Source organism: Pseudomonas congelans (genome assembly GCF_900103225.1).
GTDB classification, from domain to species: domain Bacteria; phylum Pseudomonadota; class Gammaproteobacteria; order Pseudomonadales; family Pseudomonadaceae; genus Aquipseudomonas; species Aquipseudomonas congelans.
Genome location: NZ_FNJH01000002.1, coordinates 220345 through 332869, shown reverse-complemented (window position 1 = coordinate 332869; position 112525 = coordinate 220345). Strand labels below are relative to the sequence as shown.

Annotated in this window: 112 protein-coding genes, 1 tRNA gene, 3 pseudogenes and 1 riboswitch (1 of these 117 cut by a window edge); of the genes and pseudogenes, 37 read left to right on the top strand and 79 right to left on the bottom strand. The window is 54.2% G+C overall.

Annotated features, from left to right (window positions below; genetic code table 11):
* The 16 genes from BLR20_RS08505 to BLR20_RS08430 all read left to right on the top strand — a co-directional run.
* A protein-coding gene (locus BLR20_RS08505) for a ribbon-helix-helix domain-containing protein (RefSeq protein ID WP_025990971.1) crosses the window boundary here: on the top strand, positions 1 to 206 show its 3' portion. 139 nt of this gene lie to the left of the window's left edge; 206 of the gene's 345 nt are visible here — the last part of the coding sequence; the start codon falls outside the window, past its left edge; its stop codon occupies positions 204 to 206.
* A gap of 293 nt (positions 207 to 499) precedes the next feature.
* A complete protein-coding gene (gene aspS / locus BLR20_RS08500) occupies positions 500 to 2275 on the top strand; it encodes an aspartate--tRNA ligase (RefSeq protein ID WP_002554661.1) in 1776 nt (591 codons plus the stop codon).
* Between the two features lie 116 nt (positions 2276 to 2391).
* Complete coding sequence (locus BLR20_RS08495) at positions 2392 to 3138, top strand: YebC/PmpR family DNA-binding transcriptional regulator (RefSeq protein WP_054994262.1); 747 nt, start codon at positions 2392 to 2394, stop codon at positions 3136 to 3138.
* A gap of 130 nt (positions 3139 to 3268) precedes the next feature.
* Positions 3269 to 3793: a crossover junction endodeoxyribonuclease RuvC gene (gene ruvC, locus BLR20_RS08490; protein WP_003364732.1), complete on the top strand. Its 525-nt coding sequence runs from the start codon at positions 3269 to 3271 to the stop codon at positions 3791 to 3793.
* A 70-nt stretch (positions 3794 to 3863) separates the two neighbouring features.
* Positions 3864 to 4472 (top strand): Holliday junction branch migration protein RuvA, encoded by a 609-nt coding sequence (gene ruvA, locus BLR20_RS08485; RefSeq protein WP_054994261.1) that lies wholly within the window; start codon positions 3864 to 3866, stop codon positions 4470 to 4472.
* Positions 4473 to 5534: a Holliday junction branch migration DNA helicase RuvB gene (gene ruvB / locus BLR20_RS08480; protein WP_054994260.1), complete on the top strand. Its 1062-nt coding sequence runs from the start codon at positions 4473 to 4475 to the stop codon at positions 5532 to 5534.
* Positions 5535 to 5668: 134 nt separating this feature from the next.
* Complete coding sequence (ybgC, locus tag BLR20_RS08475; RefSeq protein ID WP_054994259.1) at positions 5669 to 6136, top strand: tol-pal system-associated acyl-CoA thioesterase; 468 nt, start codon at positions 5669 to 5671, stop codon at positions 6134 to 6136.
* Complete coding sequence (tolQ, locus tag BLR20_RS08470) at positions 6126 to 6821, top strand: protein TolQ (RefSeq protein ID WP_002554655.1); 696 nt, start codon at positions 6126 to 6128, stop codon at positions 6819 to 6821. The genes ybgC and tolQ overlap by 11 nt, the downstream gene beginning before the upstream one ends.
* Positions 6822 to 6835: 14 nt before the next feature.
* Positions 6836 to 7300, top strand: a complete 465-nt coding sequence (tolR, locus tag BLR20_RS08465; RefSeq protein WP_002554654.1) for a protein TolR — start codon at positions 6836 to 6838, stop codon at positions 7298 to 7300.
* Positions 7300 to 8370 (top strand): cell envelope integrity protein TolA, encoded by a 1071-nt coding sequence (tolA, locus tag BLR20_RS08460; RefSeq protein WP_004406115.1) that lies wholly within the window; start codon positions 7300 to 7302, stop codon positions 8368 to 8370. The genes tolR and tolA overlap by 1 nt, the downstream gene beginning before the upstream one ends.
* 47 nt (positions 8371 to 8417) lie before the next feature.
* Positions 8418 to 9668, top strand: a complete 1251-nt coding sequence (gene tolB / locus BLR20_RS08455; RefSeq protein WP_210434907.1) for a Tol-Pal system beta propeller repeat protein TolB — start codon at positions 8418 to 8420, stop codon at positions 9666 to 9668.
* A 52-nt stretch (positions 9669 to 9720) separates the two neighbouring features.
* Positions 9721 to 10224, top strand: coding sequence for a peptidoglycan-associated lipoprotein Pal (gene pal / locus BLR20_RS08450; RefSeq protein WP_003314369.1), 504 nt, complete (start codon positions 9721 to 9723; stop codon positions 10222 to 10224).
* 6 nt (positions 10225 to 10230) lie between these two features.
* A complete protein-coding gene (gene ybgF / locus BLR20_RS08445; protein WP_054994258.1) occupies positions 10231 to 11049 on the top strand; it encodes a tol-pal system protein YbgF in 819 nt (272 codons plus the stop codon).
* 171 nt (positions 11050 to 11220) lie between these two features.
* Complete coding sequence (gene queE / locus BLR20_RS08440; protein WP_003390957.1) at positions 11221 to 11868, top strand: 7-carboxy-7-deazaguanine synthase QueE; 648 nt, start codon at positions 11221 to 11223, stop codon at positions 11866 to 11868.
* Position 11869: 1 nt separating this feature from the next.
* Complete coding sequence (gene queC / locus BLR20_RS08435) at positions 11870 to 12559, top strand: 7-cyano-7-deazaguanine synthase QueC (RefSeq protein WP_003390955.1); 690 nt, start codon at positions 11870 to 11872, stop codon at positions 12557 to 12559.
* A gap of 63 nt (positions 12560 to 12622) precedes the next feature.
* Positions 12623 to 12698, top strand: a tRNA-Lys gene (locus tag BLR20_RS08430).
* A 409-nt stretch (positions 12699 to 13107) separates the two neighbouring features.
* On the opposite strand, the gene BLR20_RS08425 is transcribed toward BLR20_RS08430, so the two are convergent.
* The 3 genes from BLR20_RS08425 to BLR20_RS08415 all read right to left on the bottom strand — a co-directional run bounded on the left by BLR20_RS08425 (position 13108) and on the right by BLR20_RS08415 (position 17545).
* The gene (locus tag BLR20_RS08425) at positions 13108 to 14529 is read right to left on the bottom strand and encodes a site-specific integrase (protein WP_054994257.1); all 1422 of its coding nucleotides are present in this window, start codon (positions 14527 to 14529) and stop codon (positions 13108 to 13110) included.
* A complete protein-coding gene (mobH, locus tag BLR20_RS08420) occupies positions 14526 to 16424 on the bottom strand; it encodes a MobH family relaxase (RefSeq protein ID WP_054994256.1) in 1899 nt (632 codons plus the stop codon). Before mobH ends, BLR20_RS08425 begins: the two co-directional genes overlap by 4 nt.
* Positions 16425 to 16852: 428 nt before the next feature.
* Positions 16853 to 17545, bottom strand: coding sequence for an SOS response-associated peptidase (locus BLR20_RS08415; RefSeq protein ID WP_054994255.1), 693 nt, complete (start codon positions 17543 to 17545; stop codon positions 16853 to 16855).
* A gap of 113 nt (positions 17546 to 17658) precedes the next feature.
* On the opposite strand from BLR20_RS08415, the gene BLR20_RS08410 reads away from it, so the two are divergent.
* From BLR20_RS08410 to BLR20_RS08390, 5 genes are all read left to right on the top strand, one after another.
* Positions 17659 to 18093, top strand: coding sequence for a LexA family protein (locus BLR20_RS08410; protein WP_054994254.1), 435 nt, complete (start codon positions 17659 to 17661; stop codon positions 18091 to 18093).
* On the top strand, positions 18080 to 19360 hold the full coding sequence (gene umuC / locus BLR20_RS08405; protein WP_054994253.1) for a translesion error-prone DNA polymerase V subunit UmuC: 1281 nt from the start codon (positions 18080 to 18082) through the stop codon (positions 19358 to 19360). The genes BLR20_RS08410 and umuC overlap by 14 nt, the downstream gene beginning before the upstream one ends.
* Positions 19361 to 19566: 206 nt before the next feature.
* Positions 19567 to 20037: a hypothetical protein gene (locus BLR20_RS08400; RefSeq protein ID WP_054994252.1), complete on the top strand. Its 471-nt coding sequence runs from the start codon at positions 19567 to 19569 to the stop codon at positions 20035 to 20037.
* A gap of 425 nt (positions 20038 to 20462) precedes the next feature.
* The gene (locus tag BLR20_RS08395; protein ID WP_054994251.1) at positions 20463 to 20948 is read left to right on the top strand and encodes a hypothetical protein; all 486 of its coding nucleotides are present in this window, start codon (positions 20463 to 20465) and stop codon (positions 20946 to 20948) included.
* A 317-nt stretch (positions 20949 to 21265) separates the two neighbouring features.
* Positions 21266 to 22066 (top strand): GNAT family N-acetyltransferase, encoded by an 801-nt coding sequence (locus BLR20_RS08390; RefSeq protein ID WP_053932078.1) that lies wholly within the window; start codon positions 21266 to 21268, stop codon positions 22064 to 22066.
* Between the two features lie 126 nt (positions 22067 to 22192).
* On the opposite strand, the gene tnpC is transcribed toward BLR20_RS08390, so the two are convergent.
* From tnpC to BLR20_RS08365, 3 genes are all read right to left on the bottom strand, one after another.
* Positions 22193 to 23719 (bottom strand): IS66 family transposase, encoded by a 1527-nt coding sequence (gene tnpC, locus BLR20_RS08385; protein ID WP_054994250.1) that lies wholly within the window; start codon positions 23717 to 23719, stop codon positions 22193 to 22195.
* Between the two features lie 83 nt (positions 23720 to 23802).
* A complete protein-coding gene (gene tnpB / locus BLR20_RS28075) occupies positions 23803 to 24138 on the bottom strand; it encodes an IS66 family insertion sequence element accessory protein TnpB (RefSeq protein WP_054994249.1) in 336 nt (111 codons plus the stop codon).
* 983 nt (positions 24139 to 25121) lie between these two features.
* Positions 25122 to 25880 carry a PhzF family phenazine biosynthesis protein gene (locus tag BLR20_RS08365; RefSeq protein WP_235810024.1) on the bottom strand — a complete coding sequence of 253 codons (759 nt, stop codon included), beginning with the start codon at positions 25878 to 25880 and terminating at the stop codon, positions 25122 to 25124.
* Positions 25881 to 26517: 637 nt separating this feature from the next.
* On the opposite strand from BLR20_RS08365, the gene BLR20_RS08355 reads away from it, so the two are divergent.
* A complete protein-coding gene (locus BLR20_RS08355) occupies positions 26518 to 26925 on the top strand; it encodes a DUF3742 family protein (RefSeq protein WP_046267061.1) in 408 nt (135 codons plus the stop codon).
* 59 nt (positions 26926 to 26984) lie between these two features.
* On the opposite strand, the gene BLR20_RS08350 is transcribed toward BLR20_RS08355, so the two are convergent.
* The 17 genes from BLR20_RS08350 to BLR20_RS08270 form a co-directional block, all read right to left on the bottom strand.
* Positions 26985 to 28517 carry a conjugal transfer protein TraG N-terminal domain-containing protein gene (locus BLR20_RS08350; protein ID WP_054994247.1) on the bottom strand — a complete coding sequence of 511 codons (1533 nt, stop codon included), beginning with the start codon at positions 28515 to 28517 and terminating at the stop codon, positions 26985 to 26987.
* Complete coding sequence (locus BLR20_RS08345; protein WP_054994246.1) at positions 28514 to 28888, bottom strand: hypothetical protein; 375 nt, start codon at positions 28886 to 28888, stop codon at positions 28514 to 28516. The genes BLR20_RS08350 and BLR20_RS08345 overlap by 4 nt, the downstream gene beginning before the upstream one ends.
* A 2-nt stretch (positions 28889 to 28890) precedes the next feature.
* A complete protein-coding gene (locus tag BLR20_RS08340; protein WP_029572036.1) occupies positions 28891 to 30282 on the bottom strand; it encodes an integrating conjugative element protein in 1392 nt (463 codons plus the stop codon).
* Positions 30279 to 31217 carry a TIGR03756 family integrating conjugative element protein gene (locus BLR20_RS08335; RefSeq protein WP_024960184.1) on the bottom strand — a complete coding sequence of 313 codons (939 nt, stop codon included), beginning with the start codon at positions 31215 to 31217 and terminating at the stop codon, positions 30279 to 30281. Before BLR20_RS08335 ends, BLR20_RS08340 begins: the two co-directional genes overlap by 4 nt.
* Positions 31214 to 31687: a TIGR03757 family integrating conjugative element protein gene (locus BLR20_RS08330; protein ID WP_074594597.1), complete on the bottom strand. Its 474-nt coding sequence runs from the start codon at positions 31685 to 31687 to the stop codon at positions 31214 to 31216. Before BLR20_RS08330 ends, BLR20_RS08335 begins: the two co-directional genes overlap by 4 nt.
* A gap of 281 nt (positions 31688 to 31968) precedes the next feature.
* Positions 31969 to 36327 carry an NACHT domain-containing protein gene (locus BLR20_RS08325; RefSeq protein WP_054994244.1) on the bottom strand — a complete coding sequence of 1453 codons (4359 nt, stop codon included), beginning with the start codon at positions 36325 to 36327 and terminating at the stop codon, positions 31969 to 31971.
* 674 nt (positions 36328 to 37001) lie between these two features.
* Positions 37002 to 37700: a DsbA family protein gene (locus tag BLR20_RS08320; protein ID WP_054994243.1), complete on the bottom strand. Its 699-nt coding sequence runs from the start codon at positions 37698 to 37700 to the stop codon at positions 37002 to 37004.
* Entirely contained in the window at positions 37697 to 37996 is a 300-nt protein-coding gene (locus BLR20_RS08315; protein WP_054994242.1) for a hypothetical protein, read from the bottom strand. The genes BLR20_RS08320 and BLR20_RS08315 overlap by 4 nt, the downstream gene beginning before the upstream one ends.
* Positions 37993 to 41001, bottom strand: a complete 3009-nt coding sequence (locus BLR20_RS08310; protein ID WP_074594595.1) for a conjugative transfer ATPase — start codon at positions 40999 to 41001, stop codon at positions 37993 to 37995. The genes BLR20_RS08315 and BLR20_RS08310 overlap by 4 nt, the downstream gene beginning before the upstream one ends.
* Complete coding sequence (locus BLR20_RS08305) at positions 41001 to 41456, bottom strand: TIGR03751 family conjugal transfer lipoprotein (protein WP_074594593.1); 456 nt, start codon at positions 41454 to 41456, stop codon at positions 41001 to 41003. The genes BLR20_RS08310 and BLR20_RS08305 overlap by 1 nt, the downstream gene beginning before the upstream one ends.
* Complete coding sequence (locus tag BLR20_RS08300) at positions 41434 to 42918, bottom strand: TIGR03752 family integrating conjugative element protein (protein ID WP_054994241.1); 1485 nt, start codon at positions 42916 to 42918, stop codon at positions 41434 to 41436. Before BLR20_RS08300 ends, BLR20_RS08305 begins: the two co-directional genes overlap by 23 nt.
* Complete coding sequence (locus BLR20_RS08295) at positions 42908 to 43831, bottom strand: TIGR03749 family integrating conjugative element protein (protein ID WP_054994240.1); 924 nt, start codon at positions 43829 to 43831, stop codon at positions 42908 to 42910. Before BLR20_RS08295 ends, BLR20_RS08300 begins: the two co-directional genes overlap by 11 nt.
* Complete coding sequence (locus BLR20_RS08290; RefSeq protein WP_054994239.1) at positions 43828 to 44496, bottom strand: PFL_4703 family integrating conjugative element protein; 669 nt, start codon at positions 44494 to 44496, stop codon at positions 43828 to 43830. The genes BLR20_RS08295 and BLR20_RS08290 overlap by 4 nt, the downstream gene beginning before the upstream one ends.
* Positions 44493 to 44885 (bottom strand): TIGR03750 family conjugal transfer protein, encoded by a 393-nt coding sequence (locus BLR20_RS08285; RefSeq protein WP_054994238.1) that lies wholly within the window; start codon positions 44883 to 44885, stop codon positions 44493 to 44495. Before BLR20_RS08285 ends, BLR20_RS08290 begins: the two co-directional genes overlap by 4 nt.
* Before the next feature lie 15 nt (positions 44886 to 44900).
* Positions 44901 to 45266 carry a TIGR03745 family integrating conjugative element membrane protein gene (locus BLR20_RS08280; protein ID WP_054994237.1) on the bottom strand — a complete coding sequence of 122 codons (366 nt, stop codon included), beginning with the start codon at positions 45264 to 45266 and terminating at the stop codon, positions 44901 to 44903.
* 19 nt (positions 45267 to 45285) lie between these two features.
* Positions 45286 to 45525, bottom strand: coding sequence for a TIGR03758 family integrating conjugative element protein (locus BLR20_RS08275; RefSeq protein ID WP_054994236.1), 240 nt, complete (start codon positions 45523 to 45525; stop codon positions 45286 to 45288).
* Positions 45522 to 45884: an integrative conjugative element protein, RAQPRD family gene (locus tag BLR20_RS08270; protein ID WP_074594590.1), complete on the bottom strand. Its 363-nt coding sequence runs from the start codon at positions 45882 to 45884 to the stop codon at positions 45522 to 45524. The genes BLR20_RS08275 and BLR20_RS08270 overlap by 4 nt, the downstream gene beginning before the upstream one ends.
* Positions 45885 to 46134: 250 nt before the next feature.
* Here BLR20_RS08270 and BLR20_RS08260 point away from each other — a divergent pair, with 250 nt between their 5' ends.
* Positions 46135 to 47082 carry a DUF2971 domain-containing protein gene (locus tag BLR20_RS08260; protein ID WP_235810023.1) on the top strand — a complete coding sequence of 316 codons (948 nt, stop codon included), beginning with the start codon at positions 46135 to 46137 and terminating at the stop codon, positions 47080 to 47082.
* Positions 47083 to 47139: 57 nt separating this feature from the next.
* Here the strand turns inward: BLR20_RS08260 and BLR20_RS08255 are convergent, their stop codons facing one another.
* Positions 47140 to 47454 (bottom strand): DUF4177 domain-containing protein, encoded by a 315-nt coding sequence (locus tag BLR20_RS08255; protein ID WP_054994234.1) that lies wholly within the window; start codon positions 47452 to 47454, stop codon positions 47140 to 47142.
* Between the two features lie 167 nt (positions 47455 to 47621).
* Between BLR20_RS08255 and BLR20_RS08250 the strand changes: the two genes are divergently transcribed.
* Positions 47622 to 48053 carry a hypothetical protein gene (locus tag BLR20_RS08250; RefSeq protein WP_017699417.1) on the top strand — a complete coding sequence of 144 codons (432 nt, stop codon included), beginning with the start codon at positions 47622 to 47624 and terminating at the stop codon, positions 48051 to 48053.
* Between the two features lie 23 nt (positions 48054 to 48076).
* On the opposite strand, the gene BLR20_RS08245 is transcribed toward BLR20_RS08250, so the two are convergent.
* The 7 genes from BLR20_RS08245 to BLR20_RS08215 are packed head-to-tail and all read right to left on the bottom strand — an operon-like array spanning position 48077 to position 55014.
* Positions 48077 to 49534, bottom strand: coding sequence for a UvrD-helicase domain-containing protein (locus tag BLR20_RS08245; protein WP_054994233.1), 1458 nt, complete (start codon positions 49532 to 49534; stop codon positions 48077 to 48079).
* 9 nt (positions 49535 to 49543) lie between these two features.
* Positions 49544 to 50293: a TIGR03747 family integrating conjugative element membrane protein gene (locus BLR20_RS08240; protein ID WP_054994232.1), complete on the bottom strand. Its 750-nt coding sequence runs from the start codon at positions 50291 to 50293 to the stop codon at positions 49544 to 49546.
* Positions 50294 to 50332: 39 nt separating this feature from the next.
* Positions 50333 to 52492 carry a type IV conjugative transfer system coupling protein TraD gene (traD, locus tag BLR20_RS08235; protein ID WP_005895408.1) on the bottom strand — a complete coding sequence of 720 codons (2160 nt, stop codon included), beginning with the start codon at positions 52490 to 52492 and terminating at the stop codon, positions 50333 to 50335.
* 11 nt (positions 52493 to 52503) lie between these two features.
* A complete protein-coding gene (locus BLR20_RS08230; RefSeq protein ID WP_005895412.1) occupies positions 52504 to 53010 on the bottom strand; it encodes an integrating conjugative element protein in 507 nt (168 codons plus the stop codon).
* A complete protein-coding gene (locus BLR20_RS08225) occupies positions 53007 to 53564 on the bottom strand; it encodes a lysozyme family protein (protein WP_011267029.1) in 558 nt (185 codons plus the stop codon). The genes BLR20_RS08230 and BLR20_RS08225 overlap by 4 nt, the downstream gene beginning before the upstream one ends.
* A complete protein-coding gene (locus BLR20_RS08220) occupies positions 53549 to 54295 on the bottom strand; it encodes a TIGR03759 family integrating conjugative element protein (RefSeq protein WP_054994231.1) in 747 nt (248 codons plus the stop codon). The genes BLR20_RS08225 and BLR20_RS08220 overlap by 16 nt, the downstream gene beginning before the upstream one ends.
* 8 nt (positions 54296 to 54303) lie before the next feature.
* Positions 54304 to 55014, bottom strand: coding sequence for a hypothetical protein (locus tag BLR20_RS08215; protein ID WP_054994230.1), 711 nt, complete (start codon positions 55012 to 55014; stop codon positions 54304 to 54306).
* Between the two features lie 459 nt (positions 55015 to 55473).
* Between BLR20_RS08215 and BLR20_RS27755 the strand changes: the two genes are divergently transcribed.
* From BLR20_RS27755 to BLR20_RS08195, 5 genes are read left to right on the top strand one after another with little or no spacing between them, the layout of a single operon-like run.
* Positions 55474 to 55650, top strand: a complete 177-nt coding sequence (locus BLR20_RS27755) for a hypothetical protein (RefSeq protein WP_154292353.1) — start codon at positions 55474 to 55476, stop codon at positions 55648 to 55650.
* Between the two features lie 49 nt (positions 55651 to 55699).
* Positions 55700 to 56473, top strand: a complete 774-nt coding sequence (locus BLR20_RS08210) for a nucleotidyltransferase domain-containing protein (protein WP_054994229.1) — start codon at positions 55700 to 55702, stop codon at positions 56471 to 56473.
* Between the two features lie 2 nt (positions 56474 to 56475).
* Positions 56476 to 57105 (top strand): JmjC domain-containing protein, encoded by a 630-nt coding sequence (locus BLR20_RS08205; RefSeq protein ID WP_011267033.1) that lies wholly within the window; start codon positions 56476 to 56478, stop codon positions 57103 to 57105.
* Positions 57092 to 58447: a hypothetical protein gene (locus BLR20_RS08200; RefSeq protein WP_162235675.1), complete on the top strand. Its 1356-nt coding sequence runs from the start codon at positions 57092 to 57094 to the stop codon at positions 58445 to 58447. The genes BLR20_RS08205 and BLR20_RS08200 overlap by 14 nt, the downstream gene beginning before the upstream one ends.
* A 2-nt stretch (positions 58448 to 58449) precedes the next feature.
* Positions 58450 to 58989, top strand: a complete 540-nt coding sequence (locus BLR20_RS08195) for a GNAT family N-acetyltransferase (RefSeq protein WP_044311785.1) — start codon at positions 58450 to 58452, stop codon at positions 58987 to 58989.
* A gap of 218 nt (positions 58990 to 59207) precedes the next feature.
* Here the strand turns inward: BLR20_RS08195 and BLR20_RS08190 are convergent, their stop codons facing one another.
* The 13 genes from BLR20_RS08190 to BLR20_RS08130 form a co-directional block, all read right to left on the bottom strand.
* Positions 59208 to 61466: an SNF2-related protein gene (locus tag BLR20_RS08190; RefSeq protein WP_054994227.1), complete on the bottom strand. Its 2259-nt coding sequence runs from the start codon at positions 61464 to 61466 to the stop codon at positions 59208 to 59210.
* A 106-nt stretch (positions 61467 to 61572) separates the two neighbouring features.
* Complete coding sequence (locus tag BLR20_RS08185; protein WP_054994226.1) at positions 61573 to 63024, bottom strand: DUF6094 domain-containing protein; 1452 nt, start codon at positions 63022 to 63024, stop codon at positions 61573 to 61575.
* A gap of 29 nt (positions 63025 to 63053) precedes the next feature.
* The gene (locus tag BLR20_RS08180) at positions 63054 to 63653 is read right to left on the bottom strand and encodes a hypothetical protein (RefSeq protein ID WP_054994225.1); all 600 of its coding nucleotides are present in this window, start codon (positions 63651 to 63653) and stop codon (positions 63054 to 63056) included.
* 66 nt (positions 63654 to 63719) lie between these two features.
* Complete coding sequence (locus tag BLR20_RS08175; protein WP_044311781.1) at positions 63720 to 64244, bottom strand: hypothetical protein; 525 nt, start codon at positions 64242 to 64244, stop codon at positions 63720 to 63722.
* Positions 64245 to 64332: 88 nt separating this feature from the next.
* A complete protein-coding gene (locus BLR20_RS08170) occupies positions 64333 to 64944 on the bottom strand; it encodes a DUF3275 family protein (RefSeq protein WP_011267039.1) in 612 nt (203 codons plus the stop codon).
* Positions 64945 to 65040: 96 nt separating this feature from the next.
* A complete protein-coding gene (locus BLR20_RS08165) occupies positions 65041 to 65373 on the bottom strand; it encodes a hypothetical protein (protein WP_054994224.1) in 333 nt (110 codons plus the stop codon).
* A 476-nt stretch (positions 65374 to 65849) separates the two neighbouring features.
* Entirely contained in the window at positions 65850 to 66005 is a 156-nt protein-coding gene (locus BLR20_RS27750) for a hypothetical protein (RefSeq protein ID WP_005895444.1), read from the bottom strand.
* A 69-nt stretch (positions 66006 to 66074) separates the two neighbouring features.
* Positions 66075 to 66647, bottom strand: a complete 573-nt coding sequence (locus tag BLR20_RS08155) for an STY4534 family ICE replication protein (RefSeq protein ID WP_054994223.1) — start codon at positions 66645 to 66647, stop codon at positions 66075 to 66077.
* Positions 66648 to 66743: 96 nt separating this feature from the next.
* On the bottom strand, positions 66744 to 66974 hold the full coding sequence (locus tag BLR20_RS27745) for a hypothetical protein (RefSeq protein ID WP_003425076.1): 231 nt from the start codon (positions 66972 to 66974) through the stop codon (positions 66744 to 66746).
* A gap of 304 nt (positions 66975 to 67278) precedes the next feature.
* The gene (locus BLR20_RS08145; protein ID WP_003317521.1) at positions 67279 to 67521 is read right to left on the bottom strand and encodes a hypothetical protein; all 243 of its coding nucleotides are present in this window, start codon (positions 67519 to 67521) and stop codon (positions 67279 to 67281) included.
* A 307-nt stretch (positions 67522 to 67828) separates the two neighbouring features.
* Positions 67829 to 68377 (bottom strand): regulator, encoded by a 549-nt coding sequence (locus tag BLR20_RS08140; RefSeq protein WP_074594583.1) that lies wholly within the window; start codon positions 68375 to 68377, stop codon positions 67829 to 67831.
* Between the two features lie 348 nt (positions 68378 to 68725).
* Positions 68726 to 68992, bottom strand: a complete 267-nt coding sequence (locus tag BLR20_RS08135) for a hypothetical protein (RefSeq protein WP_054994221.1) — start codon at positions 68990 to 68992, stop codon at positions 68726 to 68728.
* An 818-nt stretch (positions 68993 to 69810) separates the two neighbouring features.
* Positions 69811 to 71832: a DNA topoisomerase III gene (locus tag BLR20_RS08130; protein ID WP_054994220.1), complete on the bottom strand. Its 2022-nt coding sequence runs from the start codon at positions 71830 to 71832 to the stop codon at positions 69811 to 69813.
* Between the two features lie 293 nt (positions 71833 to 72125).
* Here BLR20_RS08130 and BLR20_RS08125 point away from each other — a divergent pair, with 293 nt between their 5' ends.
* Together BLR20_RS08125 and BLR20_RS08120 are read left to right on the top strand one after the other, a co-directional pair.
* Positions 72126 to 74096, top strand: coding sequence for an AAA family ATPase (locus BLR20_RS08125; protein ID WP_054994219.1), 1971 nt, complete (start codon positions 72126 to 72128; stop codon positions 74094 to 74096).
* 301 nt (positions 74097 to 74397) lie between these two features.
* The gene (locus BLR20_RS08120; RefSeq protein WP_003425065.1) at positions 74398 to 75360 is read left to right on the top strand and encodes a tyrosine-type recombinase/integrase; all 963 of its coding nucleotides are present in this window, start codon (positions 74398 to 74400) and stop codon (positions 75358 to 75360) included.
* Positions 75361 to 76074: 714 nt separating this feature from the next.
* Here BLR20_RS08120 and BLR20_RS08110 read toward each other — a convergent pair.
* From BLR20_RS08110 to BLR20_RS08100, 3 genes are all read right to left on the bottom strand, one after another.
* Positions 76075 to 76455, bottom strand: a complete 381-nt coding sequence (locus tag BLR20_RS08110; RefSeq protein ID WP_003317528.1) for a COG4315 family predicted lipoprotein — start codon at positions 76453 to 76455, stop codon at positions 76075 to 76077.
* A 329-nt stretch (positions 76456 to 76784) separates the two neighbouring features.
* Complete coding sequence (locus BLR20_RS08105) at positions 76785 to 77777, bottom strand: beta-propeller fold lactonase family protein (RefSeq protein WP_003317529.1); 993 nt, start codon at positions 77775 to 77777, stop codon at positions 76785 to 76787.
* 157 nt (positions 77778 to 77934) lie between these two features.
* On the bottom strand, positions 77935 to 78831 hold the full coding sequence (locus BLR20_RS08100) for a LysR family transcriptional regulator (RefSeq protein ID WP_003317531.1): 897 nt from the start codon (positions 78829 to 78831) through the stop codon (positions 77935 to 77937).
* Between the two features lie 117 nt (positions 78832 to 78948).
* Between BLR20_RS08100 and BLR20_RS08095 the strand changes: the two genes are divergently transcribed.
* Positions 78949 to 80118 carry a TDT family transporter gene (locus BLR20_RS08095; protein ID WP_010428856.1) on the top strand — a complete coding sequence of 390 codons (1170 nt, stop codon included), beginning with the start codon at positions 78949 to 78951 and terminating at the stop codon, positions 80116 to 80118.
* Between the two features lie 8 nt (positions 80119 to 80126).
* Here BLR20_RS08095 and BLR20_RS08090 read toward each other — a convergent pair whose 3' ends face one another.
* The 10 genes and pseudogenes from BLR20_RS08090 to BLR20_RS08045 form a co-directional block, all read right to left on the bottom strand.
* Positions 80127 to 80729 (bottom strand): uracil-DNA glycosylase, encoded by a 603-nt coding sequence (locus tag BLR20_RS08090; protein WP_003317532.1) that lies wholly within the window; start codon positions 80727 to 80729, stop codon positions 80127 to 80129.
* Positions 80729 to 81274: an inorganic diphosphatase gene (gene ppa, locus BLR20_RS08085; RefSeq protein WP_003317533.1), complete on the bottom strand. Its 546-nt coding sequence runs from the start codon at positions 81272 to 81274 to the stop codon at positions 80729 to 80731. The genes BLR20_RS08090 and ppa overlap by 1 nt, the downstream gene beginning before the upstream one ends.
* Positions 81275 to 81389: 115 nt before the next feature.
* Entirely contained in the window at positions 81390 to 82673 is a 1284-nt protein-coding gene (gene eno, locus BLR20_RS08080; RefSeq protein WP_003317534.1) for a phosphopyruvate hydratase, read from the bottom strand.
* 73 nt (positions 82674 to 82746) lie between these two features.
* Positions 82747 to 83088, bottom strand: a complete 342-nt coding sequence (locus BLR20_RS27740) for a hypothetical protein (protein WP_003317535.1) — start codon at positions 83086 to 83088, stop codon at positions 82747 to 82749.
* Positions 83089 to 83182: 94 nt separating this feature from the next.
* Positions 83183 to 83449 carry a hypothetical protein gene (locus tag BLR20_RS08070; protein ID WP_003317536.1) on the bottom strand — a complete coding sequence of 89 codons (267 nt, stop codon included), beginning with the start codon at positions 83447 to 83449 and terminating at the stop codon, positions 83183 to 83185.
* 42 nt (positions 83450 to 83491) lie between these two features.
* Entirely contained in the window at positions 83492 to 83815 is a 324-nt protein-coding gene (locus BLR20_RS08065) for a DUF190 domain-containing protein (protein WP_003425060.1), read from the bottom strand.
* Between the two features lie 80 nt (positions 83816 to 83895).
* Positions 83896 to 84261, bottom strand: coding sequence for a hypothetical protein (locus BLR20_RS08060; RefSeq protein ID WP_003317538.1), 366 nt, complete (start codon positions 84259 to 84261; stop codon positions 83896 to 83898).
* Positions 84258 to 85604, bottom strand: a complete 1347-nt coding sequence (locus BLR20_RS08055; RefSeq protein ID WP_011267047.1) for a voltage-gated chloride channel family protein — start codon at positions 85602 to 85604, stop codon at positions 84258 to 84260. The genes BLR20_RS08060 and BLR20_RS08055 overlap by 4 nt, the downstream gene beginning before the upstream one ends.
* Positions 85605 to 85684: 80 nt before the next feature.
* Positions 85685 to 85757: riboswitch (Fluoride riboswitch) on the bottom strand.
* Positions 85758 to 85852: 95 nt separating this feature from the next.
* Complete coding sequence (locus BLR20_RS08050) at positions 85853 to 86176, bottom strand: DUF190 domain-containing protein (RefSeq protein WP_003425054.1); 324 nt, start codon at positions 86174 to 86176, stop codon at positions 85853 to 85855.
* Positions 86177 to 86291: 115 nt separating this feature from the next.
* Positions 86292 to 86930, bottom strand: a pseudogene (locus BLR20_RS08045) (arsenic resistance protein); the annotation flags it as partial.
* Positions 86931 to 87021: 91 nt separating this feature from the next.
* On the opposite strand from BLR20_RS08045, the gene BLR20_RS08040 reads away from it, so the two are divergent.
* Positions 87022 to 87456: a MerR family transcriptional regulator gene (locus tag BLR20_RS08040; protein ID WP_003425026.1), complete on the top strand. Its 435-nt coding sequence runs from the start codon at positions 87022 to 87024 to the stop codon at positions 87454 to 87456.
* Positions 87457 to 87593: 137 nt separating this feature from the next.
* Positions 87594 to 87802: pseudogene (locus BLR20_RS28070) on the top strand (hybrid sensor histidine kinase/response regulator); the annotation flags it as partial.
* 87 nt (positions 87803 to 87889) lie between these two features.
* Here BLR20_RS28070 and BLR20_RS08035 read toward each other — a convergent pair.
* Complete coding sequence (locus BLR20_RS08035) at positions 87890 to 88114, bottom strand: DUF6555 family protein (RefSeq protein WP_003425025.1); 225 nt, start codon at positions 88112 to 88114, stop codon at positions 87890 to 87892.
* Positions 88115 to 88336: 222 nt separating this feature from the next.
* Between BLR20_RS08035 and BLR20_RS08030 the strand changes: the two are divergent.
* A pseudogene (locus BLR20_RS08030) lies at positions 88337 to 88672 on the top strand (DUF1264 domain-containing protein); the annotation flags it as partial.
* Between the two features lie 125 nt (positions 88673 to 88797).
* On the opposite strand, the gene BLR20_RS28600 reads toward BLR20_RS08030, so the two are convergent.
* A complete protein-coding gene (locus BLR20_RS28600; RefSeq protein WP_003425021.1) occupies positions 88798 to 90417 on the bottom strand; it encodes a methyl-accepting chemotaxis protein in 1620 nt (539 codons plus the stop codon).
* A 192-nt stretch (positions 90418 to 90609) separates the two neighbouring features.
* On the opposite strand from BLR20_RS28600, the gene BLR20_RS08020 reads away from it, so the two are divergent.
* Together BLR20_RS08020 and BLR20_RS08015 are read left to right on the top strand one after the other, a co-directional pair.
* On the top strand, positions 90610 to 91170 hold the full coding sequence (locus BLR20_RS08020; protein WP_003425019.1) for a GNAT family N-acetyltransferase: 561 nt from the start codon (positions 90610 to 90612) through the stop codon (positions 91168 to 91170).
* Positions 91155 to 92114, top strand: coding sequence for a tyrosine-type recombinase/integrase (locus BLR20_RS08015; RefSeq protein WP_003425017.1), 960 nt, complete (start codon positions 91155 to 91157; stop codon positions 92112 to 92114). Before BLR20_RS08020 ends, BLR20_RS08015 begins: the two co-directional genes overlap by 16 nt.
* 558 nt (positions 92115 to 92672) lie before the next feature.
* Here the strand turns inward: BLR20_RS08015 and pilM are convergent.
* The 20 genes from pilM to BLR20_RS07915 form a co-directional block, all read right to left on the bottom strand.
* Positions 92673 to 93113 carry a type IV pilus biogenesis protein PilM gene (pilM, locus tag BLR20_RS08010; protein ID WP_003425016.1) on the bottom strand — a complete coding sequence of 147 codons (441 nt, stop codon included), beginning with the start codon at positions 93111 to 93113 and terminating at the stop codon, positions 92673 to 92675.
* Positions 93114 to 93144: 31 nt separating this feature from the next.
* A complete protein-coding gene (gene pilV, locus BLR20_RS08005) occupies positions 93145 to 94551 on the bottom strand; it encodes a shufflon system plasmid conjugative transfer pilus tip adhesin PilV (RefSeq protein WP_003425014.1) in 1407 nt (468 codons plus the stop codon).
* Positions 94548 to 95480 (bottom strand): ATPase, T2SS/T4P/T4SS family, encoded by a 933-nt coding sequence (locus BLR20_RS08000; RefSeq protein WP_003425013.1) that lies wholly within the window; start codon positions 95478 to 95480, stop codon positions 94548 to 94550. Before BLR20_RS08000 ends, pilV begins: the two co-directional genes overlap by 4 nt.
* A gap of 2 nt (positions 95481 to 95482) precedes the next feature.
* Entirely contained in the window at positions 95483 to 96007 is a 525-nt protein-coding gene (locus BLR20_RS07995) for a type 4 pilus major pilin (protein ID WP_003317566.1), read from the bottom strand.
* Positions 96008 to 96045: 38 nt separating this feature from the next.
* Positions 96046 to 97137 (bottom strand): type II secretion system F family protein, encoded by a 1092-nt coding sequence (locus tag BLR20_RS07990; RefSeq protein ID WP_003425010.1) that lies wholly within the window; start codon positions 97135 to 97137, stop codon positions 96046 to 96048.
* Entirely contained in the window at positions 97127 to 98758 is a 1632-nt protein-coding gene (locus BLR20_RS07985) for a GspE/PulE family protein (RefSeq protein ID WP_003425008.1), read from the bottom strand. The genes BLR20_RS07990 and BLR20_RS07985 overlap by 11 nt, the downstream gene beginning before the upstream one ends.
* Positions 98755 to 99357, bottom strand: coding sequence for a type IV pilus biogenesis protein PilP (gene pilP, locus BLR20_RS07980; protein WP_044311778.1), 603 nt, complete (start codon positions 99355 to 99357; stop codon positions 98755 to 98757). Before pilP ends, BLR20_RS07985 begins: the two co-directional genes overlap by 4 nt.
* A complete protein-coding gene (gene pilO2 / locus BLR20_RS07975) occupies positions 99347 to 100705 on the bottom strand; it encodes a type 4b pilus protein PilO2 (RefSeq protein ID WP_044311777.1) in 1359 nt (452 codons plus the stop codon). Before pilO2 ends, pilP begins: the two co-directional genes overlap by 11 nt.
* Position 100706: 1 nt before the next feature.
* On the bottom strand, positions 100707 to 102443 hold the full coding sequence (gene pilN / locus BLR20_RS07970; protein WP_044311776.1) for a PilN family type IVB pilus formation outer membrane protein: 1737 nt from the start codon (positions 102441 to 102443) through the stop codon (positions 100707 to 100709).
* Positions 102440 to 103573, bottom strand: a complete 1134-nt coding sequence (pilL2, locus tag BLR20_RS07965) for a PFGI-1 class ICE element type IV pilus protein PilL2 (RefSeq protein WP_074594581.1) — start codon at positions 103571 to 103573, stop codon at positions 102440 to 102442. Before pilL2 ends, pilN begins: the two co-directional genes overlap by 4 nt.
* A 248-nt stretch (positions 103574 to 103821) precedes the next feature.
* The gene (locus tag BLR20_RS07960) at positions 103822 to 104190 is read right to left on the bottom strand and encodes a hypothetical protein (protein WP_044311775.1); all 369 of its coding nucleotides are present in this window, start codon (positions 104188 to 104190) and stop codon (positions 103822 to 103824) included.
* On the bottom strand, positions 104187 to 105161 hold the full coding sequence (locus tag BLR20_RS07955) for a hypothetical protein (protein WP_044293630.1): 975 nt from the start codon (positions 105159 to 105161) through the stop codon (positions 104187 to 104189). Before BLR20_RS07955 ends, BLR20_RS07960 begins: the two co-directional genes overlap by 4 nt.
* Before the next feature lie 9 nt (positions 105162 to 105170).
* Positions 105171 to 105659, bottom strand: a complete 489-nt coding sequence (locus BLR20_RS07950; protein WP_054994218.1) for an Hcp family type VI secretion system effector — start codon at positions 105657 to 105659, stop codon at positions 105171 to 105173.
* A gap of 123 nt (positions 105660 to 105782) precedes the next feature.
* Positions 105783 to 107735, bottom strand: a complete 1953-nt coding sequence (locus BLR20_RS07945) for a DEAD/DEAH box helicase (protein ID WP_044311774.1) — start codon at positions 107733 to 107735, stop codon at positions 105783 to 105785.
* A gap of 2 nt (positions 107736 to 107737) precedes the next feature.
* Positions 107738 to 109624, bottom strand: a complete 1887-nt coding sequence (locus tag BLR20_RS07940; RefSeq protein WP_044311773.1) for a hypothetical protein — start codon at positions 109622 to 109624, stop codon at positions 107738 to 107740.
* Positions 109625 to 109727: 103 nt separating this feature from the next.
* Positions 109728 to 109928 (bottom strand): CrpP family ICE-associated protein, encoded by a 201-nt coding sequence (locus BLR20_RS07935; RefSeq protein ID WP_074594578.1) that lies wholly within the window; start codon positions 109926 to 109928, stop codon positions 109728 to 109730.
* 62 nt (positions 109929 to 109990) lie between these two features.
* On the bottom strand, positions 109991 to 110236 hold the full coding sequence (locus tag BLR20_RS07930; RefSeq protein WP_044311772.1) for a hypothetical protein: 246 nt from the start codon (positions 110234 to 110236) through the stop codon (positions 109991 to 109993).
* 205 nt (positions 110237 to 110441) lie between these two features.
* Positions 110442 to 110906, bottom strand: a complete 465-nt coding sequence (locus tag BLR20_RS07925; RefSeq protein WP_044311771.1) for a single-stranded DNA-binding protein — start codon at positions 110904 to 110906, stop codon at positions 110442 to 110444.
* 1 nt (position 110907) lies between these two features.
* Complete coding sequence (locus BLR20_RS07920) at positions 110908 to 111492, bottom strand: DUF3158 family protein (RefSeq protein ID WP_044311770.1); 585 nt, start codon at positions 111490 to 111492, stop codon at positions 110908 to 110910.
* Positions 111489 to 112268, bottom strand: coding sequence for a PFL_4669 family integrating conjugative element protein (locus tag BLR20_RS07915; protein ID WP_044311769.1), 780 nt, complete (start codon positions 112266 to 112268; stop codon positions 111489 to 111491). The genes BLR20_RS07920 and BLR20_RS07915 overlap by 4 nt, the downstream gene beginning before the upstream one ends.
* Positions 112269 to 112525 lie beyond the last annotated feature (257 nt).

Sequence of the window (112525 nt, the reverse complement as noted above, 5' to 3'; positions counted from 1 at the left end):
CTTGTCTGCGTCTGGAGAAAGTGTACTGGAACATTCTTTCGGGTATCGCCAGTTCCAATGACTGCTCTGTCAACGCAGTATTGTCCTACATCGATCGGGAGGTTCACTTACGTTACGGTGGCGTCAAGAATTTCAGTGGTCTGATTCGTGTTGTCTGTGTGGCGCATCTTTTGAAGGGCGATTGCCTGGAAAATTCTCACGTCTAGCCTGGCTTTATCCTCATTCCTGCGGGCTCGCCAAGGTGTGCCTGCGCTTTCCCCCGCAGCGCGAGTAAACGGCTCGGCTGCGCGGGGTGGTCACGAACTTATCCGGGCGTTAATAGGTTCGTCCGGCTGCACGGTGCCAATTAACTCTATATAATCCCCTGTCTTGCTAGCGGGCGTGACTCTGTGTGGGCCTGGGCTGACTTTTAGCCCTGTGCCGGTGCCTTGTACCACTGAGCGCAAGCCAGGAGCGAAATCGCCACCGAATTCGAATTACGAGAAGTGAAAACACCATCATGATGCGCAGCCATTATTGCGGCCAACTGAACGAAAGTCTGGAAGGCCAGGAAATTACCCTTTGCGGATGGGTCCACCGTCGTCGTGACCACGGGGGCGTTATCTTCCTTGATATCCGCGACCGTGAAGGCATGGCTCAAGTCGTTTTCGACCCTGATCGTGCCGACAGTTTCGCAGCCGCCGACCGTGTGCGCAGCGAATACGTAGTCAAGGTCGTGGGCAAGGTCCGTGCTCGTCCGGCAGGTGCCGTGAACGCGAACATGGCGTCAGGCGCCATCGAGGTTCTGGGCTACGAGCTCGAGGTGTTGAACGAGTCCGAGACGCCGCCGTTCCCGCTGAACGAGTATTCCGATGTCGGCGAGGAGACACGTCTGCGTTATCGCTTCATCGACCTGCGCCGTCCGGAAATGGCCGAGAAGCTGCGTCTGCGCTCGCGCATCACTACCAGTATCCGTCGCTATCTGGATGACAACGGCTTCCTCGACGTCGAGACGCCGATCCTGACCCGCGCTACACCGGAAGGCGCTCGCGATTATCTGGTTCCAAGCCGCACACACCCGGGCAGCTTCTTCGCCCTGCCACAATCGCCTCAGCTGTTCAAGCAACTGCTGATGGTGGCCGGCTTCGACCGTTACTACCAGATCGCCAAGTGCTTCCGCGACGAGGACCTGCGTGCCGACCGTCAGCCGGAATTCACCCAGATCGACATCGAGACCAGCTTCCTCAACGAAGAGGACATCATCGGTCTGACCGAGAAGATGGTTCGTCAGCTGTTCAAGGAAGTCCTGGACCTGGAGTTCGGTGATTTCCCGCACATGACCTTCGAAGAGGCCATGCGCCGCTACGGTTCCGACAAGCCGGACCTGCGCAACCCGCTGGAACTGGTGGATGTTGCCGATCAGCTCACCGGCGTCGAATTCAAGGTGTTCAGCGGCCCGGCCAACGACCCCAAGGGGCGTGTTGCCGCACTGCGTGTACCGGGCGCCGCCAGCATGGCGCGCAGCCAGATCGACGACTACACCAAGTTCGTCAGCATCTACGGTGCCAAGGGGCTGGCCTACATCAAGGTCAACGAGCGCGCGAAGGGGCCGGAAGGCTTGCAGTCGCCGATCGTCAAGTTCATCCCGGAAGACAACCTGAACGTCATCCTCGATCGCGTTGGTGCGGTTGATGGCGACATCGTTTTCTTCGGTGCGGACAAGTTCAAGATCGTCAGCGAGGCCCTTGGCGCGCTGCGCATCAAGATCGGTAACGACCTCAAGTTGCACACCTGCGAGTGGGCACCGATGTGGGTCGTTGACTTCCCGATGTTCGAAGAAAACGACGACGGCAGCTTCACCGCGTTGCACCACCCCTTCACGGCACCCAAGTGCACGCCTGAAGAGCTGGAAGCCAACCCGGCGACCGCGCTGTCCCGTGCCTACGACATGGTGCTCAACGGCACCGAGCTGGGCGGCGGTTCGATCCGTATTCATCGCAAGGAAATGCAACAGGCGGTGTTCCGTCTGCTGGGCATTGCCGAAGACGAGCAGCAGGAGAAGTTCGGCTTCCTGCTCGATGCCTTGAAGTACGGTGCACCACCGCACGGCGGTCTGGCTTTCGGTCTGGACCGTCTGGTAATGCTGATGACCGGCGCGCAATCGATTCGTGAAGTGATCGCGTTCCCGAAAACCCAGAGCGCGGCCGATGTCATGACCCAGGCGCCTGGTGTTGTCGATGCCAAAGCATTGCGCGAGCTGCACATCCGTCTGCGCGAGCAGCCGAAGGCCGAGTGATGCCGGGCAGGGCGTATCGTCGATACGCCCTGTATCTGCCCTTATTGAGTGAAGCTTTTTGCCCGGTTAATCAGGGCGAAAGGTGAAGGTGTTTCAAAAAGAATCTGGAGCGAAAAATGGCAGGTCATTCTAAGTGGGCGAACATCAAGCACCGCAAAGAGCGTCAGGATGCCAAAAAAGGCAAGATTTTCACCAAGTGGATCCGTGAACTGACCGTTGCTGCGCGTCAGGGTGGCGGTGATCCCGGTTCCAACCCGCGTCTGCGTCTGGCGCTGGACAAGGCACTTGGTGCGAACATGACCCGTGACACCATTGATCGTGCGGTGGCGCGAGGGGTAGGGGCGTCCGACGGTGATGATGTCGAGGAGCTGGGTTACGAGGGCTACGGTCCGGGCGGCGTGGCGATCATGGTCGAAACCATGACCGACAACCGCAATCGTACCGCGGCGGCTGTGCGTCATGCGTTCACCAAGTGCGGCGGCAATCTCGGCACCGACGGCTCTGTTGCCTACCTGTTCGATCGCAAGGGCCAGATCTCCTTCGCTGCCGGTGTCGATGAGGATTCGCTGATCGAGGCTGCCATGGAGGCCGATGCTGACGATGTGGTGACCAACGAAGACGGCTCGATCGATGTGTTCACCTCGTTCTCCGGGTTTTATGCGGTACGTAATGCATTGGAGGTTGCGGGCTTCAAGGCTGCAGACGCAGAGATCGTCATGCTGCCGACCACCAGCGCCGTACTTGATCTGGACACCGCTGAAAAGGTACTCAAGCTGATTGATATGCTCGAAGACCTGGATGACGTACAGAACGTCTATTCAAACGCGGAAATCCCGGACGAAGTGATGGAACAGCTGGGCTGATCGCTCACAGGTAACACCAGGTCGGAAGCCGGGGGAACGAAGCTGTGAGCAACGCGCAGCTATCGGCCCCCGGCTTCTGCCTTTATGCTGCACCTATTGTTTTGCGTGACCTCCTCAAGCTGCAGGCGTTATGACTCTTATTCTTGGTATCGATCCCGGTTCGCGAATCACCGGCTATGGCGTGGTACGCGACACCGGACGGGGCTGTGTCTATGTCGCGTCGGGCTGCATCCGCACCGGCAGCGGCGAGCTGCACGAGCGTTTGCAGATCGTTTATCGCGGCGTGCGGGAGGTCATCAAGACCTACGGACCTGTGACGATGGGCATCGAAAAGGTTTTCATGGCGCGTAACGCCGATTCGGCATTGAAGCTGGGGCAGGCCCGGGGCGCAGCCATCGTGGCGGGTGCCGAAGAGGCGCTGGAAATTGCCGAATACACCGCAACCCAGGTCAAGCAGGCCGTTGCAGGAACTGGCGGTGCCAATAAAGAACAGGTGATGATGATGGTCATGCACCTGCTCAAACTGACCCAAAAGCCGCAAATCGATGCGTCCGATGCTCTTGCCATCGCCCTGTGCCATGCGCATACGCGCTCCAGTCTGATTCCTCACGGCTTGGGCACTGCACGCAGTCGCGGCGGCCGCTTGCGGCTCTGACAGGCATTATGATGATGACGGTGTTCAATTTCTTCGCGCGAGCGACAGGCAACACGAAAGGATCTGAAACGTGATTGGACGTTTACGCGGCTCTCTCGCCGAAAAGCAGCCTCCGCATCTGGTGCTGGATGTCAACGGTGTCGGCTATGAGGTGGAAGTGCCGATGACTACCCTGTACCGGCTGCCGCATGTTGGCGAAACGGTGACATTGCACACCCATCTTGTGGTCCGCGAAGACGCGCATCTGTTGTACGGCTTCTACGAAAAGCGTGAGCGTGAGCTGTTTCGTGAGCTGATCCGGCTCAATGGCGTCGGCCCCAAGCTGGCGCTGGCGCTGATGTCCGGTCTGGAAGTCGATGAGCTGGTGCGTTGCGTGCAGGCGCAGGACACTTCGGCGCTGACGCGCATTCCCGGCGTGGGCAAGAAGACCGCCGAGCGGCTGCTGGTCGAGCTCAAGGACCGTTTCAAGGCCTGGGAGTCCTTGCCAGGCACCTTTACGCTGGTTTCCAATGGCCTCAATCAGGCTGAGCCTGTGGCATCGGCAGAATCCGATGCGGTCAGCGCACTGATTTCGCTGGGCTACAAACCTCAGGAGGCGAGCAAGGCTGTCTCCGCCATCAAGGAAAAAGATTTGAGCAGTGCGGATCTGATTCGCCGTGCGTTGAAGGGGATGGGTTAAGTGATAGACGCCGACCGCCTGATAACCGCCTCTGGTGGCCGTGATCGTGATGAACAGATGGACCGCGCGATTCGGCCACTGAGCCTCGCAGACTACATCGGCCAGCCGACCGTGCGCGAGCAGATGGAGTTGTTCATCCAGGCTGCCCGTGGTCGCAGCGAAGCGCTGGATCACACACTGATCTTCGGTCCGCCCGGTCTGGGCAAAACCACGCTCGCCAACATCATCGCTCAGGAAATGGGCGTGTCGATCAAGAGTACGTCCGGCCCGGTCCTCGAGCGGCCCGGTGATCTGGCAGCGATCCTGACCAATCTCGAACCCAACGACGTGCTGTTCATCGACGAGATCCATCGTCTGTCGCCGATCGTCGAGGAAGTGCTGTACCCGGCAATGGAAGACTTTCAGCTCGACATCATGATTGGTGAGGGGCCGGCAGCGCGTTCCATCAAGCTTGATCTGCCGCCGTTCACGCTGGTCGGCGCGACCACTCGTGCCGGCATGCTGACCAATCCGTTGCGCGACCGCTTCGGCATCGTGCAGCGGCTGGAGTTTTACAACATTGCCGATCTTTCGACGATTGTCTCGCGCTCGGCAGGCATTCTGGGGTTGGTCATCGAGCCGCAGGGCGCTTTCGAGATCGCCAGGCGCGCGCGTGGCACGCCGCGTATCGCCAACCGCCTGTTGCGTCGGGTAAGGGATTTCGCCGAGGTGCGTGGCAACGGGCAGATTACCCGGCAGACCGCTGACAAGGCCCTTAACCTGCTGGACGTCGACGAGCACGGCTTCGATCATCAGGACCGGCGTTTGCTGCTGACCATGATCGAGAAGTTCGACGGTGGTCCGGTAGGTATCGACAGCCTGGCGGCGGCCATCAGCGAAGAGCGTCATACAATCGAGGACGTACTCGAGCCCTATTTGATCCAGCAAGGCTATATCATGCGCACACCTCGCGGGCGTGTGGTGACCCGGCACGCGTATCTGCATTTCGGCCTGAATATCCCGTCGAGGATGGGCGAGATACCGATACCGGACGATTTCGGCGATGAGCCTGTGGATTTATAGCAATGGTTTGCAATTTATTTGCGTTCTGCGTGGTCACATTGCCAGTCCTGCCGCCGATACCTGTAACTAAGTGGCAAAACGTTGAAAAACAGTTGCCTGACCCGATTGGCAACCCGAGGAGTAAGCTCTAGAGTATGCGCGCGCAAAACGGGGTTCAGTCGTTCGCACATCGCTGTCGCGTTTATTACGAGGACACCGATGCCGGCGGCATCGTCTACTACGTCAATTATCTGAAATTCATGGAGCGGGCTCGTACCGAGCGGCTACGGGAATTGGGCTTTGCCCAATCCGAACTGGCGCAGGAAAACCTTTTATTTGTCGTGTACTCCAGTGAGGCGCGTTATCACAAGCCGGCGCGGCTGGATGACGAGCTGCTCGTCAGTGCAGAAGTAACCGAATTGAATCGCGTCAGCCTGCGCTTTAAACAGCAGATCAGGCGGGCGTCGGATGCAACGCTGCTCTGTGAAGGGCAGTTCCTGGTGGCGTGTGTACGCGCCGATAGTTTTAAACCCCGGGCCATTCCCGAAGCTCTGCGAGCGGCCTTTGCCGACCAGGGCGGCGCGGGCATACATTCAGAGCAGGAGATAAAGCGTGGAAGCTAACGTCGTCGACCATTCCTCCATGTGGAGTTTGGTCAGCAATGCCAGCATTGTTGTTCAGTTGGTAATGCTGATTCTGGTAGCTGCTTCGGTCACTTCGTGGATCGTGATTTTTCAGCGCAGCAACATGCTGCGTGCAGGTCGACGTGCACTGGACAGCTTTGAAGAGCGTTTCTGGTCGGGTATCGATCTGTCCAAGCTGTACCGTCAGGCGGGCAGCAATCCCGATCCTGACTCGGGCGTCGAGCAGATCTTCCGGGCCGGTTTCAAGGAATTCTCGCGTCTGCGTCAGCAGTCCGGCGTCGATCCTGATGCGGTCATGGAAGGTGTGGCGCGCGCCATGCGGGTTGCCATCTCCCGCGAGGAAGAGAAACTCGAAGCCGGTCTGCCGTATCTGGCGACCGTCGGTTCTACCAGTCCTTATGTCGGTCTGTTCGGTACTGTCTGGGGGATCATGAACTCCTTCCGCGGTCTGGCGACTGCGCAGCAGGCAACGCTGGCTACTGTGGCACCGGGTATTGCCGAAGCACTGATTGCAACGGCCATCGGCCTGTTTGCAGCCATTCCGGCCGTTATTGCCTACAACCGTTTCGCCGCGCGTAGTGAGACCTTGATCAGCCGTTACTACACGTTTGCTGACGAGTTCCAGGCCATCCTGCACCGTAAAGTGCACACCAGCGAAGAGTGAGCAGGTAATTCCCCATGGCTTTAATCGCTCGAGATCGTCGCAGAAAACGCAAGCCGGTCGCCGAAATGAACGTAGTGCCCTACATCGACGTGATGCTGGTGTTGCTCGTGATTTTCATGGTGACGGCTCCCATGATCAACCAGGGCGTGAAAGTCGACTTGCCCAAGGTCTCCAGCGAGGCTTTGCCGCAAGACAACAACAATCAGGTCCTGACCATTTCGATCAAGGCTGACAAGACCTATTACTGGAACCTTGGCAGCGAAGTCGATACCGACAAGCAGATGGACAAGGCAATGACCCTGCCACAGCTGACTGCCGCCGTGACCAAGATCGTCGCTGCCGGTCGCGACGCAGGCAAGCAGACCCAGGTTTTCATTCGTGGTGACAAGACCGTCGATTACGGCTCGGTCATGGGCACGATGGGCGGGCTGCAGAAGGCTGGGGTCGGGAATGTTGGCTTGATTACCGAGGCACCCTGATGCAGCCGATTCGAGAGCCGTCCGCCTCGGAAAGCTACTTCTGGCCCAGTGTCTGGGCCGTGGCATTGCATATTCTGATTTTCGGCATGCTGTTCGTCAGCTTTGCCATGACTCCGGATCTGCCCGAAGCCAAGCCTATCGTTCAGGCAACGCTCTATCAGCTCAAGTCCAAGAGCCAGGCCACTACCCAGACCAACCAGAAGATTGCCGGTGAGGCGAAGAAAACCGCTGCACGACAGACAGAAGTCGAACAGCTGGAGCAGAAAAAGATCGAGCAGCAAAAACAGGAAGCTGTAAAAGCTGCGGAACAAAAGAAAGAAGAGTCAGCTCAAAAAGCCGAAGAGCAGAAAGCTGCCGACGAAGCCAAAAAGGCCGAACAGAAAGCAGAGGAGGCCAAAAAGGCTGACGATGCCAAGAAAGCCGATGAAGCCAAGAAGGTTGCCGACGCCAAAAAGCTTGAAGAGAAGCAGCTGGCTGATATAGCCAAGAAGAAGGCCGAAGACGAGGCGAAGAAAAAAGCCGAAGAAGACGCCAAGAAAGCTGCTGCCGAGGAAGCCAAGAAGCAGGCTGCTGATGAGGCCAAGAAAAAGGCCGCAGAAGACGCCAAGAAAAAGGCTGCCGAGGACGCGAAGAAAAAAGCCGCTGCCGATTCCGCCAAGAAGGCGCAGGAAGCAGCTCGTAAATCCGCTGAAGACAAGAAGGCGCAGGCACTGGCCGATTTGCTGTCCGACAAACCGGAGCGGCAACAGGCTTTGGCTGACGAGCGGGGCGATGAAACGGCTGGCAGTTTCGATGACCTGATTCGTGTCAGGGCTTCCGAAGGCTGGAGTCGTCCACCATCGGCACGTAACAACATGTCGGTAACGTTGCAGATCGGGATGTTGCCGGACGGTACGATTGCCTCTGTATCGATTGCCAAATCCAGTGGCGACGGACCGTTTGACAGCTCTGCGGTTGCTGCGGTGAAGAACATTGGACGTTTGACAGAAATGCAGGGTCTGAAGCCGGCTGACTTCGCGCCCTATCGTTCATTCAAGATGACATTCACACCTGGAGATCTAGCCTTGTGATCAACCTTTTTCGAGGACTGCTGGTCGTTCTCTGTTTCGCATCCGCAATGGTGTCGGCAGAAGAAAAGAACATTCTGGTCACCAGCGGCAGTGACCGTGCAGCGCCCATCGCTGTTGTGCCTTTCGGATGGCAGGGCGGTAACGTTCTGCCTGAAGACATGGCCGAAATCATAAGCAACGATCTGCGCAACTCCGGCTACTACGCGCCGATCCCGAAGCAGAACATGATCAGCTTGCCGACCCAGGCCAGCGAAGTCATTTTCCGTGACTGGAAAGCGCTGGGTGCGCAGTACGTCATGGTCGGCAACATCACGCCTGCCGGCGGACGTCTGCAGATCCAGTACGCACTGTTCAACGTGGCTACCGAGCAGCAGGTTCTGACCGGTAACGTATCGGGTACCAATGACCAGCTGCGCGACATGGCGCACTACATTGCTGACCAGTCGTTCGAGAAGCTCACCGGTATCAAGGGTGCGTTTTCAACACGTATGCTTTACGTGACGGCCGAACGCTTCTCGGAGAACAACACGCGTTACACCCTGCAGCGTTCGGATTACGACGGTGCTCGTGCGGTAACCCTGTTGCAATCCCGTGAGCCGATCCTGTCGCCGCGTTTCGCCCCGGACGGCAAGCGTATTGCCTATGTCTCGTTTGAGCAGAAGCGTCCACGCATCTTCGTTCAGCACATCGACACCGGTCGTCGTGAACAGATCACCAACTTCGAAGGCCTGAACGGCGCGCCCGCCTGGTCGCCGGATGGCAGCAAGCTGGCGTTCGTGCTGTCCAAGGACGGTAACCCGGAGATCTACGTGATCAATCTGGCGTCGCGCCAATTGAGCCGCGTCACCAACGATTCTTCGATTGATACTGAACCTTTCTTCGGTAAGGACGGGTCTACGCTATACTTCACGTCGGACCGTGGCGGCAAGCCACAGATCTACAAGACCAATATTAATGGCGGCGGTGCCGAACGCGTGACGTTCGTGGGTAACTACAACGCCAACCCGAAATTGTCAGCCGATGAAAAGACGCTGGTAATGATTCACCGGCAGGACGGCTTCACTAATTTCAAGGTAGCAGTGCAGGATTTGGCCCGCGGTAGCGTAAAAATCCTCACAGATAGCAACCTTGATGAGTCGCCTACTGTTGCGCCCAACGGCACCATGGTAATCTACGCCACCCGCCAGCAGGGCCGGGGAGTCTTGATGCTCGTGTCCATTAACGGACGCGTAAGGCTCCCGCTTCCTACCGCTCAAGGCGAAGTCAGAGAACCTTCCTGGTCCCCTTACCTGAACTGACGCGGCGCTACACGATTTGCTTAACACACTGGGGTTCATTAGGAGTTTCAAGATGGAAATGCTGAAGTTTGGTAAATTTGCTGCGCTGGCTCTGGCCATGGCTGTAGCTGTAGGTTGCTCGTCCAAAGGCGGCGACAATGCCGGTGCAGGCGGTGCTGCTGTTGATCCTAACGCTGGTTACGGCGCCAACTCGGGTGCTGTTGACGGCTCCCTGAGCGAAGAAGCTGCTCTGCGCGCAATCACCACCTTCTACTTCGAATACGACAGTTCGGACCTGAAGCCAGAAGCCATGCGCTCCCTGGACGTGCACGCCAAAGACCTGAAAGCTAACGGCGCTCGCGTTGTTCTGGAAGGCAACACCGACGAACGTGGTACTCGCGAGTACAACATGGCACTGGGCGAGCGTCGTGCGAAAGCCGTTCAGCGCTACCTGGTACTGCAAGGTGTTTCCCCAGCTCAGCTGGAACTGGTTTCCTACGGCGAAGAGCGTCCAGTTGCTACCGGCAACGACGAGCAGTCCTGGGCTCAAAACCGTCGCGTCGAACTGCGTAAGTAATTTGACATGCGAACGTGCCGACGTGCTCTAACCGTTTTGGCCCTCGCCCTTCCGCTTTCAGCGTTGGGTGCGGCACCTGTGGTCGATAACAATTCTGGCTCTGGCAGCAGCAGTTATCCGCCAGCGGGTTATGGCACGTCCGGCGCCTATGCCGGGGGAGGGGTTACGGCCCCTGCCTCGGCACAAGGTCAGCTGTTCATGCAGCTGCAGCAAATGCAGGACGAAATCGCGCGTTTGCGCGGTGTTGTCGAGGTCCAGCAAAATGACATCCAGCGCATGAAGCAGGAAGCTCTGGAGCGTTATCAGGAACTCGATCAACGTATAGCCAGTGGCGCATCCGCTCCGGCTACCAATAATTCCCAACCTGCTGGTGGCGCTATCGACGCCGGCGGGACGCCTTCGGCCTCAGCGGCTCAGCAGGCACCGGCAGCAGGCACCGAGCCTCCTGATCCGGCGAAGGAGAAGCTTTATTACGAAGCAGCCTTCGATTTGATCAAGGCAAAGGATTTCGACAAGGCCAGTCAGGCCTTCACCGCTTTCCTGCGCAAATACCCCAACAGTTCGTATGCGGGCAATGCCCAATACTGGCTGGGTGAAGTCAATCTGGCCAAAGGCGACCTTCAGGGCGCCGGTCAGGCGTTCGCCAAAGTCAGTCAGCAGTATCCGAAGCATGCCAAGGTGCCTGATTCGCTGTACAAGCTGGCTGATGTCGAACGCCGTCTGGGTCATACCGACAAGGTAAAAGGCATATTGCAGCAGGTCGTCGCCCAGTATCCGGGCACTTCAGCTGCACAATTGGCGCAACGAGATCTCCAGCGCCTTTGATGTCCTGACCCGCTGATCAAGAAAGCCGCGCTAGTCGCGGCTTTTTTCGTTAGAATCTCGCACCCGAAATTCCGGTACACCTTACGCTTTTCTGGATTCCGCGATTGCCGAGTCCCTTGAAGTGCCTGACGGAGGCGGACGGCCTGTTTAGCTGTTACGCCCGTGGCTGATATGCAAGACACATTACGCATCACCGAAATCTTTCACTCGTTGCAGGGTGAAACCCGTACGGCTGGCCTGCCCACCGTATTTGTTCGCCTTACCGGCTGCCCGTTGCGCTGTCAGTACTGCGACAGTGCCTACGCGTTCAGCGGCGGCACCATTCAGACGCTGGACGATATCCTTGGGCAAGTGGCCTCCTATCGCCCTCGTTATGTCTGCGTCACCGGTGGCGAGCCGCTCGCCCAGCCCAATGCCATTCCGTTGCTGAAGCGTCTTTGCGACGCGGGCTATGAAGTGTCTCTGGAAACCAGTGGCGCGCTGGATATCTCTGCGGTGGATCCTCGTGTCAGTCGCGTGGTAGACCTCAAGACCCCAGGGTCAAAAGAAGTCTCGCGTAACCGCTACGAGAACATGGAACTGCTGACGGCCAACGATCAGGTCAAATTCGTGATCTGCTCGCGTGAAGATTACGACTGGGCCGTTTCCAAGCTGATTCAGTACGGTCTTGATCGTCGTGCGGGCGAAGTTCTGTTCTCTGCCAGCCACCACGAGCTCAAGGGGCGAGATCTGGCAGACTGGATCGTGGCCGACAACCTGCCGGTACGCCTGCAGATGCAGTTGCATAAAATTCTTTGGGACGACGAGCCGGGGCGCTGATATGAGTGAATTGACCAAGACTGAAAAAAGAGCCGTGATCCTTCTGTCAGGTGGCCTGGATTCTGCGACCGTGGTAGCCATGGCGCGCGCCGAGGGGTACGTGTGTTACACCATGAGCTTCGACTACGGCCAGCGTCATCGCGCCGAGCTGGATGCCGCTGCGCGGGTTGCCGGTGATCTCGGTGCCGTGGAGCACAAGGTCATCGGCCTGAACCTCAACGGTATTGGCGGCTCGGCATTGACCGACAGCTCCATTGCCGTGCCTGAGTCGCCTTCTGAAGGCATTCCGGTCACCTACGTACCGGCACGCAACACCGTCTTCCTGTCGCTCGCCCTGGGCTGGGCTGAGGTCCTGGGCGCGCGGGATATCTTCATCGGCGTCAATGCCGTGGATTACTCGGGCTATCCTGATTGCCGTCCCGAGTTTGTCGAGTCATTCGAGCGCATGGCCAATCTCGCTACCAAGGCCGGTGTGGAAGGGCAGGGCTTCACGATCAGGGCGCCGCTGCAGAATCTGAGCAAGTCGGACATCGTCAAGGCAGGTACCGCGTTGGGGGTTGATTACTCGCTGACGGTTTCCTGCTACCAGGCTGACGACCAGGGCCGTGCTTGTGGCAAATGCGACAGCTGCCGCTTGCGCGCCGAGGGCTTTACCGCTGCCGGTATCGCAGACCCGACTCGTTATTTTTAAAGTTTTTCAAAAAAGGTGTTGAATTACTGATAAAAATCAGTAATATACGCGCCACACAACAGAGGGTCGTTAGCTCAGTTGGTAGAGCAGTTGGCTTTTAACCAATTGGTCGTAGGTTCGAATCCCACACGACCCACCATTTCGAAAATCTGGAAGGCCCATGAAAATGCGGATTTCCAGGTTTTTTTTTGCCTTGCAGATTATCCAGCCTGAGGTGGGGTAGCTGATTGGGCTTCCGTCACGGCATTGAGGCAACGATCTGTAAGGCAGCTGGCTAGTCTTTCGAAGCTGAAGGCAGGCGATACCGTTTGAGCGCGATGCGCACCCAGACAAGCAGCCGTCTGTCGCGAAACATAGCGCCGGCAAGCCGTGATGTCAAATTGCAAGGCGGAGTGCAGCTTCAGAGCTACTGGAGGCCACGCATATTTTTTCATCCTGACGCAGTGCGTGGCTGTTATCGGCTATCTTTGCACGTTTACTGAAACTGAATACATGCTCTGGTCGAGCGCTCATGATGATGGCATTTAGGGATCCGCCGCACCGTCGACTCACTTTACAGATCCACTGCTCCAAGGGATCCTGTAATAGCCGTCGGGCGATTGAATAGATGCCTTGCCTTCACTGATTGTGCCTATGTCTTCTTCGGCTGCAATCTGAACAACCATCTCTCCAGCAGCATTTTCCCTGATCCAGCGAGCAATATCCTCCAATTCGCCGAACTCATATTCCATCTCCGGTGCGTCCGATATCAAACTCAATGCCTGCGCTTTGGCCTCGTTTGAGGTGGCGGGCTCGCTATGAACAGAAACTGGTGTGGATTTTAATACATTGACCAAAGGTGCGGTCGACATCAGTTCCAGACGCTCCGCTATAGGGGGATTGGAGGCCGTATCGTCGGCTTTTTTGGCCTCACTCGATTCGGTCGTCGCCGGTTGCAGCTCTGTCCCGGATACCAAGCTCACCCGCGGTACTGCGCTGCCAGCCGCAGGGCCTGAACTTTTGGGGATTATCGGTCTAACTAGATAATTGATTTTGGCCTGTTGTTGACCTCTTTCATTCATAACTTCTCGCATCAGATCGTAGTCTGGTTCTATATACTCCATCGTCGTTGCTATATTTGAATGATTCAGCAGATTCTTTGTGATGTGAATATTACGCTCGGGCTGCCTCATCAGTTCGCTGGCTATCGTGTGCCTAAAGCGGTGCGGTGTCATGCGCGTGCCAGTCATATTGGTCAGCTTTTTGTACATGGCCTCCACCTGATCAGAGTTCATATACTCCCGTTTGTAGTGACCGGAGAATCTGTTGATATTGAAAACTTGGTCATTACCAGAAAAGCCAACCTTCTTGGCTGTGTCCATCACCAGCACCAGATGCGGCATCAGTCCATCAGGTATTGGAATCATAAACTCCCGGTGCGTTTTCTCTGTTTCTCCCCTCACTCTTATCAGTCTCTGTCCCAGATCTACGTTTTCGTACCTCAAGCACAGCAGCGCGTTGAGTCTTATGCCTGTGTAATAGAAGGTTTCAAACACTGCCAGCCAGAACCATGCTGGAGTGATCTCTGATCGTTTTCCAGTCGATAGTTCCTCTTGTACGAGAAACCTTAGCCAGTTACGTGCCCGAACAATGACGTCGTTGCCAATCGTCTTCTTCGGACGTTTGGTAGGCATGACACGGGTATCCTTTAGCGGATTTACTTTCAGCTCGACAAGCCCGTGCTCCATTGCGTACCTATACACCGTCCGCAGATGGCTTGAGTAAGTATTCCAGCTTCGCTTGGAGATCCTTGCCAGTTCCGATCGGCGCCATTCGAGCATGTCTCGATGAGTGGTTTCGCAGGCTAGGCATTCGCCAAAAAAGTTCACGTACGCTTTTGTAGCAGCTCTGTAAATCTTTACTGTGTCAGGACGAAGGTCATGGGTGAGGATGTACTCCTGGGTCAGTTCCGGAAGCGTCATCGGTTTCATTCAGATGTGTCCTTGTCTACCAATTCTGCCAAGCTGATGACCGGATTGTCATAGGGCACCTCGCTGAAAACGTCGGTAGGCTCTATGAGCAGATAGCCCCGCAGTTGCTTGCTTTTTCGTGGTCCTTTGACCAGGCATGTCCAGATGTTCAGGCCTGCGCCAGTCTTGCGATGTTTTTTCAGCTTCTCAAAAGAACGCTGAACGACCTGCCAAGCTTCCAGATCCCGCTCTTTAGCCTCACGCTCTATGTCTGGGTGCTCAAGTGCGTAACGTTTGAATATGTCCGGGCTAACTAGGAACGCGGTGCCATCCACGGTATGCACACGAGCCTTGGCGTCATTGATGATGATCCTGTGGGAGATCACGCCCCCCTTCAGCCAGGTGAGGAAATTCAAGCCGTGGCTTGAGCTACCTTCCGGCGAGACTTTTGCCGGCTCTTCGACCGGAGCTTTGTCGTTCGTTGCCTTGATACCCACAAGCTGCCGAGGTTGGCTAAGACTGGTAGCTGCCGGAGGAGGGGGCAAAAAGGGAATCTGATCATCATCGTCTAACGGCTCGGGTGCTGGTTGAGTCGGTGCTGTCGCTACCGGGTCGGGGAACAGATCGAGCAGCTCGTCCAGTGCATCAAAATCTTTTGCTGCAGCAGGCGCTTGCTTAGGTCTCGGGGGCGCTGCTGATACTGCAGGCGTATTTTTGCTGTTCACGGGTTGAGACTCTTCGCCTCCAGCAGGAGCTGGCTCGTTTTCATCTGCCGCTGGTGCAGATTCCACTGTCAGAGTGCCGGTATAGGTCTCAGGCCTATCAGTGGTGTTCGGCCAAATCAGCGCCGGCGCTATTTTCAGCACCGTGAACGTGTTCTTCCAGCCGCGACCATTGTCGATGCTGGCCTTCCAAATGGCTTTTCCCTCTCCGTTGGGCTGAATGATCGCCTGATCCTGGAGCAGGTTAAACATCGGGGCGTTGGATGAGGGGATGTGTTCGATACCCTGAGACAGTAGAAGAGCTCTGAGCTGATCTACGGCCGGCTTGCTGACAAGCCACAAGCCTTCCTGGGTCAGCCATCCGTCTGAGGGACCGTCGGGCTGGTTCAACTTGAATTTATCCGCAATGAGCATCCTCAGGCCTTCAGCCAGCTGCCGTTGGATAGACTGCTTGGGCGCTGACATAGCTCGGCCTGGATTGCCTCCGAGTTCCTGTGCCACGGAAGCCTGGTCAGCTTGGGAGACAATTTCACCAAGGATATCGGCATGCTCATACTGACCTGCGAACGCGAACACGAGTTGAGACCAGAGCTCGGGAAACCCGCTGAGCCAGTCCAATGCCTTCGCCGGAATCACATTGGAGTAGATCAGCGACGAAGCTGCTCCATGCAACCGATAGTCTCGACCTTTCACGTACTTGAATCGGTATGGCTGATCCAGAGGCCCGTGCCATGGATGCCAGATAGTGCCATCTGCGAGTTCAACTTTGACGTCTACCGCAATCTTGCCCAGGTCGTGGACGAGCGCACCATAGGCCGATGCTGCAGACCATGCTTCTGACTGAGCCGCCTGCGACTCGGGCGGCGCTCCGATGGGGAGCAGATACATTTGCCGTATCTTAAGTGCGTAGGCGACGATTTCGAGACCGTGATCCAGCATGCCACCATGATATGCATGGTGATGATTCTCAGAGGCTGGGAGATGCTGCGCCAAGGCTGCGTAGCTCTTGAATGCCTGCATGTAAAGCGTCTCGAACTGCTCACGGGGCAGAGAGGTCCGCTGCCAGATGTTTTCAATCAACTGGCGCCGTCGGGAAGTCGACAGCAACGCGTCGGGAGATTCTGGTTTGAAAAAGCCTGCAGCAGCATTGGACGAGATCGGAGACGCTTTTCTTCGCGTGAAGAAACTAAGCATTTAGGCACCCATGATGAAGTCATTGGTGGGCCTTTTGCTTTATATGGCTCAGCGTGACAAGTCGAAACCTATATCCATCCTGGAAAGGTTATATACATAAGCCGTCACTTGATTGGCTGGGATCCAAACAGTGACAGAATCGGATGTTGCCACGCTTGCGTAAAAAAATGTAGCCTCCAAGTGACTGTTAAGTAACATTTTTTGTAAATTTCATTTTTATTGAGGACGCCTTTCGAACCCTTTCGGCATCCATTTCCGGCGGACTCGCCGGCCCTTTCGGGTAAGGCACTTACCCTTATTCCCCCATTCCATTCAAACCCTTCGCTTTGCCATTTGCTTCAGCCCATTTCGCCCTTTCGGTGCGGACTACCTGGGGCAGACGAATACGGACAGCCGTTGGTCGGGTCGAAGTCAAAGGCGTTGGGCAGTCAAAGCTCAACGGGCTGGATGAGCTCCGGTCCTTGATTCCGCACGTTCCCCACTGCGCGATCAACCGGGAACCACTCAAAATCGTCAACAATCCTGCAGTGCTCTTTTGCCAACGCTTCGGCTTTCTGCGGTGTAGTTTCGGAATCAAGCCATGCCCGCGCATCTTCTGCCGTCAGTACCACCGGGCGGCGATCATGAATGTCCACCATTCCCGAGTCGCTTGCCGACGTGATGATGACAAACCCGTCGCCATCATGCGGCTCAAGCCCTCTGTGGACCTGGGCCAATGCCGCGAAGAACATAGGTTTTTTACTCTTGAGACGGATGAAGTAGGGCTGCTTTTTCTTGGGGTCATCCGGGTCCTTCACCCATTCAAACCAACCGTTCGCTGGGGCAACTGCCCGTCCGGTAGGCCAGAGCTCTTTGAAGAACTTTCCCGTCATTACGGTTTCGACTCGAGCGTTGATTGGGGCTGGTCGTTTGCCTTTCGCCCAGAAAGGCTCCCACCCCCACCGAACCTTGTCGAAACTCAGACCCTCCTCGGTGGGACGGATGATCTCAACCCGAGTGCTAGGAGCCACGTTGTAGCGCTCTATGGGCAGGAGGTCGTTCCCATTGATCACGATCTGCTCTGGGGCAAGCTCCTTGAGGTAGTGGTCCATGGATTCGTAGATCGAGTAGCGTCCGCACATGATGTCACCCCTAATGTCACTCGTCGAAAATGCCTTTCAGTAAGATTGACCGCGCGCTGGCCAGAGAGTTAACTGTATATCTATACAGCTAACTTTATAGAAAGGTCTTCATCATGAGCGTAGTCATTCTTGGTCCGTTGTCTGAAGGGGGTATCAAGCTACCGCTCTACTCATTTCAGGTGCCAGCTGGGTTTGCTTCTCCCGCTGTCGATTACATCGAGAAGCACGTGTCCCTGGACGAGCTGGCCGAGGTACGGGCACCGCATGTGTACCTGGCGAAAATTCTCGGAGACAGCATGATTGGGGCAGGTATTTTTGATAAGGATCTGATCGTCGTCGATCGCAGTCGCACTGCCGAGCATGGAGAGATCGTCGTGGCAGCGCTTAACAATTCGGAACCGATTTGCAAGCGGCTCTTCATGATGGATGGGGTTGTCAAACTTCAATCCGAAAATAGTGCCTACCCGTCCAAGCACATCCTTGAGGGTGACAACCTCGTCATCTGGGGCGTAGTGAACTACAGCATGCGCCGTCATGCAAAAGCATGAGCCTATTTTCGCGCTTATCGATTGCAATTGCTTCTATGCCAGCTGCGAGCGTGTTTTTCGTCCGGATCTGGAGAAGACGCCCATCGTGGTACTCAGCAATAACGACGGTTGTGTCATAGCTCGAAGTTACGATGCCAAGCCGTTTGTAAAAATGGGCGCGCCCTATTTCCAGATCAAAGAACTGCTGCGCCGCAACGGGATCAAGGTTTTCAGCAGCAATTACGGCCTATACGGCGACATGAGCGAACGTGTCATGTCGATCATCGAGTCGATGGTGCCAGCCTCTGAGGTCTACAGCATTGATGAGGCGTTTGCAGACCTCACTGGGATCCCCGGAGATCTAACAGCTTTCGGTCGACGCATCCGGGCGAACATTCTTAAATGCACTGGCATTCCTGTGGGTGTGGGTATCGGTCCTACGAAAACGCTCGCCAAGCTGGCAAACCACACTGCTAAGCGACTGCTATCCCATACAGGCGGTGTTGTAGACATTTGCGACCTGCATAACCGCAACTGGGTACTGCGTAATACGGCGGTCTCAGAGGTCTGGGGGGTAGGGAAGAAGATGAATGCCCACCTGGAGGCTATGAACATCCGCACCGCAATGGACCTTGCAACCGCCGACCCGCGTACTCTGCGCGACCGGTTCAGCGTGGTCATTGAAAAGACCGCACGTGAGCTGGCAGGTACTTCGTGCCTGGAGCTGGGGGAAGCTGCGCCACCCAAGCAGGAGATCTGTTGCAGCCGAATGTTCGGCAAACGGCTAACCACCATTCAGCCTATCAAAGAGGCGGTGGCCACCTACACTCAGCGTGCGGCCGAGAAGCTCCGTTCTCAAAACTCGCTGTGCAAGAAGATCCGCGTCAGCATCCGTACCGGCATGTTCAATCCGGAAGAAGCCAAGTACGCCAACGGCGCTTTGGTTGAATTGCCATACCCCACCAACGACGTGCGCTTGATGACCAGGGCGGCGACTGATGCAGTGGATCGTTTGTTTCGACCGGGGTTTAAGTACAGCAAAGCTGAGGTTCTGTTGCTGGATCTGAGACAGCCTGGCGAATTTACGGATGACATGTTCGCTGCTTCGCAGCCGGCATCTTCAGAGAAGGTGATGGGAGTCCTGGACGAGATCAATACACGCTGGGGCAGAGGGACTTTACGAGCTGGGAGTGTTCCTTCCAATCCGGAGTGGGCTATGCGTCGCGAGCTGATGAGTCAAAGTTATACGACCAGGCTCGATCAGCTGTGGGAGGTGAAAAGTCTCTAGTAGCTCTGTAACGTGCGTAATCGCATGGACTTGACCACCCATTTGCATTCGACTTGACCAATTGTTTGCATCGGATCCGACCCGCGCAATGGGCGCGCCTTGACCGGCAGGGGTCGGCCAAAAGCGGTCTTTGGGAACGACGCTTTAACATGTTCAAATCGCACCCGGTTAATGATCAGATTGTTCATTTTTAGGAAGCATTGTGAATGCCTGTTTTTGAAATTCTGCCGCTGGAAGCAATCGGCCCCGCGCGGCTTGGCGCTTCACGCGCAGCAGCAAGGGAAGCAATGTCTGTGAATGGATTCCCGCTTGAACGATCCTATGGCCGCGTCGATTATTTCTGCGAAGCCTCCATCCAGCTTGAGTACGACCCTAGCGATCAAGTCCAGTTCATAGGCGTTTCCGGAAACTCTCAGCTCAACTTCACGTTTAGAGGGGTTGATGTTTTTTCCATATCTGCGACTGAATTGTTTTCACTAATGGCTGCCTCGGACGATTCCGGCTCCCATGAGTTCGACCGGTATGAGTACTGCTTTCCGAACCAGATACTCACGCTTTGGGATGCTGATGAACAATATGACCGTCAAGGCGGAGAAGAACGTGAGGTGTGGGGCCAAGTCGGGATTGGCAATGATGCTTATGTGGCAGCCATCGAAGCTATTGAGAAAAAGCTATAGCTCGCTAGACGGCACTCGCTTAGGAATGGGGTATTTAGGCTGCGACGGTCACCGCTGACCTGAAATCACCTTCGGTGACAGGTAGCTATGAGTCGATAGCTGCCTTCCGCGATTGGCCGCTTTCGACCGATGGTGTTGAAAAAGTCGCTCCGCTAAAACTGCCCGGATATTGACCGGGGAAAATGCAACTTTTGCACGTTGCTACGTGAAATCTGAGGCCGGAAGCCTCAACCAAAAATAAGGATTTCAATCTTAGACGCGTACTTTTCTGCCGTAGAAACCAAGGCCGACTTTTTCAACAGAATCGACCCAAAGCTGCCGGTCAGATCCCATGGATGTCGGACAAATAGCCCAAACGCCTACGCATTCCCAGGCTGATATTTGAGAGGGTAAACTGAGCACCTTTCCATCTGTGTGGTACCAATATGGACATCAATCTACTGACCGAATCCATGCTTGGCCACTGGCGTGCTCCCTCGGGTGTCTGGCAATGCGAATTCCAGTTCGGCAGCCGATTGATTTACGTCCAGCACCACAATGACGAGCCACCTTACGCCAGGCTCGCCGCTGCGCAACGCGCGGTCAAGGCTACGTGGGATGATTTGCCCCAGGCACTGACGTTTGCCGAACAGCACTGTAAAGCACAGATGCCCGAACTGATGCGGTTGTACGAAACCCACATGCCGTGGGAATCTCCGTTGTTCGTGTACTCGATCCACTTCGATCTCGACAAACCTTACCCTAGCTATACCATTTCCAAGAATCCTGACTTCGATTGGGATCGCATCCTGATCGACGAAGATGAACTGTGCCAGGAACACAGTGTTTGCATGGAGCAATATGAGCCAAAGGATAACTTTTGGATTTACGTCAGGCGCGTGGGGTTTCGGCAATTCGAGCTTGGGGATTAGCTTGGCAATCAACTATGTATACCCCCCAGCCCCTGAATCACCGCTGATTAAGTAGACACTGGAGAGTGTCCGCTTCTGACCCAGAGTGTGTAAAAACGCTAAATCGGGTTTTCTATAGCGTAAGCGTCCGCCGAACACCTCTTGCGTGATTAAGCGGATGGCGTGGGGTTAGGAAGGTGAGCGGGCCGGATGGCTACAATGCTTTCGGCCCAAAGCGGAGGCCGGAGCAGGTTATCTACCAGCAGGTGTGTTTGCAGGTGCGTTTTGTTTAATTTGCCGCTACCTTTCTGGGAAATCACGCAATAAGGACTATGCACATGAATGTTGGAATGGCTTATGCAATTGAGGCTGCAGAAAGCGAGTATTTGTGTGCCCGCGTCGAGAGCTTGTCTCGGATAAGTGGAAACCCTTTTGGTGCTCGTGTGTTTTTCAACGAAACTTTTCCATGCTTTCAAGTGAAGGCATCACCTAGCCCGATGCTCAATCGCATCTACGGCGATAGCACCGGCAGGCCCCAGTCACTATTGAGCTTGCTCAAGGAGTCGGCAGAGTATTCGACCGTAACGCCTCTTATCGGAAAGGCCTCGACTATGGAACAGTACGCTTTTGTGGGGGAGAAGCGGCTGGAGCGGCTGAGGGGGTGGACGCATCTTCAACTCGCGTGCGCCATCGAGAACGTGGTCTTGAATCAGCACTCATTCGAAATCGAAGAGGCTACCTCAAAAACGCTTCCTGAGTTCGCAGCCGTGCATGCGAGTGGATTTCATACCAAACCAGAGCATCTTCAGTTGAGCCAGGCTTCGTTCGCAGGACTGATGCCAAATGAACGTCTGAAGATCTACGTTCTTAAAGCTGATGGAAAAATCGTCGCAGGAGCGTTGATGTACCTGGCCAGCAATGGAGTTGCCTACCTTGGGACTGCTGCCACCCGAAAAAATGCACGAGGACAGGGCTACCATGGAGCCCTGATATCTCATCGGATAGAGCAAGCAAAGAAGCACGGCAGCCTTGTGATCGCCGCGACCGCGCTTCCCAGCTCGCAAAGTCGCCGAAATTTGCAGCGTACAGGGCTAACGACATCCCACGCTCAAGCGCTATATCGCCTGGTAGATAGCTGAAGTCTGCTCTTCGACGCGTCGCTGGCACCCACCGCAAAGTAACCGTCCGGTAGGCACGTCTTGAGGGATCATCTTAGGCCGATGGCGCGAGCAAGACGTAAGCGCGGGGCATCCCATCTTGCGCAACTAAATTGGTTGCCATCGATGCGGCAGCAGTTCTTCGACTTCACTCGCCCGCTGTGTCGGCAGGCGTGTAAGAACATCCTTCAAGTAAGCGTACGGATCATGTCCGTTGAGCCGCGCCGACTGGATCAAACTCATGATCGCCGCCGCACGTTTACCGCTGCGTAACGAGCCCGCGAACAGCCAGTTCGAGCGCCCAAGAGCCCACGGCCGGATTTGATTCTCGCACCAGTTATTATCGATGGGCACAGCACCGTCATCGAGATAGCGCGTCAGCGCTATCCAGCGTTTGAGGCTGTAATCCAGCGCCTTGGCGATGGCCGAACCCTCAGGCACAAGCTGTCTTTGGGCGATCATCCAGGTATGAAGTTCGTCGGTGATTGGCGCTGCTTTTTCCTGCCGTATTCGCTGCCGATCACCCGGCTCCAGCTCTCGGACTTCTCGTTCAACTTCGTACAAGGCCGCGATGTAGTGCAACGCTTTTTCGGCGACCTGGCTCTTGTTGGTCGCGTGCAAGTCGAAGAACTTCCGGCGGGCATGGGCCATGCAGCCGATCTCCGTAACGCCCAGTTCAAAGCCTGCCTTGTAGCCGGCAAAGTCATCGCAGACCAGCTTGCCGTTCCAACTGCCCAAGAAGGCTCGGGCATGTTCGCCAGCGCGGCTCGGGCTGAAGTCGTAAACGACCGCCGCCAGGTTGGAGAACTGACTGGTGGCATAGGCCCAGACGTAAGCGCGATGAGTTTTTTTCACGCCAGGCGTCAGCATTTGTACTGGCGTTTCGTCGGCGTGAACGACGCCGTGCGTCAGCACGGCTTCGCGCAGCGCATCAACCAGCGGCTGTAATTGCACGCCGCAGTTGCCCACCCACTGCGCCAAGGTCGAACGGGCGATGGGCAGCCCGGCGCGGCCGAAGATTTTCTCTTGGCGATACAGCGGCAGATGGTCGGCGAACTTGGCCACCATGATGTGGGCCAGCAGGCCGGCGGTCGGGATGCCCTTGTCGATGACCTGCGCCGGAACTGGTGCCTGGATCAGGGTTTCGCACTGATCGCAGACCCACTTGCCACGGATGTGACGCTCCACGGTGAACACGCCCGGCGTGTAGTCGAGCTTCTCGCTGACATCCTCGCCGATGCGCTTGAGGGCGCAACCGCACTGGCAGTGGCTGTTGTCCGGTTCGTGATGGATCAGTGAGCGAGGAAACTGCGGTGGCAGAGGTGCGCGCTTGGGTTGCTGGCGCACTTTGGCTTCGACAGGTGCCGGTTGCAGCGCCTCAAGTTCGGCTTCGATAGCGGCGATATCCGTATCGATCAAGTCGTCGAGCAGGCTGGCTTGATCCGGGCTCAACTGCTCGCTGCGCTTGGCAAACTTGAAGCGTTTGAGCAGCGCGATCTCGTGGGCCAGTTTCTCGTTGACCGACTTGTGATGAGTGATTTGCTTGTCCATCGTTTCGACGCGCTGGATCAACTGCGCCGCCAATGCGCGCAGTTCTTCAGGGTTTAATTGATCGAGATTCGGATGCAAAGTCATGCCGCCGATTTTGCCAGAGAGGGCTAGTAGCGGCGATAGACTGATGGGCCAATTGCGCTGGCAAGCATGCCATGGCAGGCGAGTTAGAGGACTGTGATGGCTCCTCCGGAACCGACGCGTTGCCAAGGTAAGCCGAGCACCAAGGCTTGAAGTTGCTCTGCATCCAACTCGACTTCAGAGCCGTGCCGCACGCCTGGCCAAAAGAAGCGCCCTTGATTCAAGCGCCGGGCTGCAAGCCAAATCCCCACGCCGTCATGCACCAGCACTTTCATACGATTGGCGCGCCGGTTGGTGAATAGATAAGCACAGTGCGGCTTCGCCGCACCGAACACCGCCACGACCCGCGCCAGCGCAGTTTCAGTGCCAGCGCGCATGTCCATGGGCTCGGTGGCGAGCCAGATGGAGTCGATGCGGATCATCGCAGCAGGTCTCGCAGGAAAGCAGAACACCCCGCTGCATTTTCTGCCGGCCAACTCACCACAACTACGCCTTTTGAATACGGCACTTCGATTCGGATCGTGGCAGAAAGGGCCTGATGCATCTCCTGCGTTAACACTTTGGGTAATCATAGCAACGTTAGCCGGGTCTTCACGTACTCTGACGTAAGCACGATATGCTACTGAATTTGAAGTTGAAGGGCTTACCCATGGATGTAATTTCAGCGCACCGATTTTGTAAAAATCACCGAGCCCAAATTGAAGCAAGTGATCGTTGTGGCTGTTTTTACTGCTTAAGTGTGTTTTCGTCCGCAGAAATCACAGAGTGGGTCGATCTGGATACCACCGCTTTGTGTCCGAAGTGTGGGATTGACGCGGTCATCGGCTCAGCATCCAGCGCGCCGGTTAACCCAGAGTTTCTTTCGAAAATGAACGAGCACTGGTTTTAGACGACTCCATCGTTCGATGGTTTTCGGTCTGTCGGCCATCTACACAGAACGTGGTTTGACCCAGCGCCTTACGATGCTGCTGATCGAATACGTTTTTACACACTCTGGGCCCAAAGCGGACGCTATCCGCAGGCAAAAATTGGCGCAAAGCTGCCTTGCGATGCTGGCCGGGAATATTTCATCAACCGTCCATTGAGCGCGGCCGTGTGCTGCGCTCAGGTCGGAGTAATAGATCAGGGCACAAACGTAGCGTAAGAGGCGACTTCCGAGCTACGAATGCAGGAGGCTGAAATCGGCGATCTGGAAGATGCCAAACAGATGTCGTGGGCTTGAATGACCAGATATTTTGCCCGGGTCGGCTGACTACTGAGAGCCAGTTCCGCTGGGCTGGCGTTATCAGCTTGATGTGCTGGGCAGGTCATCAGAGAAGGAGGCTATCTAACTGCGACTACAAGCCTTGGGGAACCGGTGCCTCGGGCAATCGGAGATCCAGAGCTTTCAGCTTTTCTCGCATACTCATACAGTTATCTGTGCAAAACTTACTGTACCGCCGAGCCAGCAACCCTGAACCTGACCCTCTGTATCCCGTCGAAAGCGCAACGAAATCTCGGAGGGGCGGCCCATTGCCCAGCCTTGGCGAACCCGGACAGGACGTTCGTCTGCGGTCACCAAGCCGTTTTCCAACAGCCCAAAAGCCAGTGCGGCTGCGGCGATGCCGGTGGCTGCGTCTTCGGGATACCCAGATGATTTCGGGAACTGCCGCGCATTGAATTGCCGGGCGTCAAGATCTGATGTCGCGTAGGGATACAAACCAGTCGAACCGATCATTTCGCACAATTGCTCAATTCTGCGAAAATCTGGTCTCAAACCATCCAGCACCTCAACGCTTTTGAGTGGAATCAGGGTTTTGATCCGACTGGTGGCGGCATTCTGAATCGGCAGGGAAGCCAGTTCATTGGAACTGATGCCCAAGACTGAAAGGATATCCGCTTCGACCTCCAGTGCTGAAAGCGTTTCGACTTGGCCTTGAGGCTGGGTGATCTCGACTTTCACCGCTTCGGAGCAGTTGCGCGACACTCGTGCGTCTACGCGACCGCTTAGGGTCCAGATCGAGAGTTGATCCTTGGATAGCATCCCCAACTGATCCAGCAGCCACACTGCACCAACTGTGGCATGTCCGCACATTTCCATTTCGTGGTTAGGTACCCAGAAGCGAAAGGCATAGTCGTAATCGGTGCCAACAGGCGGTGAGCATACGAATCCGCATTCATACAGCCTGCATGTCTGTTGCGCTCATGCAATCGGCACAAGCCACGGTAGGTGCTAGATTGCCGCCGCTGCGAGCGGCAGGGAAGACGTTGACCATGTGAACTTCTGGTCTCATTTCGTAACTCCTTGAGCGTCCGATAATGCCGGTGTAGCTGCGTCGACGATTGCATTGGTGAACACCGCTTTCGGGTCGAGGCTGACTGGCTCGGCCTCAACGGCATTCATGAAACTGATGTTTTTTCGATGCCCGACAATTCGACCCTTGGATGGCCGGATAAGATGGCAATGAAGCTATCCATGCCGCATCGAAGATCGCTGCCTCGGTGTGCGCGAAATACGGCCGCACGGCTTGACGGGCCTTGCCTGGATCTGTTGCGATCAGATGCTCGGCACGCCACAGGGCTTTAACCATAATGCAAATGGCTGGTCAAGTGGGGTAGGGATCAAGGTGCGGATGCACTTGTATCACTGGAACAGTATTTCATTTGAAAACACTGTCGAATCAAAGGCCCAAGCGGTCTGAATCAGTTGGTCAGCTGTTCGTCGGAAGCTTGATTTCTAAGGGGAAGTAGGTTGAATATGGGGCTGGATAAGTCTATAAATGATGTCAGAACGACATGTTTTACTGAGTCACGAGGTGGCTATGAGCACAGTTAAAGTACCAGGCAGCGCTGCAATGCGGATCGGGCAAAGCCTGGGACGTGGTGTGGCTGCAGTTTTTCGCTTGGAAAAAGCATTGTGGTCATCGTTGCTTCGTGCCGGTTTGCCTCGGCCGATTATTAGCCCTATCAAGTGGATCGTTCGCGTTGCAATGATCGGTGCTGGTGCATTCTTCGCTGCGTGGGGGCTTTTGTACGTTTTGGCGATCGTGTGCTTTCTTGCAATAGCTATTGGTTTTGTCACCAACCCTGGGATTGAGCGCGCGTTGCGTGGTTCACAGCTCGTTCATTTTGACCAATCCTCGGAAGATGCATCCGGTGCTAGTGAGTCGGGTTGGATGAGTGGGCCACAAGGTTATGGCTACTACGAAAATGGTTTGAAACAGCAGTGAGCTAATAAATAGGAGCCCAATGCCAAGTGCTGGTAACTCGGCATCGATGATCCTCATACCTATTTCTTCATCTGCGACATGATTATATTTGCACCGCCTCCTCCAGCCGATTTTGCGTCCCTTGTGCCTTCGGTCAAGCCTTGCATAAGGCCGCCGATAGTCGCACCTCCCCATCCCAACGCGAGTACCCAGAAACTTGGGAGCACAATGAACATTGCGCCCATCACAAAGTCCAGCAGTAAGTCTCCTTGGGCATTGCTGGCCCCAAACACTGGGTCAAAATTGGAGTGGGGGACGTTGTTGCCGATCCCGTTACCATAAAGGGCGTCTAAAATTGTACTGTCCACCCAGCGTGCTAGCTGGAACCAGAAGTCGACAAAGATTAAAGCGAACGCAGCAAAAGTAATCGTCATCACGACTTTCAAGTCGAACGCCCCGATCACCAGTACAAACGGAATGCAAATGATGAGAGCCATCTTCAGGAAGGCCATCACCATGGGCGCTGCTTGCCTTACACTGTCCATGGCTGGATACATCACAAGAGATCCTGCTGCCTGACCAGCTGTAGCTGCAAGGCGTGTGAAGTCATTTAGCACAGAGCCACCGACTTGACCGCCATAGTCTGAATAAACCTGACCCTGGGTCAGTTGCTGCTTCCTCGGAGAGACCAGATCCCGGATGACCGAGTCGCTCACTTCGGTCTGGGTCATGAATTTTGCCCACTGAGCAAGCTTGCTCAGCATATCTGGACTGACCTGTTCCAGCAGCCTGGCTCTGAGCCCGACGCTTCCATCCGACCACCATTGAGTGCATGTAGGAAACCCACCACCACCAGTGGTTTGTGGCAGGCCCGCGTCCCGGGTTGCGTCATAGGGCCATTTGTTTCGGGGAGTGTGTGACCTGAACCCAGAGAAACCATCGCTGTAATAGCCGGATGTTTGCAGGAAGAAGTGCGAACCGATCCAATTGACGTCGTTGAGTTGATCATTGCTGAGGGTAGGCTGGGTCATGAACAGCTTTGCGCGTGCACGTGCGTAGCAATCGTTCGTGAAGTCAGCGACCTCCTGGGCAAGCAGAGGATCATTGATGCGGGCCTTGTTGACGTCCATCCGGACCTGTTGCAAGTCCACTCCACAGGGAATAGCTGCGACTGAGGCCGCAGTTGCTGCCTTGGACATCGCATGCACAAACAGCCACCAGACGGGCACTGTGGCGCTTTTACCGTTCAGCGTACTGAAGGATGTTTCCCAGCCTGTATCAGTTGGATTGGGTATTGAGTATTGGCATTGCTCTGAGCGGCTTCGGTCGAACTGGATGGTATCAATGCTGACGTTTACCAGAGGCATGCAAGCCAGGATGATGACTAGGATTGCCGTGTAGAACCGGTTTTCTACTCGGGCCAACGAGAGGACGCCCTTGTTGCCCTCATCAGCTCCCTCACCGCGGGCTCTGAGCCATTCGCTGATGACAATGGCGGCAAAGGGGGCTGCGAAGAGCCCGCTGTCCTCGATCATGTTCCAGATGCCGCCGTTTATGAGCCATCCGACCAACGTCAGGTAATACTCAAGGTAGTCATTCGTGTGCAAGATCATGGCAGGTCAACTCCCGCTACAGTGGCGGCGCGCCGAAGCTCGAAAAGGAGAATGACGAAGATGGCCATGACCTCGCAGCGACGAAGCCCCGAGGGGAATAGATTTGTGTCTGATGCTCGCTGTTTAAGGGTGCGCCTTAGCCTGTACCAGCCGAGCCCTATCGCTGCATAAAGCGACAGCCGCCAGGCCAGCATGTAGTTGTAGTGTGCTTTTTGCCATTCCCTGAACTGCTCAACATCCCCAAAGAAATGTGCGATGACTGTCATGAAAATCACAGCCAGAACAATGGTCAGCAAGACCGGCCAGGTTAATGACACGAGCGCTTTCGCGCCCCTACGCAGCCACCCCTTAGCAACCGGCAATGAGTTCATAGTCAGTTACCTTTTGCAGGGTTCTGCAGCTGATCGAGGCGGTCGGGTGTTGGATCGCCTTGAAAGATGCCTTTGGAGCTGTCCTTACGGCTCTGAGCCCTCTGTAGGATGGCTGTCGGTGAGTTGCTGGCCAAGCTGCGACGCATATCCAACTCGGTCTTGAGGTTGTCAATTTCCTGTTGCAGGCTGCTGTTCTGCTGACTGACCGCCTGCAGGGCCACATCGTTGGCCGCAATGTTCGGCTCTTTGCTGCCGGTGAACATGGTGCGCTGAAGCAGTAGCGCTTTGCCGAGAACCTCAGATAACGCGACCTCTGAAGCAAGACGTTTTGCGAGGATATCCTGGTCATGCTCAGTCCTGAGTGCCTCGACCACACCACGGGTAACAGGCAGAGAATCGCTACTCGCTGCAGTCAAGTTTTCCGAGGTGAGCGCTTTGCTGCCCGAGATCAATTCCTGCAGCGCCTTGAGCTTGGAGTCGTAGGATTCCTGGATGAGAGGAGTGAGCCCGACGCCGGCGGTGGAGGTTGTTTTGGTACAGTCCTCACAAGTGCGTTGTTGTTGCTCTCCCAGTACACGATTGGCGAACGTGGTGGCTGCCTGAGGCGAGGACCAGGTGGAGCACACCATGCCGTTGTTGCAGGCCGACGGACTAATGGACGATGTATCGGCTGCGCCGCGTCCGTTCAGCAAGTTGTATCCCGCACGAGTAACGTCACCTACGACCTTGATAGGTTGCTGGCCAGATCCGCCGGCCTTATTTCCTCCGAGCCAGGTGATACCGTCATTCCCTCCCTGCTTTTCGACCTGTGCAACGGCTGAGACAGCATCTGTGTTCCCGTTTTTCACCGCCTGACTCATAGCCTGGCCCTCGGCGATCTTGTTCCAGCCCATCTGTCCTCCAGCGACATCGAGCATCTTGTCAGCAATGGCACGACAAGTGCCTTTGGAGCGGTCGAAGTCAAGACGACCCTGCAGAATGCCGTTGGTGAGCAGGTTGTACAAAGCCGGGTTAGCCCGCTGGATAATCAGTCCTGGTAGTGATGAAACGGCGCTGGTAGCGTTCGAGATCATCGACCCCATGATCGTCTGAAATCCGGAAGTTGCTCCATTCAACTGATTCTGGAGCGTGTTGTTCATACTCATGTTTCCGCAGACCAGGTTGCTGTTCCAACCTCCGCCGATGCTGATGCTATCCATATTCCCCGCCGTACCCATCGTCACAGCGTTGCCGCCTCCAACGCTGTAGAGCACGTCGTCACCGATCACGCTGCCCGATGAGCTTGCATTGATTCCCGGGATTTCGGCGAGAGCAGTATGGGCTGTCAGGGTGCTCATGAATGCAATAGTCAGAAAGGCAGCGCGGCGCATAGTTGAAGTCCTCTTGATCATCATTGAAAGTCCGTACTGCCAAGAAAGGTTTGTCCTTCCCGCTTGCAGCAGGAATACGGGCGCCATAACGCCCAGGCGTAGCCACCATCGGTTGCCTGCACACGGGGCTGGGAGTTTGGAAATACCGCGCAGCTTTGACTGAGGGTCGGCGTGAGCTCTTGCCACTTACCGGTGGTGGCGTCGGTCTCGATCAATTCTCCTGCCGGCCAGTAGCCTGGCTGCGGCTGTGCCAGAAGCGGTTGATAGACATGAACCTGACCGCTGCGAGTGACCACGTCACCTGCACGCTGCGCGATCACGGATGCCGCCTTGTAATCGTCGGCTTGATGGATAAAACCACTTCGAGGGTAGACGCTTCCCCACATGTCCCCCGACGTCAGACCACCCACCTCTCGACGGCCGGGAATCAGTGCTTCTGGATACACTGATTCTGGAACGCCGTAACGCCAGGCGACAGTGTCCAAAGTGCTCAGCAGGTAGGGCATGTAGGGCGTGGCAGCACCCTGGCAGGCATAGCCCGAGGCGCTGGCAAACTTACTGAATGTTGCTCCTCCGGGGTGGCCTATGACGTCAGCGTTTTTGAATTTGGCCAGGCTATCTTCGTTGTTGTGATTGGTGGTTCCGTCACCACCATCCTGGGCGTACGAAGTTGATGAGCTTAACGAAGAAACCTCAACCCACGGGTTTTCACCGGTATTCGAGTAGCTTGAGACCACGGCGTCTGGAACGAAGTGACGAACCTTGGTCGACGTCTTTACCTTGCATCCAAACGGAGTGCAGAGCAGCCAGTAGCAGATTCCGACCACCTTGTACTCCAGGCAGTCAGGCGACAGGGTTGAGGCGACCAGGGTGGCAGATGTCACCGTGCCCGCTGCTGCCGGCCAAGTTGAGATCGACAAGGCCAAGGCTGCCCACGCTGGAGGCTTTCGCAGGTTCATCGCGGGGCATCTCCCTGGCCAGATGCGTTCTGATGTTTGGCGGCGGCGCGCCACTGGGCAACGCGATTTTCAGCCGCCGTAGCGTTGGTTTCGCCGTACACAACAAACTTGCGGTCGACCACCACTGCAGGTACCTTCGTTACCCCCATGCTCCAAGCGTCTACGAGATCTTGTTGAGATAAAGCCAGATCTCGTTGCAAGCGCTGCGCATCGCTGCTCTTGAGGCGTTGCTGCATGATTGCGATGGCTTGTTGCTGATTAGCCGGCAGTCCTTCAGAGAGCTTGGCCTCAAGCCTTTCTGATTCGTCCAGGAGGATCAGCCGGACACGTGCCGGTGCCTGAACTGGGTGGTTCCGGTCAGTAACGATCCACGTCTCCGCGTTCGCGAGGGGGACCTGTATGGCCGCAATCAAGATCAGTAAGGCCATGTGGTTCTTGCAGCTGAGACGGTAAGGTCTGGAGGGTGGCATTAGGCAGTACCTGCAGGTGGTGTCAGGTACAGAAAACGCGATTAATGAACTGTCGTCAGTAGGAAACCGTTATCAGGACGATTGAGGTTTGCGGACGACAGCAAGCTCAGACGGCCTTTCTATGCTGGGCTATCTCTAGTGTGTTCGTTTCGAGCTACGCCACACCATGCCTCATGGTTGACCAGCGTTTATAAACAGGGACCTACGCCTCGAGGCAGGCATGGAACCCTGCCTGCATTTGGCATTTAGGAATCTTTGAATTCAGAGTTCAAGTACTTGCGCTAAGGCTTGCTCTTCTGTCTTTTGAGACGCTTCCTGGACGGCGTTTGCGCGGGAATACCTCGTTTGGTGAGGTCCACTCCAATAACCTCAATATCTTCAACCTCGGGAAATTGGGGGGCGAGCTTCCTCCAGTATTGTTGCAGTCCTTCGATTAACTCTTCGAAAGTTTCGGCAACTTTCCCGGCGTCGAGCTTCCATTTTTTCCCCGGCTTCTGTCCGTGATACACCAGTAAGTAGACGCCATATTTAGAATGAATATCGCGGAGGTAGTCCCCGGCCAGCTGATTTTCCAAACGCTCCAGCAACTGGTCGCCGCTCCATTTCTCCGCAAGCTTCAGTTCAACCGGAACCTGAGCATCAAAGCCTTGACCGTGGAAGCGCAGGTCTGGACGCTTATCGTCAGCGAGTTGCTCTTCCTGAGGCACCGTGTAGCGATTTCGGGACCGCTCTCTGCACCAGTTGCCGATGTATTTGCGGATGTCGGTTTCTTGGAACGCTGGCTGAAGAAGTGACGCGATGCTGGAGTCGCCGTCTTCCAGTGAATGTTTAAGGTCTAGGAGCTGTACCACAGTCAGATCCCATAGGTCTCTATGGGTTGCGGGTGTGCGCTCCAGCCGATCATTGAATTCGCATACCTGCTGAGGGGTCCAGGGAGCCATATTCGCGTCGAGTGTAGCTTTTTCCTTAGCTTGCAAAGCCATCCAAGGCCGCGAGCTACTGTTGGGGTGATGCTTTGAAATTTCTAATAGGGCATAGAACGCCTCTTTGCCAGGGGTATCGCGAATGAATGTGAACAACGCATTGCGGGCATCCTGCGCGTCGTCTCTCAACTCCGGTGAATAAACTCCAGAGTTGGCACGCCGAATGTCACGTTCTTCATGGATATAGGTATTCATGAGTAAATACAATGCTTTCATATGGTCTATGGTGCGAAAAGCGTCGCGTGCCAATGCTCGCTCTCGACGACTGCTGACTAGTGCGGTAATGAAACGTATTGCGAAGTCAGTCGCACTTGCGTCATCGGGGATCGAAGATAGCCGTGCGGTGAGTGCTGGAATGGCCATATGAGGTTCAACGCCGACCCATGCTGCAAACCATAGCGGCGCTGTTGTTAGGTCCTTTGTGGCTTTCGCTTTGCGAGACACTAGTCCGATGATAGACGTTTGCTCCAAAGATGAACCTTGGATTATGGTCAGCATTTGGCGAAGCCGTTTAACGCTCTTCGGGGTAATTCTTAGACGCTCGATGAAGCTCTGGGCCAATCCATTCCATAACCATTCTCCAGCCCAACTAATATCGTACAACACGTAAGAACTGTCTGAATTAGGTTCCTTGATAGTCAACTCGAAATCGATTTCTTTGTTTAATATATCCAGCACCGCAGCTGGATATTCACGGTAGAGTCCAGGCAGCCAGCCCGGGAAACCGTTGAGTTCATGCAAGCCGTACCGAGTGGCCAGGACTGCCTCTTCGTGTGAGAGGGCTTTCAACCAACCTTCATCCTCCCTTGCTTCGATGGATAGCCCGACCAGCCCGAATATGACGCTGTAGAGCGTTGAGTTTTGAACTGCACCTTCGGAGCGCAGCAAAGGTTTGTACTCACGCCAGAACTCGACAGCGCCGTCGCGGAAGGCGGATGCAACGTCTTCTCCAAATTCTGGAGTCAGATCGCGCCAAGTTCTCTCGCTCCAATTGGAGGAGCCATTCGATGGTCTGCTCAGCCGCTCCAGCAAATAGCATTGGTACTTGTTGAACTGTCCTGGCACTTGAGGAGCTCTGATCAATGCTTTCTCGGCTTGTAGCCGTTCCCTCCATTGACGCTTGCGGCCATCCTTCACAAGGGCCCGACGCGCGGCTTTTCTTCTGAGGCGTTCGTGCTGCACAGCCCATTCCTGGGGGGGATTGTGCGGAGGATTTATCAGGTTTTGAAGCAAGGCTTCCAGAGCGTCGTCCCTTGGACATGCAGAAATTATGTACTCCAAAACATCACTACGCTCTCCGCTATCGCGGTAAAGCGAAAACGCCAGAGTCAACGCCACCGATTTGTCATCCGGTAACTCCCGATTTCTAATGTCTCCGCATATCCATACGAGATCTTTTTCGTCAAACGACCACAGATGACCGAAAATTCCTACCTGTGAAGAAAGGACTAGGGGTTGGAGCCCATGACTGTAAGATCTCAAGTACTCCCGCGACTCGGCTACGTCGTACCAGAACAATACTTGATTCAGTTCAGGCCAATTAGCTACGTGCTGCTGCAGTGACTCTACGATTCTGCTTGAATCGAGCTCGCCAACTTCGTGGAGCATTGGGATCTTACGCAACAGAGACAGCACTGGCTCACTTACAGCCGAAATAGCTCGGCTACTGATCAGTGCCAATATGATTTGGGCTGTAGGGTTGGTCAGCCACTGAAATCGTTCAGATATACTGGTTGTGAATGACTGCAAGAATGGAGGCGTATTTAGAAGTTCAAGCAGCCCTATAGCTAGATTTGCTAGAATTGAGGCCGGCCAGTCTGCTAAATGCTTAGAAAGCACTCTGGTCAAAGAGTCAATAATATATCGCTCTGCAGGAGCTGATTGCTCAAGCGCACGAACCAGCCATCTGACCGACTCTTCACTAGGCTCGAGCCAAGGTATTAGCTCTTGCAACCATTCTTGATGAAGCTCGTCAACCTCTTCAAGAATTTGTGTTCGTACATCCTGCCGATTTTTTTTAGACCCTATCTCTGACAAGGCTTGAAACGCCGCAACCCGAGTGCCGTGCAGGGGAGAGTTCAGTGCAAGATGCATTGTCTGTTCTACTGCTCCTGTCATTCGGCCTTGCCAAACCATCAGTAGTAGAAACCATGACGTGTCCTCGTTATGAACGAACTCAATTAGCAAGGCTTTGATCTCATCAGTTAGATCCGGCGCTGCAAACCGTTTGATAGATGAAAAATCAGTAATTGATCTGCTATACGCAGGTCGCGAGAGTTGCTTACAAGCGTCTCGTAAGATACGAATTCGAACCGGAAGAGGTAGCCGACTGGGGTCGCCGCCTTCAAATATGACCTCGGGGCAGAGACTACAAACATGGTCGAGGATCCGTTCGTCTTTCAGCACTAGCCAAGATAAAACCGGTCGCATCACGGGGATCACGACCTCTAACCCGTACTGACTTCGAAAAAATAGATTCTCTACTTGTTGGCGTGATGAGTCCTGTTTGAGGAGCTCACTTAGCCACTCTGCAGTCAGGTACTCTCGCACTGAACGGTGATGGAAGCGAACCGTACCGTAGATGCCTCCGTCGAAGATGGGTCGCTCCAAAAGCAGCTGACGCTTCGCATCATCCCATGAAGGAAGAATCTCTCGTATGTCTAGCCCTTGATCGTTGTGTTCCCCGTCGGGCGTTTGAATCGCTGACTGCTGACATAACGTTGCAGCCGCCGCAACAAGCCGGGCTCCTTTTCGCGATTGCAGTGGAGTGAGCGATCGAGCCTGTGCTCTGTCCTGATCACGCTCTTGCAAGCGACGATCAACGCTACTGCGCATCAGGTCGTAACGAGAGCCAATGGTGTGGTTAATTTTCCAGTAATCGATGAGTTCAATCAGGTCTTGCGGGCGTGTTGTCAGAGAGCCCGCATCCATAAGCTCAACCTGATTAAGAAAATCTTTGGGGGCTGGGACCTCCTTCGCACGGAGGAATGCGGTGATGTGATCACCATCTAGAGGCTCTAACGCGAAAATTTTGAATGGTGCGGCGGCATTTTGCTCAGGGGGATCTTCGCGGGATACGACGCCTAGCTCATCAGGTGCATCCTGTTCATTTGACTCGTATCTATGCACCTGGAAAGGAAATTTAGTTCGGCACAATATAAGGTCGGTTTTCACTCTCCAGGCAGAAGTACGTCCTGTGATGAGGATGTGGGCCTGCTGCATCACGCTTTTGAGTGTTAGGCTGAGACGCTTGATAGCGACCTCGAAATCCTTTGGATGTCGCAATCGTGCTTCATCCACCGAGTCCAATAACAACCACCCCTCTTCGCCACTTGCCAGCCATTCGTGAAACTCAGCGTGTGTGCCTTCTTCGAAGGCACTTTCCAGATCTGAGGTGATGGACTCTATTCGCATAAAAAAAGCGTGCTTGCCTGCATTCCTAAGTCTTCTGGCAGCATTTTGGATTTCAGCTGTTTTCCCCGCCCCGGCTTCCGACAACACAACGACTCGCGGTTCTCGAAGTAGGTCTTCCCAGCGAAGCGCGCTTTCCTGGCCAAATACCTGCGTCAACACTGTTTCATCGCTGGCAGCAGAGTCAAATTCAAGTTCACGAAATGTTCGGTCTACCGGGATGTATCCATCAGCCAGTGCTCGCATGGGAAATCCGTTTCTACGATATGGAGACGGCTAGTAAACACGATTTTCAACGGATGTGCTTCTCCAAGAGAAAACTATTTTCCGTATCCAGAATTCGCTCTTTTGGTCCGAATCTTGTCTCAAACACGATTCTGCCCACCAGGAGTCTTATTCAGCACGCCTGGTTGGAGTATTCTGTGAAGCTTCCATGAAGGTAAGTACTTATATCTGGCATGCCCGGCTTCAGCTACCGGATGAGATGCTTACTATCATCTCCCTTTTCAGAGTTGGGGATGTACGCATATAATTTTTGCGTGCAGTGCAGTGCAGTGCAGCAGCAGATCAGAAAAATCAGTATTTTTCGTCTGAATTGGTAGCGGCTTCGGAACATCCTTACAGGCTGTATAGAATATACAGTATCTGTACACTTCTATGGGGCTGGGCACATTATCAATGTAGTCACTACCAAAGCTATCGGGCTCGAAGATCTGGTAAAGATGCGACCTTTTCGCCCAGCATCGGGAGTCATGATCGCGCCATCCTTGGGGGCGTCTCATCGCAAATTCGCGACTAGTGAGTGGTGACATAATGATCGGGTTAGTTGCAGTGGCCATTCCATACGTAGCTCCAGCACACCCGACCTCGAACAGGGTGGCGTGAGCTGACCACTACTTCGCTTTTGAAGACGTTTGCGTTCACTTCTGAGCACCAGCGGTCGGCCCCGCTGCCAGCCAATCTATTGCGGAAAGAAGCACGTTACCGTCAGGTGCTCCCTGCAGCTTGATCGAGCGACCAGATTGCTTGTCCTTAATGACCAGCGTAGGGGTGGCTGTGATGCCGCCCTGGCTCGCCTTGTGAGCCTGGCTAATGACGGCCTGTTGCACAGACAGGTTTCTCGCAGCGCAGTTATCAATGAAGTGCTGTCGATCTTCAAGCCCAGGGATCTGCGGATTGCCAGCAGTTCCAGCACCGTTCGACCGAGTACGCTGATAAATCAGCTCGACTGCGAGCCAAAAAGCGTCATTGCCTCCCTCAATCCCCGCGCACTCAGCCCAACGAGCCTCATAGCTCGCTGCAGGCTCATGCATCGTCAGGGGCAGATGGTGCCACTGAAGATTCACGTCTGGATGCTGATCAACCCAGGCTTTAAGGTGTGGGAAGTAATCCTTGCAGTAGGGGCATTCCAGATCTGCATATTCGACGATGGTGAAACGGGCGCCACGGCTCCCGTATACCCATCCGCCACTATGTCTCTTCTGATCGGCTGCCGGCGCCACGGGGTCACCTGTGACGCCAGGGTTATTCTGAATCACCTCGGTCAGCAGAAAAGGTGAGATAGCCAAGGCGACCGCACCGATGCAGTAGAGGATTTGCCGGCGCGTCGGTCGCTTCATGCGGAGGCCTCTTTGTCGAGAATCTGTTTTGCCAGCAGCTCCTGATCCAGCAGCGTCAGAAGAGCTTTCTGAGCGCTTTCAGGCTGAGGGTGATGCTCAAGCCACTGATCCAGTGCTTTGTGCAGTTGGGACTGAATCTCTCGGCGATCTACCGCTACATGTTTGACGACTTGTAAGTGCTCGATCAATACCGGCGCGCAGATCTTCAATGCGAGCAGGGAGTCTTCCTGCGGGCACTGAAGTATTTTGGTCAGACTGTCGATCAGATTTTGAGTCAGGGCATCCATGGCTCTCATGCCAGGTTCTCCAATGCACGGGGTGTTGGGAATGTAATGTTCAGGGGCTCAATACCTCGTTTCCGGTCGAGATCTGCAGCTACTTCCAGGGCAGCTCCCAACTCGTCGACACCCATGGACTGCATCAGGTCGTAACGCTGTTTTTTCTCTTCAGGCTCGGTCATGGCCAATGCCAGGTACAGGCTCGGCGGAACAGCGCGAAACAGGACTTCCATCGATTTCGAAAGAACCACGCCTTCGGTGTATTTACCGCTCTCTTTGCGTGCTGACAGCATCAAGCCTTTCTGTGCAGGTGTGAGCTCACGGAAACGGGAGATCTTTTCCACTTCGTCAGGCGGCATGTTCAAGCAGATCCACCACTCGATCATGTTGAGCATTGGTGCAGTTGAGGGAGGAAAGTCATCCATGTTCTGTGTTGCCAGCCAGAACCAGGCCCCGAGCTTTCGCCACATTTTGGTGATCTTCATAATGTAAGGGGCGAGGAGGGGGTTTTTGGTGATGATGTGGCCTTCGTCTGTCACGTTGACAAGAGGACGGCCCTTGTACTGATCACGCTCCGCTATGTTGTTCACGGTGTTGATCAGCGAGATGTAAGCGATCGACAACTGGGCGTTGTAGCCCTCACGTGCGTAGGTGGCCAAGTCGACGATGGTCAGATCTGCCTCAGGCCAAGGCGTACCCGCACGGTTGAACATCTCCCCGTCGGCGCCCATGCAAAACATGTCCATGGCTTCGGCCATTTCAAGCATCCGATTGCGTCTGCCCTCGGGAATGGAGGTGTCTTCCCCGGCCGCGCGCAACGCATTGCGGACATCTTCCGTCAGGACGGTGCGATCGGCGTCGGAGCAAATTCTGGCCGCTGCAAGGATGCACTGTCGGATTACGCTGCGGTCAGCCCGGGTCAGCCGAGCTTCCTCTTTTTCCTCACCGCCGGTGATCATCAAACGGGCTACGATTTCCATCTCGCCGAGGACATCCCGTTCATCATCGTCTTCATCGGGCTTGGCATTCATGTCCTCGTCAGAGCTCTCTAGGTCATCAGCGTCCAAGGTCTTGACCTGGCTCGGAGTGTTTACCAAGCGAATGGCGTCAGCGAACGGAGCCAGGCTAACGCCCGAGTTCGGGGCCAGCTTGATCCTGTTGACTGTCAACCCAAGCTTTTTCGCGAAATCCCCGAGTAGGCCGAAACTGTTACCCGCCTCGACGATGAACAGGCGGGGAGCGTAAACCGCAATGAGCTGGTTGAGCAGGTTATTCAACGTGGCGGACTTACCTGCCCCTGTGGGGCCGAACAGAAACATGTGGGCATTCATCTGACGATCCAGCTTGTTGAATGGATCAAATGTCAGTGGAGCTCCACCACGGTTGAATAGCGTGATGCCAGGATGCCCAGTACCACTGGAGCGACCCCACACCGGGCACAGGTTTGCAACATGCTGGGCGAGCATCATCTGCACGTACCAGTCCATGGATCGCTTTTGATTGACGTCGAAATTCCCGGGAAGCCAACGCAGGTAGCTGTTGAGCGGGGCCACCTCGTCGTCAGATGCTACGGGTTCCATACCGGCACCCAGCAATGCGTTGGTCAACTGCATGCTGCGCGCGGTGAGCTGTGCTTCGTCATTTCCCTTGAGGTAAAAGGCGATGCTGCCTCGGTACAGCTTGTGCTCACGACCGATCAGTTTCCTGGCATCGTTTACCGCTTCGCGGGTCAGTAGTGAAGCCTGGTTGTCACCCACCGACTTGCGTGCCAGCTTTTCAAGATGAGCCTCCAGCACGTCTTGAGGTGTGATGACCAGGGTGATGGCCAACACAGTGTCCTCAGGCAACTTGTCGAACAGGGCATGCAAGGCATCACCGCCTTTACGTGTTTCGCCAGTCAGGTGGCCGGTCTTCGGGGCTTCGCGCAGCCGATCCAGCATGATGACTCTGTGAGGCTGGCCATCGAAGTACCACAAGCCTTTTTGACTGTCGGATTTTGGCTCTCGATAAAAGAGTCCCTGGGCGAAGTCGTCGCCAGTGACCAGTGGGAGATCCTCGCCTGCATCCTCTGTGCGTTTGTTCACCAGTTGAAAGAAGCGATCAAAGTCTTTGAGCGTCGTGCCCAGGTGATCAGGGTGAGGGTTGAACCACTGCAGGAGCCAATGTCGGATGTCGTAACCGTCCATCCGTTTGCTTTTAATGCCGGCGTTGGCCAGACCTCCTGTGAAACGCTGACAAATGTTGTCCAGGTGCATGGCAGGGGTTTGGCCACGGAACGCTGCATCACCGACTACCCGGCGATACACGACTACCCGCACGCGGCGCTGCTGGCCACGCCAAGGCAATTTTGAAACTGTGGTGTCTTCAAAAAGACCACCAGGTTTGGCGATTGCATCGAGGTGATGCTTGAAAAGATCCAGATACAGCTCCGAGAACGGGCTGCCTTTAGCCTGTGGTCGGATGTATTCACGCAGGTTACGAAGGTAGTCATCCCAGCTGGTTTCGTCCTTCGCGTAGAACTGCACAACCCAAGGTGAAGTATCGAGCTCGTCAAAACTGTTTTGCAGCGCGTTCTCCAGGGCATCGCGCACCTTGCGAAGCCATTCGGGATCACGGCCTTCAGTGCCGATCGGAGTCAGTTCGAAGAATGCTGCCAAGGATTTGCCATCCTCAAGCAGCATCGCTTGCTCAGCTGGCAGGTACTCAATCCATGGAAGGAGGTCGACAAAGCTCGGCTTGACGTCGTACAGCGCGGCGACGTCGCCAACCGTGGCAGGCTTCTGCTTCGGGTTTCTCCAATCGCCTGGCGCGGGTATGCCCTGATCCTCCAGTCGCTTCAGGTAACGTTCAAGGGCAGCATCCACATCGTTTTGATCTGAAGCTTTCAAATCCCCAACCAGATCATCCTCAGGCTGTTCAAGTTCGACCGCTGAAGGCTCGCTCAGCAGAGGGTCGCCCGCTATATCCGTCTGCGTAGCTGAATTGAGGGACGCGCGGCTTTTGAGCCGTTGAAAAAGAGTCATCAGTAGTCCTCGACCCGCTCGCCAGGCATGGCGTACTGCACACGCTGATAGAGAGGGAACACAGTGGTGTAGCCAGGGACTGGTGCTGGATCGGAGCCCGCAAGGTGCGGAAACACATACATGACAAGATCCGGATTGGGCAGTCGTTTGAACTGGCTGTAGATCTCGTTTTGAGCGGTACGGGTGTAGGCCGCGCTGTCCTGCAAAGGCTGGGTAGCGCCTAAGTCGATTGGACGGCGTAACTCCGAACGCGCATCGAGCAACTGCCGGCCACTAGCGCTCCCGGCCGAACCGGTCGTGCCTTGATTCCAGACGTCCATCATGGTGTTTTGACCATGTGGCAGCATTTGCTCTTTGTTTGTCGAGCATCCAGCCAGCAAGCCCGCAGTGAGAGCGCAATACAACAGCGCGCTGCGCGCTGACCCCAAGTGATCAATCCAGGTTGGCATTGGCATGGTTCGCTCCTGAGGCGTACTTGACCTTGCGGCCTTTGAGTTCGTAGTCAATTTCCAGCTCTTGATCGATGTGCAGCGAGACTTGCGCACCAGGCAGTACATATATGGCCGCGAACGCTTGTCCGTAGAGTTTGTTAACCCAGCTCGAAACGTCTGTGACTCCTTGGGTCAGGATCTTTCCCATCGCCTCGTTACCAGACAAACCGGTGCTACCCAGCGTCCCAGAAGCGTTCGAGACGTAAGAGGAGGTGCTTCCCTCGGTCTTGATCAACGATGCTGCTCCAGCACCGGCTGCGGTAATGAGGGCTTGTGAGCCGATGTACTGCTGAGCATTGCTGCGTCGCTCGCCCGCAATACAGGGAATGCCGTATGGATCACTGATCCAGCCCAGACCACCCTGGATGGGTTGTTGGTCTCCAGAGTTGTTCTGGTTGTTGTTCTGTTGATTCCCACCCTGAACCGGTGCTGGCAGCGTGCGGACAGTGCCGTCGGTAAACACGAAGGTCAGACTTTTGATCTGCCCCCGTACGCATGAGAGGGTCCAGTCGCCGGATGCTGTACCGCTGGCCACGGCACCCGCTACGTCGGGAAGGTCGATGCCATTGGCGGTCAGGTTGTCGGGACCGATCAGGACCTTGAACGGGTAGGGGTCATTAACCGTCCCATCAACAGGGACTCGCCCAATCAGCGCTGACATGGCCACAGATCCCATCAACGTCGAGTTCTGAGGCAGGGTATAGGCACGACGTACCTTCTTACGTTCCTGTTGCTGGCCACCCATGTCATCGCGGACAGACTGAGCGCCTGTTGTGAGCGCTTTCTGGCCTCGGTCTACGGACTCGCCGAAGGCTGTAGGAAAGCTGTGGGCGCTGGCTGGGACGCTATTGCCGGCAGTGATCGGTTTACCGTTGCTGTCCAGGGCCGTCGCGTCCTGTGGATCAATCCACACGATGTCTGAACCGCTTGTTTCCGATTTGAACTGTTGGCCATCACCAGGCTGAACACCCAAACCAATCGGTAGGTCCGAACTGGAATTACTGTTTTGTCCCATTCGGGTCAGTTCATCCATCTGTTTGCGCAAGCCCTCCAGCACGCTCTGCTGTTGCTGCTGACTATCCAGCTTGAACTGCTCCTGGGCGTTTTTAAGGCGCTGTTCGACGTTTTGGTCAACGTTTGCCAGTCGCTGTTTGAGCGTCTCGTTGTCCTGCTTGTAGGCATTGTTCTGCGCAATGACGTCTGTGATCTGTTGCTTGAGCTCGCGTCCTTCTGCGACGACCGTGCGCAGCGTGTCGCTCGGCGTGTCGCCTTCCACACCAAGAGCTTTGGCTTGCTCAGCCGTCAGTTTTGGAGCAGGGGTTTCGGTACTTGGTGCGGGGGCACTTCCCAGTGATTTGATGCCGACGATAATCACAATCAGGAGGAATGGAATCACCAGGTACTTGAGCAGCGGATTACCTTTCATGCTTCGCTCCTTGCGCTGCACGCGGGTCTGCTTGGGTCGCCGAGAATACGGCCGCCTGTGTCAGCCCGTGTCCCCGCGTGACCAGGTACAAGGTCGTGGTGTCACTGGCATCGCCGCGTGATCCAAGGTAAGGATGTTGAAACGCTGCAGTGACGAATTCACCCATGAGCTCGCGAGGGTCAAGCGTGATGCGCTGCGTCGTCTGATTCTGCAGCCTCACAGCAGTCACCCAATAATCATCCAGACGCCATGCACCTAAGGGTGTGGACTTCACAGGTAGAGTGGGAAGCAGGGTGGCCAGATCAAGGTTGCGCTCAACCTTCACCTGGGCGATGCCGTCTACAGGCTCAACGGTGCGCAATGGCGCATAGAGCATCTGGGCTGCATAGCGGGTGAGGACGACTGGGACGGGAGTTTCACGCTTGACCACTTCCTCTGGTTCATCGTCTTCATCGCTTGAACGGCTGGATGAGTCCGTGCTCTTCGCAGTGGCCTTGGCTGAGCGTGCTGTAGCAGCCCCTCCATAGCGTGCGGATGATGTTTCACCTTCGACTATCTTCACCGGCTCAAGCGGCGTTTGATCCGTAGATGCCTCTGTAGCAGCGATGTCGACCAGAATGATCTCACCGGTCTTGGCGTTCTGCAGCTGAAGTCGAGTTGGCTCTATCGCTTCCTTCGCATACAGGTAGATCGCGCCCCCCGTACTCTGCACCCGCAGCTTTTCAGTCAGCGAACGCGGGAGTCCAACACGAACATTCTGATCAACGAAGACGATGCGTTCCTGATTGATGCGCAGAGGAACGGCCAGCGGCAACCGCTCCCAGCGGAGAATCTCGACTGCCGAGGCGACTTGGACGTTGCCAACCAACACCGCCAGTAATGTCGAGCATGTGATTACCCGCAATACACTCATTTGAAGACTCCTTTCGACGGAGTTGCGGGAGCTTCAACATTGCCCTCGATGCGTTGTGGTGCGCCGTTGTAGCAGTCCCAGGCCAAACCGAAGGGATTGGTTTCAGGGTCGACGTCCATACGTACAACGTGGAGCGGATATCTCGCGAGGGCACGCTTGACCAACTGCCCGCCGTAATACTCGTCTGCTGTGATATCGAGCGTGACAGTCCAATCGTCGATAGAGTTGGTCACCGTCCTGATCTCTGGCGAATCTCCATAGCCTCGACCTGGAATTTCGTACACGCCTCGGACGCGCTTGCGTAGCTCACCGCTAGACCTGCGCAGTTCAAAATCACTCTGAAGGTAATGCTTGCAAGATGGCGTGATGTAAGCATCCAGACGGGTGATATTGGCTTGGTAGTCCTGCTCGCCGTCGACCGGCCACCGGTTCATTTGCTGAAAGATGTACAGGCCGAATGTGTATACCGATTGGGGAGGGACATCCCACCACATTCGCGTGCTTCCAGACCTCAGATCTGGCGGAACGTGAACGGTCAATTGCTTGGGGGCGCTCCACCAGCCGACACCGAGCCCGGCATTGATAAGCGCGAGCAATACAATGGCTATTCTCAAGCTTGTGATGTGGGCGCGTTGTGAGTCGGCCAACTTCAAGAAACGGCTCATCGGTGCTCGCTCCGGCGGCAAGTCCAGTTGCCTGATCGAAGGACCAGGTTGGCTTTGTTGAATGAGGTCGGGCCGAGCATCGCCGTTTGTAGCTGCAACCTGCGGTAGACCCATGTCTCTGGTCTACCGCGTTTAAGGCGTCGCAAGACCCTAGATGCGATGAGCATTCCCAATACTCCTCCTATGAGGGCGCATACCACCGGCATGGATGGAGTCACCATGAAGGCCAGCGGCAGACCAATCACAAAGCCAAACCCACCACAGCCAAATACAGTGACCCACATCTCGTCCGCCGTAAGACCGCCAATCACCACTGGCTGATTGTTCAATCGACTTGGCAGAAAACGCAGGGTGCCGTCTTCATGCTGATCTTGCTGGCGCTCAGTCATGGAAGCCTCTGCGACTCAAAGGATGTTGGAAGCTGTAGTGACCAGGTAGATCGTGACGCCAATCAAGCACACACCGACTATGGCAGTGCTGCCCAAGTCAGCCCATTTGGCTTTGCCCATATGGATTTCGTGGAAGACGCCAAGCGCATGGCGTCCGACCATCACGATGCCGTAAGCGCAGAGACACAACCCAAGTAGTGTGAAGCCATCAAACGCGTAGTTTTGAATCGTCTGTATGAAGCTGGTCCCCGTGCCGCGCGTCGGAGCCTGTGCGCCTGGTAGCGCTGCAAAAGCACTACCTGGGCTTACCGCCATCAGGACGATTGAGCGGCGGGACTGAAAAAGGGCAAATGCCTGGGAAAATAATCGATACAGCGTCATCTTTGTCTCCTTGGAAAAATCAACTCAACAGCATGAAAGTCATAATCATGAACAGCACCGCCCAGCGAGTAGCTGCTACTGCAGCCGCTGGAGCTGCAAGATTTCTTGTCGCCCAACCGCGATAAATGCTTGTAAACACCCAGACGCCCCACAGAATGAGGATGCCCATAGCAAGCCCGGTCCAAAGCGTGTTGCTGTTGGACGGTGAAAAGCCGGCAGCGGCCTGAAAGGCACTGATCTGGGTGGAGGACATCGTCATCGCGTGTGATCACCGCTGACGTTGTATTGGCCTGATATCTCGACTGGGTCGCGGGGCTGTGCCCGAGAGGGAGTCAGATAATCCTGCAGGCCTTGGCGAATGCGTGCGATATCGCTGACTAATCTGGAGTAATCCAGGTGATAGCGCTGGGCCGATTCACTGGGTAGGTTAGCGCTGCGCTGTGCTACGGCCTCAAGCGCATTGAGCTGGCGAATCATTACTTCCACGTTGGCTTGCTCGGAAGCCGTGCCGGCTGCTCGGGCATGCGAGGAAAGCAGCGGTGTGCATATGAGGACTGCAGACAGGCAGATCTGCACGCTTGAAAACGCTGGTTTGATCGCGGGGAGTTTGATTTTCACGTCGCGGGCCTTGGAAGCTGTAGGAATCTATGTCCACAGCATGACCAACGCCCCGGAAGGAATCAGTACGAAACCCTTTTTAGGTCTGAGGGGGTTTAGGTTGGCGTGCTAACTGCTCATCCGGCCAGAGATTCATTGAAGAAAGTCGTTTGGCGAGGCTTTAATGCACAGCATGCAGCGCTCTCAATGGTGGGTCGGAGCAGACATGCTGCTGAGAGCTTCATAGGGAAGGATTGGAGTTATTGATGTGATGGGTAAAGCACCAGCAAGCTTGTACAAATATTTAAGTTTCAGTGATCGTATGGTAGAGCAGCTGTACCACGGAAAAGTTTTTTACGCTGATCCAGGGACGTTCAACGACCCATTAGATTGCCGGCCTGTCGTAATCGCTGGTGACCAAAGCATTGAAAGACTGAAATTGCTTCTAAAGTTAATGGTCATTAGGCGCGTAGAGAAGGAGTCCTCTGCAGCGCTGAAACGCTTAAAGTTGAAGGGGCAGAAACTCGACTTGCACCGAGCTCGACTCGGGGAGACCGAGGTACAGGATGCTATCCGTGGAATAGAGTACATGGCGACGGATCCAGAGATCACCGATCAGGCAGGCTATTATCAACGTGAGCTGTTGATGCTGATTCAGAGTGAAGTAAAAGACACACTTGCCACGGGCGTTCTTTGTCTCAGTGCGAATGCGACAAGCCCATTGATGTGGTCACACTATGGGCAGCAGCATCGAGGTGTGTGCATTGAGTATGACACTTCGGATCTCAAATCGACGCGTATCCATAAAGTGGTGTATGGCAAGAGCCGTGAAATACTAGCCGACTCAATTCTCCGGTGGTTGCAGGATGGCGACGTACAGTCGCAGCTCGAGGTCGAGAGGGCCTCTCTACTCACAAAGTCGGGCGAGTGGAGATACGAGAAAGAATGGAGGTTACTCGCTCCCATCGGGTTAGACCGTAGCCCATTCCCTGTCAAATCCGTCACATTTGGTATGAACTGTCCTTCAGCAATTTTTGAGTCGACCATGTCGATGCTGGGAGGGGAAAAATCGACCATAAAATTTTGGAAAATAACCGAGCCTACGTCCAACTTTAAGCTCAAACGCGCGAGAATTCATTTCGACGACTCGATGAGACCTATGCTTGATCAAGATTATTCATGGCTTCTTGACGACTTGGACGATGCTCATGACGTTTAGGAGGCCAGCGACACTCCCTTCAAGTCATTTATCGCCAGAAAGCAGGTCGAAGTCCCATTATTCGACTTGCTGAATTCTCACGCAGCGTTTGAAGAAGAAAAGGAAGCCCGTACTGAGTGTGTAGCCAAGCGCCCAGCCCTGTGCGTTTTGGTTGCCAATCTGTTCACGGCCGCGATTTATCTGCTGAACGCTCACCAGCTCCCATCCTTCTCTGCCATGTCGATTCAATACGGCCAGAGTTTCTGGGTCGCTCAGATACCTCTCAACATCCGGCTGGGTCGTCTCATCTATCGACTTGAACATCAACATGCCGCTGGTCACGGTTTTGTAGGGCAGGGGGACGAAGGTCTGGGTGTATTCATAGAGTGTCATCGGATACCTACTGCAAGCAGATGGGGAAGGGCAGGTCATTTTTGCAGTCTCTAAGCGCTGGGCGAAGCGCCAAACCTATTCCATTTGGAAAATGGTATAGGTAGTGAGATATTTACTACGCCGGTCATGAGCCGGTCCACGCAGTTATTTTCAAAGGAAACGTAGGGATGCAGACGCTGGACTACCGCAATTTTGAGTACAAAGGCTTCCACTCCATGGGAGCATGTTTTGTTCGTGTGCGTATCAAGGATGACGGATCCCTTGTCTGTCTGATAGCTCAACTTCGTGACTACAACGGCACGTCCGTTACAAACGTTATTGAGGACATCATGTATGGTGTTGTTAAGCGTCTTGATTCTGAAAAAGCCCTTCCCAAGGCGCTTTCGTCAATGGATAAAATTCTTGAACGTTCTGTTTGGATCGAACGATATGCCCCCGGTCTTGGCATCTCACCAGACGGTTCGTGGGCAATCGTTACCCTTGATTCCGAACGTAAACCGGATTGGACACACGCGAGCTTTCAAAGCGTAGTAGCTCATTGCGGTGTAGAACCTGCCTTCTTAGATCTGACCGAAGAAGACTTGCGTCATAAGAGGTAGTTGATTGGGAATGGGGCAGCGCATCAAGGTTTCGAGCGCTGCTTCATATCTTTGAAGCGCTGCATGATGTCGATCACAAGAGAGTTGACGGCCAGAATCTTGATGGCTCGTGTGACAGCTACGTACAGAAGGTTCAGCTCATCGTCGCGTTTGCCGGCGTCGATGTCAGGGGAAAGCGGATCCGCAGAAAAGTCGTCATAAAGCCCAACGAAGTCCCACTCCAGACCTTTGGCTCTGTGCGCAGTGGTAAGGGTCACGGTTGCATCGAGCTCCGACGTGACAGATGCAGCACGCAGCTGCTCGATTCGTTGGGGCAGATCTGCGTAGTTTTCGATGATTTTGATCGAGCGCAGCATCTCAGGATCCTGCGTGGCCTTCGCTATCACGACATACTGGTCGTAATCGGCATAGTCGGTCAGCAATTTGCGCTGCTGGACCTGGTCATTCATATGCCGGCTGAAATAGAACAGGTCCTCCAGATCGCGCAAGGAATAGCTGTCGATCCCTCCGATCCACTGCATGCGGTGGTTTTGGTTGACCAGGCGCAGCGCGTTCTCGATCACACCGCTCACAGTACGGTGCAGGTAGGTGCGGTGAGGGAGATCGTCCGGTAAGGCTCGTTTCACCAACGTCGGCTGTCCCAGGCCTTGCAGGGGGATCTTTTCACCCTTGAAGGAAAGGATGACGTTGGCCACGTAGGCAACAGCCGGTCCAAATCTGAAGCTCTGAGTCAGGAAGTGCTTCTCGGCGTCCTTCATCGCCGGGCTGTTTAAAGCATCCACAGCGCCTCTGAACCGATACAGCTGCTGATGCCGATCACCTACAGTGACTTGAGTTATTGTTTGGATCTGGACCAGATTCGCGATTACCGGGTTCACGTCCTGCCCTTCGTCGAGCAAAATCGCACCGAAGCGCTGGCTCAGATCTGGCTGGCTCATCTGGTACAGCTTCAGATAGCCATCGTGCGTCATGGGGACTGAGCGATCGTTGATATCGACCATCTTCTGCCAAACGTCTCTGGTCAGGTTGAGCGCTTTACTCATGTACTGCTGCTGGACCGAGGTCAGTGTGCGGTTGCTCTGGAATCGCACAAAGTGGTCTTCCAGCAGCTCCAGATCCTTGCTGGCCATGAAGGCATTGAGGGTAGAAACGATATCTTTGGCCAGCTCCCAATCCTGGGTATTGATCGTCCTCGCGATGTCGGTCAAACGCAGATTGCCAGCCTGCTTCTGTTTGTATTGGCTGCCATAGACAGCGTAGGCGAGGCCGTGAGCTGTTTTGCAGGTCACATTGCGTGGAAAACGGTTCTTTGCCGCGATCTCAACGGCTTTGTTGTAGCAGAGGTAAAGCATTTTGACCGACGAGTTATGCGTGGCGTAACCGACGAGTGTTGTTGTCTTCCCGGTACCGGCAAACGCCTGGACCAGTAGTTTCTTCGCGAAGGAGTGAATAGCTGGCAGTTGTTCTTCTGTCCATTGCATGGAGGGCACCTAAAGGTATTTTTTGAAGCTGGACGCCGTAATGCTGACCGCCAGGCCGAGCAGTGCCGCGCATGGCAGGAGCACTAGCAAAGGGCTCACGCTGAATGGCAGAGCCAGGTAAAGGCTCCAGGGGATGATCACCAGCGGCACCATCGTTGCTCGAGCTTTGTGATACAGGTAGCTGGACTCGCGGCCGGCACCGAACCGCCGCAAGTCTCTGCGCACCAGCCCGTCCACAAAACCAACAAATGCCGTCATCACAAATAACGGGATTGCGAGGGTCAGGATCACCAAGCGCACGCAAAACACCAGTGTCGTGTAGAGCGCAGCAAGGCCGTAATCCTGAAACTTGCTGACTCCCACACCGAGCATGTAGCGCATATCAAAACCGCGTGATCGTTGTCCTGTCGCAGCATAATCAGAGGTGTGTTGAACCCAGTCCTGAAGCTCAGTCTTCACCACCAGCCAGTCATACGTGGTTTGAACCAGCCATGTAGCTGTTCGGCCAGGCTCTTGAACAACCACACTCTGCAGGAACCCCTTAGAGAGCCAGCTGAGTTCATGATCGAGCATTGCGCGAGCGTGCTGCCAACCGGCCTCCGGCCAGAAAAAGTACATGCAGATCCATTCGACGATAATGGCTCCCCCCAGAGAGAGGAACATTACTGCCGCGAATCGGAAGGGCAGGGTGAAGAGAGAACCTATGAACGACTGTTCGTGGTCTTGTTGCTGTTTCGCGCGATCGGCAACGTCAGCCATATCAGATGCCCCCTTGCCGATCGCTCAACCCGCCGAGAGTCATGCCGCATCCTCAGGTGCAACAGCGATTTTTTTGAAGTCGTCGAGCAGATCTGCAGGCAGCGACTCGTTTAGCGTCTGATAACCGGGCGCTGACCACCAGCCAGTGTCGTCGACCTTGCCCACCTGATACGTCTGACGCATGCTTTCCGCCAAGGCCTGCAGATCTGCCGGCATTACTTCATCAGGATCATGGCCAGGCAAAGGCATTCTGATTTTCCACAGATTGCCGCCTTCCATGAGCGCAAAGCATTGGCCCTTGGGCAGGCCGACGACATGGGCTGGCTCAATCATTGGCACGCTGACCTGCTGCACCTGGTCATGACTGGATGATGTGAACGCGGTATTGCCCGTTGCACTGTCATTCGCCGAGCTGGCCGGGGTGGATGTGAAAACCTGAACCTTAGGCAACTGGTTTGTCAGCAGCTCGGCGGTGGACGTTTCGCGGACGCGCAGCATGAACACGTTGTTGAAGTTACCGATCACCTGGCCAGCCTTGGCCTTGTTGCCGATCTTCGCTTCGATATCGCTCATTGTCTGGGTGTAGGCAGTCACCTGCATGCCGGCACCACCACCCTTGTTGATCATCGGAATGAATTCCTCACCCATCAGCTCGTTGAACTCATCGGCATGGAGGTTGATAGGCACTTTGGTGCCAGGGACGCCGCCCGGTAGTCCGTCGTCGACACCGAACTTGTAGATATGGCCAGCGACCGAGACTAGGTCGGAGAACATAGAGTTGCCGACGGCAGCGGCGACCTCTGTGTCCGACAAGGCGTCCAGGCCGATATAAACCACGGCCTTTTTGCGGACCACCTGCATCCAGTCAAAGATCGGTCGAGGATCGTTCACGTCCTGATAGTCCGGCGAGATCAGTTCCGCCATGCGGCCTGTTGTCAGCTTCTCCAGCAGTGGCAGCAGCGAGGCGACGATCTTGTCGAAATAGGTCTTGTCGTAGCGGACCGCGCTGCGCAGTCCATCCATCACTGGATCTGCCACGCGCGTCTGAGACAGGTATTGATCGATTGCCACCACACGGAACGGCCGGCCCTTCATGTTGAACGGTACGTTTTTTTCGTTGAGCTTGCCTTCAATAGCGACGATCGCCTCCCAGGCCTTTGGATCATATTCATCAAAGTATTTAGAGGCATACTCCTGGAAGATCCCTTCGATGTTGATCACGTGCTGCTGGATCTGCAGGTAGTCAGGTCGACGGCCCAGCGCGACGAGGGCTCTTGCGATGATGTTCACGAATCGCCAAGCGAATTCACGGAATGCTGCTGAGTTACCTTCCCCGGAGAGTTGCCCAGCGATCCTGGTGGCCACCTCTGAAATCCGCCCAAAACGCCCAACGGCGTTGTAGCGTGCCGAGTGATCTGGCCAGCCCAGGTGGAACACATAAAATTCGTTCAGGCGGCCGGCGCGTTTGGCTTCGAGATACATGCGCTTGAGCAAATCTGCATCGCCCTTTGGATCAAAGACGATGACGACCTCGTGCTTGCCGTGCTTTTTCCGCCGAATGTCCTGAGTGATGAACAATTCAGCCAGGCGCGTTTTTCCGACACGGGTGGTGCCCAGAACAATCGAATGGCCTACTCGCTCGCCCAAAGGGAGAGAGACGTTCTCCTCGTATGGCTCGATGCCGTGCAGCCTTGGCAAGCCGCCTACGGGTGGCAGAGGTCGCACAGGATTGATGGGCACGTCCCATGATGTTGCTCTGGCCAGAAGCCGGACAGGGTATGGAGCGAACTCAGCTCTCTCCTCAAAGCGACGCGCTGCGCGGAACAGTGAGGTGGCCTCAACGTAGCTGGCGTACTTCGGCAGGTAAGTGTCCATCAGCCGCTGGGTATGGCGCTGCTGCCAACGGAAGCCAAGACCGATGAAGAGACGTTGATTGCTCACCGGCACTTCTTTACTGGTCATCGTGTAATGAGGCAGTCGACGGATGTTTCGACGATAGCGCAGCACCTGCCAAGCTTGTTTCAGACGCACTAAGCCCAAAGCGAGAAAGCCCGCGGAGGTCACGATGCCGAACAGCGGAGTAAGCGCAAACGCCCAGGGAGCGAACACGCACAGGAATGCACCTGCAGCGCACACGTACACGGTGTACAGCTCTACGGCGGGTCTGAGAAGTGATTCAATGGCGTAATCGTGAGCCATAACCCGACCTCCTATTGCTCGATGGCGGTTGGGGTGATCAACACCGGATAGTGATTCAGGCCGAGTCGTTGAGAAAGCTCGTCACCTGATGCGGGGGAAACGAGCGCGTCGGGCAACCAACTCCTGACTACGGCAAGTCGTTCTGGTGTGGCCACATTGACCACCAGTCCTACGGCCTGCATCTGCTTCAGCACCGCACCGCGTTCTTGTAGCCATCGGCGTGAAGTTTCATCGTCCCCGACCAGGAACAAAGGCTGCAGGCCTGGCGCGTTGATGATTCGGCCCTGAACTGTCCCCGGAGTCATTCGAGTGGTGCGTACCGGCAATCCCTGTGCTGCTACAGGATCCAGTTGCGAGGTCAGGTCATTTGAGACAGAAGAGGACGGCTCGGGATTGAGAGATCGATAGTAAGGCAGCGCTGAGTCACCACCTTTGTCTTCAACCACGGTGAGCTCTGCAGCTTGGCAGATCATAAATGGCAGGCAGAGCGCTGCGCCGAGGATCACTGATCGGGTCATGGATTGGTCACCAGCATTTGGATGCCGGTTACCCGGCTGAGATGTTTGGCAAAGGCCTTGCGGTAATTGGCTGCTGGAGCGCCGCCGGCAGGGCGGTGATAGCGTCCGGCTACGGTGATCCAGTCACCGCCAAGCGCGCGCAGTTCGGCGAGCATTTGTGCAGCTACATCGAGGTTCTTGTAGGGATTGAGCGCGTCGCACGGATTGCTTGATTTAAATCTCTGGCCGTTCCAGCCCATGTTGACCTGACCTAATCCGACGTCGACCCGCTTGGGACCCGCCTGCGCGAGTGCGATGATAAGTGCGGTGCAGGCATCGGCACGGGTTGCAAAACGATAACTAGCGCCGGCAACGTTCAGCGTCCAAGGCCACGGGACCAGTTGGCCCCGCAGTGGGGTCCCACTTTCCTGCAGTGCCACCGAGTAGAGCACTTCCGACGGAATGTTCGCTGCGCGGGCAGCCAACTGATAAGCCGGCGGGGGAAGCTCGGCTGCATGGCTTGTCAACACGAAGCACAGCAGGGCAAGGCCTGCCCACGTCACTGACGCAGCCATTGCCCATTCACCTCTCGCACAACGGCCGGTAACTCGCCACCCAAGCTCAGGCCAAGCCAACGTCCACCGTCATGGTTGAGGGTGATTTGTCGGGTTCTGACATTCGCAGGGTCGATCCCCGAGACAATCGCCCAGTTGCGAATTCGCTCATCGTCGTTCTGGCTACCCACCATGTACACGTCAAACGGCTGCTTCTGAGCTTGAAGGGCCTTAACCCGAACTGAGCACTCCGGGCAATCGTCCTTAACAAACACTGCCAATCGGCCGTTGCCCTGGTTAGCTGGGCTCGCGGCCGTCCCTTGGGGCGCAGAGCTGGCAATGGGCATCAGGTTCGGGTAGACGCGTTTGAAGGCATCGTCATAGGCGCGTTGATACGCTAATTCTTTTGCCGTGCGCTGCGCCTCGGCTTTGACCTGGAGCTCTGCATACCGCCGGCGCTCTTCATCATTGCGGGCTTCGATACCCAATGCTGTCAGCGGATCCAGCCCGGGGGAATACACACCTCGTGAACTCTGCATCAGCGTTTGATAGCGCTGCCATTCCTGAGGACTGAGGTTCCAGTCTCGTGCCAGGATCTCGTCGCTCGATTGCGACTGGCTGTCCAGCAAGGCGCTCTGGTGCTCTCTACTGGTGGACTGTGCGGAGGTGTTGGTTGCAGCGTTGGCCATGCCAGCTGCTGTGATCAGGATGACTCCCGTCATTGTGAACATTCGCAGGTTGTAAACGGTCATGTGAACCTCTAAGGGCGCAGGGGCAGAATGCGGGTTGAGCCGTTGATGCTGAACAGAGCGCGTGAATCATCCAGGCTGTTGAGCTGCCAGTTGCTCCCCGCGACCATGTCGCCCGGGCGTATTAAGTTCAGTTGACTGAGTTGAGTGCTGCCAGGCGGGGCTACTGACAAGAAACGTTCGCCTCCGCGATACTCCACACCCACGACCGAAAACGGTGGAGGAGCCTCCGGAACTTTGGTCAGTGCTGTTGATTTGCGGGAGGGGGGTGGAGTCTTTGGCCTGACTGCTGTGATTTGAATAGATGCTGGTTTAGAAGCGCGCAGGTCTTGGAGTTTCACCTGCAGCTCCTCGATCCGAGCGCCCATGACCACAACTTCTTGCATCGAGGCACCCTGCTGGGCAGCGTCCTTCGCCGCCTCCTGCACTTGCTTCAGCAGGGCTTGAACGGCATCGATTCGGTTGGAGAGTGCCTGCTGGCCGGCTCTGAAATCATCGATGGTCACGGACTTCAACTGGCTAGCGGCATCGAGCCTGTCATCCACGCCGTTGATGCGTTGGGTGATTGCGTTAACGGTTTCCAGGTTCGCAACGGACTCAAAGCCGGCCTTGAGGTGGAAAATCTGCCACTGCTGGTGGACCAGCATGCCGATCAGGACGATCAGGGCCAGGATTTGCAGTACGGTGGCGCGGGAAAGAGAAGGGCGCAGTGGCAGCTTCATGGAGGACCTCACTCAAGATGTGAGGTACGTTCGCAAAAACCATGATTTGAAGCATTAGGAAACCCTTTTCCTATCGGATGGGGTTTCATGAGGGGCAGGTCTGGCTTTGAGCATTGACACCGTTTTGATGTATAGCCGAAGAGTGTTTGCTATGAATCGCGGACTCGTCAAAGCCATCTTCAGAAGACTCCAATGGATGAGTTTTCCCCTGATAGCACCTCGTAAGGTCCCGCGGAGAGCCGTCACACTTAATCGCCAAGTCTGGCAGTCAAAACCAGCACCTACAACGGATTGGAAGAAGCACAATGGACTGCAATTCAAATTGTAACATTTTGTAAAGAAAACAGACATCAGTAAAAGGTATTCTGAAGTTCTTGAATCGCTCATTTTCTTAGAGGCTTAATAGCAGATGAGTGTTTTCAAGAACAACCAATCAATCAATCGATAGAGGGATTATCTATGAACGCTGATATGGATGCAAAAAAACTGACACTCGTGCCTGAAGACACTTTGACAGCCGATACGGTCTCCTACCCTTCAGAGGAAGAGATGGAATTATTCCAGCACGCTACAACCATGATGATTGATCGTGGTGACAACGACTGGATGGGTAACGGCATACAGAAAGCTGCATAATTTCATATGCAGGCGCGTCACCCCACCGGGTGACGCGTTGGAGATAAATATGAATAATGCAGAATTAATAGCTACTGATTTTTGTGACGAAATAATACGTACGCTACACGGTTTGCGTTTTTCAATATATGTAGGTGGGTCGATAGCTTTAAATAAACATGACAAGTTTTCGGACATAGATATCTGCATCATACATGATGGGGATATTAGCATTGCGGATATTCCAAATGCAGAAAGGATTTTAAAAACGCCACAGGGGATTCAATCAAGCGTTAATTTTAAAGGTGAGAAAATTGATTTAAGGCTGGATTGTTTAAAAACCTTGACTAATAGCGTTGAGGATTTTATATCCCGAAATGACCTAACGCCCCGAGGTCAGCTCTATTTGTCTGCATTGAAAGCAGGGCGTTATTGCAAAGACGATCTGAACGTTAAAGGGCTAACCAGAAACTTGAGTATTGACGAAGAAGCCAGATCTAAGGTTATCGCAGATAATTGTCGATTTATTAGAGATTACGGATTTTTAATATATCTTGAGCGAGGGGATTACGCAACATTGGCAGATACGTTGCTGTTTACTTACCGTGCTTTCATTCATGTGTATTATGCTCTTGATTTCAGTCTGTTTCGAGGTTACAAACACGCAGCAGCCTTCGAGACGAATAAAAACAAAGGTGGGCAAGCAGTTATAGAAGCGTTTCAAAGTATATTTATGCAGCCAGAGGCAGGCAAGCTTAAAACTCTTTCACGCCATTTAAATTCTTTTTTTCAGCTTCACTTGCCTCAGTTGGAAATGAATTTTGACTTCCAAATCGGTCGATAACTATGATGGACAAGGAAACGCCAATAGTAGTAATAAATAGAGCCGAATGGAGTATTCCATGTATTTCCATAGATTGGCTTAAATTGATTCTTCAGCGAGACTGGGACTTAAGGGATTTTTTAGTTATAAAGAAAGGCAGCACATGTAAAGAGTCTGTTTATATCAGGCCTTGTAAAAAAGAAATGCTTTCCTTGATAGATAGACTTTACCTTGCCGAAGGATGTACGCTTTACTTGAGGAAAATTGAAAATTACGACCCTTCTTTCTTTAAATTCAAAACAGAGCTGGAAAAAGAATTTCCAAACTGTGCAATACAACTAAATGCATTCTTCACACCCCCTTGGTCGTGTGCATTAACTGCCCACGCAGATGACCATGATCTTCTAGCAATACAAATCGCAGGCAAGAAAAAATGGTCTTTCTGGCGACCTCTGTCTGAGGTAGCTTGTAAGGGGCTAGATGCTCATCAAATAAGTGTGCTTTCCATGGAGCATGCAGGCAATTTTTCAGAAGAGCAAGAGCATGTTTTAGAAGCCGGCTCGTACTTTTTTATGGGTAAGGGCACCATTCACAAGGCTCAATGCTTCGATGAGCCATCTATTCATGTAAGTGTATGGCTTGAATATGATTAACTTTTATTTGTCTCGAGCAAGATTTGCAAATGAGAGGCTAGATTTTATCAGCCACATGAAAGTCTCCTCGCCGTTACTGTTCGCAAACTTGATTTCTAGCACTCAAGCATTTGTGCTACTTGCAATATCCATATCACTACTTTCACACCAAGCAATTATTTTTACTTATGCTGCAAGCATCGGGTTATTTTACACCTCGATGGTGCTAGCGGTCACTAATCCTGTAGGATACCGAGTAAGCTCGCATGTCGCTAAAAAAGACCATAGAGCTGCATTGATAACAATTGCGCGAGCTTACCCTTACTTGTTAATACTTATAGGTATTCTATGGCTTGCATTGGTGTATTGTCACGCATACACTATAAAGCCCATATCGGCTAGTGTTGATTTGGCTGTTTCAGCACAGTACATGAAGATTTACTGGGCTGACTCTGCTATCCTTACACTTTCTGTACCACTATACTTACTAGCACTTGCGCTCAAGAAAAATTTACTGATTTTGATGATTGCTATCTTTGGTGCGGTGGTAACATTAGTATATGCCTTTTACCAGGTATTCATCTTGCACGCACAGATACCCAGCCTGGCTGCTGCATCGCTTTATGGGAGAATCGTAATGGCTTTGGCTTACGCCATTATTTTTCTTACATATCTGCAAAGTGTTTGGCATGACCTAACGGTCGACGCAAATAGAAATGATGAGAAAAGCAAAAACTTATTTTCGGACATAGTTGATTATGTTTCTGCTTCTCTCGCTAGTAATGGCTTGAGCCTTACTCAAGCTCTGGTGCTCTCTTTGACGCCTACGATACTTATTGTTAACGCAGCAGTTAGTAGCGTGTCCAATATTTTCAACTCGCTGGGACTTGCTTTGGGAACATCCGGCGGCATAGCTTTGGCGAGAGCAAATGCAATCGGCGAACCGTATTGTCTAGAAGTTTCAGAAGCGATAAAGATATATGCAAAAATATTTACTATAATTGTTTTTCTTTGTGGCCTTGTCATCTTAATTGTTCAACTTGGCCTGACAAAGTATTTTGATGGTCTTAAGTTGATTTATATAAGCGTTGTAACTTCGCTTATCGTATGTACGGCTTTTTTTACTAGCTACACTTCCAAAGCTATTTTAAGGGGGGACGCTCGCTTTCAAAAGAACCTGACTTTTCGATTTGTTAAATTCAGAGCCGTGGCGCTCGTTTTTTTCTATGCACTAACGCTCAGCGACATGCTTACTGAAGTTGTTTATTTCAGTTTGATGCTGCTTATGGCATTCTACTATGCACTAGCTATTTCAAAACGTATTGACAGTGGCTTGTGGGTGGAGAAATTCAAAAGGATATAAAAATGAATATATTACGGCCTACGCTAACTACACCTAGATTGAAGATTCGAGCGTTCCGTCCAGAAGATTTTGAATCGTTTTACACTGCGATCAATGAACCGAAAATAGCAACCAGTATGGGGGCCTTAAGCTACCCCTACCCAAAAGAAGAGGCTATTAAATGGTTTGAATCTCACGAGGAGATGGAAGTGTCAGGGCGGTCGTTGGTAATGGCTATTACCTTTGAAGAAAAAGTTATTGGCGCAGTGAGTTTGGTAGGTATTTCTTATCAACATTCGAGGTGCGCAGTGACATATTGGATTTCTACGCCGTACTGGGGGAACGGATATTGCACTGAAGCTCTGGAAGCCGTAATCCAATTTGCGGCTAATGAACTGTCGATTCACCGGATATTTGCACAATGCTTTGAAAGAAATTATTCATCGAGAAGAGTGCTCGAAAAAGCTGGCATGACTTTTGATGGGCTTTTTGTCGACGACTATAAAAAAGACGGTGTATTTGAAAATATTGTGCAAATGTCATTGATTAATAAAAAAGACTGACGCATTCATTAGCTGACAGTCCGGCTAAGGCGTCTCGTAAAGCCTATAACGCAAATAGATGTGTCATACGCACGATGATCTTGGAGCCACCTGAAGGTTGATCCATCTACATATATACCAAAAAATGTAGGAGGTAGTGCGTTCAAAAAGCACATCAGGTCGTCGATGCGGTACCTTGCACAGCGCGGTGTGAAAAGGCCACCCGAAGGTGGCCATGTTCAAGCGTTGATGAGTTGTCTGGCGAGTGCCATCTCTACGGAATCGCCATCCTGGTTCAGTGAATCCAATCCAGACTCTGGAACATCCCCTGAAGTGCTCTGCGATACGGCGATCTTCTTGGCCATCAGCTGCAGGCAGGTGATCTGAGAGCTGCCGATGTAGCCGAAAAAGATCACTCGGACGTCCTGCTTCTGTCCGATCCTCCATGAGCGCCTTGCCGCCTGTTGCACCGTGTAGACGTTGTAACCAGTCTGCATGAAGGCAATGGTCGGAAAGTCGAGCAGATCCAGACCTGTTTTTACGAGCTCCGGGTTGGTGATCAGTACGTCGACACCTCGATCAACCTGGTCGAGGATCCAGTCCTCGCGCCTGGCGGTGTCCACTGATGCACGCAGCACTGCCACCTTCAGCCCCGATTGCTCGAGCACCCGCTTCATGCGGCTCGTGGTGTCTCTGGTACCCGTGTAAACCGAGTAGGCCAGAACCTTGCGGTTCCGGGCGTTTTCAGCAAGACATAGGTCCAGAAGGGCCTGTTCCTTCGGCATGAGCTCGTCGTCATCGAAGACCGACGGCACGAAAGCCAACGTGTCTCTGGATCGAGGATGTTTTACCACCTCAGGTCGAAAGCAGCAGTCCGGCCATGCCAACAGCACGTTCAACACCACCCCTAACAGCGTTGTATCTCTTCGGGCCAGCGCCTGCCGAAGCTCGACGGTCAATGTCTGGGCAAGCTTACGGTGAGCCGCCTCCTGGTCTGGAGACATCGGTACGTCAATGAACTCCTCCCGGTAACCAGGTAGCACGTTGCCGCCGATATCCTTGAGTTTCAGGAACACAGTGAAGGGTAGAACGAAGCGGTGAATGCCTTTCGGGCCGAACCCCGGAGCTTTGACCGTCCGCACTGAGAGTTTCTTGCCTTTGGCAGTCTTGTGAGAACTGCCATCACGCTCGGTGTAGATATCCTTCAATACCCCATGATCTCGCATAAAAGACATCGCCGCCGGCGCCATGCTTCCTCGCGCGTTGGGCTGATAGCCGTCCTCGATCATACGTCTGGTGAGGATTCGGAACAGGAGATAGAACAGATCGTCTGCATACCCGCCCATCAGAGTGCCGGTCAGCAGCACAGTCTTTCGTGCTTTGGCTGCGAGCACGCCCATAGCCTGACCTTGTGCTGATCCACTGTTTTTGTACTCGTGCCCCTCGTCCACGACCAGTAGGTCGAAGCATCCATCAGGCAGGTAGCGCTTGATGAACTCGGTGGGTTGGTAACCCCCCTCGCCGAACCCGAACTCGATGTTGGCCATCGCACGCTCCATGCGCTTGGCCTGGCGGTCGCTGAAGATGAAATTGCCTTTGGCGTCCATCAGGTTGATGAACTCAGAGACATTGTCCAGAAGCATCGAGGCGAGAAAGTCTTCGCCGAAGTCAGATAAAAGCCGTTCTGCACGAACAGGTCCGATTGTAGGGATGCGACACATCGACTTTAGGATCGTGTTACGGCGGCTGCCGCCATCCGATTTGCCCGGACGCATCAGCGTCCATAAAGCGGCATCACAGTGGTCGCAGCGTCGACGTCGCTCTTCACGCTGAAATTCCTCAGCAGTGATCAGATTGCCTTCCTGGTCCTGGAGCAGACGTCCACAATCTGGACACGCTGCCAGGCTCCTACCACCGCCGGCACGTCGTTGCCAAAAGGCCAGACGCCAGTGGAACCCCATCCGCATCCGCACACGGCCGAGAATAAAGAACTCTTGACGTCCGTCGTAGGTATCACCCAGTTGATCGCGCAGCTTCAGCAGCTTGACCAGGGTATCCGGTCCGTTGAGCACCCAGACGCGAGCGTCAGGGATGGTTTCGAGGATCTCGCGCCGCCACTTGTAGACCAGGTGCGGAGGCGCGATGACCATCGTCCTGCGATAACCAGCTCCATGCATGACTGCAGCGAGAGCGATGGCCATCATTGTTTTGCCTGTCCCCATCTCGGCATTGATGATGCCAGCCTGCTCATTCTGATCGAGCAAAAGCGCGGCAATTGCCTGGACCACTTGAGCTTGGGCAGGGAAGGGCTGTCGTTTGAGGCCTTCCAGCACCCACTGCCGAGCCGGATTGTCGATGCCGGCGTAGACCGGTGGGTTGGAGCGGTTGAGTGACTCCAGGAGTTCGTCGCCAAACTCTTCGATAAACTCAGTGAGCCCGATGTTCAAAGTTGGCACACAAGGGTGGCCTGCAGGCGCAGCCAAAGGCAGGTCGTTCATGATGTTTCTCCACTATTGGGTTAAACAGGGCATGCACGACACCACCAAGGGTATTGTTCATACCCTGAGGTGCGGTTAGATGATTGAAAGGTCTTGGTAAAGTTTCTTAGTAGTCAGATGGCAACATGACTGTTGTTGCTGAGCGATCAGACTCGGTAATGATCCAGAGTCTGGTCTCATCCTCTGCGTCGATGTCATACCCTGAAAACAATCGACCTTCAGCACTCAGTGCTTGCTGATTGCTGTCCCAGTCGTCGTTTGAAATCTCGCCCCAATCGCCCGTCGCGTGACGCTTTAGGTACTGCATCACGTCGAGAGAGTTGTTTTCGAGCAGACTTTGAACGCTATGCGTGAGCACCACACGGCCCAGTGCAAATAAAGCGTCCTGGCTACGTGCTTCAGTGTTTGAGGTGGTTTCGTGTGCCGCTGGTGTTGTCGCATCCGAGCTGATGGTCAGTGCGCACCCGAGATAGGATGAGCCTGGCGTCATGTCCCATGCCCGGATTCTGGGCACAAAACGATCAGTCAAGATCCGTGTCTCGAAAACGTTGCCGTTCTCGTCCTCGGTGAATTCGGTCTTGGGAACCTTATCCTTGTAAGTGTCGCCTTTGAGCACCAGGACACGCCCGGAACGAGAGGTCACTACACCAGTTATGGCTCCAGCAGCGAGTGCCAGTGCCAAGTGCCACCGTGAAAGTGCCTTCACCGGGGCCCGCGGTTGAGCGCCAGTCTGGCCAAAGTGCAGCGTGAAATCAGGCCATAGGCCTCTCAGACGAAGAACCTCTTCACTGAATTGCTCGGGTTCAAGAGTGATTCGGTAGAAGTGTTCCAGGTCATTAGCGATCGGTAGGACAGCGTATTGCTCCCATGGCCAAGTGGCCGGTAGCAGATCAGCAGCTTCTTCCCCGGATCCGATTGCCCGCAGATACTCACGCATCGCCGCCAGTTCCCGGGATCTTGCCAGATCCTGACGCCGTACCCTGATTCCGAATATCACGACCTGTTTGAACGTCCGGTCTACCGCGGCGCAGATCCGCAGCCCGGTAAAGTGATTGGTGAGCCAGCCACACAGCTCGTCGTCCAGCACGTAGTGAGGAACGATGAATACCATCACCCCTCCGTACTGAAGCAACGGCAGTGACCGTTGGTAAAATGCCTTCTCCAGCCTTTTGCGGCCGCTACCCTGGTACTGTGAAGCGCCAGAGTGATCAGCGACCAGATCCCCGTAAGGAGGGTTGAGCCAGAGCAGTCCGAAGGACTGTCGAGAGATCATGGTGTCCATCAAGTCACCCTGCAGCACTCGATCCAGCAACGTTTTCGAGTGATCAGCGCGCTCTTTGTCGTACTCAACCGCATACGTCTCTGTTCGGTCTCGCTCCAGCCGGTGTGCGACCTCAGCCAAAGCCACTCCTTCTCCCGAGCACGGATCAAGAATCCGCATCCGTCCCGAGGTCGCCGGCAACAATGCCTGCAGAGTGCGCTCCAGAGTCAGTTCGTCAGTCGGGTAATAGCCGTTGCGTGCAAAATTACGGGCAAGCCGTGAGAACATCAAAGCCATGGTTGGCTCCTTGGACTGGTGGGCGTGAACTACGCCGTAACTTCAGTGGTGAGTTTCCCTGCGCGAATGAGTTCGCCGAGAGCTTTTTCGAGCACGTCCAGCTGCAGCGACAAACGCCAGGCTGTCACCGAGCCAATAGCTCCCGGTAGCGGGTGCAACATGTTGTGCGCAGTAAGGACCTCCATCACCGGCTCACGCCAATGTGGAAGGAACGGAAGAGGGCAAGTGTCTACGATCAGCGGCCACAACCTATCGAACGGGTCTTGGGCTTGACTGATGAGCGCGTAAGCAGAATGGTTTGCTCTATCCGGCTGCGAGCAACGCTGATCGAACAGCCATAAGTGCAGCAGGCTGCCGAAGAGCGTTCCGCGAAGCTGGCGAGTGGTGCGTTTTTCCAACAGATCCGTATCAGGGAACACCGGGATGCGTTGGTCATTCATGACGATGTGGAACTGGTCCAGGCCGTTCTCGGTGGTACCGAGTGTGAGTCTGGCCAGAAACTCCTGCATGGCCGTGTCGCGGCCCCAGGCTGATAGAAATATCAGGTTTCGCTGCTCGTCACAGACGCACGCGTCGACGTACAGATCCGGGCATTCTTCGATGTGAAAGAGTTGAGTGCGGTTCGGCATTAGGTCCTCCAAAACAGGAGGGGAACCGCCCTGAGGGGCGGTGATGCCCCTCGGGATTCAATGTGTTTAGCGGATAAATTCGGGTTTATAGATTGCCGCCCGAGTTTGTTCTTCTGTCTCGTACTGCCAGCGACCATCAACGAATGCATCGCGGTCGAAGTCGTAAACTTCAAACATGACGTTTTTGTCGCATGGGTTTAGATGGGTGCAATACAGCTCACCCTCTGAATTCAAACCGGCTGCCCAGTGAGCCCCCAGTTTGAGTCGGTAACCCGGTCGACTCTTCAGCAGCATCGTGTATATCTCTAAGATCTGATCGAAACTCAAAGGCTCAGCAGCCACGAGTTTTTTCTCAAGCGGATCGAAGGTTACGGTGTTTGTTTGATACAACGGGCTTTGCCCAGCAATGAATATCTCGCATCGGAAGCGCGGTCGCATTGCTATGGCCGCGTCTGCCTGTTCTACGGTCAAGTCAAGTTCGTCGACCAGAATGTTCCAGATTTCTGAGTCAGGCGCTTCTTCGTTGTTGGTGAGTTGATCCTCAATGATATCCAGGATCGCTTTCTTGATATTTATGAAAAGCGGATGCATGTGATGCTCCTTCAGTTAGTAATGAGGAGCACCCATGAGGGAGCCCTCAGGGGATGTAAAAGTAGAAAACGCTCAGTTCTGAGCAAGGTCAATAAGTGCTGAGATTCCAAATCTGCAGCTTGAAGTCAAGCTCATACCCGAGCTCGCCAAGGCGAACACATTGTTGCCGCAGACGCTTACGGTCTACAGTTGTGTCCAGCTTGACTGAAGGTCCAATCGGCCAGATCGTGCCGAACAGCTCTGCATCAGCCTCATGTGCGGTGACCTGTTTCTCAGGCTCGGATCTCGTCATCCCGAACGGTGCGTCACTTCCAGCAGAAACTGATCTTCTCGGAGTTGTTTGAATAGTCGGGCGAGGTTTGGTTGACGACGAGCCTCCCGAGGCTTCTTCGTCGAGTGGGTCAGTTTCGTTGTTGGACAGCCTCTCAGCCTCGTCTGCGCTCAGGTTGGCCACATCGTCCAAAGACATGCTGTCCAGCCTGGCGCGGACTTCGACCACCAATCTGCCGCCGTTTGTGTAGTAGGAGGGACGAATTTCGGTGATAACAAAATCACCTCGATATTTGCCCTCGTGGTACTGGTCCAGCAGCGCGTCCTTGATAACGAACTCACCGATGGACGTCGAAAGTCGCCCAACGTTGAAAGCGCCGTTGCGACCGCTGATGGTGCGTATGGCCAAATAGCCGGGCAGGTTGATCATGACTACTCCGGATTATCGGGCAGGCCACTAATATGGGAGCCCGAAAAAAAAGCCCGAATATTCGGGCTTGTTCGTGGTTGCAGGTTGCTAACTGGGTCAGCAAAGATAGAGCGGCTTTTCATCCCTCAGCGAAATACACAGGTACGAATTACCGTGTGCATCAATGCGATGGAGTTTTAGCTCCAGCCATTCACGCCCTGAGCGGTCACCGTTAGGTGGGAAACGATAGATACCGAAGTCTATCTGGGTTTCATCGGGTTGCAGGTGGAGTTCGCGATACGCTTCGAGTACGACGTCGCCTAGGCGAGTGCCGACTTCTGCAATATGTGATGGGGCTTCCAGGTGAACAGATTCATTCCATGCGGAAGGCGTCAGCACAACTGGCAATTTCAGCAAAGTGGATGGCAAGTGGTTTATGGCGGTGGACATAGTAGTTCTCCAGGTGCGGGTAACCACCTGGCCCGACCGGGTGGTGAATTACCCGGTCAGGTTGGTTTTCGTTCTTGAGAACGTTTGGTTAGAGTCTTTCTGTTACAGCGGATGGGCTATCAGGATATATATCTATCCCGCACCATTCCCGAAGAGTCCAGTAAGACCTGAGGAGTGCAGCATCTTCAATATACGAGCTGTGGTCCGGTGTGAAATTCTCAACGTGGTCCAATAGGGCCAAGTCTTCGAGCTTGTCCAGGACATCCTCCCAATACAAACTGGAAAAGCGATCCGGCGGCGTATCTTTGTTCAAAACCTGTTGATAGATACTATCTTGAGTGTGTGCTTTTGAGATCAGCAAAGCGAGCTCAAGTCGCAAGGTAAGTCTATTAGTATTACTGTCCATAGGAGCTCCAATATAAGGGCCCCGGTCCCTTAAGGGTGGGGGCCTTAAGGGTAAAGTAGAAGGTTTAGTGTCAAGAAGTGATCACCATACCTGCCATTGCAAGAAAAGTGGCGACCAGTCCTCCTGCGCCGATCTGTGTCAGTAGTTGAGCGGAGAGCTGTTGTCCAAATTCCAGAAAAAATATGCTTAGCACTGTAAGCACGAGTGTAGCGATAGCGAATTTCATGAAGTCGTTACCTACTTTGTGGAGAAAAGAAAAGGCGCCTGCAGGGCGCCTTGAGGTTGTAAAAATCTATCAAGCGGCTTGTTTCTCTCCTCGTCCTGCGCGAGCTGGTTTTGCTCGTGTTGGCTTAGGGGGAGTAGCAGCTGGAGTAGCCACGTCAGTTGGTTCGCTGGAGGCAGACGCCTCGGATTGAACGACTGGGGTAGCTTCGGACTCTGAACTTTCAGAAGAGGCAGGTGCTTCTTCTTTCTGCGGAGCCTGATAGACGTATTCACCTTCAACTTTGATCCAGGCAAGGTACAAGAGACGGCCTTTGAGGCTGACACCTGCTTGGCCCTGCTTAGCACCACTGCTGTAAGTAAAAATATCAGCCCAGATATCGCCGATCCGGAAAGAGACAAGAACCTTCTTCTCGGCAGCAACAGCTTCCTGGCAACGGCGAATCAGCTTGTCAGCTTCAGCACCAACCACGTTGCAGTCGATGTAGGCGTACTCAGGTTTCTCAGATGTGCCTTTGAGGGCAGCTACTGTCACAGCCATGAAAGGAGCGCCCTTACGAGGCTTCACTTCACGAATGCGGTTGAGATAGCCAATGCCGACGGTGTGCAGGTCGAAGTATTTGGTTTCGTTGGTAGAATTGCTCATGATGTATCTCCAGTTTTGAGCGTTCAAAGCGGAGATACACTTCGCCCAGGGGGAAGGTATTCCCCGCATGGGTGGTAAAGCGAAATTTTACGACAATCAATGCATGAATCTGAACGCAGTAAGCATAACGCCTACAGCAGCAGTCAGCATGACGGCCATACGAATGGTGAGTTTCAGTTCGAGTCTAGACTCGAGAGTGTCGATGTCGGCTTTTGTCGCGAGTTGCGTTTGCATATCCGACTCCAGAGCATCGACGACTGCAGCGGCGCGGTCTTCCGGAACATCGATTGAAATCAATGCTTGGTACAGCGCAATACTGCTTTTCATGAAGGTCTCCTGCTGGGCACGAGACCAACCCTACGGGAAAGGTCCCGATGGGGTGAGAGAATCATTGTGCATCCATCAACCAGATAAACTGGTCAACCGTTCGCGCTTCCGAATGCTTTGCGAACTGGGGGTTGGATTAATGCGAAAAACGCATCGTAGTCATGAAATCCAGACTACCTCGGGCATGTTGCTGACAACGTCAGCGGTACATGGCTTTAGAATCCTTTAAGGGCGATTAGTTTGTCAACCCTCCAAATGAAAAAAGCCCCTCAATACATGAGGGGCTTGCCAAGGGTGGGGAGTATTAGGCAATGAGCTGGTCCAAAGGACCCATGACAGGGGCCTTGACTGGTGGTTCAGCATCCTGCTTTTGGGATGTTTCAAGCGCCTTCGATGCGCGAGATTTCCGGGGTTTCTTTACGGGTTTGGCTTGAATTTCTTGCATGTGGTGATCATACCAGCCAGCAAGATCGACGTGTTTGCATCGAGCCAATGCCGGCAGGCGGTATTGTTCCCACTGTTCGTTGGACATCACAGGTTCAGGCATTGTCCTGACTTGCTGTGGTGCGACTTGCACTGGTTCAGGATTAGGCTTATGAGTGACTGCACGGATGCATTCACGCAATGCTGTACCAACCATAACGCCAAAACGAAAGCTTGCTGTACTCATGATGTTTCTCCAGGGAAAATTACGGAGAACACCGCCCGAGAGGGGAGTGATTCCCCGCTGGGTGAGTGACGCGTTTAATGTGCATCCATCGGCGTTTGAAACACCGATCGTTCGCGCCTCCGGAAGCTTTGCGAACTTTAGGTTGGATCAATGCGTAGAACGCATCGTAGTCGTGAGATCCAGACTACCTTCGACGAATAGTTGATAATTCCAACGCCTTAATCCACAAAGCTTTGAGTAAGTTACGGATAGGTTTGCTTGCGTATACCATTTCTTGTTGACGCCATTGTTCATTCATAAGCTCCCATTCCTCATCACTCATCGCGAGGGCTGGATCACTTATTTCAAAGACTTCAGCATCAGTAAGGTCACAATCTTCAGGTCCATAGTGCTCATAAACCTCTGGCCCAGTGAACTCAAAACAACCGCATGGGCAGGTGTCTTCAGTAAGGCCGTGACTGCAGATTCCATGGCTTCGATTAACTTCCCTTGCCGCCTTGATTTCTGACGGGGAAAGATAATCATAGTCCAAGCGTGCATAGGTAAACGCATCTGCTGCTTCAAGCGCCAGTTCGTCATCGCCGAAAGTCTCAATCATCTGAGAGCAGAAGTGCTCAAAGACCATCGTTTCGTATGTCGGAAATTGACGGCATGCCTCGCCATAAAGCATATCAACGCGTTTCGTGATTTCAGCATTCTGAGATGCTGAGTGCATAGCCGTGTGATTCGACATGGTCAGTCTCCGTTCAAATAGTAGAAAACGGAGAAACTTGTCCCTAAGGGAAAGTATTCCCCGAGGGCAGGTGAGTTGTATGACATGACTCAGCCAAGCCGAGTGCAGCGTTGCGGGCGATGTGAAATATGCATCCATCGGTAACCAATACCGATCGTTCGCGCCTCCGGAAGCTTTGCGAACTTTGGGCGGGATCAATGCGTGGGACGCATCGTAGTCGTGAGATCCTGACTACCCGGGCATGTTGCTGACAACGTCAGCGTTACATGTCTTGAGAATGTGAATTCTTTGAAGGCTTGTCAAGCACGAGCTGTCGGGTTTGGCCACGACCAGCGTGAGATGCTTGTTTCAGAGCTCTCTACGACAGTATCTTCCTTCTGCTTGACTTGGTTCGCAGGCAGCAACCACAGCATTTGTCGCATCAATCACGGACTGCAGTCGACGTGTGATCATCGGGATCTCATCATGCTCCAAGGCTCCCCCTACTCTCAGAATCGCAGCGAGTTCTAAGGCTGCCTGAGCCGCTTGGTTCTCAACTGTTTCTGGTCTTACTGGAGACTGCTTAGACGCAAGTTTAATGATCATCCAGTCAAGCACTCCCTTCAGCACACTCATGTTAATTCCTAATATTGATGAACGCAAAATACAGTGTTCCTTACTGACTCAGCCCCGCAAAAGCGAGGCGTAATTAGAGCTTGTTTTATTCACGCGAAAGAACAACCTGTTGGATGAATTTCACGCGAACAGACGCTTTATCTGGCTGGAGAAACAATGTTGTTCTAACGCTGACTCAATGGGAATCGTGCTGAGAGCTATCTCATTGAAGACGCTAGCTCTCAGCCGATGTGTACTTTGCAACAACCTGTAAAGTTTGCCACCTGTGAGCGCTAGCTCAGCGAGGATCCCTGGGCATTGATCGCACGCATTGCTACATCGACATCACCCGGCCCGTTGTCGTGGCTTGGGCCAGTTATCAAAAGGCACGCATTCGCGCACAAAGGGAACCCGTTTTTTCACCGGTGGGCGCCGGCAGCGAAAAGTGGCTACCCCGGAAGGTAACCTGGTCATCCAGCGTTGCGAGATGACCAGGTTACCTGCCGAGAGAGTCGGAAGCGTTTTTAAAAAAAGTGGACCGCAACACCAGTGCGGCCCTGAGACGACTATGCATCGAACCTTCTGCGAACTCTGTGTGCCTATGAACCCGCTTTCACGAGTTAGACGGCTGCGTGTCTGCTACTGAACAGGGAGACACAGGGAGAATTCACAACAAGATCTGTACGCCCCTCCCGATGCTTTGCGTACTTTGGGGGAGGAGAATGAAGGCAAGGCCGACTTCTCCAGGGTGTCACTGATGACCGTCAGTGACCAGCGGGGTGGAACTGGTAGTAGCCCCATTGTGGCACATCATTTGTAACCCCGCTATCACCAGCCTCTCAGCTGCCCTTGACAGTAGCGGCTCGGGGCTTGGCTGACTTGCCAGGTGATTTTTTCTTCCCTGTACCAATGTTCACCGTACCTTTGCATTCGGGGTAGCGGGAACACGCCCAGAAAACGCCTGAGGATCCTTTACGCTGCGAGGTTTTCGCACTGCACAAAGGGCACTTGGGACCTTCGGGCACTTTGATCGACAAGGTGGTGCCTTTGTATTGGTCGACGAGCCTGGTGATCCAGTTCGATTGCCTGGCGATAAAATCATCGAGCGTCAGGGTGCCTTGCTCGATCATCGTAAGAGCTTGCTCCCATATCGCAGTTGTGCCGGGATCAGCCACAGCAGGAGGGACCGCATCAATCAGCGAGAACGCTGCTTCAGTTGCTCGCAGCGCGCTACCTTTCTTGATGAGTGATCCTCGGTCTATCAAGCCCTGAATTGTGCCTGCGCGAGTTGCTTCAGTACCAATGCCGGTGGTTTCCTTGAGCTTTTGAGCCAGTCGTGGATCCTTCACCAGCTTGGCAATGGTTTTCATCGCTTTGATCAATGTACCTTCGGTGTAAGCCTTGGGCGGCTCGGTTTTCAGCGATTTGAGATGCAGGTCCTGAACGTCACACCGAGTACCAATTTGCAGCACTGGCAGGATCTGAGAGCGGCCACCACTTTCCTCAGCCTCCTCTTCGGACGATGCAGAAAAAAGAACCTTCCAGCCTGGGACCACGATTCGCTTGCCCACTGCTTGCAGTAGAACTGCATTGCATTCGAAGGTGGCCACGGTCCGGTCGTACTCATGGGTAGGCAGGAATTGCGCAAGGAAGTGAGCGCGGATCAATTCATAGACCTTGCGTTCCTTCTCAGACATTGCTGAAAGGTTTGCTGGTTCAAGCGTGGGGATTATCCCGTGGTGGGGACCAGTGATTTTTTTGTCATTCCATGCCCGGGAACGTTGTTCCGGGTCGATCAGTTGCAGCGTCTTGCCGATGGATGGATCAGTTCGGTTCAGAGCATCGAGGACCATCGGCACTTCATCGAACATGCTCTCCGGCAGATACCCGCAATCGGTCCTTGGGTAGGTCGTCGCCTTGTGAGTTTCGTAAAGTGACTGTGCTACGTCTAGCGTCTCTTGCACACCCATCCCAAACTTTGCAGAGCACACTTCCTGCAGGGTGCTCAGATCGAACGGGAGCGGAGCTGGATCCTTGCCACGCTTTGTATCAACAGAAACAGTCGTTGCAGCCTGACGATTTTTCAGCGCGGCCAGTGCTGCAGCCGCAGCGGCTTGATCAAGGCAACGGCCTTCCTCATCTACCACGTCCTCGTCTGCGACCCATTTCGCCAGGAACGATTGTCCTGCCGTCCAGAGCTGAACCTCGACACTCCAGAACGGTTTGGGTATGAAGTTCGAGATCTCCCGGTCGCGGTCGACCACCAAGCGAAGGGTCGGTGTTTGAACACGGCCCACTGAGAGCACACCGGTGTACCCTGCCTGTCGGCCGAGCAAGGTGAATAGCCGCGAAAAATTCATACCGATGAGCCAGTCCGCTCGGGAGCGAGCGAGCGCCGAGAGATACAATGGGTAGGTTTCAGAGCCTTGTTTGACGGTGTTGAGCGCCTGGCGGATAGATGCTTCATTGAGCGCAGACAGCCATAGCCTTTGAGTCGGTCCCCGGTACCCACAATACTCGATCAGTTCGCGCGCGATCATCTCCCCCTCGCGGTCAGCGTCTGTCGCAATAATGAGCTCGGTGGCCTGCTTGAGTAGTTGCTTGACGATCTTGAATTGACCTGCTGTTTTCGGCTTGACGATCACCTTCCATTCCGCAGGCAGGATTGGAAGTGTGTCCAAGCTCCAGTTTTTGAGGTGCTCGTCATAGGCATCCGGTGGTGCTGTTTCCAGCAAGTGCCCAATTCCCCAGGTCACGGCCACGCCGTTGCCTTTGATGCAGCCATCTCCCCTGGTTGTAGCTCCTAGGACAGCGGCTATGTCTTTACCCTGGCTGGGCTTCTCGCACAGATACAATCGCATAGTGACTCCGATGACGGGTTATGACTCGTAGGATTACGTTGTCTGCCCCGTCACGAGATGTCATCAGTAAACCCTTACTCAGGTTTGTTGTGATTGTCTTGGAATCGGCATCGCCTGAACAGATGGTTCAGCATTTCTGGTCGCTGTGGAAACGGTGTTCTCCCATGCAGTAGGAGCAGGTGTGCTTCTAGACAGCACTTCAACGTTCGGCTGAGGAGCAAAATCAGACGGATGAAAACACAATTCGATGGTAGAGTTCTGGCATCTATATGCCATCATGCAAGGGATTACGTATGATAGTCGGACTGCTGGTTAGGAATTTCAAAACATATCAATCGATTAATTATGTAAAGCTATCGAATGGGAAGTACTTTAGCGCATTAGTGGGCGAGAATGGAGCGGGAAAAAGCTCGGTTTTAGAGGCGTTGAACAGTTTCTTTAACGGTGCTGAATGGAATCATAATCACTCCTTAACAAAAGGATATGCTGAAAGGGAGCCGTTTATATGCCCGCTTTTCTTAATCGAAAAAAATCTCATGCCCAGTTTGGGCGAGTTTCAATGGTTTATTGAGAAGGTGAGTGAACTCGCTTGGACTTCGAGCGTGGCTGATTTCAACCCTGCGCACAAAATTCATGCTGAGCTATTTTGTGAACATAGAGAAGTGATACAAGCAGAAGGTTATGGGCGTGAAAGCCACTATTTGATTCCTTTCGGTTTGAAGAAGGCTCAGCGTCATGCAATTCCGACAGTGTTTTTTTCAATGTTTGAAACGCTTCCGGCTTATAGTTCTGTTATTAATAATTATGGTGGCTCTGTCGGCGCGATTGCAATCCTTCAGCAGCGTATACTTGAATTTTATAAGTTTATTTATCTACCTGCCGATATTGATTTTAAGGAATATACTAAAATTGAGGGTCGTACTATTCAAGCTTTGCTCGGTCAGAAGCTAGACACTATCGTAAGGGAATTTATCAAGAAAGAAGATATTAGGACGATAAATTCTCGGCTCAATGAGTTTTTGGGTTCAATTTCGGATAAGCTCGGTGTGTACGAGTATAGAAAGCCGTCTCAAAAGCAGAACTTAGTCAATCAGTCTCATTTGACTGACAAAGTAATTGAAGCTTTTTTCGAGTCCAAGGTTTTAAATAGAAAAGATGGCAGGGACCGTACTCCGGTCAGTGACCTAAGTTCGGGTGAGAAAAGGCAGGCTTTGGTTGATGTAGCCAAGGCATTTCTGTTGGCCAAAGCAGCTCCCTCGCACCAGCAAGTTATCCTCGCGATTGACGAACCTGAATTGTCGTTACACGTTTCGTCGTGTTTCGGTCAATTCGAAAAACTTCGAGAAATATCCGAGTCAGGAATTCAAGTCCTCATCACTACCCACTGGTACGGTTTTATGCCAATCATCTCAAATGGGGTGGCGGTTTACTGTCCCAAGGGGGACCAATCCCCTCTGCTTTTGGATTTGAGATGCTTCAGAGAAGATATTAAAAAACTCAAAGCGGCAACACTAGGGGAGCTGCCTATCGAGCTTGAACTAAAGGGTATCAATGACTTAGTTCAGTCAATTATCGCTTCAATTACCAGTGCTGATTATCGATGGGTCATATGTGAAGGTTCTGCTGATAGTGTTTATTTGAATCACTATTTAAAAGGGCAAAAATTATTTATAGTACCTGTTGGGGGAGCTCCGACGGTAAAAAAGATTTTCAATTATTTGTACTTGGCGCTTGAGGATGTCAGGAGCGATGTCAGAGGCAGGGTTTTTTGTTTGATTGATACAGATAAGAAGTTCGAATCTTTTGATGGTAAGGAATCGTTGGTTGGAGTTCAAATTCGTAGATTGAAGAACGATGAGGAGAGCTACGTTACTCAGCTTCTTAAGACTAGCGATAACAATGCTTTTCCTCCTACTGTGGTTGAGGATGCGCTCAATGCAGATAGTTTTATTGCTGCGATTAATAGTTTTAAATCGCACGCCCTGTACGGTCCGTTTATTGTAAGTCTGTCTGCTCCTTTAAAGTCTGAGAACAAGGATTGGCCATCTAGTCTGGCTCTGAATCTAAGCTTCACAGATCGTAAGATTATGGAGCAGCTATTCGAGTCTGACGGATTTAAAGTTAAGTTTGCATTGAAATATACTGAGCTGGATGATGCTTCAAAAAAACCGGCGTGGATAACTGAGATTGAGTCTTTTTTACTTCCGACTAAGAATAGCTCTAATAAGCCAGCGCGTAGAGTGTCGCGCCAACTGCCGAATTAACAAACACGCGGCGCTACAGGGCGCTGGCACTCATTGCAGTGTGATAACGTCCACGGAACAGTGACTAAAAGAATTTAGACAGAATAGTCTGTCACTGCTGGGATTTGCGCGTCGCGGCTTTGGTAGCTGAGTCGCGGACTTGGCGAAGACGGCTTGAGGGATCTATCTTAAAGGAGTGATAAAATAGGTTATCACCACTTATTGCCGTTTATCGGTTTTAGCAACGGCGGACTGATATAGCGATGATTTTGTGACCGAAAGCTTTGAGAGCGATTGCAGGATAGCCAATGATGAGAACGATATGCAGGAACTGACGAAAAACCATACGAATGATCAGCGTCGGCTCACGGCGGTCGAATTTCAGACGCTGGCCAAGGTTCCAGCCGCGGTCGAGTGGTTTGCCAACCTGGACAACCCTCGAACACGACGTGCTTACCAAAACGACCTGGAAGACTTCTGTAGTTTTATCGGCTTGGCTTCGGCCGATGAATTTCGGGTCGTGACCCGATCGCATGTTTTAGCCTGGCGAGCCCACCTCGAGCATCGCGGTTTGGCCGGAGCCACGATCCGGCGCAAATTGGCCGCGCTGGCCAGCCTCTTTGATCACCTCCTGGAGAACAATGCGATCGCCGGCGGCAATCCAGTGCATGGGGTAAAACGTCCCAGGATAGAAAGCAATGAAGGCAAGACGCCGGCGTTGGGTGACCACCAGGCGAAGGCGCTGCTCGAGGCGCCGGATGAAACAACACTTAAAGGGCAGCGCGACCGGGCGCTATTGGCTGTTCTTCTCTATCACGGACTGCGCCGTGAAGAAGCGGCGCTGCTGCAGGTGAGCGACATTCAGGAGCGCCGCGGTATTCAGCATCTGAAGGTTCACGGCAAGGGCGGCAAGGTGCGATACCTCCCGTTGCACCCGATCGCAGCCGGGCGTATTCATCAGTACCTGGAAAACTCAGAGCATCATCTGGCCGAACGGAAGGTGCCACTGTTCATGCCGCTGCGAGGTAAATTGACCGGCGCCGGTATCACGGCAAACGGCATCTATGCCGTCGTCACGGCCTACGCGAAAAAGGCCGGGATTGAGGTCGACGGCCTTGGGGTTCATGGACTCCGAGCAACGGCAGCCACCAACGCCTTGGAGCATGAAGCCGATATCGCCAAGGTCCAGGCCTGGCTGGGTCATGCCAACATCAGCACGACCAAGATCTACGATCGGCGGGAGAACCGGCCGGAGGATTCACCCACCTATAAAGTGAAGTATTAATTGAAGTGATCGAGGCCTAAGCGGCAGCTCACCCACGCGCACTGCCAAGGATGTGGTGCAACGCTGCCCATGGATGATGACCTTCCACATCGCTGGCTGGACAGGTGTCGGCATGTAGAAAGGGGCTTTCGCAGTCTTCCAGCGCTTGGCTTTCCATGCAGCCAGTGCATACAGCACGTCCGGCAACGATCGACCATCGACCGTTCCGTTCCTCAACACCTCGTTCAGTCTCCACTGTTTCGACTCCTCAGCGTACGTTTGTTAGATGCTGAAGGTAGCGCTGTGCGGGCCGATTTGATACGCCCAAAACCATACCCTTGTTTGAGTTGTAAGCCATGCGCACCAACCAACAAAGCGACGCCTGTTGGTCGGCTTATTAACGGCAGCTTTCGGCCATAAGCAGACCTTCGCCCGCATATTTACGATGCCCTACCGTTCTAATTGGCGTTGCCTCAGAATATCGGTCCACTAGCGGCTGGATGGAACCACCATGCGCATCGTCACAGACTCCCGGCCAAACGAAATCCTCAGGCTGGCGTTACGGGAATACGTCCAAGGTGTACCGTACCTCGGCCCCATTTTTCGTTGAAATGATCCATCAAAGATTTATGAGGCGCGGCGGCTGTATGTTGGCGAAAATATCAGGTGTGTATTCTTCTGGTTTGCGCCACTGACAAAGCCAGTGGCGTAAGCCAGCCTATTAATTATTTGACGTTACGGCTTGGCAACGTGCCAGACTTGGTTGACGCCGTCACCGGTTGTATCCCCTGGCTTGGTATCTTTGACCCAGCTGTAAAGTGGCATGCCTTTGTATGCCCATTGTTTTGTGCCATCGTCTCGAGTGATGACAGAGTAATCATGACCCGCTTTCGCGTCTGCGGATACCGGTAGAGGTGGCCAGTTTGAAGCGCATGGCCCATTGCAGACCGACTTGCCCGAGGTGTCCTTACCGAAGGTATAAAGAGTCATACCTTTTGCGTCTACGAGTACTTTTCCCTTGTCCGTTTCAGCAAGCTTGACTGGCGCATCGGCGAGCGCCAAACCCGACATGCAGCTGGCGGCAACAGCGACGGTGAGAATCATCTTTTTGAACATATGTATTTCCTTTGGTCATTTTTAATTTTTAGAAGACCCACCTGCCTCTGAAACGGCAAGCGATCAGACAATAGACGAGCCACAAACAGGTTAATTCGACTCCATAGAAAAAACGTCCCGATATCATTTTTTGCTGGAATGCTGGGCTCTCCCCCCCCCCGGACCCTGTGCCTTCCTCAATTGAGCAAAGCGACGCTCACGGTCAAGCATCATTGGCTCATCTCAATGAGCGACGGCGATCCATCATCCAGGACTCATCATTTTCACTCATTATTATTCACTTGGTCGTGGAGTATCAGCAGGCCCCCATGAAGGCCTGCGCTGTTCAATCAGTCGGCCTTGAGCGTCGACACCACCTTGTTGCTGGCGAGATCGACTGTGGAGATACTCAAGTCCTCATTGAGGACATACGCCTTCGACTTGTCTTTGGTGAAGACAATGGCCTGGCGGGGTGCCTTCAAACCGGTCACAGTGGTGGTCACTTTCAGCGTTTTGGTGTCGATCACTGAAAGGCTGTTGTCACCGAGGTTACCCGAGTAGACGTGCAGCCCGTCTGGAGTGAGGGCTGCGCCGTAGGGGTCTTTGCCAACAATGACGGTGGTTGTGATGGCGCGTTTTTGAGTGTCGACAACTGCGATGCTGTTACTGCCGCTGTTAGCCGCGTACAGCGTATTGCCGTCCGCCGATATGGAGATGGCGCGCAACTTGTTGAAGCCAGTGATCTCACCTTCAATCGTATTGGTCTTGCTGTCGACCAAGGTAATTTTGTCCCCAAGAAAGTTGGTGACATAGACGGTTTTGCCGTCAGGACTTACTCGGATGCCCTGGCGCGGTTGGGAGAAGCCAGGTACCACAGCTACTGGCCGCTGGTGATCAAGGTCAATGACCGACAGCGTGCTGGCCGCTTCATTGTTGACGTAGAGCAGGCTTCCGTCCTTGCTGAGTGTGGTACCAAAAGCACCTGCGCCCAACGGAATATCTGCGATCACTTTTAAAGTCTTGGTGTCAATCTTGCGCACGACCCCCAAACTGCTGTCGGAGAGGTAGAACACATCGCCAGTTGGCGAAAACACAATATTTCGCGGCGTGACGTAGCCGGTGAGAACCTGGCGAACCTTACCGGTTTTCAAATCATAAACCACTACATCTGGACGCTGACTGTAAGAGACCACCGCCGTCGTTTCATCAGGGCTGACGGCCAGCGAGTTGTTGTGAATATCGCCGTCAAACGTCCAGCGATCTTGCGCGGCCCACGCGCTCATCGATGCGGCCAACGCAACACCCAACGTCAGGGCTGTGACGGTTTTCTTTATCACATTCATCAGAATTTCCTCATAGGGTAAGCAAGGCACCCAGTCGCGCCTTGGCATATACAACTCGTTCATCGCTGCAGGGCAATGAGTTGACTTTATGCGTCGTTGATAAATTCCGCAAACAACTTGTTTTGGTAGCTCTTACCTGTTTTATAAATAGGTCTAGCTACTCCTGGCTCACGAATTGACTGCATTTTTCCCAGAATCGCTCAAGCCCAGGCGAGATGTATTTGTCCCGGTGACGGATCAGAAAAAAACGTCGGGTCAGTGCAGGCAACGCGTGCGGCAGTTCAACCAAGACTTCAGAGGCCAGTAGATCCCGAACGACCCAGCGGGACAGGCAACTGATGCCGATGCCTTGTGCGAGGGTATGCTTGATGGCCTCTGAACTGCCGATCTGGCGCGTTTCGGCGAGATCGTGCAAATGACGCAGCAGCAATTGTTCGACTTCTTCACGGGTACCAGAACCTGGCTCGCGCAGTAGCCATTCAGCGGTACGAAGATCATCAAGTGTGACCTGCTGCTTTAGTGCCAAGGGGTGCCGTTGGCCTGCGGCAATAAGCAACTCATCAATTAGCCAAGGCTCGGCACTGAGTTCGGGCAGGTGGCAAGGCCCCTCGATCAGGCCCATATCAATCTCGAAATCAGCGACTCTTCTTGCGATAGCCATGCTGTTGGCCATGTCGACATCGACCCTCAAATGTGGTGTTGATTGACGTAGCTCACCGAGAATCAATGGCAGAACATAATTGCCTATCGTGGTACTGCATCCTACCCGCAAGCGTGTCTTCAGCCCGGCATGGCCGGGTAAGAAACTGGCCTCTATCTGTTGTGCATTCTCAAGCATCCTTCTGGCTTGAGGCAGTAAGGCATGGCCGTTATCGTTCAGCACTAAACGCTTGCCTACACGGTCGAACAGCCTGGTATCCAAGGCGCTTTCCAACTCGTTCAGTGCGGCGCTGGTTGCAGATTGGGACAGTGACACCGAAATGGCGGCGCTGGTGGTGCTACCGTGCTGCGCGACGGCGCAGAAAATTTGTAGCTGGCGTAGGCTTAGCTTCATGTAATCTACCTTCTTTATAGGTCATATAAACCTATACTATCCGTTTTTACCGCTATTCCCATCAAGCTATACTTCAACCATGTCATATCGAAGGCACACTGAAGCGGGAGCGCGAAAATGAGTGAGACACGACTCGCAGCTATAATGGGCGGCAGCCATCCACTGGCGGCTTTGTCCAATCCACGAGAAGCGATCCGGCAGTTCACACCCAACTGGTTCGCCGCCACGATGGGCACCGGGATTCTGGCGCTGGCTCTGGGCCAACTGCCCTTTGTTGCGCAGTGGCCCAAAGCGTTAGGGGAAGCCTTGTGGTTTTTTAATATCGTGCTGTTTTGCCTGTTTACGCTGATGTACGCGAGCCGTTGGGTATTGTTCTTCGATGAGGCCAAACAGATCTTCGGCCACTCCACTGTATCGATGTTTTTTGGAACTATCCCCATGGGATTGGCGACCATCATCAACGGTTTTCTCCTTTATGGTTTGCCACGCTGGGGGGGTGGGGTAGTCGCTTTAGCCGAAGTGTTGTGGTGGATCGATGTCACCATGGCATTGGCCTGCGGGGTGCTGATCCCGTATATGATGTTTACTCGCCAGCAGCACAGCATTGATCAGATGACAGCGGTATGGCTGCTGCCAGTAGTTGCGGCTGAGGTGGCTGCCGCCAGTGGCGGTCTATTGGCTCCGCACCTCGCTGATGCGAGCGCACAGTTCACCATGCTCATCACCAGCTACGTGCTGTGGGCCTACTCGGTGCCCGTCGCCTTGAGCATACTGGTGATCCTGTTACTGCGCATGGCTCTGCACAAACTACCTCATGAAAGCATGGCAGCATCGAGCTGGCTGTCTTTAGGGCCGATCGGTACCGGGGCTTTGGGGATGTTGCTGCTGGGCAACGATGCTCCAGCAATCTTTGCTGCCCATGGAATGGCAAGCATCGGCGGCGTAGCCGAGGGCATTGGCTTGATCGGTGGTGTGCTGTTCTGGGGGCTGGGATTGTGGTGGATGGTATTGGCGCTGCTAATTACCGGGCGCTACTTCAGGGAGGGCATTCCCTTCAACCTCGGCTGGTGGGGCTTCACCTTTCCGCTGGGAGTGTACGCCGTAACAACCCTCAAATTGGGCTCTATGCTGCACCTCACGTTCTTTAGCTTCTTTGGCGTGGTGCTGGTGTTGATGCTGACTGTCATGTGGATGATCGTCGCGGCTAAAACCCTGGCTGGTGCCTATCGCGGCAACTTGTTCGTCTCGCCGTGTATCCACTCGCTGAGCAAGGCGAGCAAAACCTGAGCCTTTGGCTACTTGATCGACTGTTTGGCGTGACGCAGTGTGGACAAAATGCGCTGCCTAACATTCGGGTGAGTGCAAACGGAAAGGGGGCTTGGGTGTGGCATTTCCAGCAATGAAAAATTAGGGAAGGCGAGCCGAACACGCGGTATGGCTTTCTGGGCAACACGTCCGGCAAACACGATAGTGACGAGATCAGGGAAAAGCGTCAGTAGCGTGATCAGCATCTCGATACCTTCCTCAATTTGCGCTCTGCGGAGCGGACCCTTGGGCTTATCGAGATCTGGTAACCAAGGGTACAAATTCCAAAGGACGGTTTTGTGACGTGCCAGTCCAACCTGCTCAATGAAACCTTTCAGGTTGCGTTGTGCAGGCCCCGGATTGTCTCTTGAGACATACCGTGGAAGACTGACCGTTCGAGCGGGCGATTCCAACAAGATCAATACCCTTGCGAAGACGCCGCCATCCAGTGGATCGAAATACGGTAATGTTCTTTCGCCCGTGGACTGGGCCATTACCCAGCGCGTCAATTCAGCAGTTTTCGGCAGCAGCAAAAAGTCTTCTCTTACCTTAAGAGAAATTTCCTGCTCTGCGCTTTTCTGATTGAGTAACACTACTTGGAAGCCTCCTTCTTCAGGTTATAGGCCGCTACCGATTTACGAATATCTTCCCGCGCTTCGTCTGCGCTCCCCCAGCGGCCCATTTTCACCCACTTACCCGGCTCTAACGCTTTGTAGTTTTCGAAGAAGTGCTGAATCTGTGCGAGGAGTAACGCAGGGAGGTCAGAGCATTCCTTTACATTGCTGTACATAGAGCTGAGTTTTTCATGAGGCACTGCGATTACCTTGGCATCCGCACCAGCTTCGTCCGTCATGTACATCACACCTACTGGGCGACTGCGGATGACAACGCCAGGTGATACCGGGTAAGGGCAAATCACGAGGACGTCCAAAGGATCGCCGTCATCGCTCAAGGTATTTGGAATGAACCCGTAGTTAGCCGGGTAGAACATCGGCGTGCTGAGGAAGCGATCAACGAAGATCTGTCCACTTGGCTTGTCCACCTCGTACTTGATCGGCGAGTGGTTTGCAGGAATCTCGATAACGGTGAAGAAGTCATCGGGGATCGCGTTACCAGCTGGAATATCCGTGTAGCTCATGCTCATATCTCCAAGCGTCTAGGAAAGGCCAATGCCACTGACGTTTTTGCCAACAGCTATACGTGGTTCGTTTTTTTACGGTAACCAGTCCAACAGGTTTACCGGCGATAGGCCGTCAGCGCACGAATGCATCATGTCCTGCATAAAACGCACGGCTGCCAAGATCCTCTTCTATTCGCAGAAACTGATTGTATTTCTCGACCCGCTCCCCCCGGCATGGAGCTCCTGTCTTGAGATGGCCAGTCCCCATCGCGACAGTCAGATCAGCGATGGAGCTGTCCACCGTCTCCCCGCTACGATGAGAAACCATCGCCCCCCAATTTGCCCCATAGGCCATTTCGATGGCGGCTTTGGTCTCAGTCAGCGTTCCGATTTGATTAGGTTTGATCAATACGGCATTGGCGACGTTTTCTGTGATGCCTCGCTGAATCCGTTCGACATTGGTGACAAATAGGTCATCTCCAACCAACTCGATCCGGTCACCCAGAGCTGCATTCAATAGCTTCCAGCCTGACCAATCGTCTTCCGCGAGTCCATCTTCCAGTACCGCAATCGGATACTTGTCGACCCAGGAGGAATAGAGATTAATCAGCTCTTGAGCATCGACCTTACGACCCTCAGAGCGCAGATGGTAAAGGCCGTTTTCATAGAAGCCGCTGGATGCTGGATCGATAGCGATCTCGATCTGAGATCCAGGGGTGTAACCAGCCCTCTCGATTGCCTTGATGATCAGCTCAATGGCGTCTGAGTTTTTCTTGAGTGCCGGCGCAAAGCCGCCCTCATCTCCGACCGCTGTTGAATAGCCGGCGTCCTTAAGCACCGCTTTCAGCTCGTGGTACACCTCGGAGCCCCATCGCAAGGCTTCCTTGAAACTGCCAGCCCCTGTAGGTGCAATCATGAATTCCTGAAAGTCAGGGCCTTGCCAGTTGGCGTGAACACCGCCATTGAGAATATTGAACATCGGGACGGGCATTCTTGCTGCTTGCTCGCCGCCCAGATATTGGAACAAGGGCAAGTTCAGCGCAGAAGCCGCCGCTCTGGCAACGGCGAGGCTCACGCCCAAGATCGCGTTTCCTCCAAGCCTGGATTTATCAGAGGTTCCATCCAGCTTAATCATCAAATGATCAATTTGTTCCTGGTCAATCGCATTCATGCCCCTCAGAGACTCAAGTATTTCGGTATTCACATTGCTAACGGCCTTTAACACTCCCTTGCCGGAGTACCGCTGTGTATCTTTGTCACGCAACTCAACTGCTTCGTGAGCGCCTGTAGAGGCACCGGACGGTACTGAAGCCCGGCCCATGGCGCCGCACTCCAAGGTGACGTCGACTTCAACGGTAGGGTTACCGCGTGAATCGAGAATTTCACGTGCATGAATGGCCTGGATTTGCGTTTTCATTGATCTTCTCCAAGTAACGATTCGGGAGCGTCATTAACCATTTGAATCCGTTGAGAGGCCTCTATGTCGGACGTCAGCTCTCCATGAGTATCCTGAACAGCTGCACTGCCGACACCGCAATTGCGGGAACCAAGAAGCCTCCAATAATTAGTTCAGGAATCTCTCCCACCAAGGGCATGAACTGCCCTCTTTTTGCCATCTGGAAAAGCTCCATCATTTGGTTTGAAGCAACCATTACAGAGCAGCAATACGCCGTCTGGGCTTGTAGCCTGACGCGCCTTTGATTTAGCAGATGAAAGGTCAGCAAGGACACTCCAACGCTTACGATGAAAAGCGCGGCGAACTCATAGACGGATCCTGTGAAAAACCTGCCCATCACAAGCCCGAATACGATGCTCAGCGTCACTGCGCTCATGTGGTCTCCCAATTCTCTAAAATGATTTTGATGAGCCGACGTCGGTGAGCTCCATTTCGCGATCTCATCTTTGGATTGCCAACCGCCATCGCGCTCAATGTTGCTGTGCTCTCAGCTCGTAGCCCGGTACGCAGGTCTGGGCTACGTCGGCCTTGCAGGACTTTTCACTGGGCATACGCATCGTGACTAATGCGCCTTCGAGCGGGGTGACGACGTACCACCCCTCGCTCGAAATCTTTTGATTGTCTGCGATGCCCGCCAGAAAAAGCGACCAAAAAACCAGTCCTACGAGGAGCTGCCTGTTGTCATGAGCCCAGTTAGCGGGGGCTGGCTGTGGACGTAGGTTATAAACTCGGTACATGGCGTTTATCCTTTTTATCGGTTGTCCAACAAGGTGCGTTTTTTAGTTTTTCGCCTGGCCCACTCGACCGTATTCGATGGGCAATTTGATATAGCTCAGTGAAAACGACTCCTTGGCCAATGCCTCCAGCAACCTGTCGCACCCAATTTCATCAGTGGATATAGTCACCGTGACGGGATGGTCGGCACCGCCGAGGAAATGCGCCGTATGCAAATGCCCCAAATGATCTAGCCCCTCTGTACCGCTCACCAACGTCGCACCCAACGCGCCCTCTCGCTTGGCGAACTCGACCAACCACTCTCCCAGTGGAAGGTGCTGGTAGTTGGTACTCTGTTCGGTGAAAAACGTCAGTTGAAAGCCGTTCATAGCTACATCCTCTAATGTCGCGAGTGACCGACGCTTCGGTCGGCCTTACCTCTTCATTTCCGAGCTGTTTTCAAACTGAATTACGACGCGTCAGTGAGCGGTAACTCACATAAGAGAAGAACTGCTCGCACCTTGCGTAACTCGTCAGCGTGGTCGCGCAGGTATGCGCGCAGCTTGTCCTCTGTATCTAGCAATTCCAGACACTGGGGATGACGCATATCGCCAAGCTCCGGGTGATGATGGGAGATGCGATGGCCTGGCAAATAACCTGCAGAAATCGTCTTGAGCATGACCTGCTCAATTCTTGCTTTTTGAGCAACTTTAAGGAGGTGCTGGGCTAGTGCAGGTGCGCTTAGGTGGTGCCAGAAGCTGGTCACGCGAGCCCGGCTAGCGCCAGGAAAATAGAGTTGCAAAGCTGTCAGGCGATCTTGGTGATGTTCAATCATTTCTCTTCCCCCGCAAGAGTCACTTTCCGCTCGCTGGCGGATTCACTTTGAGCATGAAATTGCTTGATATCAGAGAGCCGGATTTCCTCCGGAAGAGGACGGTGATGCTTGCTGTGGCCGACGCGCTGGGCGTGATAGATCCCGGTGTGTCCGGATACGAGGTAACTTGCGATACAGGCAATGGCTGCAAGCGGAGCAATTTCGGGCCCGAAGAGCTCCATGGCCATAACGATGGTTGCCAGTGGCGTATTAGCTGCACCGGCAAAGACGGCGACAAAGCCGATACCAGCCAGCATGCCGAAGGGAAGGTGCAAGAGGGGAGCCAGCGCATTCCCCAAGGTGGCACCGATGTAAAACAGCGGTGTGACTTCGCCGCCCTTGAATCCAGTCCCCAGGGAGACAACGGTGAACACCATCTTTCCAAGCCAGTCCCAAGGGGCCATTGGCATTTGAAAGGATTGGACGATGCTCGGAATGCCTAGCCCGATGTACTTATCAACGTCGATGTAATGGTTACTACCGAGCGCCCACACTGCGACTGCGATCAGCAGGCCGCCGGCGAAGGGTCTTAATGGTGAATAGGTGATAAGCCGCTTAACGAAGGCTCCGAGCTTGTGGGTCGCAGTCGCGAATAGCAGGCCGGTAAGGCCAAAGACAATCCCAGCTGCCACCACAGCCATGACGCTCCACAGCTGCACCGGAACCACTTCGCCAATGACGTAATGCGTGTGAACCACGCCCCAGGCTTGCCCCACCTGGTCAGCAACGATTGCCGCAACCACGCAAGGGAAAAGCGCGTCGTAACGCATACGTCCAATGGCCAATACTTCAAGTCCGAATAAAGCCCCGGCAAGAGGGGTGCCGAAGACGGACGCAAAGCCAGCACTGATACCGGCCATGAGAATCACCCGACGGTCTTCGCGGCGCAGACGGAAGACATGCGTCAGTTGATCGGCAAGGGCACCGCCCATTTGCACCGCCGTCCCCTCACGTCCCACAGATGCACCAAAAAGGTGGGAAACCACGGTTCCGATCAGCACCATCGGCACCATGCGCAAAGGCACGATCTTCTTAGGATCATGGATCTCATCGATGATCAGGTTGTTTCCGGCATCAACGGGTTTGCCTATCAAGTGATATGCAAGTCCCACAGCAAAGCCGGCCACTGGCAGGAGCCAGATTACCCAGGGATGGGTTTCTCGCCACTGGGTGGCATGATCCAAAGAAAGCAGGAATAACGCAGAAGCAGAGCCTGCCAAAAGAGCTACAAGACCAGCAAGCGCAAGCCATTTCGCTATATAGGGCAGTAAGTCGAGTTGTTCAGGTCGTCGAAATTTAGACATTTGGCCAGCCACAAAAAATAAGTGGGCCTGACCAAAGAAGGGATTCTAAGCGCGAACGCCTACAGACCTGGTTTGATCAGGTTTCTGTAGGCATCATCAGCTGCTACGGGCGCAGCGGTTTGTTAATGGAGGAATGCCATCTCCAATGCGCCGATCTTAGCTAGGTCTGTCCAAAATGTAAAATCGTGTTTCGGAGTACGAGGCAAGCGAAGGCGTCTTCGAGTCACCGCTTACGAAAGAGGGCCAAACTAGGTGACCTCTGTTCCGACGAAGCCCAGCTCAACTGGGGTTTTTATGTAAAACAACGAGATATCTTCAAGCTCCAATCGCTTGAATAACTGTTCAGATTCGTCCTCGGTAATGGCCATACGAATTTCGGTAGGCTGATCCGCTAGTTCAAAAAAATGCGAGGAATGCAGCCGGCCGGTATGCCCAAAGCCTTCGATACCTGTGGACAGAGTCGCACCCCGCAGTCCCATTTCTTTCGCCAAATCAACGACCCAGTCGCCGAGCATCTTTCCCTGATAGCGACGATTCTGTTGAGTAAAGAAGGTCACCAGAAAAGCTTTCATGTTCCTCTCCTCAGCGCGTGTTGATTATTTGATAGGACAGAAGCCCGGCAGCCGTCATTACCAGCGAGCCCACGACGTGTAGTGAAACTGAGCCTAGCGCCCAGGGCAGCCTACCCATCACGACCAATACAGCCGCCATAGCCGGTACAGGCATCCAGGCCCATGCGTTGTTCCAGCTTTCAACGATGCGTGATCTCTTTGCCCCGGCAGCTGTTGCTACCGCTAAGACCAAAGGCAAAGCGATCAGCATCACAAAGGCCTCAACAAATGGGCCTATAGAAATGACCACTGTTGAGTCGTTACCCAGCATGAAGGTCAGGTACACCGGCAGCAGTACAAGCTGCATCAAAAGAAGCAATGGGGTGGCCGCCAGAGTGAGTTTGGAGTCGCCTTTACCGATATGGGTAAAAACCACCACATAGTCGATACAAGGCGTCAGCAAGACCAACAGGGCACCCACCAAAATCGCCGGGTGATTGGTTATCCCCATCGTCAATGCCCAAACCAGCAAGGGGATGGCCACGAAGTTGGCTGTGAGCAGCGCCGCCATGAAACGCTTATTTGCGAGGCCATTACGGAGATCCAAGAACGGGATCTGTAGAAACATGGCGTACATCAGCACTGCGATGGTGGGTGTCACCGTCGACCCTAATGCTTCAGACGCATTGGGGGCGAGCAGGCCTCCGAGGGCCGCGACAATGACCGCGACGAAGTAAATGGGAATCTGGTTAGTCTCTAGCTGTTCTCTGTCCACAAAATGCCCTTCAAGCGCGTGAAATTATTTTCTGAAGACAGGTTAATATCTGTAGCTGCTACAGGTTCAAGAAAATGCTTGGGGAGTTTGCATGTCAGGAATCGGGGCGCTGTCGAAATCAACGGGTTGCCACATTGAAACGATTCGCTACTACGAGAAAATAGGCCTTTTACCTCCCGCCCTGCGGTCGACTGGGCGTCATCGAATCTATACTGAAAAGCATCGATCAAGACTCGTCTTCATCCGGCAGAATCGTGAATTGGGTTTCCCGCTCGAAGATATCCGAGAACTCATCGCGCTCGCAGCAGATGCTGATCGTCCGTGCGCTGACGCGCTTTCGGTGGTCAAGAAGCACCTAGCGGAAGTAGAGTCGAAGGTAGCAAAGCTTCAGCAAATCCGGGTAGAGCTGCTCTCAATGGCAGGTATGTGTGAGTCAACATGCTTAGGTTCGAACACTCCAGACTGCACGATTGTTGAGTCACTTTTTGAACCTGCTGCTGGGGTTCGCTCTGGTTGCTGCTCCTAGACGAGTCAAGAGCATAGGGGGAGCAAGCTGCCATCGAAACCGAATAGCGCGATAGCCTCGACAGGGTGTTTCGAGCGTCCGTCTACACCAAACGGGCTGGTACAAGATGTGTTCGGCAGACGCTTACGACCTGATCAATTCCTGGTGGAATGAAAGGCGTGACGCTGGCCCGGGAAGCCAAGCGCTTTTACCCCACTCCAAAGGTGTCGCTGAAAACTGGTTATTCCGAAAACTCGCTAGAGCCTACGGATGCGGGGGGATTTTGATGTTATCCAAATCTTACGTGCCCATCGATCTGGCTAAGAAGGTGAGGCAAGTGCTGGAGGGGCCCAACGGGGTCAGATGACTATTCGTTCTTGTTCAGTGCAGCCGTCAAAGCCCGCCAGCTTGCTCTAATGGTGCATTGATACACCATGCGAGACTGAGCTGACTACTAAGCGTGCGACCACTGCACCTGGACAATACCGTGCCGCTTGGCGAGTGGCTTGCTAACGATCTGGACCCTGTCTCGGCGATATTTCGGGATCTGCGCTACCCCCGAATCCACTGCAGCCCAGTGCCAGGCCTCAGCATTGCTCATGATTTCCGCGCTGACGTAAAAGCTCTTGTCGGCACCATTGTGCACGTACTCGATTCGATAATGAGCGGAGTGTGGCATGGGCAATTCCTTTCCCGGAATGTGACGAAGTTCCCTTATTCGGAAAATCCCCAAGTTCCTAAGTTCCGTCTCTTTGAATCACCTCACCAGCTCCGGCAATGGCGGCATAGTGTTTAGTCCACACTGAGGCCTAAAGGCAAGTGGCGAATCCCCGATCTGTTATCAACCAATCTTCAGGCCATGAAGCTCAATTGCTGTGGAGTCACTCAGATTGCTGACCGGGTGGAGCGACTGGCTCATACCCATGGCAAGACGTGGCACACCTGGCACACCGATCAAGACAAAACACTTCCCCTAGGTGTTCCACAACTGATGATGGGGTTCACAGCTGACGGCCAGGCTGATCCCGCAATGCAGCAACAACGCAACCAACGCTTGGGAATCGTCAAGTCGGCAATCAAAGCTCAACGAGCCGATATTCAGATCCCCAAAGCAGATCCAGGTGCGGATGGATGGCAGCATGGGAAGACAATTCAGATCAACGATCCTACGGGACATCTTCACGGGCCCGCAACGTCACCCACCCCACAAAACACAAACAGCCGATCAACCCAATAGCCAATAGACTGTGCAATCCCTGCAGGCTCACGCTCAGGGAGGACGGTATATCGCCAAGGCACAGTCTACAGTCTAGGTCCGATATCCAAGGACATCGGACGAGTCCGCTGACGTACGTGAATACCTTAAACCTTGAAACGATTGACCAGCTGATTCAGACTAACCGCAAGCTTCGACATCTCGTTGCAAGCGCTTGCAGTCTGGCTTGCACCTGCAGAACTTTGGGAGGCCAGCTCGCGAATGCTAACCAGATTGCGATCGACTTCCCGGGCGACGTGCGCCTGTTCTTCCGAAGCGGTGGCGATGAGAATGTTACGCTCGTTGATGCCCGTAATAGCTGTCGCGATCTGGTCAAGCGAACTGCTGGCATCGCCTGCGACGCTTAGGGATTCTGCAGCCAGTTCTCTGCTGGTGGCCATCGCCTTCACGGCCTGGTCAGAATCGTTCTGAATGGCCTGAATCATCTGCTCAATTTCTTGCGTAGACACTTGCGTGCGGTGAGCGAGGGCTCGAACTTCGTCAGCAACGACTGCGAAGCCTCGGCCTTGTTCACCCGCCCTAGCGGCCTCGATCGCGGCATTGAGCGCAAGCAGATTGGTCTGCTCAGCAATGGCTCTGATCACCTCAACCACTTTGGAAATGTTCTGTGCACGATTGGACAAGCCAGTGATCTGCTCGCTGGTGTCGCGCACGTTGCTCGACAGCTTTTCGATGGACTTAAGCGTCTGCGATACACGCTCCAAACCAACCTCCGTATAGCCCTGACCTTTCCTGGACTCTTCGGAAGCTGATTCGGCATTGCGTGCTACCTCGTCCACTGCAGCGCTCATCTCGGTGACAGCAGTTGCAGCCTGATTTACTTCATCATTCTGCGACACCAGGCCAAGGCTGGATTGCTCAGTCACCGCGGTCATTTCTTCCGAGGCGGCAGCCAGTTGGGATGAGGAGTCAGCGATCTGCATGATCGTGCTTCGAAGGTTCTGCTGCATCGTGGCCAACGCGCTCAAAAGCCTGCCTGCCTCGTCGGTACCGCTTACCTCAACCTCCTTCGTCAGATCGCTTGAGGCAATGCGTTCGGCGACGCTAAGGGCGCTCCCGATGGGCGACGTAATCGTTTTGGTTAGAAGAGTTGCCAAACAAAGAGTCAGGAGCGCGACGAAGATAATCAGGCCGATGACGATGTAAAGACCTGAATCATAAACTTGCGTCGCTTGAACACCGGCAAGCGCAGCGCCTTTGTTATTGAATTGTGTTAATTCCTCGACCTGAGTTTCCATTTGGTTCGTGAGGGGACGTATACCGGTAGCGACGAGTTTGACAATCGAAGCGGTGTCGCCTGCCTTCAACAAAGGTTCCAGCAGATCCAGTTGGCTTGCGTAATCGTCGTAGGACTTTTTCACGGCCAAGAACAACTGTCGCTCCTGGTCACTCGCAATGAGGGTCTCATAGTTATAGACCGCATCCTTCATGGCTTTCCGGTAGGCAGGAAATTTGACGATGGTCTGCTGAACGGTTTGAGGATCGGCAACGGCCCGCTGGGTCTCCAACCGGACGCGAAGGACGGTGGAGTTCATCATCGCGGTTTGCCGAATACTGGGTAGCCAATTCAGTTCGACATCCTTTTCCGTATCGCGAAGCTTGCCCATCTGCAGTATGGCGATGACGCCCAAGACCACGACCAGCAAAATGATGGCCGAAAAAAACAAGGTGGCGCGTGGAGCGAGGTTTATATTTCTGAGCCGCATAGGACTTCCCACTGCAAGATGGCCAGAGGCCTGGTCTTGAAGCTATCGGCTAGAAATCGTGAAGGATTATGGCTGTTCGTCAGCTCGTTGACACCACGTCCCCCGGCGGCGCATGCGTACCATTGTCGGTTATGGCCGTTACTTACCAATGTAAGAAATACGTTATCACGCTAATTCAGGAGGGCTGACCGTATGTCTATCATTGAGCCAGTTCGGCATTATTTTCATAGACGCGAAGCTGAAATGATGATTCAGGTGGCGCACAAGTTGAGTTTGTTGGTTCAGGAGCAAGCAGCGCCACGAGGCAACTTCGTTTTCCCTGGGATGGACTATTTGGCCAGGCTGGAGGTCGAGGGCAAGCGAGTGGGCCACATTGATTACTGCATCAACCCGCTGCAGGACCGGCTCTACATCGACAAGATCGAAATCGACGCAGATTATCGACGACGCGGGTTCGCCTTAAGCGCGCTCTGGCAACTCTGGCAAAAGCACCACCTGCCCATAGTGCCCCTGTATCAATTTGGCACATCAGATGGATTCTGGCACAAGGCGCGGATACGTTTTGCGGCGGTGGGAGCCGTAATCGGAGATGAGATTCGTAGCATGGAAATGATCGCCGAAATGGATCGCTGGCAGCACCTAGTGCCTGAGCCGATCCATGAGCGCTTGCAGCGTGAGCTCATGGCATCGGATGAGTGGCCTGCTATTAAGGCTAAATGGGACGCGGAGTACGGTCCATGCCGGGAGAATTGATCTCAATTGAGGATGGCGGACGTCGGCTTACGGCGGCGGAGTTCCAGCAACTGACGGCTGTACCCTCAGCCGTGGAGTGGTTTGCCAATATCGATAATCCACGTACCCGCCGGGCGTATCAGATCGACCTACAAGACTTCTGCAGTTTCGTCGGCTTGGCCGGGGCCGAAGAGTTTCGGGCCGTGACGCGCGCACATGTCCTGGCCTGGCGCGCTCGGTTGGAGCAGCGTGGTCTGGCCGGAGCAACGATCCGGCGTAAACTCGCCGCGCTTGCCAGCCTGTTTGATCATCTGCTCGAGAACAATGCAGTGGCAGGGGGCAATCCGGTCCACGGCGTCAAGCGGCCCCGGATCGAAAGCAACGAAGGGAAGACGCCCGCGCTCGCGGACCACCAGGCCAAGGCGCTTCTCGATGCGCCGCCGGCTGACAGCCTCAAGGGACTACGAGATCGTGCTGTGCTGGCCGTGCTGCTGTACCACGGCCTGCGCCGGGAGGAGGGCGCGCAGTTGAAAACCAGCGACTTGCAGGAGCGACGGGGCATTAAGCACCTGCGGGTGAACGGCAAAGGCGGCAAGCTGCGCTGGCTACCGCTGCACCCCGTGGCCGCCGAACGTATCTACGCATATATGGAAAAGGATCTTGAGCGAGGAGCAGGGAATGGGTCGCTGTTTAGGTCACTACGAGGTCGCGCCTCTGGTACCGGGCTGAGCGCCGATGGCATTTATAAGATCGTGTGTCATTGGGCGATGTCTGCCGGCATCAAGGTTGATGGTCTGGGCGTCCATGGTTTGCGGGCCACGGCGGCGACAAACGCGCTTGAGCATGACGCGGACATTGCCAAGGTGCAGATCTGGCTGGGGCACTCAAACATCAGCACGACGCGTTTGTATGATCGGCGCGGCCAGCGACCGGAAGACTCTCCGACGTTTAAAGTCAAATACTGAGAACCGCGGATTGTGGGCCACCCTTCAACCACTACCACTCGTCGGAGAATTAAGGTTGGTAATTACTGCTCACTCCAAATCTCGAAATTTGACGGAAAGGCTCGTAGAGGTCTCCCGGATGCTTCCAGATACCTCAAAACACCATTTCTACGAAAATCGCGTAGTCATAAAAACCCCCGCGCGAGGCGGGGGCAGAGTGCATCACTGTCTTTATCAGGTGGCAATGCAATTTTCTTGCGTTTAACATCGGTGCAACACATGACGCATACAACGGGACCTAGGAAATCTCAGAGTATTGCTGGTAACCCTCTGCGTCAACTCCTCTAGGGGGTTTACTCGCTGTCGTGTGGATATGTCAGGAGCCTAATCCTGATCCCATTCACTCTGCGAGGACATCGCCATGCTGCGATTCATACCTGAAGAGTTGATTAGAGCGCTGCAGACCGTTTACTGGTCTATTCGTCTGATTCGACTAATTCAACAAGTCTAAGCAACACCAGCAGGGGCATGCGCCCCTGCTGCCTTTCTGTTCGCATCTGTGACGATCCGTCAATTGACTCATTGGTACGCCACGGCTGCGCCGTTGGGTACTGTCGCCGGCAGTGCGACCCCCACGTTACCAGATGACGGGGTGACAAGGCTGCCAGACGACGCCGTTCCGATGGCCAGCGACCCCCCAGTCAAATTGATCATCTCTGAAACAAGACCGGGAGGAGGGGATCCGACGAACGCGTAACTTCGTCCAGCATCGATCACTCCCTCCACCCCAGGGTAACGCGCGTACCAGGTGGGCAGTGCCAACTGGTTATCGGCCACCGTTCCTGATGCAGCTTTGTGAGCGTAGGCATACTCGGCCAAGGCATTTCTGTAGACGAGGACGTTATGAGCAATCAAGGAGATTTCTACGGTCTGGGAGCTCTGTTCTGCCTGGTGTGACTTCTCATAAACCATTCCGAGCACTGCTGTAATCACCACCATTGCAAGCCAGTAAATGTTCACTCTACGTCCTCGATGACAGTTATGAGCCTGGTCAGAACTGACAACAGAAAATGGTGGCGTAATCGTTCTGGCCGACCACGATTCCTGGGGTGCTGCTGAATCGTTGGCCTGAGCCGGCCGTGTCCCAACCAACTTTTGTGTAGCCGACTGGGCAAGCGTAGGTAGTGACGTCGTTTGCGTCGTAGCCGGGGATGGTTTTTGCCGTGCAGGTAGGGGCACTGGAACCGTTCACCACCCAGACCTGGTTATCACAAGAAAGGGATCGACCCGTACTGGTTCGACCAACCATACCGTTTGCAGCACAGGCAGTGCCGGCAGTTGCAACGCCATTCAGCTGCAGGTATTCACCGACGGTCGCGCGACCTTCCGAAGTCACTGTCCCACCCCGGATGTTCCCGGCTGTGTAGAGGTTCTTGTCGCCGTAGACCCGAACCCAGTCCGAGTCACTCATGTACCAGCCACCACCCCATTTTTCGCTGTACCAGCCGGTGTCGCCCTGAGTGCGAAACCAACCGCCTGTGACAGTCTCGCCTGATATGCGGGCAGCCGCCCCCGTGAGGTTGGCCGAGGCATTCACCGACTGCGCGTATACATCACCTGCAGCGATGACGTTGCTCTGGGCTGTGACGCTCCCCGACGCACTCACATTCCCCTGGGCTGTGACAGATCCCGAGGCACTCACATTGCCAACGGCGTTCACTGACCCAGCAGTGTCGACATTACCTCCAACCGTCACTGTTCCAGAGGCGTTCAATGCAGCCACATCGTTGACATTGTTTCCTCCCATACTGAGCGCCGTGTTCATGCGATTGAGTTCAGGCTTTCCTGGGATGGCGTTGCGGTACAGGTAGTCGTTGGAGAGCGTGCCATCCTGGAGAAACAAGGCACTCGCAGTGTGGCCAACGCCTGGGTTGATCCCATAGTTGCTCAGCGCAAGTTGCCAGCCGCCTCGTACTCCTTGGATAACGCCGGTGTTGTTGAACGGGATGAAGCCACCCGGCGCACCCATATTTTCCGCAATCGTCCGGGTACCGATCTCATCGATAGCCTGGCCACCGGTAGTGATCACGATGGATTCGAGCTGGTTGACGTTGACCCTTCGAGCAAGCACCACGAAGCTTTGACCGAATGCATTTGTGTCACTGAAGCTGGCTGGCAGATAGTTGGTGTTGCGTAGCATCTGAGGGGTAATCGTCGCAGGCGTGGTTGTGCCCGCCGATCCATAGACCGTTGCGAAATTGTCCTTCAAGTATTTAGAAGCGGCCTCTGCGATCTGCTGCTGTTGCTGAGCTGCGATTTGATAGTTCTGCGCATCCATCCTGTCGGCCATCAGCGAGACGCCTATGGCCGACGCAATGGCGAAAATGATCAGGCCGAAGAGCAGCTCGATCACCACAAAACCATTCTTTCTGGTCTGGCCATGCTTGAGAACATTCATCCCCAGAGGCTCCTGTTCGATTGTTGATCCACATCCTGGCTAAGCATCGCGATCTGATTCGAACGGATCTTCTCGCGAATACCAGGGCCGTCAGGTCCAGTCAGTGAAAGGCTCTGGATCTTCAGATGTCGCATTTCGCCTTCACCTTCGAGGGCAAGCGCAGCTACAGCTACCAAACCCTGTGACAGAATTGATCGGACGTTGCTGATGGCCGGCTCCGCAAGAGTCGCTACTCGCTCGATCGCCTGCGGTACTGTTCCCGCGTGAACTGTGGTGATGATGAACAGGCCATTGATTGCCGCTCGCACTGCCTGAACTGCCGTGGGGGTGTCTCTGATCTCACCGATAAGCATCATGTCCGCGCCAGAGCGGAGGCCTCTCATCAAAGCCTCCTCATACCCGCCATTGCGTCTCGAAACCTGCATCTGGATGCAACGACCAGGTCCGTGACGACCGTTCAAATCTGTCTCAGCTGGATCCTCTGCAGCCAACGCGATCCCACCGCACGCATTTAGCCTGGCGATGATCAGCGAAGCTGCGCTTGACGTCTTACCGGTGCAAATCTCGCCGCAAAAAATCACCAGGCCGCGCACCTGCTTCGTAAGCAGCGATTCGACAAGGTCTTCAGGAAAACCCAATTGGTCGAACTGCCGGACCTGCGCATTTGATCTGCGCAGTACGAACACGGCCTGGCCAAAGGCATCGGGTATCTGAGTGACGCGAAGCACCGTTCCTTCTTTGATCAACGAGAACTCAGGATCCTGATGCACTTCAAAATGCTTTGCGCATTCCTCCCGTAATAGCAGGGCGCTTTCTTTCCAGTTTTCCGGAGCCTCGACACGTCCGCTCTGGCCATCCAGGCCTTTTACGTCCGTAAAATCCGGCCCCAAGTAGAGGTCACTAAAAGGCGTGTCGATAATTGGGTTCATGCTCAGTAGGCCGTCCAAGCCAACGTGTTGCTATCAGTAGAGCAGCCACTGGTGGCAGCAGCTGAACTCACCTCGCCGTTCACAGCTGTGCCGCCATTGATAGAGGTGGTGACCTTCTGCCCGCGTCCAATCTTCGTGGCCAGTGTCACACAGGCATCTTGGGGCAAACCGGCCTCGGTCACGGTGAATGTCATCCCGTTGGCAACCACAGTGACCTGGCCACTCCAGGCGTTGTAGAGCTTGCCGCTGGAGAACGACATATTGGGCAGGCCACGTATCGAGCTGAGCTGGGCGATCAGATCGGTCCCTGACGCTCCGTAACCGGTACTGCCTTTGAGCTTGCGAGTGTTCGCGATCAATTGACCGACGTTACCCTGTTCGTTGTTGACGTCCGAACTGCCCATCGCGCCCCAACCGTTGTAAAGGGCGTAGCCCATCCCGATCAGGATAACGATGAGAACGAAGAGCAATTCAATCGAGATATAACCGATCTGGTTCGCCCGAGCGGAGTGAGTGGTGTTTTGCATGTGTGTGGTCCTGGGTATGTGGGTAACGGGTGTAGTGCTCAGTGCGTCATGCCTTGTGTGGCATTGCCGGTCATGCTGTAGGCCCCGACCATGACCAGAATCATCAACAGGCCGATCAGAACCATGGATACGAGGGACAGTGTCTTTGCGTAACGCTCGACCTGTTTCAGTGATATCTCCAACCAGCGAAGGCTGTAGCGGTGCACTGCAGCCGAGAAGCTCTGCGTAGTGGAGAGAACAATCAGAAATTGAATCGCTTCGTGGTCTGGGAATTCATGCCCGGAAAGATCTAAAGCCTCCCCAAAGTTTTTACCCATCCGAACCCCGTAGTGGGCGGCTTCCAGGCGTTCACGCAGCCACGGATTTGCCCCACGCTTTAACGTGTCCAACGCTCCGAGCGGATCGATGTTTGCTCGCAGCATGACCGCGATATTGAGGAGGAACGTTGAGCCGTGGAGCGCTTTGTAGATTGACCAGGGAGGCAATATCTCCAGCCTTGTCCGCCAAGGGCCACGGAAGTAAGGCAGAGTGACGACACTGGTGACAACCAGGACTACCACAAGGCACAAAGTCAGAAGTCCCCAGTTAGTCACAAAGGTGGCGATCATGTGCAGAACCATGGGTGCGCCGGACCAGGCTTCTGGGTTGGATGAGCGGCTCATGGCCGGCACCACCCGGGTGGCGATTACGTTCAGCAAGTAGGCCATCAGGCTCCAGACAAAAACCGGGTACGAGGCCGTTGAGACCACCAGCTTCATCACTTTTTGCCGAGCTTCGATGATCCGCACGCAGTCGCTGAATGCCTGGATCAAGTTCCCTGACTTCTCGCCGGCGCTGATTACGGCGTGCTCCTGATAAGGCACCCAGTTAAGGCAGGCCTGGGCTAGCGTCTTGCCGCCGTCCACAGCCTTGCCTATGCCATAGCTGGCAAGGGCAATCGGATGTCGAGCACGGCGGCCACCGTCACTGTAGATCGATCCGATACGATCAAGAGCCAGGTCGAGAGGCACCCCGTTCTCCAGCAGGGCGGTCATGCTCTCGTAAAGCCGGATACGCTCATTGCCTCCGAACTGGTTTCTGTAAAAGCCTTCTACAAGCCCTGACCAGGCGTCCATCGCCTTACTCAGCATGGGCTTCAACCTCAGGTGGCTCGGCATCCAGCATGTAGCTGTCAAAATCCACTGGCCCGACTACGGCCTCTGCCATGCGCGGATCGATCAGCCCCGCATTGATCTTGATGAGCGTGTGGGCAACCTTCGTGATACCACCCATGTGCTTGACCCAATACTGGCGCGCTGCGCTTGGTCCGTTCTTGCGGATCTCCTCCATGAACCGGTGGGTCGGGAGAAGAATCTCTGCGACAGCGACCCTGCCGTTGACCCCGTCACGGCATAGAGAGCAACCTGGCCCAGCCAAATAAACCTGATCGAGCACGGTCATCTTTTCAAGCCTCTCGACCAGCTGCGGATCCAGGGTACTGATCTGGCTGCGCGCAGGCACGCGACACTTCTTGCACAGCGTTGGCAAGAGTGACTGGTTGATAAGACCGACAATGAGTGTTGGGTCGGTGACCAGGCTTGTATCTGCACCCATGTCGATCAGGCGAGGAATTGCTGCTACAGCGTTGTTGGTGTGCAGAGTCGATAAAACGAGGTGGCCGGTCATCCCCCCGCGCAGTGCCCCCTGAGCTGATTCAAGGTCGCGAATCTCCCCGTACATCAGTATGTCGGGGTCGAGTCGCACGGAGTTTGTAATGGATTCTCCCCATGTCTCATTGCTGCCAAGAGGGGACTGATTTGCACGCATCGGATACTCGGGCGGGTCCTCAACGGTCAGGATATGTTTCGTGCCTTTGCACTCTTCAGCCAGAAGGTTGATCTGCACCTGGAGCGACTTCGATTTCCCTGATCCAGTTGGACCGGTCAATATGATCACGCCGTAAGGAAGGCTTCGCAGCCGCTTGAACAGCAAATTCTGTTCTGGCAGAAACCCCAGATCGTCGACTGACTGTTTCTCCTGATCGTCATAGATCAGTCGCAGCACCATCAAAGGCCCTTCGACCAGAGGGCGTGTAGCTACACGGGCTCCGGACAGTCCCAATTGATCGAGGAAGGTGCGAGCCATGCGCGCATCTTGTTTCAATTCCGGTTGATAGTAGCCCTCAGATTTGACGTCGCACATTGAGTTGAAGAGTGAAGAACAGAGCTCGTTACCTACGGCGCTCTGGATCTGCCCGTATTCCCGCAAGAGACCGTCCTCACGGAACTTGATGTAGGTGATTTCGTGGCCAACGATGAAGTGAACGTCGGAAGCACGGCGTCCATGGGCCGCGCCGATGATGCGAATCACCTCTTGTTGGCGCTGGGTACTGTCGATAGATCCGGCGAAAGCTTTGCCCGCATTCTGGTACAGAGACTTGATATCGCTGAGCGTGCTGCTGATGGTCTGAAACGGCACGCCAGCTCTGTCCAGGCGGTCCATAAATGCCATCACATAAGGGTCGTGCATGTGCTGAGACGAGACGAGCAGTTCAGCTTCATCAGCCTCTGGGGCAGGTGCCAACAAGGCAACCAGCTGACGCAACTCGCTGGTAATGTCCCCCCACCGCTGTCCCTCAGCAGTAAGGACTGTTCCGACCACGTCAGATTGCATGGCGATGGTTATCGGTTGCACGACTGCGGTTGGCCGGGTGACCTGGCGTGCCAACGGATCAGCCTTGATGTCTGGCTCAATTCGTACCGCGCCGCTCATCGCTGTAACTCCTGCGACATGCTGGACAGCGGACTCGTAACCGAGGGCTGGCCGGGAGCTATAGGCTTGAGTGTCTGCAGTGACATTTGGGGTGCGTCGACCGAACCAATCGGCGCCCGGGTCGAGAACCCTAGTGGATATCGGCGTCCGTCATGGCCCAGTACAACGCTGTCGAGAGACACGCTGATTACCTTGAACCCTCCTGGCAACTCGGCATTGCCAACTGATGCATCGACCTCGAAACCACTTCCGTACAGCAACGTGGCATATAGAGCGTTATTCGTCCTGAACACGGTCTTGACCACTGGCAACTGCGGTGTGCTGTTGCTGGCCGGGGCGGGCGTCGTGTAAGCGTTCTGCGTAACCTGAACCGGCGCGGACGTGGTCGTTTTGGCCCCGTTTACGATGTCTTCCTTGGCACGAGCTCGCGCCGCCTGTGCCGTGAAGAGCAAGGTTTCACTCTGCACCTGGGACAACTCGCCAATGTTGATCCGACTGAGGTCGTTGGGGGATGGATCCGCCGCGACGGCCATGTTGCCGGCAGCCACGCAGGACAATAGAAACGTCAGCAGAATGGAGGCGCGAGGGTTAATGCACATAGAGGTCACCTATGACGTTCCAGGTTAATTTGCCGTCTTGAAAGTCGGTTTTGATTTCACGCAGGCGCATGCCCGTGCTTTCCACGCCTTGAAGAACAGTCGCTGGCGGCAACAGGCTCGTGTAGCGGATCTCGAAGTGTCGGTAATCCGGGGGCGGTGGTGGTGGAGGCGCTGGTTGGCCAGGCAAAGCTGGTGGCTGTACAAATGTCACAGGTACTTCCGTGATCTTGGGCTGCAGGGCTTGGGCTTGAAGCCATGAAGTGATGCTGTCCAAAGCCTGCGTTGCCGGGTTCAGAACGTCATCACCCGCCAGCGGCAGCTCGAACGTAAGCTTCACTGCGGCCATGTTGCCTTCGTCGTAAAACGCTGGCGTATCCGCAAAGTAGCCCGCCGTAGCGGCGCTGAAAGCCATCGTGGTGCTGTTGCCGGTGCGGTTGTAGTTGGCCGACATCAGCGTTCCGTCGCATTTAGCGGAGACGAATAACCACCCTTCGATTGCCGGTGGTAACTGGTCAATTGCGCCGTTACAGCCTTCAAGAAATACCGGGACAGAAGGCTGTTTCACCCACGGATGCACAAGTGCCTCGATCACGACTGGTGAGTTTGTTCGCTGGTTCAGGGCATCCAATTCGGCTTGTCTTGCCGCCTCTGCCGCTTCCTGCGCCTGGCGAGCAAGTTGCTGCTTATGTTCGTTCCACTGATGCCACCCAATCAGGCCGGCCACGACCAAGGCACCGATCACCGCGGCTTTCAGCAATTCCTGTCTGGAAAGGCCGAATGCCAACGGTGTCAGCTTGTATTCGCGTTTGAGATTTGATGGCTGCAACAATGTTTCAGCGTCGAATTGTTCGCCACCGCGACCAAACTCCGGCGGGAGAAAGATCTTGTCGAAGCTCATCGAGCGGCTCAACTGTTGAGCCACCTTCTTTTTTATTTCCTCACTGCTGCCTACCAGGTCTGCTCCCGGAATGACCGCGCCTCGGTACACAGCGACCAAGGCGTACCTGTCCTCGGTGTTTTCGATCTTCCAGGCAGCCAGCCAAGATGCGCCCAATTGCCCAGCGAGGGCGGCTGCAAGCGAGTACATGCCTTTGACTGCACCGTCATTCTGCGAAACGAATCCAGCCTGAATCACAGACTCGGTATGCCTGATGGCAACGATGTCCATTTGCTGGGTGCGACCGAACTGGCGTGCTTCCTTCATGTACCCGGTAAGGCTACCCAACGGGTGCCACAGCAGGCCTGTCACGAAGGACCGTCCGTGATAAGTCAGAATCTGAACTTTGCCGTCACTGGGCATTTGAGCGCGCGGCGCGCGCCTTCGTAACAGGGAGAACAGGTTCGCCATGTCAGTTGGTCACAATCGGAGTGATCAGCACCACCAGAACGCTTTTTGACGAGGTGCGTTTACGCCCACCTCCAAGACCGAAGAATCCGGGTGAACCCGTGCCGATCTTGTCCGTGTTGTCGCTCAGCTCCTCAAAGCCCGACAGGATCAATGTCTGACCGCTGCGGAGCTTCACCTTCGGCGACAGACTTTTCGCATCATAGTTGGGGATCTGAACGCTGGAGCCGTTGCTGGTGAATGGCTCGAATGTAGGCTTGGAGCTCATGTTGATTGAAACCATGAGCAGCATCTCGTCATCGTCCATCAAGCGAGGCTGCAGTGTCATGTTGAAGCCGGAGGTGATAGTGCCCGGAGTAATTGCCGTGCTGGAGCCCACTGACGCCGTGGTGTTGGTCTGAACCGATGGGATGTAGCCTTGGACGTTGCCGATCTGCAGCGGAGCAGGCTGCAGATTCAATGTGGTCACAGACGGCGATCGAACATTCGAGATCCGGGCCTGCTCTGCGATTGCCTGGATGATCGCGTTCGAACCTGCCCAGGCAGAGTTGGCTGTATCGACAATGCCAACAGAGCCCGAGATTGCGCTGGAGCTGATGCCTGGCACAGTATTCGAGAGAGACAGGCCCCACTTTGTGCTCAGCGAGTTGTAGACGGCCGCCCAGTTCAAAGCCAGCTGATCGGTGTCGGTCAGCGTCGCCTCAAACACCTTCACATTGAACAGCACTTGTTGGGTGATCGCGTGGTTGGTCTTGGCCAGATAGGTCTCAACGTTCGAAAGCACGTCGGGCCGGTCAGTCACGGTCAACGTCCCGGTCGACGGTGACAGATACATGCGACCAGGCGGCGAGGTACTCAGCATTGCCCTCACGTTGCTCTGGATGTCAGTCAGGATCGATGTGTTGAGAGTGACTGTAGTGCTCTGGTTGCTGCCCGAGTCACCCGAAACGCCTGAGGAACTGCTACCTGACGATGATCCGCTCGACGAACCACTTCCCGAACCTGAGGAGGTGGTCATACCGGATCTGACGGTGCTTTTGATTTCCTGCACGTCTCCAAATGCGTAGACGTCAAACACCTTGGTATCGAAATAGCTGACCTGCACTGACCGTGAGGTGGGATTGAATCGATAGGTGAGTCCCAGCCGCGCGGTGACCTCATCCAGCAGACCCGAGGCTTTCCCTGTGAAGCGCAACCCACTGACGAGGTTCGGTGTCAGCATGGATGCGAAGTCAGAACTTCTCCCCTGAGAGGCCTGCGCCAGGTTGGAGCCGCCCGTAATACCTGCAGGCAGCAACCCGGCCAGGCTATCAGGGTTAGGGGCCGTGCTGATTGGAGGCGCATTGTTGCCCTGTGCAGGTGCATTAGCGTTCAGCAGGCCAGGATTGAGCGCATCCGGCGAGACCAGGACAGGGATCCCGCACTGTCTTGAAATGTACTGGGCAATTTCAGCAATTCCGACACTGCCAGCAGGCCGATATGCGACCTCACAGTCATACTTGGAGGGGATGCCTCGTCTCGCAACAACTGGCTGCGTTGAAACCCAGGGTTTGTCGCTGAATATCACTGTGTCCCGACGTTCCTGTTGCTGCTTGTTACGCTGGATAGCCGCGTAACGGCCGGCAGAATCGGCGGTAGCCTCTGCCCGTGCAGCGGCTTCATCCACCCGTTGCACTGAGCATGCTGATGCCGTTAGAACAGCGAGACTCAGAGCGGTCTGACGCATGAAGGGCATGCTCATTTTTTCCTCTCCGATACGTGCAGAACCTGCTGACCATTGCCCTCATTACCGTCCACCACAAAGGACCGTTTGGCGTTGTCGTACAGTGGGAATATCTGCCTGACCGCCGAACTGAAGGAGCCTTTAAAACTCAGCGGTGCTTCGATGGGGTAGTCCAGGTCCTCCGGTACCCAGATAACCTGCCAGCCGGCCCGTTTGGCCCAGTCTTCGACCGATTGACGCAAGGTACTGCCCACAGGCGCATTCCACGTTTGCTGTGGCGCAACCGTTGCGACGGGTTTCGCTGCTGGTTCAGGTTTCATCGGAGCTTGGCTGGTCGAAGCGATGCTCTTGGTGACGGTGGTCTGAGATGTGGCCTTCGCCGGAGCCGCGCTCACAGGAGTCAGCTTTTGCTGTGTAGGGGTGCCTTCCTTGGCTGGGGTGCTGATGGATGCAGCTGGTTGCGCTTTTGCCTGCGTGACGACCGTGGTTTGCGGTTGCCCTGCAGGCGATGTGTCCTTGCTGAATGGGGTTCCGGTTGCCGGGGCCGTTACAACGTTAACGGCAGGGGAGGTGCTGGCTACCGAGGTTGATCCAGTGCTGGCCGGTTGCGCAGGTTGAGCCAGTGCCACGGGCTTGGACGTCTCCGGCAGTTGGTAACCTGGCCGCAGTACAAAACACACACCGCGCGTTACTTCGTTGACCTTGACCTGCCATGCCGGACCGGCCAGTACCTGCAGCGTGTTGCGCAGGCTCATTGGCCCTAGCTTGTACTGAGCAGCAGGAAGAGGGCGTGTGAACAAGATGTTTACGTGACCGGTGCTCGGTGGGCACAAGGTGTAGCCTGAGCGGCTGACCACATACTGCATCGCATCCTGGACGGACGGATGCATATTGGCCGGAATGCTGACATCGATGATCTGGGCCATCAGGTCACGCTGTTCGGCCTCTGGAGCGGTGTTCACCAGAGCGTATCGACCATAGCGAACCATCGGCTCCTGACCGGACTTGGCGCCACTTGAGTACAGGTCTGGCGAGAGCAGCTCAGGATTCTGGCTGCTGTCGAAAGCAGGTCCAACCGGTTTGTCCGCTACAGACGTGCATCCGGCGAACAGCGCGAGTATGGAAAGTGTGGAAAGCTGCCTGATCATGTGTGCCTTGACCCCATTTCTTGATGGTGGCCAAGGTGCCAGCGCTCAGGTTGCAAAGCACTGCTAAACCCTTAACGGATCGATTCAGGTTATTCGCGAAAGCATTGGGAAGCCGGGAGTGGGAGGAGCGCCGTCGCGACAACCCTCCTGGTTAATGCGCCACGCCGGTTAATAGGTGACCGCTAACCTGATGACGATGTAGTCTGGCAAAGTCAGCCTCTTGGTTATTCTAGAGAACGAGTTAAAGCTTAGGACGCTATAAACTGAGTGAAGAAAACCAATGCTATAAAAAGAATAATCTGTGCTGTCCAAGGGATTGTAAGCAAGTACTTGAGCTTCGCAGGGAAGCGTTTAATCTCTTGAATATCCGCCAAGCCCCTTTTTTTGCCTAGACCTGGCACCCAAATGTAAAAATAAATCATGCTGCAACGCATGATTTTCCCCAAAAGCCCTGCATTTGAGAAGGCCGTCTTGTTATGCTCTACAAACACACAGCTGGGGAGGCAGCGTTCAAATTTTTCGGTATAAGCATGTGCGATATAAAAAGTAATGCACATCGTTATAACGATCGATAGAGTAATAATAGTCGCTATTAAACCTGGGTCTATGTCTGTCATGGGCTCGTTTGCCTATACAGATAGTCGCCCATCATCTCACCGCTTTTAGACCCCATCGCACCTCCCGCTATACCTCCAACGGCACCTCCAATTACTGCACATGCCAACGCAGCAGCTCCGCCTGTAGGGACGCTCATCGCAACACATATGATTCCAGCCACGCCACTACCGATCGTGCCCCCTAACGTTCCGCCACCTAAGCCGCCGACCAGAGAGCTACCCTCGACATATTTCGCTTTTCTACACTCGTCCTCCCTGCCCATCGTACAAGCCTTATGGATCGACAACCCCGTTGATGCCACATCCAAAGCTGTGCCGATGTAGGCACCTCTCTTAACTAGATTGGCGGCCCTTGCGACGCCAGAGACTTTATCGGCGTACCCGGAGATTTCACCTGTGTGCATATAGCTAGATGTAGAGATTCCCAAAAGCTTTTTAATTGAACCTTCATTACGTAATCCCGAACCGTAAGAGGCCATGTTTGATAACTGCTTATCAAGTTTTAAGAAAAGGGCTGTTCTTTTCGCATAAAACGTGTCGCGTTCTACCATGGAGCCTGAACCGAGGTGCTCCCGATGCAGAATTTCTATGTCATCAAGTGTGGTCTTGATGGCGTTCAGATGTTTATTCCAACCATCGGTTACAGCACCTACGCCCGTTGAAGCATGAAATAGAAGGCTTTGCAATAGCTCAAAGTTGTCAAGAAAAAAATCATCCCCTCCAGCGCCATTGCTTAGCAAGTCCGTATGAACTTGACTAGCCTTGGCCATCAGGTAGGCTTCTTGGCTTGTGCAGGAGGGTGTAGACGGATCACCTACAATGACAAGTTCACCAGCGCTTACAACACTTCCTGCTATATGAGAATTGAGGACGTTGAATTTAGCTTTAGAATTCCCAGAAAGCCCGATATTCGCCTTTAGGGTTTCGAATGTTTGCGTTCTAGAGTTGATGAAAGATTTAACTTCGGCCATGTCCTTGCCTCACGAATATATTTTGTTGCCGATCCGATCCCATCCCCCGGTTACGTTACCGCCGGCCGCGCCATCGCTGCGCTTTTGCAAGGTATACGTTGCTTTTATACGTCCATAGTTGAGCTGTACAATTTCGATTGGTACGCCTGAGCTTGCGCTTTGAGAGTAGTCAGCGATTATGACCTCCTCCAGTACCACCTCATAATATTTTAGTCTATCTGTGCTTGCTCGGCAGAGCACAAACTTGACTTCTTTAAGGTGCTGGCCCGCGCAGCTGGCCTCCATAAGCTTACAGCTGGCGCTGTCCAGATATTTGGTGAAGGTGAAATTGGTCATTGTAGTTCGACCAGAGGACGCGCCTCCTGATGAACTGGCTGTAGCTGACGTGCTTTGACTAACGCCGAAATTGTAGCCAGTGATTTCGATCCACTTACTAAACTTCTCGTCAAGAGCTTCGCCAGGAATCTCTGCGATTTGAATATAACCGTCAAAAGCCATGTGTACCGCTCCTTGGCAAGCTGTAGTGTGTAAGGTTTAACCCTATGTAAAGGACAGCCCTTTTTTTTTGAGGTTCCGTATACAGCCACCTATTTTTTGCGCTTCGTTCAATTTCGTTACCACTTAGATAGTTTCGGCAAGAGCTTTTTTGCTCGACGCCTCCGCCTCCGGATCGATGAGATCGCTGGCCAGAGCGCGCTTATCCATGAGCATCTGCCACAGCTGCTGGTCGATGGTGTCCTCAGCTAGAGGGATTTTGACGACAACCATGCGCAACTGCCCGTTGCGATAGGCTCGATCCTCGGCTTGGTCCTGCAGCCCCGGTGTCCATGGAAGCCCCAGAAAGAAGACATAGTTCGCAGCAGTGAGGTTGTAACCTGTGCCGGCGGCCGACCTGGTCCCGATGAACACCCTGCAGTCCGGGTCCTGCTGGAAAGCATCAATCGCCTTCTGGCGCTTCTTGGGCGAGTCACTTCCCACCAACGTCACGCACCCGACGGCCATCTTTATGCAGTGCTCACGCAACGTGGCCACGGATTCCTGATACTCGCAGAAGAGGATCACCTTGTCGTCGACGTCCAGCTCGGCCATCAGATCCGCCAGGATCCGTACCTTCACGCGCTCGAGCAGTTGGCGCAGTGCGCCCAGCCTTGCGAATCGATGCTGGTCGCTGCGCATGATCTGATTGTACTCGTCACGTTCTACCTGGCTGAGTATCACCGGCACAGTCTGGCGCTGCTTCCCCTTCAGGTTGGGCAGCACATCCTTGCGGCGTCGAAGCATCCAGTCAGATATCTCATCTCTAAGCGTCTTGCGAAACTCAGGACTGCCGGCGAATCGCTCGCAGAACTCGTTCAGAGGTAGCTGACCGATTGGGTGGCCTGAAAGCCTGAGGAGTGTGTGCAGCTCGGCTTCACGATTGAGCACAGGCGTACCCGTCAACAGGTAGCGGTTTTGTACCTGAGCCGCGATGTCGAAGCCGTGGCGTGTCCATGCAGCAGTGGGTTCCTTGAGTCGGTGAGCCTCGTCAATGACCATCACCGCGAAACGGCTCGCGTGCATGACAAAATCACCCAGCCTCTCGTAGTTCACGATGATCCAGCCAGCACTGGCATCAAAGGTTTGCATGGCGATCTGAGCCTGGGGAAACACCATCAGGATCTCGCGCTGCCAGTTGATGATCAGGCTGTTGAGCACAATAACCAGAACCGGTTTGCCTTGGGCGCGTATACCAGCTGCAATCACCGCCTGGCGAGTTTTGCCCAGTCCCATATCGTCGGCCAGTAGCGCACTCGTGCGCTGCAGCAGGTGCCTGATACCTGCTGGCTGATGTTCCATCAGCGAGAACCCTCCCAGCGCCTTATCGATCTCGGCGCTGGTCAGCTCGGTGTTTTTGATGGATGGGACAGATGCCAGGTAGATACCTGAGTCTGAAACTTCCTCTTCGCTTTTGGTCGACTCCGGAGAGTGACCACCCAGACTGATGCTGGTGACCTCACTCACCGCCTTGACCGACCCGTCAGCGAGCAACTCCTGCAACGTGTCCAGAATTTCGAACTGATCTTCGGCCAAACCCAGTTCCAGAAGCAGGTTGCTGCGGACCAACTCTGCTGTGCCCTGCACCCGCCAAGCTTTGCCCGCCGAGAGGAACACCCCACGCATGCGCTTGGCAATTGCTACGGCACCAGGATGAAAATCTCCCGACAGAATCACACCGCCTTCCGCCAGCGGCGCGAGCCGGAACTTCATCCCCCAGGTGAATGCGTCACGGTGCACGTCAGACTGGGCAGAGGTGATCCTGTCTCTGAATGCTTGCCAGCTCTCGATATGTTTGCCATCTGCGAGCTCTGCCAGCTCCCGGTAGAGCACATCGAGGTCATCGAGTAGCTTGTCTTTGGGCACACGCCAAAACTGGTTCAGTGGGTGATCAGACCTGCGTATGAAAAAGCCCCTCCGGCGAAGCAAAAGCTTGTTTGCACCTTGTAGGTAACTGAGGGACAGCCCGAAGTCGTAGCCATCGAAAATGGCTTTGCGAAGCAATACCGGACGCTTGTTCATCAATTGGGGCGATGCCATCTTCAGAGCCCCTTGTCCAACAAACTGTTAGCCCAGCCCACGATCTCTTCCCCAAAGCGGATGTTGAACATCGATTTTTCATCAGCGTAACGCGCCATCTTCATCGCCATATTTGGCCATTCCAGGAGCACGGGCATACGACCGCTTCTGACTGCGGCCATGAATAACTCAAAAGCATTCATCACTACCGAGTGAGCATCCGGGGTTTCGTTTTCGTGGTCTCTGATCTGAACGATATGCAAATGCTGAGTTGTAAAATCGCCAGTCACTCGCTCACTACGGCCTGTTCTGAGTGTGAGCTCGACCGATGCCAGCGGCAGCCCTCCAGATCGGATGGATAAGAGTCGGCAGTTGCCCGAATATGCACGGAAGTCGTATGTGTCGATGCAGTGACCCAGAGAGCGATGCTCCTGTTCTAAGTCTGCTGGGCAGCGTAATTCGACGATCTGCAAACCGGTTGCACTGCAGGTGATTGGATCATTACCCAGCAGCAGCCCCGGCCACCTTGTGAAACAGTCAGATGGCTCAGGCGGGAAATCCCGCTCCAGCCTCGCTCTGATGTCTGCGAGTGCTCCATGGAATGCATCGACCACATTTGATATTTGGCGGAAGTTCAAACCGCTTACAAATGCGTACAGGCGCCGCTTGGTGTTACGAGCCTCGCAACTACCAGCCCGTTCTAGGTTGTCGAACAGCTCTCTCAAATCAACAAGTTTGGCCGCCATGCTGGACCAGGCAGGGTCTGCCCAGTCAGTAGGGCAGCCCACCACAAGATTGTTCATATCACGCAAGGGTCGGAGTGAATCCCATGGAATCGCTGATCTGAACGCATAGAAAAAACGCCATTCTGCTTTGGTTCTCGGGCGACGATTGCCTAGCACAGAGCCCGCGATCAGATGCTCCCAGCCTGCCTCAAGGCCCTCGGAATTCAAACGACTGAGCGCGCTGCCGGTATCGTAGACCCGCTGGTGGCCAAGGAAACGGATCGAGGACGTCGGTACCGAGAACAGCCATGCCAGAACCCTGTTAAGCGGTAAGCCAGTGTCGACTGCTCTTCCCACGAACCCGGCCCCGTCCATGATGGTTTCACCCTCCCAGGAGCAGCAAAACTCCTGAAGTTCGAGCCATGGGCATTCCACCAGCAGTCCACCTGCAATCATGGGCCACGGCATTCCAACCCCAACGATCAACACCGGCACCAACACCGGTTGTGCTTTCAAGGCCTGTAGTCGACGAGTGCGATCGCCTTGAGCGAGCCAGTTATAAAGTTTGGCGGAAGGGCACTGCACGGAACGCACTGCATGCAGCAGCTCCTGGTCGAGACTCTGACAAAACCTCTTCACTGCCGCGCCGATACAGGTGATGTAAAATCGACCGCGTGGCGCGTAAAAACGTTTGTTCCGGCCCTCTGAACTAAGCGCGCCCAAATTGTACTTCGTCAGCGGTCTTATACTAAGTTCCGCTTCATCCCGCGCCAGATCCCGTGCTGGTTTGCAGAATGACGTCAGAAGAGCATTAGCACTATCATGAGTAATCAACTCATGAGCTAGCTTCAAAGCTTGGCTTGGACTGGGTGCGCGGCCTGGGACTTTTCTCTGATCATTAAATCGTACAGCTGAAATCAGCTTGCCATCGAAGTATTGCAGCTGCCTGCCCAGCCGCGCCACAGTTGGACGTGCAGCCGAGTCATCGTTATGGAGAGCAACGCACCAGCATCGAGTTGATGAGGTGTGAGTCAGGTAGTGCAGTATGAACTCGTCACGTCCTTCCGCCGGTACGTCGAAATGCTCAGCCCAAGTGTTGGCAACTGCACGATGACGCTCTGGGAATTTCGCAATATCGAGAAGAGTTTGGACGAAAGTTGTTTCGCAAATAGGCTCGGCGGTCATGAATCAATGAGCTCAAAGTGACTTGAGCCAGCACTGTCCTAGACCTGATCTGCGCTCGCCATGCGTAACCGTAAATGTGGGGAAGTGGGTTAATCGCCCTGAGTCAGAACTTGAAGCTTTGCTGTTGCTCCTGGGCAAACCCCTTTAGCCACGATGCGCGCATGGCTGGATGCCGGTAGGGGCATTCGTGTAGGGGGATGCCTTTAAGCGCCGCTTCAGCACCCGCAAGCATCACGGCATGGTGTGGGTTGTTGAATCGACGCCGATCCGAAGTCTCGTGCGTCGCTGTAGGGGCTGTTCTCACAACTGAGGATTCCCGTGGAGTAGATCGGATACATCCAAGACTTCACGAACGAGGCGATTTTTTCAATCTTCGAGGTATTCAGCTGTCGCCAGCTCCTTAGCTGCCCGCCGGGCTTCTTGGACATCCAGGTCGTTCATGCGTGCTTCAAATAGCTCATTGAGCGTGATTTCATCCTCCAGTGATGTTCCGGTCAACTCCCCTCCATTTCTGATAACCGCCTCAGCCAATTCAGTAGTCAGGGCGGTCCTTAACGCGGTGTCGTTTGGCATGCGGATGACATAGGTTACGAAGTTGTTGATGTCACTCATTGGATTCGACCTGTAAGAGGATAGTCGTAAAGTGGGCTTCCCGATCCGCTGATTCATTTCACCAGTAGATCCACGAGGAGGGCGTTTTTTTGCTCCATCGGGTGAACAATTTAGAAGTACCTGCCTGCTGATGGAGAACAACGTTGATCAGTGTCGTTTCCACCAGCAGCTTCACGCAGAGGGCGCGATTTTTCGCACAGGTTTCCTACACAGGAATATCGTCGTCGAAATGCGGAGCTGCATCATTTTGAGTTGAACTCCGGTCGGTATTCTGTTGCTCGCTTTGCGGCTGGTTGTATGACTGGGAAGGTGCCAATTGCACCGCTTCAACCCGGTGGGGAAGGATTGCGACCCGCGATGCCTGCACTTTCAACGCAGAGAACTCCTTACCCTCCTTGGTCCAGTTATCAATGAGCGCTCGCCCTTGGATCATGACCCGCATGCCCTTTTGGAACAAGTTGGCATAGTGTTCCGCATCGCGGTGCCAATATTCTACGTTGGCCCAGAAACCGCCTCTGTCCTCAAAGCCTGATCCATCGGCTTTCGGAATTGAATTGTCAAAGTAAACGTTGAGCTTTAGCAAGCGGCGCGGATCTTTGTTGCCGTTTGGGAACTCCTTGAATTCTGGAGCAGAGCCAAGGTTACCTTCCCAGTCTACTGATGTGCCCATGTTAGGACTCCTTCTGCGTGTGCGGTGAAATGCCGCTGGATTGTGAGATCTGTTGCAGCCGTCCTGAGTAAACGGCATCTGCCTGGGCCATCTTTTCGGCGCATTCGGCGGCCTGCCGGCCGATGGTATGGACCAGACTTATTTGCATATTCAAAGCGACGCGTTGCTGTTCCATGGAGTGCAGATCCTGGAGCAGTGATTCGGGTGTTCTGGGATCGGCCAGCAAGCTGGACCAAACATTGACGCCCATCTGCCGCGTTCCCATTTCCTGCCAGCGGAGAAAAACTGTGCCAGCGCTTGTTCTTTGCCGGACCATCCGAACAGGCAGAAGAGTGAAGGGATGTCTGTTGGCCTGGGCAAGCACTTGATCCTCGGCCAGCGCGTTCAGATCATCTTCAAGGGACCGGCATAACTCTGCCAACTGGAGCATCCCCCCCTTACCTTTAAAAGGTTTTAAAAGGCCTTTTAGGAAGGGCGCATGTTGCAGTGCTACGAAGGCATCCTGTTGCAGGGGTTGGAAGGCACCCTGTTGCAGGCTCTGGCGCTCTTGATTCTGGTGCGCGGGGTTGGCCGTCACGTTAGTCACTCTGCGGACTCAGATTCAGGCTTGTCAGGGTGCGGCTGGCCCAGCGTGATGGTCTCCTCGAAGCCGTCGTCATCACCGTCTTCACTGACCGCGGCATTTGATGCCGAAGAGGGGGACGGCGCGAAGCTTGATTTGCGAGTTCCTTCCAAAATGTCTTGGGGGATTTCACCAAACGATGCGTACATCTCACGAGCCTGCTCGGAACGTGCGTTCTTGGCCGCAAAATCATCTCGGCTTGCTCCCGAGAACTTCCAGCGCTGACTCAAACCGAAAAGACGACGCAGGATTGCAGCCCCCTCATCGAGCCACTGGCCTTTGGCGTTGTTGTCTATAAGGCCGACGTGGCTGGCCAGAAGAATGCGCCGCACCAGCTCGTCGTAGGCAGTGAGCAAAAAGACCGCTTTGAACGCCAGCGGCGTGGACAGGAACAGCGGCAGTGTCACCGGCTGCACGGATAGGTTTTGACCTATTGAAAGCATCGGCGGCAGTGAGGCCATAACTTCGTCCAGCCTGGCGTCGATATCTTTCATTTCCTGTTCAGAGGCTTCGATCTTTTCTTCTATAAGGATCAGAAACCAGTCTGAATAAGGATCGTCCTGTTCACAGCCACGCTTGATGCGGTTGAGGATGTTGGCAAAGCCGCTCAGGCCGATCATGCCAGGCTTGCCTTCGGTACGTTGACGCCCAAACCAGAGGCGCGAGGCATGGTGGGTGTGCAGGGTCAGGTTGACGCTGCTTCGCAATGAACCGAGGTTGAGCTGAAAGTTGTCAGCCATGCTGAGCGCTTCCTTTATAAGAAATGATTGATAGGCCGAGGCAAGACTGCCTGCGGGTACAACTCAGGGTCAGTAACAAACCGTTTCTTGATCGGAATGGTTTTTTGGTGGAGACCCTGATTTTCGTGGGCTTGCGTGTGGCATCACCCAGACTGGAGCTGGAAGTGATTCCCGGGGAATCACCGTGGTCGGTGCTCAAAGTGATTCCAGTGGAATCACCCCGTTCGGTGCTCAAAGTGATTCCAGTGGAATCACCC

Excerpts from the sequence above, each read along its gene's own strand:
- pilP (WP_044311778.1), bottom strand. The coding sequence starts at position 99,357 with ATGTGCATTAACCCTCGCGCCTCCATTCTGCTGACGTTTCTATTGTCC.
- tolA (WP_004406115.1), top strand. The coding sequence starts at position 7,300 with ATGCAGCCGATTCGAGAGCCGTCCGCCTCGGAAAGCTACTTCTGGCCC.
- BLR20_RS08345 (WP_054994246.1), bottom strand. The coding sequence starts at position 28,888 with ATGAACTCATTGCCGGTTGCTAAGGGGTGGCTGCGTAGGGGCGCGAAA.
- ybgC (WP_054994259.1), top strand. The coding sequence starts at position 5,669 with ATGCGCGCGCAAAACGGGGTTCAGTCGTTCGCACATCGCTGTCGCGTT.
- BLR20_RS08170 (WP_011267039.1), bottom strand. The coding sequence starts at position 64,944 with ATGATCAACCTGCCCGGCTATTTGGCCATACGCACCATCAGCGGTCGC.
- BLR20_RS07955 (WP_044293630.1), bottom strand. The coding sequence starts at position 105,161 with ATGGCCGAAGTTAAATCTTTCATCAACTCTAGAACGCAAACATTCGAA.
- pilL2 (WP_074594581.1), bottom strand. The coding sequence starts at position 103,573 with ATGATCAGGCAGCTTTCCACACTTTCCATACTCGCGCTGTTCGCCGGA.
- queE (WP_003390957.1), top strand. The coding sequence starts at position 11,221 with ATGCAAGACACATTACGCATCACCGAAATCTTTCACTCGTTGCAGGGT.
- BLR20_RS08060 (WP_003317538.1), bottom strand. The coding sequence starts at position 84,261 with ATGATTGAACATCACCAAGATCGCCTGACAGCTTTGCAACTCTATTTT.
- BLR20_RS08250 (WP_017699417.1), top strand. The coding sequence starts at position 47,622 with ATGCAGACGCTGGACTACCGCAATTTTGAGTACAAAGGCTTCCACTCC.
- BLR20_RS08000 (WP_003425013.1), bottom strand. The coding sequence starts at position 95,480 with ATGAACCCAATTATCGACACGCCTTTTAGTGACCTCTACTTGGGGCCG.
- BLR20_RS08410 (WP_054994254.1), top strand. The coding sequence starts at position 17,659 with ATGAGCGTAGTCATTCTTGGTCCGTTGTCTGAAGGGGGTATCAAGCTA.
- BLR20_RS27745 (WP_003425076.1), bottom strand. The coding sequence starts at position 66,974 with ATGAAAAGCAGTATTGCGCTGTACCAAGCATTGATTTCAATCGATGTT.
- BLR20_RS08230 (WP_005895412.1), bottom strand. The coding sequence starts at position 53,010 with ATGACCCGATCAGTGATCCTCGGCGCAGCGCTCTGCCTGCCATTTATG.
- BLR20_RS07925 (WP_044311771.1), bottom strand. The coding sequence starts at position 110,906 with ATGGGCACATCAGTAGACTGGGAAGGTAACCTTGGCTCTGCTCCAGAA.
- BLR20_RS28600 (WP_003425021.1), bottom strand. The coding sequence starts at position 90,417 with ATGCGGCTCAGAAATATAAACCTCGCTCCACGCGCCACCTTGTTTTTT.
- BLR20_RS08225 (WP_011267029.1), bottom strand. The coding sequence starts at position 53,564 with ATGGCTGCGTCAGTGACGTGGGCAGGCCTTGCCCTGCTGTGCTTCGTG.
- BLR20_RS08055 (WP_011267047.1), bottom strand. The coding sequence starts at position 85,604 with ATGTCTAAATTTCGACGACCTGAACAACTCGACTTACTGCCCTATATA.
- BLR20_RS07960 (WP_044311775.1), bottom strand. The coding sequence starts at position 104,190 with ATGACAGACATAGACCCAGGTTTAATAGCGACTATTATTACTCTATCG.
- BLR20_RS08340 (WP_029572036.1), bottom strand. The coding sequence starts at position 30,282 with ATGATGATCAAGAGGACTTCAACTATGCGCCGCGCTGCCTTTCTGACT.
- BLR20_RS08215 (WP_054994230.1), bottom strand. The coding sequence starts at position 55,014 with ATGAAGCTGCCACTGCGCCCTTCTCTTTCCCGCGCCACCGTACTGCAA.
- BLR20_RS08185 (WP_054994226.1), bottom strand. The coding sequence starts at position 63,024 with ATGGCTTTGATGTTCTCACGGCTTGCCCGTAATTTTGCACGCAACGGC.
- BLR20_RS07945 (WP_044311774.1), bottom strand. The coding sequence starts at position 107,735 with ATGGCATCGCCCCAATTGATGAACAAGCGTCCGGTATTGCTTCGCAAA.
- pilV (WP_003425014.1), bottom strand. The coding sequence starts at position 94,551 with ATGAATGTTCTCAAGCATGGCCAGACCAGAAAGAATGGTTTTGTGGTG.
- BLR20_RS08175 (WP_044311781.1), bottom strand. The coding sequence starts at position 64,244 with ATGCATCCGCTTTTCATAAATATCAAGAAAGCGATCCTGGATATCATT.
- BLR20_RS08145 (WP_003317521.1), bottom strand. The coding sequence starts at position 67,521 with ATGCCTGAACCTGTGATGTCCAACGAACAGTGGGAACAATACCGCCTG.
- mobH (WP_054994256.1), bottom strand. The coding sequence starts at position 16,424 with ATGCTTAGTTTCTTCACGCGAAGAAAAGCGTCTCCGATCTCGTCCAAT.
- BLR20_RS08205 (WP_011267033.1), top strand. The coding sequence starts at position 56,476 with ATGATGGACAAGGAAACGCCAATAGTAGTAATAAATAGAGCCGAATGG.
- BLR20_RS08035 (WP_003425025.1), bottom strand. The coding sequence starts at position 88,114 with ATGCCACACTCCGCTCATTATCGAATCGAGTACGTGCACAATGGTGCC.
- BLR20_RS27750 (WP_005895444.1), bottom strand. The coding sequence starts at position 66,005 with ATGAAATTCGCTATCGCTACACTCGTGCTTACAGTGCTAAGCATATTT.
- BLR20_RS08400 (WP_054994252.1), top strand. The coding sequence starts at position 19,567 with ATGCCTGTTTTTGAAATTCTGCCGCTGGAAGCAATCGGCCCCGCGCGG.
- umuC (WP_054994253.1), top strand. The coding sequence starts at position 18,080 with ATGCAAAAGCATGAGCCTATTTTCGCGCTTATCGATTGCAATTGCTTC.
- BLR20_RS07990 (WP_003425010.1), bottom strand. The coding sequence starts at position 97,137 with ATGCTGAGTAAGGCGATGGACGCCTGGTCAGGGCTTGTAGAAGGCTTT.
- BLR20_RS08320 (WP_054994243.1), bottom strand. The coding sequence starts at position 37,700 with ATGAAGCGACCGACGCGCCGGCAAATCCTCTACTGCATCGGTGCGGTC.
- BLR20_RS08415 (WP_054994255.1), bottom strand. The coding sequence starts at position 17,545 with ATGTGCGGACGCTACTCGATCTACGAATCCATGGACCACTACCTCAAG.
- BLR20_RS08210 (WP_054994229.1), top strand. The coding sequence starts at position 55,700 with ATGAATAATGCAGAATTAATAGCTACTGATTTTTGTGACGAAATAATA.
- BLR20_RS08255 (WP_054994234.1), bottom strand. The coding sequence starts at position 47,454 with ATGACACTCTATGAATACACCCAGACCTTCGTCCCCCTGCCCTACAAA.
- BLR20_RS08305 (WP_074594593.1), bottom strand. The coding sequence starts at position 41,456 with ATGCCAATGCCAACCTGGATTGATCACTTGGGGTCAGCGCGCAGCGCG.
- BLR20_RS08020 (WP_003425019.1), top strand. The coding sequence starts at position 90,610 with ATGTCTATCATTGAGCCAGTTCGGCATTATTTTCATAGACGCGAAGCT.
- eno (WP_003317534.1), bottom strand. The coding sequence starts at position 82,673 with ATGAAAACGCAAATCCAGGCCATTCATGCACGTGAAATTCTCGATTCA.
- BLR20_RS07995 (WP_003317566.1), bottom strand. The coding sequence starts at position 96,007 with ATGCAAAACACCACTCACTCCGCTCGGGCGAACCAGATCGGTTATATC.
- BLR20_RS08300 (WP_054994241.1), bottom strand. The coding sequence starts at position 42,918 with ATGAAAGGTAATCCGCTGCTCAAGTACCTGGTGATTCCATTCCTCCTG.
- BLR20_RS08390 (WP_053932078.1), top strand. The coding sequence starts at position 21,266 with ATGAATGTTGGAATGGCTTATGCAATTGAGGCTGCAGAAAGCGAGTAT.
- tnpB (WP_054994249.1), bottom strand. The coding sequence starts at position 24,138 with ATGATCCGCATCGACTCCATCTGGCTCGCCACCGAGCCCATGGACATG.
- BLR20_RS27740 (WP_003317535.1), bottom strand. The coding sequence starts at position 83,088 with ATGAGCGCAGTGACGCTGAGCATCGTATTCGGGCTTGTGATGGGCAGG.
- BLR20_RS08335 (WP_024960184.1), bottom strand. The coding sequence starts at position 31,217 with ATGAACCTGCGAAAGCCTCCAGCGTGGGCAGCCTTGGCCTTGTCGATC.
- BLR20_RS08295 (WP_054994240.1), bottom strand. The coding sequence starts at position 43,831 with ATGAGTGTATTGCGGGTAATCACATGCTCGACATTACTGGCGGTGTTG.
- pal (WP_003314369.1), top strand. The coding sequence starts at position 9,721 with ATGGAAATGCTGAAGTTTGGTAAATTTGCTGCGCTGGCTCTGGCCATG.
- BLR20_RS08195 (WP_044311785.1), top strand. The coding sequence starts at position 58,450 with ATGAATATATTACGGCCTACGCTAACTACACCTAGATTGAAGATTCGA.
- BLR20_RS08065 (WP_003425060.1), bottom strand. The coding sequence starts at position 83,815 with ATGAACGGCTTTCAACTGACGTTTTTCACCGAACAGAGTACCAACTAC.
- BLR20_RS08245 (WP_054994233.1), bottom strand. The coding sequence starts at position 49,534 with ATGCAATGGACAGAAGAACAACTGCCAGCTATTCACTCCTTCGCGAAG.
- BLR20_RS08040 (WP_003425026.1), top strand. The coding sequence starts at position 87,022 with ATGTCAGGAATCGGGGCGCTGTCGAAATCAACGGGTTGCCACATTGAA.
- BLR20_RS08155 (WP_054994223.1), bottom strand. The coding sequence starts at position 66,647 with ATGAGCAATTCTACCAACGAAACCAAATACTTCGACCTGCACACCGTC.
- BLR20_RS27755 (WP_154292353.1), top strand. The coding sequence starts at position 55,474 with ATGAACGCTGATATGGATGCAAAAAAACTGACACTCGTGCCTGAAGAC.
- BLR20_RS08310 (WP_074594595.1), bottom strand. The coding sequence starts at position 41,001 with ATGACTCTTTTTCAACGGCTCAAAAGCCGCGCGTCCCTCAATTCAGCT.
- ruvC (WP_003364732.1), top strand. The coding sequence starts at position 3,269 with ATGACTCTTATTCTTGGTATCGATCCCGGTTCGCGAATCACCGGCTAT.
- BLR20_RS08355 (WP_046267061.1), top strand. The coding sequence starts at position 26,518 with ATGAGCACAGTTAAAGTACCAGGCAGCGCTGCAATGCGGATCGGGCAA.
- BLR20_RS08015 (WP_003425017.1), top strand. The coding sequence starts at position 91,155 with ATGCCGGGAGAATTGATCTCAATTGAGGATGGCGGACGTCGGCTTACG.
- queC (WP_003390955.1), top strand. The coding sequence starts at position 11,870 with ATGAGTGAATTGACCAAGACTGAAAAAAGAGCCGTGATCCTTCTGTCA.
- BLR20_RS07940 (WP_044311773.1), bottom strand. The coding sequence starts at position 109,624 with ATGACCGCCGAGCCTATTTGCGAAACAACTTTCGTCCAAACTCTTCTC.
- BLR20_RS08130 (WP_054994220.1), bottom strand. The coding sequence starts at position 71,832 with ATGCGATTGTATCTGTGCGAGAAGCCCAGCCAGGGTAAAGACATAGCC.
- BLR20_RS07930 (WP_044311772.1), bottom strand. The coding sequence starts at position 110,236 with ATGAGTGACATCAACAACTTCGTAACCTATGTCATCCGCATGCCAAAC.
- BLR20_RS07985 (WP_003425008.1), bottom strand. The coding sequence starts at position 98,758 with ATGAGCGGCGCGGTACGAATTGAGCCAGACATCAAGGCTGATCCGTTG.
- BLR20_RS08120 (WP_003425065.1), top strand. The coding sequence starts at position 74,398 with ATGCAGGAACTGACGAAAAACCATACGAATGATCAGCGTCGGCTCACG.
- BLR20_RS08165 (WP_054994224.1), bottom strand. The coding sequence starts at position 65,373 with ATGTCCACCGCCATAAACCACTTGCCATCCACTTTGCTGAAATTGCCA.
- BLR20_RS08325 (WP_054994244.1), bottom strand. The coding sequence starts at position 36,327 with ATGCGAGCACTGGCTGATGGATACATCCCGGTAGACCGAACATTTCGT.
- BLR20_RS08240 (WP_054994232.1), bottom strand. The coding sequence starts at position 50,293 with ATGGCTGACGTTGCCGATCGCGCGAAACAGCAACAAGACCACGAACAG.
- BLR20_RS08260 (WP_235810023.1), top strand. The coding sequence starts at position 46,135 with ATGGGTAAAGCACCAGCAAGCTTGTACAAATATTTAAGTTTCAGTGAT.
- ybgF (WP_054994258.1), top strand. The coding sequence starts at position 10,231 with ATGCGAACGTGCCGACGTGCTCTAACCGTTTTGGCCCTCGCCCTTCCG.
- BLR20_RS08280 (WP_054994237.1), bottom strand. The coding sequence starts at position 45,266 with ATGACGCTGTATCGATTATTTTCCCAGGCATTTGCCCTTTTTCAGTCC.
- traD (WP_005895408.1), bottom strand. The coding sequence starts at position 52,492 with ATGGCTCACGATTACGCCATTGAATCACTTCTCAGACCCGCCGTAGAG.
- BLR20_RS08315 (WP_054994242.1), bottom strand. The coding sequence starts at position 37,996 with ATGAGAGCCATGGATGCCCTGACTCAAAATCTGATCGACAGTCTGACC.
- BLR20_RS08110 (WP_003317528.1), bottom strand. The coding sequence starts at position 76,455 with ATGTTCAAAAAGATGATTCTCACCGTCGCTGTTGCCGCCAGCTGCATG.
- BLR20_RS08070 (WP_003317536.1), bottom strand. The coding sequence starts at position 83,449 with ATGTACCGAGTTTATAACCTACGTCCACAGCCAGCCCCCGCTAACTGG.
- pilN (WP_044311776.1), bottom strand. The coding sequence starts at position 102,443 with ATGAGCATGCCCTTCATGCGTCAGACCGCTCTGAGTCTCGCTGTTCTA.
- BLR20_RS08135 (WP_054994221.1), bottom strand. The coding sequence starts at position 68,992 with ATGAGTGTGCTGAAGGGAGTGCTTGACTGGATGATCATTAAACTTGCG.
- BLR20_RS08140 (WP_074594583.1), bottom strand. The coding sequence starts at position 68,377 with ATGTCGAATCACACGGCTATGCACTCAGCATCTCAGAATGCTGAAATC.
- ppa (WP_003317533.1), bottom strand. The coding sequence starts at position 81,274 with ATGAGCTACACGGATATTCCAGCTGGTAACGCGATCCCCGATGACTTC.
- BLR20_RS08285 (WP_054994238.1), bottom strand. The coding sequence starts at position 44,885 with ATGACTGAGCGCCAGCAAGATCAGCATGAAGACGGCACCCTGCGTTTT.
- BLR20_RS08395 (WP_054994251.1), top strand. The coding sequence starts at position 20,463 with ATGGACATCAATCTACTGACCGAATCCATGCTTGGCCACTGGCGTGCT.
- BLR20_RS08220 (WP_054994231.1), bottom strand. The coding sequence starts at position 54,295 with ATGACCGTTTACAACCTGCGAATGTTCACAATGACGGGAGTCATCCTG.
- BLR20_RS08095 (WP_010428856.1), top strand. The coding sequence starts at position 78,949 with ATGAGTGAGACACGACTCGCAGCTATAATGGGCGGCAGCCATCCACTG.
- pilO2 (WP_044311777.1), bottom strand. The coding sequence starts at position 100,705 with ATGGCGAACCTGTTCTCCCTGTTACGAAGGCGCGCGCCGCGCGCTCAA.
- BLR20_RS07950 (WP_054994218.1), bottom strand. The coding sequence starts at position 105,659 with ATGGCTTTTGACGGTTATATTCAAATCGCAGAGATTCCTGGCGAAGCT.
- BLR20_RS08105 (WP_003317529.1), bottom strand. The coding sequence starts at position 77,777 with ATGAATGTGATAAAGAAAACCGTCACAGCCCTGACGTTGGGTGTTGCG.
- BLR20_RS08425 (WP_054994257.1), bottom strand. The coding sequence starts at position 14,529 with ATGAAACCGATGACGCTTCCGGAACTGACCCAGGAGTACATCCTCACC.
- BLR20_RS07915 (WP_044311769.1), bottom strand. The coding sequence starts at position 112,268 with ATGGCTGACAACTTTCAGCTCAACCTCGGTTCATTGCGAAGCAGCGTC.
- tolB (WP_210434907.1), top strand. The coding sequence starts at position 8,418 with ATGGTGTCGGCAGAAGAAAAGAACATTCTGGTCACCAGCGGCAGTGAC.
- BLR20_RS08275 (WP_054994236.1), bottom strand. The coding sequence starts at position 45,525 with ATGACGATGTCCTCCACCCAGATCAGTGCCTTTCAGGCCGCTGCCGGC.
- BLR20_RS08350 (WP_054994247.1), bottom strand. The coding sequence starts at position 28,517 with ATGATCTTGCACACGAATGACTACCTTGAGTATTACCTGACGTTGGTC.
- BLR20_RS08190 (WP_054994227.1), bottom strand. The coding sequence starts at position 61,466 with ATGAACGACCTGCCTTTGGCTGCGCCTGCAGGCCACCCTTGTGTGCCA.
- BLR20_RS08125 (WP_054994219.1), top strand. The coding sequence starts at position 72,126 with ATGATAGTCGGACTGCTGGTTAGGAATTTCAAAACATATCAATCGATT.
- BLR20_RS08330 (WP_074594597.1), bottom strand. The coding sequence starts at position 31,687 with ATGCCACCCTCCAGACCTTACCGTCTCAGCTGCAAGAACCACATGGCC.
- BLR20_RS08100 (WP_003317531.1), bottom strand. The coding sequence starts at position 78,831 with ATGAAGCTAAGCCTACGCCAGCTACAAATTTTCTGCGCCGTCGCGCAG.
- BLR20_RS08290 (WP_054994239.1), bottom strand. The coding sequence starts at position 44,496 with ATGAGCCGTTTCTTGAAGTTGGCCGACTCACAACGCGCCCACATCACA.
- BLR20_RS08050 (WP_003425054.1), bottom strand. The coding sequence starts at position 86,176 with ATGAAAGCTTTTCTGGTGACCTTCTTTACTCAACAGAATCGTCGCTAT.
- tnpC (WP_054994250.1), bottom strand. The coding sequence starts at position 23,719 with ATGACTTTGCATCCGAATCTCGATCAATTAAACCCTGAAGAACTGCGC.
- BLR20_RS08180 (WP_054994225.1), bottom strand. The coding sequence starts at position 63,653 with ATGCCGAACCGCACTCAACTCTTTCACATCGAAGAATGCCCGGATCTG.
- tolR (WP_002554654.1), top strand. The coding sequence starts at position 6,836 with ATGGCTTTAATCGCTCGAGATCGTCGCAGAAAACGCAAGCCGGTCGCC.
- BLR20_RS08495 (WP_054994262.1), top strand. The coding sequence starts at position 2,392 with ATGGCAGGTCATTCTAAGTGGGCGAACATCAAGCACCGCAAAGAGCGT.
- aspS (WP_002554661.1), top strand. The coding sequence starts at position 500 with ATGATGCGCAGCCATTATTGCGGCCAACTGAACGAAAGTCTGGAAGGC.